Annotated in this window: 64 protein-coding genes (2 of these 64 only partly in view); 29 read left to right on the forward strand and 35 right to left on the reverse strand. The window is 70.6% G+C overall.

The features are described from left to right. The 6 genes from EIZ45_RS09460 to EIZ45_RS09485 all read right to left on the reverse strand — a co-directional run. On the reverse strand, positions 1-297 hold the 5' end (the start) of the coding sequence (locus EIZ45_RS09460; protein ID WP_134662280.1) for a GAF domain-containing protein. Its footprint begins 1419 nt before the window's first position; the window shows 297 of its 1716 coding nt (coding positions 1-297); the start codon lies at positions 295-297; its stop codon lies beyond the left edge, outside the window. A gap of 395 nt (positions 298-692) precedes the next feature. Continuing rightward, positions 693-863, reverse strand: a complete 171-nt coding sequence (locus EIZ45_RS09465) for a hypothetical protein (RefSeq protein ID WP_199817660.1) — start codon at positions 861-863, stop codon at positions 693-695. A gap of 131 nt (positions 864-994) precedes the next feature. Beyond that, the gene (locus EIZ45_RS09470; protein WP_134662281.1) at positions 995-1792 is read right to left on the reverse strand and encodes a universal stress protein; all 798 of its coding nucleotides are present in this window, start codon (positions 1790-1792) and stop codon (positions 995-997) included. Between the two features lie 491 nt (positions 1793-2283). Next, positions 2284-3105, reverse strand: a complete 822-nt coding sequence (locus EIZ45_RS09475; RefSeq protein ID WP_134730982.1) for an IclR family transcriptional regulator — start codon at positions 3103-3105, stop codon at positions 2284-2286. A gap of 825 nt (positions 3106-3930) precedes the next feature. Then, entirely contained in the window at positions 3931-4674 is a 744-nt protein-coding gene (locus tag EIZ45_RS09480) for an HAD family phosphatase (protein WP_167754241.1), read from the reverse strand. Between the two features lie 116 nt (positions 4675-4790). Then, positions 4791-7346: a LuxR C-terminal-related transcriptional regulator gene (locus tag EIZ45_RS09485; RefSeq protein ID WP_134662284.1), complete on the reverse strand. Its 2556-nt coding sequence runs from the start codon at positions 7344-7346 to the stop codon at positions 4791-4793. Between the two features lie 514 nt (positions 7347-7860). On the opposite strand from EIZ45_RS09485, the gene EIZ45_RS09490 reads away from it, so the two are divergent. The 6 genes from EIZ45_RS09490 to EIZ45_RS09515 are packed head-to-tail and all read left to right on the forward strand — an operon-like array spanning position 7861 to position 19351. Then, on the forward strand, positions 7861-9225 hold the full coding sequence (locus EIZ45_RS09490) for an NAD(P)/FAD-dependent oxidoreductase (RefSeq protein ID WP_205669841.1): 1365 nt from the start codon (positions 7861-7863) through the stop codon (positions 9223-9225). Beyond that, positions 9225-9935, forward strand: a complete 711-nt coding sequence (locus EIZ45_RS09495; RefSeq protein ID WP_037813042.1) for a DUF6875 domain-containing protein — start codon at positions 9225-9227, stop codon at positions 9933-9935. Before EIZ45_RS09490 ends, EIZ45_RS09495 begins: the two co-directional genes overlap by 1 nt. Then, positions 9932-13093: a non-ribosomal peptide synthetase gene (locus EIZ45_RS09500; RefSeq protein WP_134662285.1), complete on the forward strand. Its 3162-nt coding sequence runs from the start codon at positions 9932-9934 to the stop codon at positions 13091-13093. Before EIZ45_RS09495 ends, EIZ45_RS09500 begins: the two co-directional genes overlap by 4 nt. Continuing rightward, entirely contained in the window at positions 13090-17436 is a 4347-nt protein-coding gene (locus tag EIZ45_RS09505) for a non-ribosomal peptide synthetase (protein ID WP_134662286.1), read from the forward strand. Before EIZ45_RS09500 ends, EIZ45_RS09505 begins: the two co-directional genes overlap by 4 nt. Positions 17437-17441: 5 nt before the next feature. Then, entirely contained in the window at positions 17442-18767 is a 1326-nt protein-coding gene (locus EIZ45_RS09510; protein ID WP_134662461.1) for an MFS transporter, read from the forward strand. Further along, positions 18764-19351 (forward strand): response regulator transcription factor, encoded by a 588-nt coding sequence (locus tag EIZ45_RS09515; RefSeq protein WP_205669842.1) that lies wholly within the window; start codon positions 18764-18766, stop codon positions 19349-19351. The genes EIZ45_RS09510 and EIZ45_RS09515 overlap by 4 nt, the downstream gene beginning before the upstream one ends. 323 nt (positions 19352-19674) lie before the next feature. Here EIZ45_RS09515 and EIZ45_RS46725 read toward each other — a convergent pair whose 3' ends face one another. Genes EIZ45_RS46725 through EIZ45_RS09535 form a run of 4 tightly spaced genes read right to left on the reverse strand, consistent with a single transcriptional unit; the run spans position 19675 to position 29314 of the window. Then, complete coding sequence (locus EIZ45_RS46725; RefSeq protein ID WP_009077456.1) at positions 19675-19890, reverse strand: response regulator transcription factor; 216 nt, start codon at positions 19888-19890, stop codon at positions 19675-19677. A 22-nt stretch (positions 19891-19912) separates the two neighbouring features. Next, positions 19913-22807 carry a non-ribosomal peptide synthetase gene (locus EIZ45_RS46440; RefSeq protein ID WP_134736042.1) on the reverse strand — a complete coding sequence of 965 codons (2895 nt, stop codon included), beginning with the start codon at positions 22805-22807 and terminating at the stop codon, positions 19913-19915. After that, the gene (locus EIZ45_RS09530) at positions 22804-29055 is read right to left on the reverse strand and encodes a non-ribosomal peptide synthetase (RefSeq protein ID WP_134662289.1); all 6252 of its coding nucleotides are present in this window, start codon (positions 29053-29055) and stop codon (positions 22804-22806) included. The genes EIZ45_RS46440 and EIZ45_RS09530 overlap by 4 nt, the downstream gene beginning before the upstream one ends. A gap of 49 nt (positions 29056-29104) precedes the next feature. Beyond that, on the reverse strand, positions 29105-29314 hold the full coding sequence (locus tag EIZ45_RS09535) for an MbtH family NRPS accessory protein (protein WP_134662290.1): 210 nt from the start codon (positions 29312-29314) through the stop codon (positions 29105-29107). A 152-nt stretch (positions 29315-29466) separates the two neighbouring features. Between EIZ45_RS09535 and EIZ45_RS09540 the strand changes: the two genes are divergently transcribed. Together EIZ45_RS09540 and EIZ45_RS09545 are read left to right on the forward strand one after the other, a co-directional pair. Continuing rightward, positions 29467-32571: a non-ribosomal peptide synthetase gene (locus EIZ45_RS09540; RefSeq protein ID WP_134662291.1), complete on the forward strand. Its 3105-nt coding sequence runs from the start codon at positions 29467-29469 to the stop codon at positions 32569-32571. Positions 32572-32612: 41 nt separating this feature from the next. Continuing rightward, complete coding sequence (locus EIZ45_RS09545) at positions 32613-33083, forward strand: HEAT repeat domain-containing protein (protein ID WP_134662292.1); 471 nt, start codon at positions 32613-32615, stop codon at positions 33081-33083. 114 nt (positions 33084-33197) lie between these two features. On the opposite strand, the gene EIZ45_RS09550 is transcribed toward EIZ45_RS09545, so the two are convergent. The 4 genes from EIZ45_RS09550 to EIZ45_RS09565 all read right to left on the reverse strand — a co-directional run bounded on the left by EIZ45_RS09550 (position 33198) and on the right by EIZ45_RS09565 (position 36978). Further along, entirely contained in the window at positions 33198-35012 is a 1815-nt protein-coding gene (locus EIZ45_RS09550; RefSeq protein ID WP_134662293.1) for a non-ribosomal peptide synthetase, read from the reverse strand. A gap of 93 nt (positions 35013-35105) precedes the next feature. Then, positions 35106-35744: a hypothetical protein gene (locus tag EIZ45_RS09555; RefSeq protein ID WP_134662294.1), complete on the reverse strand. Its 639-nt coding sequence runs from the start codon at positions 35742-35744 to the stop codon at positions 35106-35108. Positions 35745-35791: 47 nt separating this feature from the next. Next, positions 35792-36175 carry a hypothetical protein gene (locus tag EIZ45_RS09560; RefSeq protein WP_134662295.1) on the reverse strand — a complete coding sequence of 128 codons (384 nt, stop codon included), beginning with the start codon at positions 36173-36175 and terminating at the stop codon, positions 35792-35794. A 182-nt stretch (positions 36176-36357) separates the two neighbouring features. Continuing rightward, positions 36358-36978, reverse strand: coding sequence for a TetR/AcrR family transcriptional regulator (locus EIZ45_RS09565; protein WP_134662296.1), 621 nt, complete (start codon positions 36976-36978; stop codon positions 36358-36360). Between the two features lie 41 nt (positions 36979-37019). On the opposite strand from EIZ45_RS09565, the gene EIZ45_RS09570 reads away from it, so the two are divergent. From EIZ45_RS09570 to EIZ45_RS09595, 6 genes are all read left to right on the forward strand, one after another. Then, positions 37020-37853 (forward strand): aldo/keto reductase, encoded by an 834-nt coding sequence (locus EIZ45_RS09570; protein WP_134662297.1) that lies wholly within the window; start codon positions 37020-37022, stop codon positions 37851-37853. A 2-nt stretch (positions 37854-37855) separates the two neighbouring features. After that, on the forward strand, positions 37856-38179 hold the full coding sequence (locus tag EIZ45_RS09575; protein WP_134662298.1) for a multidrug efflux SMR transporter: 324 nt from the start codon (positions 37856-37858) through the stop codon (positions 38177-38179). 391 nt (positions 38180-38570) lie between these two features. After that, a complete protein-coding gene (locus EIZ45_RS09580) occupies positions 38571-39422 on the forward strand; it encodes a geranyl diphosphate 2-C-methyltransferase (protein WP_134662299.1) in 852 nt (283 codons plus the stop codon). 10 nt (positions 39423-39432) lie between these two features. Next, positions 39433-40530: a family 2 encapsulin nanocompartment cargo protein terpene cyclase gene (locus EIZ45_RS09585; protein ID WP_051728961.1), complete on the forward strand. Its 1098-nt coding sequence runs from the start codon at positions 39433-39435 to the stop codon at positions 40528-40530. Between the two features lie 49 nt (positions 40531-40579). Beyond that, positions 40580-41995: a family 2B encapsulin nanocompartment shell protein gene (locus tag EIZ45_RS09590; protein ID WP_134662300.1), complete on the forward strand. Its 1416-nt coding sequence runs from the start codon at positions 40580-40582 to the stop codon at positions 41993-41995. A 5-nt stretch (positions 41996-42000) separates the two neighbouring features. After that, positions 42001-43395: a family 2B encapsulin nanocompartment shell protein gene (locus EIZ45_RS09595; protein ID WP_134662301.1), complete on the forward strand. Its 1395-nt coding sequence runs from the start codon at positions 42001-42003 to the stop codon at positions 43393-43395. 140 nt (positions 43396-43535) lie between these two features. Here EIZ45_RS09595 and EIZ45_RS09600 read toward each other — a convergent pair whose 3' ends face one another. Then, positions 43536-44072: a snapalysin family zinc-dependent metalloprotease gene (locus EIZ45_RS09600; RefSeq protein WP_043837184.1), complete on the reverse strand. Its 537-nt coding sequence runs from the start codon at positions 44070-44072 to the stop codon at positions 43536-43538. Between the two features lie 38 nt (positions 44073-44110). Beyond that, the gene (locus EIZ45_RS09605; RefSeq protein WP_205669845.1) at positions 44111-44806 is read right to left on the reverse strand and encodes a trypsin-like serine protease; all 696 of its coding nucleotides are present in this window, start codon (positions 44804-44806) and stop codon (positions 44111-44113) included. Positions 44807-45247: 441 nt separating this feature from the next. Here EIZ45_RS09605 and EIZ45_RS09610 point away from each other — a divergent pair, with 441 nt between their 5' ends. Next, positions 45248-46318 carry a S1 family peptidase gene (locus EIZ45_RS09610; protein ID WP_240690566.1) on the forward strand — a complete coding sequence of 357 codons (1071 nt, stop codon included), beginning with the start codon at positions 45248-45250 and terminating at the stop codon, positions 46316-46318. Between the two features lie 275 nt (positions 46319-46593). Here the strand turns inward: EIZ45_RS09610 and EIZ45_RS09615 are convergent, their stop codons facing one another. The 6 genes from EIZ45_RS09615 to EIZ45_RS09640 form a co-directional block, all read right to left on the reverse strand. Then, complete coding sequence (locus EIZ45_RS09615; RefSeq protein ID WP_037813453.1) at positions 46594-46791, reverse strand: MbtH family NRPS accessory protein; 198 nt, start codon at positions 46789-46791, stop codon at positions 46594-46596. 21 nt (positions 46792-46812) lie between these two features. Beyond that, on the reverse strand, positions 46813-48054 hold the full coding sequence (locus tag EIZ45_RS09620; RefSeq protein ID WP_134662305.1) for an MFS transporter: 1242 nt from the start codon (positions 48052-48054) through the stop codon (positions 46813-46815). 932 nt (positions 48055-48986) lie between these two features. Further along, a complete protein-coding gene (locus tag EIZ45_RS09625) occupies positions 48987-63785 on the reverse strand; it encodes a non-ribosomal peptide synthase/polyketide synthase (RefSeq protein WP_134662306.1) in 14799 nt (4932 codons plus the stop codon). Positions 63786-63794: 9 nt separating this feature from the next. After that, positions 63795-82154, reverse strand: a complete 18360-nt coding sequence (locus EIZ45_RS09630) for a non-ribosomal peptide synthase/polyketide synthase (RefSeq protein ID WP_240690567.1) — start codon at positions 82152-82154, stop codon at positions 63795-63797. 77 nt (positions 82155-82231) lie between these two features. Further along, on the reverse strand, positions 82232-83476 hold the full coding sequence (locus EIZ45_RS09635) for a beta-lactamase family protein (protein WP_240690568.1): 1245 nt from the start codon (positions 83474-83476) through the stop codon (positions 82232-82234). A 979-nt stretch (positions 83477-84455) separates the two neighbouring features. Continuing rightward, complete coding sequence (locus EIZ45_RS09640) at positions 84456-85676, reverse strand: MFS transporter (RefSeq protein WP_134662308.1); 1221 nt, start codon at positions 85674-85676, stop codon at positions 84456-84458. A gap of 691 nt (positions 85677-86367) precedes the next feature. Between EIZ45_RS09640 and EIZ45_RS09645 the strand changes: the two genes are divergently transcribed. The 3 genes from EIZ45_RS09645 to EIZ45_RS09655 all read left to right on the forward strand — a co-directional run bounded on the left by EIZ45_RS09645 (position 86368) and on the right by EIZ45_RS09655 (position 91937). Continuing rightward, complete coding sequence (locus tag EIZ45_RS09645) at positions 86368-87780, forward strand: FAD-dependent monooxygenase (RefSeq protein ID WP_205669847.1); 1413 nt, start codon at positions 86368-86370, stop codon at positions 87778-87780. Positions 87781-88550: 770 nt separating this feature from the next. Next, positions 88551-89591: a helix-turn-helix transcriptional regulator gene (locus EIZ45_RS47500; RefSeq protein ID WP_304571889.1), complete on the forward strand. Its 1041-nt coding sequence runs from the start codon at positions 88551-88553 to the stop codon at positions 89589-89591. 81 nt (positions 89592-89672) lie between these two features. Continuing rightward, positions 89673-91937, forward strand: coding sequence for a protein kinase (locus EIZ45_RS09655; RefSeq protein WP_134662310.1), 2265 nt, complete (start codon positions 89673-89675; stop codon positions 91935-91937). 19 nt (positions 91938-91956) lie between these two features. On the opposite strand, the gene EIZ45_RS09660 is transcribed toward EIZ45_RS09655, so the two are convergent. Continuing rightward, on the reverse strand, positions 91957-92952 hold the full coding sequence (locus EIZ45_RS09660; RefSeq protein WP_134662311.1) for an amidohydrolase family protein: 996 nt from the start codon (positions 92950-92952) through the stop codon (positions 91957-91959). A 106-nt stretch (positions 92953-93058) separates the two neighbouring features. Here EIZ45_RS09660 and EIZ45_RS09665 point away from each other — a divergent pair, with 106 nt between their 5' ends. The 4 genes from EIZ45_RS09665 to EIZ45_RS09680 all read left to right on the forward strand — a co-directional run bounded on the left by EIZ45_RS09665 (position 93059) and on the right by EIZ45_RS09680 (position 98947). Beyond that, complete coding sequence (locus EIZ45_RS09665) at positions 93059-93970, forward strand: LysR family transcriptional regulator (protein WP_134662312.1); 912 nt, start codon at positions 93059-93061, stop codon at positions 93968-93970. Between the two features lie 172 nt (positions 93971-94142). Continuing rightward, a complete protein-coding gene (locus EIZ45_RS09670; RefSeq protein WP_167756391.1) occupies positions 94143-95042 on the forward strand; it encodes an aminoglycoside phosphotransferase family protein in 900 nt (299 codons plus the stop codon). 234 nt (positions 95043-95276) lie between these two features. After that, on the forward strand, positions 95277-97109 hold the full coding sequence (locus EIZ45_RS09675; RefSeq protein WP_370318133.1) for an amino acid permease: 1833 nt from the start codon (positions 95277-95279) through the stop codon (positions 97107-97109). Between the two features lie 53 nt (positions 97110-97162). Continuing rightward, entirely contained in the window at positions 97163-98947 is a 1785-nt protein-coding gene (locus tag EIZ45_RS09680) for a serine/threonine-protein kinase (protein WP_134662313.1), read from the forward strand. Here the strand turns inward: EIZ45_RS09680 and EIZ45_RS09685 are convergent. The 3 genes from EIZ45_RS09685 to EIZ45_RS09695 all read right to left on the reverse strand — a co-directional run bounded on the left by EIZ45_RS09685 (position 98944) and on the right by EIZ45_RS09695 (position 101747). Continuing rightward, positions 98944-99750 carry a M15 family metallopeptidase gene (locus tag EIZ45_RS09685; protein ID WP_134662314.1) on the reverse strand — a complete coding sequence of 269 codons (807 nt, stop codon included), beginning with the start codon at positions 99748-99750 and terminating at the stop codon, positions 98944-98946. The two genes, EIZ45_RS09680 and EIZ45_RS09685, sit on opposite strands and share 4 nt — an antisense overlap. A 74-nt stretch (positions 99751-99824) precedes the next feature. Beyond that, positions 99825-100724, reverse strand: coding sequence for an MBL fold metallo-hydrolase (locus EIZ45_RS09690; RefSeq protein ID WP_037813090.1), 900 nt, complete (start codon positions 100722-100724; stop codon positions 99825-99827). Between the two features lie 114 nt (positions 100725-100838). Next, positions 100839-101747, reverse strand: a complete 909-nt coding sequence (locus EIZ45_RS09695; protein WP_134662315.1) for a hypothetical protein — start codon at positions 101745-101747, stop codon at positions 100839-100841. A gap of 247 nt (positions 101748-101994) precedes the next feature. Here EIZ45_RS09695 and EIZ45_RS09700 point away from each other — a divergent pair, with 247 nt between their 5' ends. Then, positions 101995-103605, forward strand: coding sequence for an amidohydrolase (locus EIZ45_RS09700; RefSeq protein WP_205669848.1), 1611 nt, complete (start codon positions 101995-101997; stop codon positions 103603-103605). A 57-nt stretch (positions 103606-103662) separates the two neighbouring features. Further along, positions 103663-104136: an N-acetyltransferase gene (locus EIZ45_RS09705; RefSeq protein WP_134662317.1), complete on the forward strand. Its 474-nt coding sequence runs from the start codon at positions 103663-103665 to the stop codon at positions 104134-104136. Positions 104137-104138: 2 nt separating this feature from the next. Here the strand turns inward: EIZ45_RS09705 and EIZ45_RS09710 are convergent, their stop codons facing one another. The 5 genes from EIZ45_RS09710 to EIZ45_RS09730 form a co-directional block, all read right to left on the reverse strand. Next, on the reverse strand, positions 104139-104762 hold the full coding sequence (locus EIZ45_RS09710) for a response regulator transcription factor (protein ID WP_037813102.1): 624 nt from the start codon (positions 104760-104762) through the stop codon (positions 104139-104141). Then, a complete protein-coding gene (locus EIZ45_RS09715; protein WP_134662318.1) occupies positions 104759-106015 on the reverse strand; it encodes a sensor histidine kinase in 1257 nt (418 codons plus the stop codon). The genes EIZ45_RS09710 and EIZ45_RS09715 overlap by 4 nt, the downstream gene beginning before the upstream one ends. 3 nt (positions 106016-106018) lie before the next feature. Continuing rightward, positions 106019-106753: an ABC transporter permease gene (locus tag EIZ45_RS09720; RefSeq protein WP_134662319.1), complete on the reverse strand. Its 735-nt coding sequence runs from the start codon at positions 106751-106753 to the stop codon at positions 106019-106021. Between the two features lie 10 nt (positions 106754-106763). After that, the gene (locus EIZ45_RS09725; RefSeq protein WP_134662320.1) at positions 106764-107666 is read right to left on the reverse strand and encodes an ABC transporter ATP-binding protein; all 903 of its coding nucleotides are present in this window, start codon (positions 107664-107666) and stop codon (positions 106764-106766) included. A 105-nt stretch (positions 107667-107771) separates the two neighbouring features. After that, complete coding sequence (locus EIZ45_RS09730; RefSeq protein ID WP_240690569.1) at positions 107772-108968, reverse strand: cation diffusion facilitator family transporter; 1197 nt, start codon at positions 108966-108968, stop codon at positions 107772-107774. Positions 108969-109081: 113 nt separating this feature from the next. Between EIZ45_RS09730 and EIZ45_RS09735 the strand changes: the two genes are divergently transcribed. Next, the gene (locus EIZ45_RS09735) at positions 109082-109453 is read left to right on the forward strand and encodes a metalloregulator ArsR/SmtB family transcription factor (protein WP_067584194.1); all 372 of its coding nucleotides are present in this window, start codon (positions 109082-109084) and stop codon (positions 109451-109453) included. Positions 109454-109530: 77 nt separating this feature from the next. Here EIZ45_RS09735 and EIZ45_RS09740 read toward each other — a convergent pair whose 3' ends face one another. Further along, positions 109531-110007: a DUF2267 domain-containing protein gene (locus tag EIZ45_RS09740; RefSeq protein WP_167756392.1), complete on the reverse strand. Its 477-nt coding sequence runs from the start codon at positions 110005-110007 to the stop codon at positions 109531-109533. Between the two features lie 72 nt (positions 110008-110079). Between EIZ45_RS09740 and EIZ45_RS09745 the strand changes: the two genes are divergently transcribed. The 3 genes from EIZ45_RS09745 to EIZ45_RS09755 all read left to right on the forward strand — a co-directional run bounded on the left by EIZ45_RS09745 (position 110080) and on the right by EIZ45_RS09755 (position 111312). Next, a complete protein-coding gene (locus tag EIZ45_RS09745) occupies positions 110080-110436 on the forward strand; it encodes a hypothetical protein (protein ID WP_037813113.1) in 357 nt (118 codons plus the stop codon). Between the two features lie 64 nt (positions 110437-110500). Further along, entirely contained in the window at positions 110501-110869 is a 369-nt protein-coding gene (locus EIZ45_RS09750) for a hypothetical protein (RefSeq protein ID WP_134662467.1), read from the forward strand. A 32-nt stretch (positions 110870-110901) separates the two neighbouring features. After that, positions 110902-111312, forward strand: coding sequence for a DUF4383 domain-containing protein (locus EIZ45_RS09755; RefSeq protein ID WP_134662322.1), 411 nt, complete (start codon positions 110902-110904; stop codon positions 111310-111312). Here EIZ45_RS09755 and EIZ45_RS09760 read toward each other — a convergent pair. From EIZ45_RS09760 to EIZ45_RS09770, 3 genes are read right to left on the reverse strand one after another with little or no spacing between them, the layout of a single operon-like run. Next, positions 111309-112133 carry an SDR family oxidoreductase gene (locus EIZ45_RS09760; protein ID WP_134736043.1) on the reverse strand — a complete coding sequence of 275 codons (825 nt, stop codon included), beginning with the start codon at positions 112131-112133 and terminating at the stop codon, positions 111309-111311. The genes EIZ45_RS09755 and EIZ45_RS09760 overlap by 4 nt on opposite strands. A gap of 21 nt (positions 112134-112154) precedes the next feature. Next, entirely contained in the window at positions 112155-113156 is a 1002-nt protein-coding gene (locus EIZ45_RS09765; protein WP_134662324.1) for a glycosyltransferase family 9 protein, read from the reverse strand. After that, positions 113153-114613: an HAD-IIIA family hydrolase gene (locus EIZ45_RS09770; protein ID WP_134662325.1), complete on the reverse strand. Its 1461-nt coding sequence runs from the start codon at positions 114611-114613 to the stop codon at positions 113153-113155. Before EIZ45_RS09770 ends, EIZ45_RS09765 begins: the two co-directional genes overlap by 4 nt. A gap of 96 nt (positions 114614-114709) precedes the next feature. Between EIZ45_RS09770 and EIZ45_RS09775 the strand changes: the two genes are divergently transcribed. Continuing rightward, positions 114710-115343 carry the beginning of an aldehyde dehydrogenase gene (locus EIZ45_RS09775; protein WP_134662326.1) on the forward strand. 737 nt of this gene lie beyond the right edge of the window, so 634 of the gene's 1371 nt are visible here — the first part of the coding sequence; it begins with the start codon at positions 114710-114712; its stop codon lies beyond the right edge, outside the window.

The following is a 115343-nucleotide window of genomic DNA, read 5'->3' on the forward strand; positions in this document are numbered from 1 at the left end:
ATCCATCCCGGTGTGCACGAACTCGGTCAGCCGCCCGTCCGGCCCGATCACGCCCAGCGCCGCGTACCGCGCCCCGACCAGTTCGCACGCGGACTCCACGAGACGGCGCAGCAGCGCGGGCAGCGCGAGGCTGCCGGTGATGGACTGGGTCGCGCGCAGCAGCCCGCGCAGCCTGCCCTGCGTGCTGATGACCTCCTGGGCGCGTTCCACCAGCTCGCCGAGAAGCTGGTCCAGCTCCATCCTCGGCTGATCGGGGAACGTCAGCCGCTCGTGTTCGGGTGTGTCCCGCTGGTTCACCGCGGCTCCTGCCCGTCCGGCCCCCGCGTCCCGTCCGCGGCGCCACTGGGAATTCAGTCTCGCGGCTCGTGCGACGGGCCGTCAAGCACGCGAAAAAGGGCGCCGCCGCGATTTTCGGCGTTGCCCGGGAAAACGGGCGTTCCGGACGGTCTCGCTGCGAGGGAATCGCAACGGAAAAGCGATACTCGCGGGGTTGGTCCGCTCGTTGCCTTTCCCTTGGCTGTCCGGCGGAATCGGGTGCCGCGCCGCTAGGCCGAGCGGCGCGGGCGGGCTGGCGCGAAGATCAGCGGAATGGTTCTTCCGGCGGAATTCCTGATCATCGGACACGGGATTTCCGGGTGCTCCGGACGGGCTTTCCGGTTTGTTGTCCTTTCGCCAGATATTCGCGGGAACGGTCAGCGCCGTGCTTCCGGGCACGCGGAGTGGCGGATCAGCTTCCGGCCGTGCTTCGCCTGCCAGCCGTCGAGCAGCCGTTCCCCGACCGGCTGGCGGCAAGTTTCCCATTCCGGCACCGGACGTGGGGTGCGCTCGATCGCGCCGCGAACGACGTCGGCCCAGGCGTGCACCGCGACCAGCGGACCGCCGCCAGCGAGGCCTCCGGCTCGTCGACCCCGACGAGCACCGCGCTGTCAGGCTTGGTCCGCTGTCCGAAATCGACAGCGGCCGGACCGGGGTACAACCGTCCACAGAGGACTCGTCAACGGGCGACCGCGACCGGGCAGGACGCGTGGGCGAGCAGCCAATACCCCGTCGAACCGAGCAGACCGCCCGCCAGTGGGCCGCTCGCTCGGGCTCCGGCGACGATCAGCTGTGCCCCGGCGGAAATCCCGGGCAGCGCCCGCGCCGCTGAGCGCACCCGGACGACGTGCATGCGCACCGGCACGACCGGATGTTTGCGGGACCACGCGGCCACCTGTTCCCGCAGCCCGCCTTCCCGGCCGTCGTGCCATGCGTGGACCGCTTCGATTCCGGTGCCGCGCGAAACCGCGGCGTCGAAGGCGAAAGCGAGTGCGCGCTCACCGCCGTCGGAGTCGTCGAGGCCGACCACCACCGGTCCGTCCGCCGCCGCGCTGCCCCGGATGACCACCACCGGACAGCGCGCGGACGCGGCTGCCCGCAGGGCCACCGACCCGATCGCTCCTCCGCGCGCCCCGCCGAGCCCGTGCGCGCCCAGCGCGAGCAGTCCGGCTTCGTCGGACAGCGCGGCCAGCAATTCGGCCGCCGTCCCCAGCCGGACGCACATGCGCACCGGAACCGCGGGCGCGGCCTGCCGGGCAGTCTCCGCCGCCTGCCGCAGCAACCGGCGCGCGGGTTCCATCAGGAGTTCGGCGTCGCCGGGCGGTTTGCCGTGCGGCAGCAGGTCCGGGTCGTCGCACAGTTCGGCGTGGAACGCGACCAGACCGGTGCCGCGCCGCCCGGCCTCGACCGCCGCCCAGCGGACCGCCGCGAGCGCCGCCGTCGAGCCGTCGACGCCGACGACCACCGGTCGCCTCACCGTCCTGGCTCCCGGTTCTCCTTCTCCCGTGTTCGCGGGCAGATCGCGGCACCGTGCTTGCCGCGTCCGGTGGGCGACCGGCGGGCAGCCCCTGGCAACGAGGCCCTCCGCTCCTCCATCACATGCCTCCTCCGTCCGGTTCCTCGCCGCCGACGCTAGGCCGCCGCGCCCCGGCGCCACTGCGGGCGGACGTCCGCGACGCAGGAGACTTTGGTCCCGGCGCGAAAGGCGCTGCGGCCCTCCGCGCGGGTTCGGCACGCTGACAGCGACTGCGCTGATCAGGCGACCTCGCAACGAAAGCGCCTGTCTCGAAGGGGAACGCTCCGCGCGAGACCTGATCAGCAAAGGCCGGAGCGGAAGTGCGCACGGCACAGCGGGATTGCCGGACTGTTCCGCCTTCTCCGGCAGCAGGCAAGGCAGAGCGGCACCGGAGCGAAATTGCGCCGTTCCCCGGGAAACGTTCCGCCTTCCGGACGCCTCCGACAGCCGGGCTATTCCACCGGACGGCCGGATTTCGCGCTCCGCCAATCAGCCGCCACCGTTTCGCGGAGGATGCGTTGCGCGGTCATCCGGGTCGCCTGCAGCGACGAATGCGCTTCCCGTGAATTGAACACCCGGCGCGGTGCCGCCACGCTCAGCGCGGCGACGGCCGTCCCTGTCACGTTGAACACCGGGACCGCCGCGGCGAGCAGCGCGCCGGGAACGCGCGGGTTGAACGACACCTCGCGCTGCCTGATCTCGCGCAGTTCCGCGCTCAGCCACGCCGGGAGACCGCCGCCGTTCTCGTCCTCGCCGCGGTAGCCCGCGAAGACCGCGAACCGCGCCGCGAGACCCGGGTCGAACGCCATCAGCACGCGTCCCGCCGCGCTTCCGGCGAGCTGCGAATCGTTTTCGATGCGCTCGGCCAGCGAGCAATAGCCGCTGCTGTAGATCAAATGCACGAAATCGACGACATTTCCGCTGGCCACGCCGAGCCCGACCAGGTAGCCGGTGCGCCAGTGGATGTCGATCAGGGACGGGAGAATGCCTCGGCGCAGCCGTTGCAGTTCCTGTGTCGAACCAGGTCTGGCGAGACGGCACACGGCTTCCCCGTGCCGGTAATGGTATCCCGCCCGCACGACCATTCCGTATCCCTGCATCTCGGCGAGAAGCCGGTGCACCGTGCTTTTCGGCAGCCGCGTCGACCGCGAAATCTCGCTCAGCGTTTCGATCCCTCCCGAATCCCGGATAGCGCCCAGGATCGAAAGCGCCCGGGGAATCGGCCTGCGCGGCACCACGCTCGGGCAAGCCCACCGCCCGTTGTCGTCGCTCATAGTCACGACCGAAACCTCCACCGAATCCGCGAAAATCCCTCTCGTGCCCGCGCGGAGTCTCCTTCCCGCGCGCGCCGGGCGAGGCCGCGCGACCGCCGCCCCGCGCGGCCCTCGCGCCTCCGCCGTTCCCGGGCGGCGCCGCGCCTCGCCGCCGCCCGATTCGTTCGCCACCCACGTCTTTCCCGAGACAGTCCTGCTCTCGCGCCTTCATGCTTGCCCAGTGCCGCGTCCGGCACAACCGGACGCACCCGTTCACTGAAAGAGATCGCCCCAGTGGCGCAGCGCGCTGGCCCGCCCGCCTCGTCGTGCGACAAGTCCGTCCCCGGAACCGGTCGCGGCCGGTCACGCTGCGTCGCCGTCCCGGGTTTCCGCGCCGTCGTGGTCGCACGCCGTGACAATTGCTTCCCACCGCTTTTCGTCCGTCGGAGAACCAGGGCGAAAGACCGCGCGGAAATCCCGGCGAACAATCGGCCAGGGCCGAGAATATTCCCGGCAGTCCCGCGTTTCCGCCGGAGCGCGTCGGCGGACTCCGGGCAGCGCCGCCGTCGCCCGCGACCCGGGAGCCCGCGGTCGGCGGGCGGCGCCAGTTCCGGAGCGACGATCGACCGGACCGGCCACGACGGCGAGGGTGGCGCCGTCCGTGCCGGTCGCGGGAGAACCGGCCGATCCCGTTTCGGGCGACCGCCGCTCCTCCGCCGGACGACAATACCAGCACTCAGTAGCCAGTGAGCGACTAAACGTGGACGCAGAGCAATGTTCCAGACCGCGGAACAGGGTCTTGACGCACCGTCGGGTTTCCGTTCCGGACCGGGAAGTGCGTTTCCCTCACGCAGCCGTCGCCCGGGCGGTCAGCCGCGCGCACACCCGCAGGATCGTCCGCCGGTCAACAACATGCCACGACCGCCCGGCAGCAAGCCGCCGAAGCTCCGCGTCCGGCTCAAAAGCCAGCGCCTTGCCCACGCACGAAAAGACTTCGGCGTCCGAGGCCGAATTCCCGATCGCCAGGGAGTTCTCCGCGTCGAATCCGGTCGCTTCGGCGAGACAGCGCACGAAGGCGAGTTTGCCGCCGGCCGCACCGGGAGCGGACAGCAGGCGTCCGGTGAACCGGCCGTCGGCTACCTCCACGACGGCACCGTGTCCGCCGGACAAGCCTAGGTCGAAAGCCGCCTCCTGGACCGGGAAATCGTGGTTGCCCGACAACAAATGGATCCGGCAGCCGCTCGCCCGCAGCAGGGAAAGCAGTTCCGGGACAAAGGAAAACAGCATGCCCCGGCGCGCCCGCCAGGTTTTCTCCGCCGCGAACCGGGCCTGTGCGACCGACGCGCCTTTCAACGCGAGCGCGTACAGCCGGTAGATCTCGTCCAGGAGCCCCGGCGGCGCTTTCTCCGCGGCCGCGTACTGCGCGATGGCTTCCAGGCAGGACAAGCCCGCTTGCCGGTCGCAGGCGCCGTCGTCGAGGAGGGCCCGCAGGTAATGCCGCGAAGTGTGCCCGGGCAGCAGGGTCCCGTCCAAGTCCAGAATGGCGTATTTCGCCGCGGGGTTCCTGCCGCACCGATTCTTCGCAGCCACGAAAACAGTCCTTCCGCGCGCGCGTTCACCGATTGTCCGGGCTGACGGTACAACGGCGCGCGTCCGGGCAGCGCAGCTTGTTCCACGGCCCGGGACACCCCGGCCCGCGACGAGCGTCAGCTGATCAACCGGCGGGCGATCCCGGCGCGGGTGGTCAGGTCGAGTTTGTTCAGCACCCGCGCCACATGTGCGTCCACGGTGCGCGGGCTCAAGAACAGCTCGGCCGCGATTTCCTTCGTCGTCAACCCGCGCACCACCATTTCCGCCACTTGCCGTTCCCGCCGCGAAAGCGCCCGACCGCCCGGCGGCGACTCCAGTTTTCGCCGTCCGGCCAATCGTCGCTGCACTTTTGTCGTCTCACGCAGCAACGCGCTCGCCCCCGCGCTCTGGAACACCTCCCGCGCCTCGCCGATCCGCTGCGTCGCGGCGTCGAAGTTTCCCTGTCGTCCCAGCACTTCCGCGACCAACAGCACTGCCCGACCGCGATGCAGCACCATCGCCGCCCGGCCGAACGCGACGGCCGCTGCGGAAGCGTCCGTCAACGCGGCAGCTAGCTCGTTCTCGGTCGCTGCCACCGTCGCGCGCATCAGCAACGCGAGGCCGAGGTCGCTCTTCAATCCAGTGGCCGCAGCCCGTTCCATTGCCTCAGCCGCTCGTCGGCGCGCCTCCGCAGCCGCGCCCTCCGCGAGGGCGACCCGGCAATCCTGCGACAATCTGGCTACCAGCAACGGATTCGCTGTCCGCTCCGCCGGCTGCTCGACCGCGCCGGGGAACATGCCCAGTTCGAGACCCGCCTCGGTGAGGATGTGCTCCACCGTCCGCCGCCACCACGCGACCGTCGGCCGCGGCATTTTCTCCACCGTGCGCCATTGTTGCTCGGCCGCCGACCGGTCTCCGGTCGCGAGAAGCACCCGCAACTGGATCGCGGCGGCTATCGGCACGACGTCGTCATGGCCGAAGCGGGTCGCCGCGGTTTCGGCTTCGGCAGCGGCTTCCGCCGCCTCCGCAAGCCGCCCCAGTTTCCACAGCACGTAACCGCGCACCGAGTACAGGAACGGCAAGCCCTGCCTCAGCCCCGGCGTGCTCAGCTGCAACGCCCGGTCCAGCAGAGCGAGCGCGCGCCGGTCGTCGTCAAGGAAGCACGAGGCCCAGCACAGCGCGGGCACGGTGTAGAGGACCGAACGCAGTTCGCTGTCGTCGAGCAGGTCGAACCCGTCGGCGGCGGCCTGCTGGGCGTGCCGGGCCTCGGCAGTCCGCCCGGCGCAGGCCAGCCCGATGGCAGCGAGCGCCGCGATCGCGGCCTGCACCGCGGGCCCCGCGCTCGGATCCGCCGCCGTCCGACGGAGCCGCTGCTGCGCGCCGACAGCGTCGCCGTCCAGCAATTCCAGATGTGCCAGTTCAAGGTGGGCCCGCGCGTCAGCCTGGCCCGACGCGGCGATCGCAGCCTCGGCGATCGACCGCGCGCGGCGAGTGCGGCCGAGGGCGTGCTCGCACCGAGAAAGCAGCGCCAGCACCGGGGCCGACTCCGGCAACGCCACCAGCAACGCACGGGCGGCGGCCGGTTGCCCGGACGCCAGCAGCGCTTCGGCCCGGAGGACGGACAGACGGCAGTGCTCGTGCCCGCCGCGCATCCGTTCCGGCAGGTTCGCCACCGCCGCGCCGAGCCAGCGGGCGCACGCCGCGGGATCGGTGCCGAGCACCTCCTCCCCCGCCGACGCCAGTTCGCCGACCGCCACCAGATCGTGGCGGTACAAGGACTTCTCGAGGTGATACGCGCGCAAGGTGAGCGGCGCGTCAAGTTCGCGCAGGTAAGCCGCCGCCCGGTGGTGCGCGCCCGCCGCCCAGCCGCGTCCGGCGAGCCGCGCGGCGGCGGCGCGGACCAACGGGTGCCGGAACCGCAGCCCCGCGGCCCCGCCCGTCAGCACGCCCCGGCACAGCAGCCGTTCGATCGCGTAGCCGACCTCAGCCCGGGGCAGCACAGTCATCGCCTGGACCAGATCCGCGTCGAGGATCGCGCCGCCGCACGCTGCGGCTTGGACGACCAGCCGCTCAGCCTCCGGCAGCGCCGACACCTCGGCGAACAGCACCCGTTCCGCCGGCAGCATCGGCCGGTCTTCGGCCGCCGGGCTGTCGTCGTGGCCCGGCCACTCGTGCGGCGGCAAATCGGCCAGCAGCAACAGGTACAGCGGAATACGCTCGGCCGCGGCGGCGATCCGCGCCCGCTCAGCATCGTCGTGCCCTGGCAAGAGGCGAGCGACCTCGGCGTCGGTGAACGCGGGCAGCGTCACGTACCGGGCCGGGACGCACTCGGAATGCAGCAACCGGGTCAGCGCGGGCTGCCGCTGCCCGTCGCGGACCGACAGCACGAGCCGCCGGTCGTTCCCCGGTCTCGCGACCAGCGACATCAACAGCCGCAGCGAAGCTTCGTCGGCCCATTGCGCGTCGTCCACCACCACCAGCGATTCCGGACCGAGCGCCTGCGCCAGCCGGCGGGAGAACTCCGGCGCGCCCCCGGGCACCGCGCACACCGGATCCGGCGCCCGCCGGGCGACTTCGGCCAGCAGCCGGGTTTTCCCGATCCCCGGCCGTCCTTCCACCACGGTCACCGCGGCCGCGCGGTCCAGGCACGCGGCCAGTTCCGCCGCCCGGCCGACAAACTCCTTCTCGACCATGCTTCTCCCCCTTCGCCCGACCAGCGAATTGCGGTAATTCTACGGATGCTGGCACCCGATATCTTGCGGTTTATTTGAGCCCGGGACAAACCCCGGTAAATCTGCCGGGCAAGCGGGAACAGGTTAGTGCCCGCACCCCGGCCCGGGCTATCGGCCAACAGGGAGAACCTCGGCCGCGCGCCCGGCCGGTGACGAATCTCGCAGGAGGATCGGTGAGCAGCAGCGGACCTGGGCGTTTACCGCGACCGGGACGAAGGCCGGGCGGTCGATCGGACCGCCCCGGCGAAACGTTACCGAAATGGTCCGAACACTTTCCGCAGCCGACCGGACACGCGTTGCCCGCGATTACTCCGGAGTTCTTCCGGATCACCACTGGTGAGCACTCCCGGGGAAGTGCGGGCAATGCTGCTCCGATCGGCCGAATTGCGCGTCCGGCCGCGAATAACCGCTCAACGGAAAAGCGCTCCGAACGGCGACGGCACAATTGCCCTCACGCGGATCGGCGGCGGCCGGAATGAACGCCAAACGGGTTCTGGTGGCCGGGGCCGGGCTGGCCGGTTCGCTCGCCGCGATCCACTTCGCGCAGCTCGGGCACCAGGTGGAGATCCACGAGCGCAGGCCGGATCCGCGCGCGGCGGGCGCGGGCGCGGGCCGGTCGATCAACCTCGGCCTTTCCCAGCGCGGAATCCGGGCGCTGGACCAGGTCGGGCTGCTCGGCCCGGTGCTGGCCGCGGCCGCCCCGATGCGCGGGCGGGTGATCCACCAGCGCGACGGCGAGCTGGATTTCCAGCCCTACGGCAGCCACGAGGACCAGATCCTGCGCTCGGTGCTGCGCGACGACCTCAACCGCATCCTGCTCGCGAAAGCCTTGGAGTACCCGAACGTCCGCGCGCGCTTCGGAGTCACCCTCACCGATCTCGACCGCGGATCGGCGACCGCGGAACCCGTCTGCACTTTCGCCGGCGACAGTGGTCCATACCACGCCTCCGCGGACCTCGTCGTCGGCGCGGACGGCGCGTTCTCCGCCGTGCGCACCCGGCTGCTGCGCGGCCTGCCCGCCGACTTCCGGCAGCGCGTCCTGCCCTGGGGCTACAAGGAGTTCGCGATCGCCGCGGGCCCATCCGGCGCGATGCGCAGCAGTCCGGACGCCCTGCACGTCTGGCCGGGCGACGACGGGCTGATCGTCGCCCACCCCAATGTCAACGGTTCACTCACCGCGACCGTGTTCCTCCCGCTGTCCGGCGAGCAGAGCTTCGCCACGCTCACCACCGAGAAATCGGTGCGGGCGCTGTTCGACACCCGCTTCCCCGACGTGCGACGGCTGGTGCCCGACATCGTCGAGCAGTTCCTCTCGCATCCGACCGGACATCTGGTGACCGTCCGGAGTTCGCCGTGGCAGCACGAGGGCCGCGTGGTGCTGATCGGCGACGCCGCCCACGCCGTGTACCCCTTCTACGGCCAGGGCATGAACTCGGCGCTCGAGGACTGCGCGGTGCTGCGCGAATGCCTCGCCGACGACGACTGGGCCGAAGCCCTGCGCACCTTCGAACGACGCCGCAAACCGCACACCGACGTCCTCGCGGACCTTTCCGAGGAGAACTTCGACGAGCTGCGCTCCCGGGTCGCCTCGCCGCTGTTCCTGGCCCGCAAGAAGGCGGATCTGGTGCTCAGCCGCGCCTTCCCGAAACGCTGGATGCCGCTCTACACCATGGTTTCGCACACCACGATCCCGTACGCCGACGCCTTGCGCCGTGCCCGGCGCCAGCACGCCGCGCTGGCCTGGGGCACCGGTGCCGCGGCGCTCGCCCTCGCCTTGACCGGCGGCGCCCTCGCCCGCGGACGGGGCGCCGGACCGCACTCGCCTGGAGACCGAAGCTGATGCTCATCCATCCGACCGATCCCGGCCGCGTCCTGGTGGAGCGGCACGACCTCGACCCGCTCGCGCTGCCCGAACGCCTGCTGCGGTACGAGATCCACCTGCGGGCGATCTTCGACTGGGGCCGCGGCTACCTGTCCGGCCCGCATCCCGACCTCGGCCGCGCCGGCAACGTCTGCCCGTTCGCGCAGCCGTCGCTCGAGCGCGGCCGGTTCTACCTCGCCGTCGAACCGGGCGTCCCGGCGGCGGGCCCGCGGCTCACCGAAACCCTGCACCGCTACCGGGACTGGTTCCTCGAACTCGCGCCGCGCGGGCACCCGAGCGCGCAGCTGACCACGATCCTGCTGCTGTTCCCGGACGCGCCGCCGGACGACCGCTCCGGCGTGGTCGACACCGTGCAGCACGCGCTGAAGTCGGAGTACGTCGCCGAGGGCCTGATGATCGGCGAGTTCCACAACGGCCCGCCGGACAAGGGCGGGCTGTGGAATCCCGCGTTCCGCCCGCTGCGCAGCCCGGTGCCGATGCTGGTGGTGCGGCACATGGTGCCGACCGACTACCCGTTCCTGCGTGCCGATCCGGACCAGGCGCGCGCGTACCTGCGGCTGTTCGGCGACCAGGTGCCGGTCCAGCTGCGCGAACTGGTGGAGCACGACCGGCTGTCCCGCGAACTCGACGAAACCGAGGCCGACCAGGCCGGAATCGGGGCGCCGTGAACGTCTTCCCGTGCTCGCCCGGCCAGGAACGGCTGTGGTTCCTCGACCGGCTCGACCCCGGCTCGCCGGTCTACCACGTGCCCACCGTGCTGCGGCTTTCCGGACCGCTCGACGTCGAGGCCCTGCGCCGCGCTTTCGCCACGATCTCGGAGCGGCACGCCGCGCTGCGGACGGTTTTCCGGGAGAACGACGGTGTTCCCGAGCAGGTCGTCACTGAGAACGGCTTCTCGTTCGAGGTCCGCGCGGTCAGCGAGGACTCGCTCGAAAAGGCGGCCTCGGCGGAGATCCGCACCCCGTTCGACCTGACCGCCGGGCCGCTCGCCCGGGTCCTGCTCCTGCGCCAGGCCGAGGACCAGCACGTTCTGGTCATCACCCTGCACCACGCGATCGCCGACGGCTGGTCGGTCTCCCTGCTGCTCGACGAACTGGCGGAGAGCTACCGCGCCGAGCTGACCGGTGCGGAGCCGAACCTGCCGCCGCTGCCGATGCAGTACGCGGATTTCGTGCGATGGCAACGAGAACACCTCGACGACCCCGAAGGCGTCGAGGTGCTGCAGGAGTGGGCGGACCGGCTCCGCGGCGCGCCGGAGCTGATCACCCTGCCGACCGACCGTCCCCGGCCCGCCACCGCGACCTACGCGGGCGGCATCCACGAGTTCCAGTTCCCGCCCGCGCTCACCGAGGCCATCCGCACGCTCGCGGATACCGCTGGCGCAACCGTTTTCATGACCGTGCTGGCCGCTTACCACGCGCTTCTCGCCCGGTACAGCGGCCAGGACGACGTCGTGGTCGGCACTGTCGTCGGGCAACGCTCGCAGGTCGACACCGAGCGCCTGATCGGCTTCTTCGTCAACACCGTCCCGGTCCGGATCTCGACCGCCGACGACCCGACTTTCGCCGAGTTGCTCCTCGACGTTTGCGACACGTTGGTCGACGCGCTCGGCGGCGCCGAAATCCCGTTCGAGCGCGTGGTCGAGGCCGTCCGTCCGGAACGCAGCCTCGGGCATTCGCCGATCTACCAGGTCGGTTTCAACGGGCACGGCGACGGCGCGTTGCCGCAGCTGACCGGGCTGACCGTCACCGACTTCGCCGGTCCGCACACCGGCACCGCGAAGCTCGACCTGATGCTCGGCGTCCGCGACGAAGGCCACTGCCTGCACGGATACCTCGAATACCGCACCGACCTGTTCGACAAAGCCGCCATCGCCCGCTTCGCCGAGCACCTGTGCACCTTCCTCACGTCCGTAACCGCCGACCCCGCGCAGCCGATCGGCGCGGTCTCCCTGGTGGACAACGCACAACGCCGCGCGGCCCTCGACAGCGGCATCACGCGTCCGCTGCCCGCAGCCACCGCGCTGGACCTGATCGCGCCGCACGTCCGGGACCGCGGTTCAGCGGTGGCGATCGCCGGTTCGCTGACCTACCGCGAACTGGACGTCCGGGCGAACCGGCTCGCGCACGCCCTGCGCCGCCGCGGCGTCGGCCCGGACGTCCCGGTGGGGCTCTGCGTCCGCCGCTCCGCCGAGATGGTGGTCGCGCTGCTGGCGGTCTGGAAGGCCGGCGGCGCGTACGTCCCGCTCGATCCGGAATGGCCGCTGGAACGGCACGCTTACGTCGTCGAGGAGGCCGGCGTCCGGATCGCCGTCGTCGACCGCGAAACCGCCGGACGGCTGCCCCGGTTCGAGACCGTGCTGGACGTCGACCTGGACTACGCCGAGCCGGACACCGCGCCGGACGTGGCGCACGACCCGGCCGACCTGGCGTACCTCATCTACACCTCCGGCTCGACCGGACGGCCCAAAGGCGTCGCCGTGCCGCACCGCGGCGTGGTCAACCTGCTCACCGGCTTCGCCGACCGGCTCGGCGTGACCGAGGACGACGTCTGGGCGTCGGTCACCACGCTGGCGTTCGACATGTCGGTCCGGGAACTGCTGATCCCGCTGATCCGCGGCGGCACGGTCGCGGTGATCAGCACCGAAGACTCCGCCGAACCGGTCGCGCTGGCGCGGCGGCTGGCGGACTGCGGCGCGACGATCCTCCAGGCCACGCCGACGCGCTGGCGGATGCTGCTCGCGTCCGGCGGCGTGCCCGCGAACGTGCGCGAACGGCTGTGCGGCGGGGAGGCGCTCGACCGGGAACTCGTCGACGCGCTGTCCGACGGCCGAGTCTGGAATCTGTACGGCCCCACGGAAGTCACGATGATCGTCGCGGCGGGCACGGTGACCAGCGCCAGCCCGGTCGTGCCCTTGGGCCCGCCGCTGCCGAACACCCGGCTGCACGTGCTGGACGGCGGGCTGAACCCGGTCCCGCCCGGCGTCGCGGGCGAGATTTTCGTCGGCGGCGCGGGGATCAGCCGCGGTTACCGCAGCCGTCCCGGCCTGACCGCGGAACGGTTCGTGCCGGACCCGTTCGCCGCCGACGGAAGCCGCCTCTACGCCACCGGCGACCTCGCGCGACGGCGCGCCGACGGAACGCTCGAGTTCCTCGGCCGCACCGACCACCAGGTGAAAATCCGCGGCCTGCGCATCGAACTCGGCGAGATCGAAGCCCGGTTGCGGGCCGATCCGCAGGTCTCCGACGCCGTCGTGCTGGCCCGCCCGGCAGGCCCGGACGACGTGCGGCTGGTCGCCTACGTCGTGTCCGAGGACGCCGAATGGGCACCGCTGCGCGAACGGCTGTCCGGACAGCTTCCCGCGTACCTGGTGCCGCAGACCGCCGTGTTCCTCCCCGCGCTGCCGCTGACCAAGAACGGCAAGACCGACCGCACCGCGCTGCCGGAACCGGTTTGGGAGTCCCGCGAAACGGACCGGGTCGCGCCGCGCGACGCCGTCGAACGCGAACTGGCCAGGCTGTGGCGGGAGGTGCTCGCCGTCGAGGACCTCGGCGTGCACGACGATTTCTTCCACCTCGGCGGCCATTCGCTGCTCGCCGCGCGGCTGCTGGCGAAGGTGCGCGAGCACTTCCAGTCCAGCGTCGGCCTGCGGACGCTGTTCGCCGCTCGCACGATCGCCGCCTTCGCCGCGGCGCTGCGGGCGGCCGAGTCCGGACCCGGGGTCACCGACGAGATCGCGCTCCTGCGGGAACGGATCGCCGCACTGCCCGACGACGAGGTTCTCGCCCTCCTCCACGCCGATTCCCCTCCAGGAGCGCATCGATGACGCACGACGAGCGAGAGCGGCTGTTCCGGCTGCTGGCCGCGCGCGACGGCCTCGGCGCCGCGACCGGCTCGATCCCCCGCCGGACCGGCGACGCCCCGGTTCCGCTGCTGCCCGCGCAACGGCAGCTGTGGTTCCTGGACCGGCTCGGCGCGAGCGACGGCGTGTACACGATCTCCCAGTCCTGGCGGCTCACCGGCGCGCTCGACGTCGAGGCGCTGCGCCGGGCACTGGCCGCGGTCGTCGACCGGCACGACGCGCTGCGAGCCGGGTTCGCCGAAGCCGACGGCGAGCCGGTGCAGATCCCGGCACTGCCCGGAACCGCACCAGAACTGTCCTATGTGGACCTCCGCGGGGCGCCGGACGACGCGGATCAGGTGCTCGCCGCCGAACGAGCCCGGCCGTTCGACCTGACCAGCCCACCGCTGGTGCGCGGCCTGCTGGTCGCCCTCGCCGACGACGTGCACCTGTTCGTGCTGACGCTGCACCACATCGTCGCCGACGCCGCGTCCGTCGGGATCCTGCTGCGCGAACTGTCCGCGCTCTATCCGGCGAACGCTCCGGCCCTGCCCGCGCCGCCGGTGCGGTACGGCGACTACGCGGCGTGGCAAGCGACCAAACCGCTGGACGCGGGCGAGCAGTACTGGCGCGAACAACTTCGCGACGCCCCGGCGCTGCTGGAACTGCCGACCGACCGCCCGCGTCCGCCCGCCGAATCCTTCCGCGGCAACGGTCATTCCTTCCGCCTGTCCACCGACCTCACGGCCTTCTGCCACCGGCACGGCGTCACCGTCAACACCGTGCTGCTGGCCGCGTACGTGCTGCTGCTCGCCCGGCACGCCGGTCAGGACGACGTGGTGGTCGGCATGCCGATGCGCGACGAGACGGTGCCGGGGATCGAACAGTGCGTCGGGATGTTCGCCAACACCGTCGCCGTCCGGACCCGGCTGACCGGAGATCCGACCGTCGCCGAGGTGCTCGCGCAGGTCCAGGGCGCCTGCGTCGGCGCGCTGGAGCACCAGAGCTATCCGTGGGAACGGGTGGCGCAAGACCTGCGGCCGGCCCGCGATCTCAGCCACAACCCGGTGTTCCAGGTGATGTTCGTGCTCAACTCGGCCGGGGCCGGGCTCGAACTGCCCGGCATCCGCGCGGACTGGCTCGACCTCCCGGTGACCACCGCACGCTTCGACCTGACCCTCGCGCTCGCGACCACTCCCGACGGCATCGAAGGACAGTTCGACTACGCGACCGACCTGTTCGATGCCGCGACCGTCGCCCGGTTCGCCGACCAGTACGAACACCTTCTGCGGGCCATGCTCACCGCCCCGGACGCACCAGTGTCCACAGTGGACGCACTGCCCACCGCGGACCGGATCCGGCTGCGCAATGGCGGTCATCCGGCCCCGCCGGTGGTCTCCGACGGAACCCTGGTCACCACGCGCATCACCCGGCAAGCCACGCTCACCCCGGACGCCATCGCGGTCGAGGACGACGAGTGCCTCACCTACGCCGAACTGGTTTCCCGTGCCCGCCGCATCGCCGCGGCCTTGCACGCTTCCGGCGTCCGGCGCGGAGACGTCGTCGCGCTCGGCCTGTCCACGGGCGCGATCACCGGCCTGCTCGGCGTCCTCCTGGCCGGTGCCGCGTACCTGCCGCTCGACCCCGGACATCCGCCCGCACGGCTGGCCGAACTCCTGGCCGACGCCGCTCCAGCCGCCCTGCTCACCGACCACGACCTCGCGTTCGACGGCCCGGTGCTGCACCCCGACCGGCTGCCCGAAGGTGCCGCTCCGGAACTCTCGCTGGGACCGGACGACCTCGCCTACGTCATCTACACCTCCGGCTCGACCGGAGCCGCGAAACCGGTCGCGGTATGCCATGGCGCGCTCGCCGAACTGGCCGAATCCTTCCGGAAGCTGCACGGATTCGGCCCCGGCGAACGGGTGCTGATGATCCCGCCGCTGACCTTCGACGCCGCCGCGGGCGACATCTTCCCCGCGCTGGTCTCCGGCGCGGCCGTCCTGCCCTGGCGCGACCCGGCGTCGCTCACCGGCCCCGGCCTCGTCCGGCTCTGCCGCGACCGCGGGATCACCATGGTCGACACCGCGTCCGCGCTGTGGCAGAAGTGGGTGGCCGAGCTGGCCGCGGAAAACACCGCGTTCGACTGTCCATTGCGGACGATGATGGTCGGCGGGGAAGCCGTCCCGACGACCGTGGTGCAGACGTGGGCAGCGCTCACCGACGGCCGCGTCGAACTGCACAATCACTACGGCCCCACCGAAGCAACCGTTTGCGCGACCAGCTACCTCACCTTCGACGCCGGCGAACTCGACGGCCGGGTGCAGCTGCCGATCGGCGATCCGCTCCCCTACGTCCGCGCCTACGTCGTCGACGACCGGCTGCGTCCGGTGCTGCCCGGCGCCCCCGGCGAACTCTGCGTCGGCGGCGACGCTCCCGCCCGCGGCTACCGAGACCGACCCGGCGCGACCGCGGAGAAGTTCGTTCCGGACCCGTTCTCCCCGGTGCCCGGCGCACGCGTGTACCGCACCGGCGACCTCGCGCGTCTCGACGGCGAAGGACGGCTGGAATTCCTCGGGCGCGTGGACCGACAGCTGAAAGTCCGCGGCCACCGCATCGAACCGGCCGAGGTCGAAGCGGCCTGCCGACGCCACCCCGGCGTCCAAGATGTCCTGGTCACCGCCCGCGCGAACCGGCTGGTCGCCTACCTCGTCGGAGACGTCGATCCGCTGGCTGTCCGCTCCACGCTCCGCGCCGCGCTGCCCGGCTACCTGGTCCCGGACGCCTTCGCGGTGCTTCCGGAGTTGCCGCTCAACGCGCACGGCAAGGTCGACCACCGCGCGCTGCCTGAACCCACCGACGCCACGACGTCCGCGTTCACCGAGCCCGAAGGCGAACTGGAGCAACGGCTCGCCGTGATCTGGGCCGCGGTGCTGGACGTCGACCGCATCGGCCGCGACGACGACTTCTTCCTGCGCGGCGGGCATTCCCTGCTGGCCGGGACGCTGATGGCGAAGGTCCGTGCGGAACTGGACGTCGAGGTCCCAGTGCGGACCCTCTTCGAAGCCAGCACCCTCGCCGCCTTCGCCGACGCCGTCCGCGCTCCCGGCTACCGCGAGGACGACCGCCTCGCCGAGGTGCTCGCGGACGCCGTGCTGCCCGCCGACATCGACGCGCGCCGCAGTCCCGCGCAGGCCGAGGCCGCGATCCAGCGCGCGATGGCCCCGCGGATCGCCCTGCTGACCGGAGCGTCCGGGTTCCTGGGCCCGCACCTGCTCGCGGATCTGCTGCGGCACAGCGACGTCGTGGTGCGCTGCCTGGTCCGGGCCGCCGACGCCGCCGAAGGCGCTGCCCGGATCGAGCAGGTCCTGCGGGACCACCTGCTGTGGGACGAGCGTTTCCGTCCCCGGATCATCGCTGTCCCCGGCGACCTCGGCGCCCCGCGGCTGGGCTTGTCCTCAGCGGACCTGGACGCGGTCGCCGCGGACCTCGACGTCATCTTCCATTGCGGCGGCGAAGCGAACTTCCTGCGCCCGTATGCGCAATTGCGGCCCGGCAACGTGCTCGGCACCATCGAGTTGCTGCGGCTCGCTTGCCGCGGCGACACCCCCGTGCATCTGGTGTCGTCGCTGGGCGTCTACCCGCTGGACCGCGACGCGGTGATCACCGAAGACCTCCCGCCTGACGACCCTGCCGGGCTGGACCGCGGTTACGAACAAAGCAAATGGGCCGCCGACCGGCTGGCCCGGGCCGCACGCGAACGCGGTCTGCCGGTGAGCGTCCATCGTCCGGCGCGGGTGACCGGGCACAGCCGGACCGGCATCGGCCCGCTCGGCGACCGCTTCGCGAACCTGCTGCGCTGCCTGGTGCTGCTCGGCTCGGCGCCGGCGGAGGACTTCGACATCGAGGAGGACATGGCCCCGGTCGACCACGTCGCCGCCGCCATCGGCCACCTTTCGCGGCGGCGCACCGGGTACGGCTGCGATTTCCACTTCCACAACCAGCGCACGATGCGGTTCGGCGAGGTCGTCGCGGGATTGCGCGAATTCGGCTACCCGATCGAGGCGATCCCGTTCGAGGACTGGCACACCGCGCTGGCCTCGGCCGCCGCGGAGACGGCGGACCCGGCGCTGAGCGCGATCACGGCGATGGTCGAACGGACGTCGCCGCCCCGGCGGACGGTCTTCGACTGCTCGCACACCGAGGTCGTGGTCGCGGCGGGCGGGCTGGTGTGCCCGGCCGCGGATCGCGTTCTGCTGCAACGGTATCTGGCGCATTACGTCCGGATCGGGCACCTTCCCGCCGCCACCCGAAAGGAGCACCGTTGACCACGATGGGAACGCGGGGATTCGTCCTCCTCTGGTCGGCCCAGCTGGTCTCGATCGTCGGCTCCGCGCTGACCGGGTTCGTGCTCGGCGTCTGGACCTACGAGCGGTCCGGTTCGGCCACGCAGTTCGCGCTGATCATGCTGTCCGGTGCGATCCCGGCGCTGCTGATCGCGCCGTTCGCGGGCGCGCTGGCCGACCGTTGGCACCGGCGCCGGATCCTCGTCGCCGCAGACTGCGTCGCGCTCGTTTCGGTCGGCGCGCTGGCGTTGCTGATCGACGCGGACCAGCTGCAGACCTGGCACGTGTACGTCGTGACCGCGCTGACCGCGATGTGCGGAACGCTGCAGCAGGTCACCTTCAGCGCGATGATCCCGCTGCTGGTGCCGAAACAGCACCTCAGCCGGGCGAACGGGCTGTCCCAGGTGGTGTTCAGCGCGCAGATCGCCGCGCCGGTCGTCGCCGGGACGCTGCTGGCGCTCACCGGCCTGCGCGGGGTGGTGCTGATCGACCTCGTGACGTTCGCCGCGTCGCTGCTGGTCGTCGCACTGGTCCCGTTGCCCGGGGCCGCCGTGCGCACCGCCGCCCCCGAGCCGGGCGGACCGTCGATCTGGCGGCAGGTCCCGGCGGGCTGGGAGGAACTGCGCCGCCGCCCCGGGCTGACCGGACTGCTCGGCGTGCTGGCCGGGTTCTACTTCTGCTTCGGCGTCGCCGGGACGCTCGTGCGGCCGCTGGTGCTGTCCTTCGCCAGCCCCGCCGGACTCGGCTTCCAGGTGTTCGCGGGCGGCTGCGGGCTGTTCGCCGGAAGCCTGGTGATGGGCGTCTGGGGCGGCCCGAAGAAGCGGATGCGCGGGATCGCCGCGTTCATGGCGTTCGGCGGGATCGCGCTGGCCGTCCACGCGCTGGCGCCGTCGCTGGCGCTGGTGATCGCGATCGGGCCGTTCTTCCTGTTCACCCTGCCGGTGATCACCGGCACCGCGCAGACCGTGCTGCAGAGCAAGGTCGACCCGGCGAACCTCGGCAAGGTCATGGCGACCTCGCGGGCGGTGTCGCAGGCCGCGAGCCCGGTCGCGTACCTCGTCGCCGGCCCGCTCGCCGACGACGTGTTCGAACCGCTCATGCGCCCCGACGGAGCACTGGCGGGCTCGGTCGGCCACCTGATCGGCACCGGCCCCGGCCGCGGCATGGCACTGATGTTCCTGCTCGCCGGACTGCTGCTGGTCGTGCTGGGCTGCCTGGCCGCACGCCCCTCGCTGCGGCGGGTCGAGGACCTGCCGGATCTGCTGGAAGAACCCGTCGCGGTGGCGGCGAGCCGAGAGGAAAGCGGAAAATGACCACCCTCGAACGAACCGTCCCGGTGCGCGTGCTCGCCGCCGACCCGTTCCTGCGCGCCGGTTTGGAAAGCGCACTCTACGGCCGCGGCGAATTCACCGACGCCGACGGCGGGGTCGCGGTGCTGGCGGTCGACGAGGTCGACGACGCGGCCGTCGAGGCGATCCGGACGGCCAAGGAACGCAACGCGACCGTCCTGCTGGTGACCGGCAAAGTCGACGCGCCCCGCGCGGCGCGCGCGATCGAAGCGGGTGCTTGCGGGGTGCTGCGGCGGGAGCAGGCTTGCGAACAAACGCTGGTCTCCGCGGTACGCGCGGCGGCGACCGGCCACGGGACGATGCCGCCGGATTTGCTCAGCGACCTGTTCGATGCGCGGCAGGCGGTACCTGCCGCGCCGACTTTGGACGCGCGGGAACGCGATGTCCTGCGGATGGTGGCGGATGGGCACGAGACTGCCGAGATCGCTTCCGCGCTGGCCTATTCGGCACGCACGGTGACGACGATCGTGCACGACATCACCCACCGGCTGCGGCTGCGGAACCGGGCGCATGCGGTGGCGTTCGCGTTGCGGGAGGGGCTGATTTAGGGGTTGTGCCGGGGCGGCGCTGGTGCTTGGTGGCGGCTGGCCGCTTGATTTTCCGCTGTCCGCCGCCTGCTGTCCGCCGCGCGCTGGCCGGTCTGGGCAGCACGGCAGCACGGCAGCACGGCAGCACGGCAGCACGGCAGCACGGCAGCACGGCAGCACGGCAGCACGGCAGCACGGCAGCACGGCAGCACGGCAGCACGGCAGCACGGCAGCACGGCAGCACGGCAGCACGGCAGCACGGCAGCACGGCAGCACGGACGAGCCAATCCCCTCGTCCCCCTGCCAAGCAACCCCGCGCCGCGCCGAGTCGTCCCAGCGCGGTCCTAAATCAGCCCGTTCCGCACCGCGTAAGCCGCCGCATGGGCGCGGTTTCGTACTCCCAGCCGGGCCATCAGGTCGTACAGCGCGTTCTTCACCGTGTGTTCCGACCAGCCGAGCTCGGCCGCGATCTCGCTGTTGCTGTACCCCTCGGCGACGAGCCGCAGCACCCGCAGCTCGCGTTCGCCGAGCTGCGGCCGGTACGCCGCCTCGCCGTCCACCCGTCCAGTGTAGGAGATCCGCTCACCCCGGCAGCTCCGAACCGCGCGTGCCCGGGGCTGTCGCGACCGTGTGCACGACCTGGACGAACCGGTCGGCCATCGTCTTCGCCGCGGCTTCGGTGAACAGGGCCCGGTCGTAATGCAGCGTCCCGGCCAAGCCGTCGGGATGCTCGCGGACCGTCACCAGCACGTCGAACGGATTCCCGCCCTGTCCGGCCCGCCACGGCTCGGCGCGGATCCCGTCGAGCCGGAGCCGGTCCGCGAGCGAGCCGAGCGCCTGGAACGCCACCTGCGCCACCGGATTCCGGCTCAGGTCGCGCGGCGGCCGCAGCGCTGCCACGACCTGGTCGAACGGCACGTCCTGATGCCGGAACCCGCCGACCACCGCCTCCCGCACCGCGGCGAGCACCTCCGGATACGCCGGATCGCCGGGAACGCGCACCCGCAACGCAAGCGTGTTCACGAACAGCCCGATCAAGTCTTCCGCCTCGACCGACGGCCGGTTGCCCGCGAAGGTGCCGACGACGAGGTCGTCCCGCCCCGTCGCCCGGCGCAAGTCGAGGACGAACGCGGCGAGCAACGCCATAAACCCCGTCGCGCCCGCCTCCGTGGCCACGTCTTCGAGCGCGCTGATGACGTGCTGTGGCACGGAAAACTCAACGGTGCCTTCCAGCTGCGCTTGCCGAGCCGGTCGCGGGAGGCTGTCCGGAAGTTCGATCGCCGGCGGCGCACCTGCCAACGCCGACTTCCAGTACTCGAGACCCGCCTGGTCCGGCGCGGTATGAACTGGGACCAGCTCCGGCAGCGCGGACGCCCGCCCTGCGTAGCATTCGGCGAGGTCGCGCCAGAAGATCTCCATCGAAGTGTCGTCGGCGATGATGTGGTGGATCACCGCGAGCAGCGTGAACCGCCCCGGCTCGCCACGGATCACCGTGCACCGCAGCAACGGCCCACGCGCCAGGTCGAACGGCTGACGAAGCTCCGCGTCGACGATCTCCTCTGCCGACCCGTCCACCACCGTCAACGGAATGTCGCCGTCGGCGGACACCACCAACTCCGGTTCGCCGCGACGGCTCCGGAACGTCGTCCGCAAGGTCTCGTGTCGCTGGACCACTTCCGCCAACGCTCGCCGCAACGCCTCGACGTCCAGCTCTCCAGTGCACCGGTAGGCCTCGTACATAGTGTACATCGCGGACGGCCCGGACAGCTGATCCAAAAACCACATCCGTTGCTGCGCCGCCGAAATCTCGCGCGGTCCACTGTGGACTTCCGCAATGGACGGTGCCGCCGCGACCAATTCCGCCAGCTCCGCGACCGTCGGCGCAGTGAACAGATCCGCGACAGACAACCGCCGCCCCGTGCTGCGCGAGACCCGCGCACAGATCCGGGTAGCAGCCAGCGAACGACCGCCAAGCTCGAGAAACGGATCATGGATACCGACCGGACTCACCCCGAGCACGTCCGCCCAAATCTCGGCAATCGCCGCCTCCGTCTCATTCCGGGGCTCGACATAGACGACCGCCAACGCCGGACGAGTGCCGTCCGGCGCAGGCAGCGCGTTGCGGTCGATCTTGCCGCTCGGCGTGAGCGGGAGCGCGGCCAGCGACGTCCACACCGCCGGAAGCATCGACTCCGGCAGAGTACGAGCCAGATGCGCCCGCAACTCAGACGTCGACGGCGCTGCTCCAGCACGGTAGACGCAGTAAGCGACAAGCCGATCCTCGTGCACCGCAGCCGCCGCCGCGGCAATCATCGGATGCGCATGCAGCGCGGCCTCGACCTCGCCGAGCTCGATCCGGTTGCCGTGGATCTTGACCTGATGGTCGAACCGGCCCAGATACTCGAACGCCCCGTCCGCCCGCCGCCGCGCGCGGTCGCCGGTGCGGTACAGCCGCTCCCCCGGGGTCTCCGCGAACGGGTTGGGCACGAACTTCTCGGCCGTCAACGCCGGACGGTTCAGGTAGCCGCGCGCCAGTTGCACCCCCGCGATGGTCAACTCTCCGTCGAGAAGGTGGACGCGAGTGTTCGCGATCGGGTGACCAATGGTGACCGTCTCGCCCGGCAGGCACCGCGTCGCTGTGACGTCCACTGACGCCTCTGTGGGCCCGTAGAGATTATGCAGCTCTGCGCCGACCAGCCGGTGGAACCGCTCCGCCAGCTCGTCCGGGAGCGCCTCGCCGCTGCACAACACTCGCCGCACCGGCAGTTCCGGGACCGATCCGGCCAGGAACGCGCGCAGCATCGACGGCACGAAGTGTGCTGTGGTGATCCGTTCCGCGACGAGAACGTCCGCGAGATACTCCGGATCGCGGTGCCCTCCCGGACGGGCCATGACGAGCGTCGCGCCGACGGAGAGCGTCCAGAAGAACTCCCACACCGACACGTCGAAACCGAATGGCGTCTTCTGCAGCACACGGTCTTGGGGCGTCAGGCCGTATTCGTCCTGCATCCACCGCAGGCGGTTGACGATCCCGCGATGCTCGATCACCACGCCCTTGGGCTTGCCGGTCGACCCCGATGTGTAGATGACGTACGCCGCGTTCTCCGGCCGGACTACGACCTCCACCGGCTCCCGGGATTCGCCGAGCCCGGTGAGATCACCCGGCTCGACGACGATCTCGGCACCCGAATCCTCGATCATGAACCGCAGCCGGTCCTCGGGATAGTCCGGGTCCACGGGCAAATACGCCGCCCCGGCCTTGAGAATCCCGACCAGCGCGACCACCATCTCCACACCGCGCTCCAGCCGAACCCCCACCACCGACTCCGCACCCACCCCACGCGCCCGAAGCCAATGCGCCGCCTGATTCGACAGCTCATCCAGCTCCACATAGGACACTTCGCGACCATCGGCGACCACCGCGACTTCACCGGCAGCGACACCCTCGGCCACCATGTCCAGCAACGTCTCGCTCATGCGTCCTCACTCACGACCGCACGTGGACGGATCGTCGCGCGAACAGCCGGTTGTTGAGCGAGCCGTGGATAACCGGCCACCGCAGCGGCCAGGGATTCCACGGTCGGGTGGTCGAAGAGGGCCCGCACCGGGACGTCGGCGTCCAGGGCCGCGCGGAGCCGGACCGAGATCCGGGTTGCGGCCACGGAATGTCCGCCCAGGTCGAAGAAATCGTCCTGCACGCCGATCCCGTCCGTGCCTAGCACCTCCGCCCACACACCGGCGACCAGCTCCTCCACCGGTCCGCGCGGAGCGACGTGCGGGCGTTCGCGCACGGCCGGTTCCGGAGCGGGCAATGCCGCTCGGTCCAGTTTCCCGGCCGGAGTGCGCGGCAGTTCCGGCAGCAGTACGAAGCCGCTGGGTACCAGGTAATCCGGCAGCACGCTGGAGAGTCCTGTTCTCACGTCCGCAATGGACAGTGCGGCCTCAGCTACGACGTAGGCGGTCAGTTCCCAGCCATCGGCGGACGGGGTCGGTTGCACGGCGGCATCGCGGATCCGCGGGTCGGCCCGCAGCACGGCCTCGACCTCGCCCGGTTCGACTCGGTGGCCACGGACCTTTACCTGGTCGTCGGCGCGGCCGAGGATCTCCACCGATCCGTCCGGCCGCCGACGCGCCAGGTCGCCGGTGCGGTAGAGCCGTCCGCCTGGGTGGAGTCCGTGCGGATCCGGTGCGAACCGTTCCGCGGTCAGGCCGGGGCGACCGGCGTAGCCGCGGGCCAGACCGTCGCCGCCGATCCACACCTCGCCGACCACTCCGAGCGGCACCGGTTCGAGGTCGTCGCCAAGCAGGTAGACGTCCGTGTTCGCGACCGGTTCCCACGAGACGACGCTGTCCCCGTCCAGTTCGGCGACGGTGGACCAGATCGTCGTTTCGGTCGGGCCGTAGAGATCCCACAGCCGCGCTCCGCCCGCGGTGAGCCGTCGTGCCAGGTCGTCCGGCAGCTTCTCGCCGCCGGCGAACACGGTCAGCTCAGCAGGCGGAGTCCAGCCCGCATCGACCAGCAGCCGCAAGCCCGACGGCGTCGCCTGCACGACCGACGGCGCGGTCCGCTCGATCAACGCGGCCTGCCGCTGCGGATCGATGCACTCCTCGGCGGTCGCGACGATCACCTGCCCGCCGACCAGCAGCGGCAGGTACAGCTCCAGCGCCGAGATGTCGAACGAAACCGTGGTCAACGCGAGCACCGACGCACCCGGCGCGAGACCCGGCCGTTCCCGCATCGACAGCAGGAAGTTCGCCAGCGCGCCGTGCCCGATCTGGACGCCCTTGGGCTGCCCGGTGGAGCCGGACGTGTAGATGACGTAGGCGAGTTCGCCGCCCTCGGGCCGTGGCGCGGGAACATCCGCCGGGCACGCCGGGCACGCCGCGATCGCCGCCGCGTCGCGGTCGAGCAGCACCGCCGAACAGCCGGTCCCTTCCAGCAACCCCGTCAGCGACTCTTCGCTGAGCACCACCTCCACTCCTGAATCGGCCAGTACGTAACCAACCCGCTTCGCCGGATAGCGCGGATCGACCGGCAGGTACGCGCCTCCCGCCCGGTGCACGGCGAGCAACGCGACGAGCAGGTCCGGACCCCGGTCGAGCAGCACCCCGACCAGCGCCCCGCGCCGAACTCCTTGTTCCTTCAGATACCGCGCAAGCTTAGCGACCCGCACCGACAATTCTTGATAAGTGAGCGTCACGTCGCCGCACCGCAGCGCCAAAGCATCCGGGTGCGCCAGCGCGGTGGCCTCGAACAACTCCGGCAGCATCCGGCCCGCGGGCTCGGTCCGCGATGGATTCCGCCGCAGCGCAGCCCGATCCGTCGCAGGCAGCCCAGACCGGCGTGGCTCGGAGGTCGGCGCAGCAACGATCCGTTCCAGCACATGCCGATAAAGCCGAGCGAGAAACTCCAGATGCGCAACGGCGACCCGGAAAGTGAATGCCTCCAGCACAAACGCACCGGGCACGGTCGAGACGGACAGGCCGAACTCGTTGGGCGTGCTGTCGGCGACCTCGGTCAGATCGACCTGCGCTTCCGTGAGGACGTGCATGTCCGTGTGGTTGAAGAAAACGTCGACCAGCGGCACCTGCCCGCCCCACGCGGCCTGCATCGCGGGCAGCGGGAAGTGCCGGTGCGGCCACATCGCGGTCTCTTCCGCGAAGACCGCGCGAGCCAGCTCCGGCCAGTCGCGCGCGTCCGCCGGCACCACGAACGGCACGGTGTTCAGGAACATCCCGCGAACCTGGTCGCCGCCCGCGCGCTCGAGCCTGCTGTTGGTCACCACGCCGGTATGAAACGGCCGGTCGTGCCCGGAAATCGTTCGCAGCACAGTGAGATGCGCGGCCAGCAGCAAGCTCTTCAGCGGCACCCCGGCCGACGAAGCCACCGCACGCAACCGAGGCGTCAGGTCGTCGAACGGCACCCGCACCGTGCGGTAAATCCCGTCGTCCTCGCCCGCCCAGCCCGACGGCACAGCGAACCGCTCAGCCGCGCGCAGCCGGCCTGCCCAGAATTCGCGGTCCACAGTGGACTCCAGCGACTCCCGTTCCCGGGCGACCGTATCCGCGAACCGGACCGGCGGCGGTGCGACCGGCTCCGCCGCGCGGGTCCGATAGTCCTCGAGCAGCTCGGCGACCAGCGAATTCTGGCTCCAGCCGTCGAGAATCGCATGCACATAGCTGAACGACAGCCGCCATTCGCGCTCGGCGAGCCAGTGGACGTGCAGACGCAGCAGCGAAGGGCTGAGCAGATCGAACCCGCGCGCCCGGTGCTCCCGTATCCGCGCGGCCTGCTCCTCGGCGGGCAACGCGCGCAGATCGTCGCAAGTCACGTCCAGGACGGCGGTCTCGTGCACCCGCTGCAGCGGCGGAACCGCGGCGAAGTCGATCGAGGTACGCAGGATCTCGTGCCGCGCGACGAGCCGGTCCGCTGCCTGTTGCAAGGCGTCTAGACGGAACTCCTCGTGCACCGGGTACCCGAGCTGGTTCAGATAGAGCCCGCGGTCGGCCCCGGCGAGCATCTCGTGCACCATGCCCGCCTGTGCGAGCGACAGCGGATAAGCGTCGGTCACGTCGGCTGGCAATGCCTCGCGCTGACCGGCGGCAAGCTGCGCGAACGGCTCGACCGCCTCGATCGCGGCCGCTGGACCGCCGAGCCCGGCAGCGAAGTCGGCCACTCGCTGTCGCCGGAAGAGGTCCGCGACGCTCGCCTCGATTCCCTCCGCGTTCAGCAGCCCCACGGCGCGGATTGCCCGCAGAGAATCGCCGCCCAGCGCGAAGAAGCTGTCCTCCGCACCGACCCGGTCGACGCCAGTCGCCGCCGCGAACGCGCGGGCTACCGCTGCCTCCGCCGGAGTACGCGGCGCGATGTAACCGTTGCTCGTGCGCGCTCCGTCCGGCGCGGGCAAGGCGTTGCGATCGATTTTGCCGCTGGCGGTCAGCGGCAACGCGTCCAGCGCCAGCCATACCGACGGCAGCATCGGTTCCGGCAGCGTGCGCGCCAGATAAGCACGCAATTCGGCCGGCTCGGGAGTGCGTCCGGGCTCGGCGACGAAGTAGCCGGCCAGCCGGTCGTCGTGCACCGCGGCCGCCGCCGCGCGCAGGTCGGGATGGGTCTGCAGGGTCGCCTCGACCTCGCCGAGTTCGATCCGGTTGCCGTGGATCTTGACCTGGTGGTCGAGCCGCCCCCGGTACTCGATCCGGCCGTCGGGCAGCCGCCGGGCGAGGTCGCCGGTGCGGTACAGCCGTTCGCCGGGCTGCCGCGCGAACGGGTCCGGGACGAACTTCTCGGCGCTCAGCGACGGCCGGTTCAGATACCCGCGCGCCAGCTGCACCCCGGCGATGACCAGCTCGCCGGGCACGCCGACCGGCACCTCGCGCAACTCGGCGTCCACCACGTACACCCGGGTGTTCGCGATCGCGCGGCCAATCGTGACGGGCTCCCCCGGGAGACATCGCGTCGCCGTCACGTCGACCGAAGCCTCGGTCGGCCCGTAGAGATTATGCAGCTCGGCGTCGATCAGCTGGTGGAACCGTTCCGCCAGCTCGTCCGGGAGCGCCTCGCCACTGCACAGCACCCGGCGCAGCGACGGCACCGGTCCGGACAGGAACGCCCGCAGCATCGACGGCACGAAGTGGGCGGTCGTGATCCCTTCGGCCATGACCTCGGCGAGATAAGCCGGATCACGGTGACCACCCGGCTGAGCCATCACGAGGGTCGCGCCGACGGAGAGCGTCCAGAAGAACTCCCACACCGACACGTCGAAACCGAACGGAGTCTTCTGCAGCACCCGATCTTGGGGTGTCAGGCCGTATTCGTCCTGCATCCACCGCAGTCGGTTGACGATCCCGCGATGCTCGATCACCACACCCTTAGGCTTCCCGGTGGACCCCGAGGTATAGATCACGTACGCCGCATTCTCCGGCTGCACAATGACATTCACCGAGTGTCGAGGTTTGTCGAGAGCAGTGAGATCGCCCGGCTCAATCACCACCTCCGCACCGGAATCCTCGATCATGAACCGCAACCGGTCCTCGGGATAATCCGGATCCAGCGGCAAATACGCCGCCCCGGCCTTGAGAATCCCGACCAGCGCGACCACCATCTCCACGCCGCGCTCCAGCCGAACCCCCACCACCGACTCAGCACCCACCCCACGCGCGCGAAGCCAATGCGCCGCCTGATTCGACTGCTCATCTAGCTCCACATAGGACACTTCGCGACCATCGGCGACCACCGCGACTTCACCGGCAGCGACACCCTCGGCGATGAGCGACAGCAACGTCCCACCCGCAAAGGGAACGTCCGTTTCGTTCCACCCACCCAATTCGGCCTTCTCGGCAGCGCTCAGCCAAGGCAGTTCCGCCAACGGCGCACCAGGATTCGCGACGATACCGCGCAGCAATTCGGTGAAATGACCGCCGATCCGCTCCACAGTGGACCGATCGAACAGCGCCACCGGGTATTCCAGCACGGCGTCCAAAGCACCATCCGGCCGCTCAGTCACTTCCAAGGTCAGATCGAATTTTGCGCTGTGCCAGGGAGAGTGTACTTGCTCGCCGAGCAGTCCGGCCGCTTCGAATCCGGCGTCGGCGGTGTTCTGCAATACGAGCATGGCTTGGAAGAGCGGATTTCGGGACAGATCGCGGTCCGGCACCAGCTCGTCGGCGAGCCGCTCAAACGGCGCGTCCTGATGGGAATACGCATCGAGCGTGTCCTGACGAACGCCGTCGAGGAAATCCGCGAACGACACCGAACCGTCCACAGTGGCCCGCAGCACCAAGGTATTCAGGAACAACCCGATCAAATCCTGCGCCTCGGCCCGCGTACGCCCGGCGACCGGCGTGCCGACAGTGACCTCTGCCTGTCCCGAATACCGGCTCAGCAGAATCTGATACGCGGCCAGCAGCACCATAAAGGTGGTCGCCCGATGCGCCCGGCCGAGCGCGGCGACGGCGGACCCGAGTTCGGCGTCCACGGTGAATCGCAGAATGTCCCCGCGCGGATCGTGCACGGGCGGGCGTGGATGATCCGTCGGGAGGGTCAGCGGCGCAACCCCGTCGAGCCGTCGACGCCAGAACTCGACCTGCTCGGTCACTCGCTCACTAGCCGCCTGCTCCCGTTGCCAGGAAGCGAAATCGGCATACTGGACCGGCAGCTGCGGCAAAGTCTCCCCGCGGTACAGCGCTTCGAGTTCCCGCGCGACGACGGACGTCGACCACCCGTCGTACGCGATGTGGTGCACGACGAGCAGCAGAACATGCTCCGTCGCGGACTGCCGAAGCACCCGAACCCGCAACGGCCGGTCCCGAGCCAGATCGAACGGCACCGAGGCCGCTTCCCGGGTGACCGCCTCGACGTCCTCCGCCGGGACGTCCTGCACGGTCAGATCGACCCCGGGCTCCCCCACGACTTGTTCTGGCACCCCATCGCGTTCGACGTAGGTGGTGCGCAGGATTTCGTGGCGCTCCACGATCGTCTGCCAGCACGTCCGCAGCCGCTCGACGTCGAGGGGGCCGCGCAGCCGCCACGCCGCGGTCACCACGTACTCGGTGCCACCGGGGCGGAGCCGGTCCAGCACCCAGACCCGTTGCTGCGCCGGGGAAAGCGGCAGCGGACGGCTGCGATCAGCTCGGACCGCCGGGGCCGAGTCCGGGTCCGGCACCGGGGCCGCGGCCAGGTAGCGCTCCAGCAGCTCGTCGCGCCGGGACTGTTCGGTGGTCATCGCTCCCCCTGCGGGTCGATCGGCGAGGCTGGTCGGCGAACGGGGGCGGCTAAGCCGGAGTGTCCGCCCGCATCCGCTCCCGCAGGCTCTTCGGCCGCATGTCCGTCCACACCTCGTCGATGTGGTCGAGGCACTCCTGTTTGGGCCCGCGCTTCCCCTCGTACCGCCAGCCCGCCGGCAGGTCGCGGCCGACCAGCCAGATCGAGTACTGCTCCTCGTCGTTCAGCACGACGCCGTAGGTGCGTTCGTCCTCGCTCATCCGGGTCCTCCTCGTCCTCGCGCCGGGCACACCCGTCCCGTCGCGAGCCGAGCCTTCCCGCGCGGGCGGCGGCGCGACAGAGAAGAACGCGCAGCAACGAGCGCACCGTCCCGCCTCTGGGCCCGCCGGAGCGGAACCGCCACCCTGGCGCCATGACCATGCCCGGCGACCTGCCGCTGTCCTTCTCGCAGGAAAGACTGTGGTTCCTCGACGCGTTGCGGCCCGGCGGGACCGAGTACCTCCTCCCGCTGACGCTGCGAGTCCGCGGCAAGCTGGACGTCGCCGCGCTGAGCTGTTCGCTCGACGCGTTCGTCGCCCGCCACGAGGTGCTGCGGACGCGGTACCGCAGCCGCGAGGGGGTGCCGGTCCAGGTGGTCGGGAAGCCGCAGCCGGTGCCGCTGCCGATCGAGGGCGTCACGGAGAGCGAGCTGGACACCGTGGTCGCGGCTGAGCTGGCAGTGCCCTTCGACCTCGCGACCGACCTGCCGCTGCGGGCCCGGTTGCTCCGCCTCGACGCGCGCGAGCACGTTCTGCTGATCGTCGTGCACCACATCGCCTTCGACGGCGCGTCCTGGGACGTCCTCGCCGCCGAACTCGCCGAGCTTTACCGCGCGTTCCACGCCGGCACCCTGCCCGAGCTGCCCGCCCTGCCCGTCCAGTACGCCGATTTCGCGCTCTGGCAACGGGAAGACGCCGAAACCCGGCTCGCGGGCCAGCTCGCCTACTGGCGCGAACGGCTCGCCGGGCTGACCCCGCTGGAGCTCCCGGCGGACCGTCCGCGCGGACCGGTGTGGGACCCGGCGGGCGCGGCGGTCCGGGTCGAGGTCCCCGCCGCGCTCGCGGAACGGCTCACCGCGCTCGGCCGCTCCCGCCGGGCGACGCCGTTCATGGTCCTGCTGGCCGCCTACCAGGTCTTTCTCGCCCGGCACACCGGCGGCACGGACATCGCCGTCGGCTGCCCGGTCGCCGGGCGCGCCCCGGCCGAGGTCGAGGGGCTGGCCGGATTCTTCGTCAACACCCTCGTGCTGCGGTCCGATCTCGGCGGCGACCCGGCGTTCACGACGTTCCTCGACCAGGTCGCCGGGACCGCGCTGGACGCCTTCGGCAACCAGGACGTCCCCTTCGACTGGCTCGTCGGCGAGTTCGAACCGGACCGCGACCTGTCCCGCAACCCCCTGGTCCAGGCGTTCTTCGGCCTGCACGAGGTGCCCGAGCACCGGTTCCGGCTGCCCGGGCTGGCCGTCGAGGAGTCCGATGTGGACTGGACGGCCGCGTCGTTCGACCTCGGACTGCAATTCGAGCACCGTCCGGACGGCTCGCTGACCGGCACTCTCACCTACCCGACCGCCCTGTTCGAGCCCGCCACCGCGCACCGGCTGGCCGCGCGCTTCCAGCGCCTGCTGGAGAGCATCGCCGACCGTCCGGCACAGCGGCTGAGCGAACTGAACCTGACCCCAGCCGCGGAACTCGCCCTGCTGTCTGAGTGGGCCTGGACCCCGGGTTACGCGGTGGCACCGGGCTGTTTCCCCGACCTGTTCGCCCAGCGAGCAGCCGAAACCCCGGACCGGCTCGCCGTCCACTGCGCCGGCCAGGAACTCACCTACGCCGAGCTCGACGCCGCGGCCAACCGGCTCGCCCGGCACCTGCGCGCGAACGGGCTCGGCCCGGAATCGACCGTCGGCGTCTGCCTCGAACGGAGCGTCGACGCGGTAGTCGCGCTGGTCGGCGTGCTGAAGTCCGGCGCGGCGTATGTCCCGTTCGATCCGGCCAACCCGCCCGACCGGCTCGCCTATCTCGTCGAGGACGCCCGCACCGCCGCCGTCGTCACCGAGGACCGCTATGCCGGGCTGTTCGCCGACACCGGCTGCCCCGTCGTCTCCCTCGATCAAACCGCGGATTCCTCTTCGGACAGTCCTGATTGGACAGTAGAACCGGACCATCTCGCTTACGTCATCTACACTTCCGGCTCGACCGGACGGCCGAAAGGCGTCCAGATCCAGCACGGCTCCTACGCCGAACACGCCCAGGTCATCGCGCGCGAGTACGGGATCACCGCGGCCGACCGGGTGCTCTCGCTCGCGTCGCTGGCCTTCGACGGTTCGCTGGAGCAGATCGGCGGCCCGCTGCTGGCCGGCGCGTCGGTGGTGCTGAGCGATCCGCTGTTCTGGGAACCGGAGGAACTCGCCGACCAGCTCGGCAGGCACCGGATCACCAGCGTCAACCTCACCCCGGCTTACTACCGCGAACTGCTCGGCGTGCTCACGCCGCGCGATCCGCGGGTCGCGTGCCTGAACATGGTGAACGTCGGCGCGGACGTCGTCACCACCGAAGACGCCCGGCGCTGGCGCGAACTGCAGTTGCCCGGGCGCTTCGTGGCCTGTTACGGCCCGACCGAGGCGACGATCTCGAGCACGCTGCAGTGGGCCGACTACGCCGATCTCGACGCGCCGACCCTGCCGATCGGCCGCCCGGTCGCCGCGACCGGTGCGTACGTGCTCGACCCCGCCGGACGCCCGGCTCCGGTCGGCGTCCCCGGCGAGCTGCACCTCGGCGGCCTGCGCGTGGCGCGCGGCTACCTGCGCCGTCCCGCGCTGACCGCGGACAAGTTCGTGCCGGACCCGTACTCGACCGGCACCCGGCTGTACCGCACCGGCGACCTCGCGCGTTTCCGCTCGGACGGGACCATCGAGTTCCTCGGCAGGCTCGACCGGCAGGTGAAGATCCGCGGGTTCCGGATCGAACTCGGCGAGATCGAAGCCGTCCTCGACGCCCATCCCGCGGTGCGCGCGGCGGCTGTCGTGGTGAAGGATCTGCCGGAGCGGACCTTGGTCGCCTATGTCGTCGCGGCTTCCGGCGAGCCGGACTTCGCCGCGCTGCGGGCGAGCCTGCGGTCGCAACTGCCGGACTATCTCGTGCCGGCGCAGTGGGTCGCGATGGCCGCGCTGCCACTGACGCCGAGCAAGAAGGTGGACCGCGCCGCACTGCCAGACCCGTCGACCGACAACGCGGTCCGAGCGGAGCCGATCGCTGAGCCGTCCTCTGCGGTCGAACACGCGCTCGCCGACATCTGGCGGGAAGTGCTGCGGGTGGAGGAAATCAGCGTCCACGACGATTTCTTCCGTATTGGCGGGCATTCCCTGCTGGCCACCCGGGTGCTCGCGCGGATCCGGAAGAAGCTGGGCGTCCGTGTCTCGCTGAGGGACCTGTTCGCCGCTCGGACGGTCGCCGAACTGGCTGTGGTCATCGAGCAGGCCTGAAATCCATTGCTCCGCGGCGGGTGCCGGGGGAAGGTGTACCCGTGGAGACGGAATCGAGACAGGCATGCGTGGCTTCGCTGCTCGCGTTGGCGAACAGTCCGGCCTATCAGGACAGGATCGACGCCGGTTGGGGCCTGGCCCGCTTCGCTGAGGTCCCGGAGGCGCAACCGGCACTGGTGAACCTCGTGCGGGACGACAACGACACCGCCGTCACCTACGCAACCACGGAAGCCTTGCTCCGGCGCTTCGACGCTCTCGGCCTCCGGTTGGTGGCCACAGCCCTCGCGACAGCCAATCTGGACCACACAGACTGGATCTACCCGACGATCAGCGAGGTTTTGGGCATCAACTCCCGCGATCGCGACGTAGCCGCCGAAATGTGCGAGCCGCTCACGCACAGCAAGGACGAGGAGGTGCGGCGCGGCGCGACACACCTCCTCGAGGAAATCAAGAGCATCAGCCCGGTCCTCATCTCCAGGAGCCATGACCGAGTTCACCCCAGTGCACGCTGAACGTCCACCTCGGACAGAGCCCCACGACGCCGTCGGTGCCTCGAACACCGTGCGCACCGGCAACCGCTCCCCCAACAACGCAACCACCCGCATCGCCAGGATCGCCATGGCACCTCACCCCAGCGCGCGCTGAACCTCCACATCAGACAGAGCCGCCACATACTCCGCCACCGCCTGATGCACCTCAGCCGCCAACAGCTCCACCGTCGACGCCTCGAACACCGTGCGCACCGGCAACTCCACCGGGAACCGCTCCCCCAGCAACGCGACCACCCGCGTCGCCAGCAGCGAATGCCCGCCCAAATCGGCGAAGAAATCGTCGTGCACCCCGACGCGTTCGAGGTCCAGCAGCTCCCGCCACACCTCCGCGACGGCTTCCTCGACCGGCGTGCGCGGCGCGACGAACTCCGTTGCCGGGGCAGACGGCTCCGGCAGCGCCGCGCGGTCCACCTTGCCGTTGGGCGTGATCGGCAGCTCGTCGAGCCAGGACCACAACGAGGGCACCAAATGCGCGGGCAACCGGGCGAGCAGAAACTCCCGCAACTCAGCCGCCGCGGGGCGCGAAGCCACCACGTGCGCCGCCAGGACCCGGTCGCCGTCGCGTTCGTGCGGCACCACCACGGCCGACCGCACCAGCGGATGTGCCGTCAGCGCCGCTTCCACCTCGCCTGGTTCCACCCGGAAACCCCGGATCTTGACCTGCTGGTCCAGCCGTCCGAAGAAGGCGAACGTCCCGTCCGGCCGGAGCGCGACCTCGTCGCCCGTGCGGTAGAGCCGTCCACCGCCGCCCGCCGGGTCGGGAACGAACCGTTCCGCCGTCAGCGCGGGGCGACGGGAATAGCCGCGCGCGACCCCGGGTCCGCCGAGCAGCAACTCGCCGCGCGCACCGGGCTCGACCGGCGCGCCGTCAGGATCGGTGACGTACGCGTGCGTGTTCGCGATCGGCTTGCCGATGGGGATCGGCCCGGCGGTGTCGGCGACCGTCATCCCGCGGTGCGCGCAAGCGAAAGTCGTGCACTCGGTCGGTCCGTAGCCGTTGCTCATCTCGGCCCCGAGTTCTTCGATCACCCGCCGCGCCTGCACCGGCGGCACGACGTCGCCGCCCGCGATGACGTGCCGCACCCCGGCCAGCGCGGTGACCCGGTCGTCCACCACGTGCCCGAACAGCCCGGAGCTGAGCCACACCGTGGTGACCCCGAACCGGCGCACTGCCTCCTCGATCGACGCCGCGGTCGGCACGCCCGGCGGCAGTACCGCCAGCGTCGCGCCGGTGGCGAGCGCGCCCCACAGCTCGAACGTCGAGACGTCGAAGCACAACGACGTGAGCAGCAGGAACACTTCTCCCGCACCGAAATCGGCGAACCCGGAGCCGTGCACCAGCCGGACGACCCCGCGGTGGGTCACCTGGACGCCCTTCGGCAGACCGGTGGAACCGGAGGTGTACATCTGGTAGATCAGGTTGTCCGGCACCACATTCGCGTCCGGTGGAGTGTCCGGCCAGCCGCTGAGGTCCGCTTCGTCGGCGAGAACGACTGTCGGTGCGGCTTGGACCCGGTCCGCGAGCGCCCGTTCGGTCACCGCGACGGTCGCGCCGGAGTCGCCGAGCATGAACGCGAGCCGCTCGGGCGGATAACCCGGGTCGAGCGGGACGTAATAGCCGCCCGCCTTGAGGATGCCGAGCATCGCGACCAGCAGCGTCGTCCCGCGCTCCAGGCACAGCGCGACCGGCGTCTCCGGCCCGATTCCCCGCGCCCGCAACAGATGCGCGAACCGGTTGGCGCGCCTGTCCAATTCGCCGTAGGTGAGCCGCTCGTCGCCGTACCGCACGGCCGCGGCCTCCGGCGCCGCTGCGGCGTGCCGGGCGAACAGCTCGTGCACGCACAGGTCGGGCAGCGGCACGTCCGCGCCGCGTTCAGGCTGCAGGGTCATGAAGGCGTCCTCCCGCGTCGAACGGTTCCGACTGGAGCATGACCAGCAGCCGGCGCGCGGGCCAGAGACGAACGCGCAGAAATCCCCGCAGGGTCAGCGTTTCAGCGGCCGCCGGACCCCGAGCCACGCGCTCCAGCCGAACACTCCGGCCAGCAGCGCCGCCGACGCCGCCAGCAGCGCCAGGTCGACCGGCAACGCGTCCGGGTCGAGCACGTCCGCCCGATGCGGCGCGACGATGCCTGCCCGGTCCTCGATGACGTCGACCTTCTCGCCGGTCTTCATCCGCGACTTCACCGACAGGTCATCGACCAGCAGCGTGCCGTCCGGCCGGTCCACCCGAGCGGTGCAGGCGGTGCCGCCCTTGACCCGATGGCATTCGGAGGACACCGCGATCGCGCGGTACCGGTCGCCGGTCGCCGCGACGTAACCGACCGCCGTCACCCCGACGGACACCAGGTAGAAGCCGGTCAGCAGGAAACCGCCGACGAGGAACCAGCCGCGTCCGGAAAACATGAACACCGCCGACGTCGCGAGCGCGGCGAGCAGGACCCCGAAAAGCAAGCCCGCCGCGGCCGCCACCGAGCTCGAGCTGACGAACCCCACCGCAGCGCCCGCGCCGAGCACCACCACCGCGATCCAGCACCACCCGGCACGCAGAGCGACGACCCGACCGCTCGCCGCAGCTTTTCCCGGGCCGGAATCCCTTGCCGCAGCGGGCTTTCTCGTGGACACGCGGGAATGATGACACGGCGGACCCGCTGCCGTACGCTGATCGCGGATTACCGGCGCGCGTGCTGTCCCTCGGCCGGAGCCCGGAAGAACGACCGCACCGGCAGCAGCAACCCCGCCAGCGACAGCACCACGAAGACCACCTGGTGCACGTGGTCCGTGCCCGGCGGCAGCCGGAACACCAGATGCGCCAGCCAGAACACCGGGTAGAACCACAACGCGAACCACGCCCACCGTTCCCCGGCACGGAACGGGAACGCCGCGATCAGCCCGCCGAACAACCCGAGCCCGGCGGTGGCGAGCGCGTCGGTGCGGTAGAGCAGGGCGTCCCCGGCGGGCGGCGCGATGGCGACCACGATCCCGAACGCGAGGATTCCCGCGCTGACCACGGCGAGGGCGATCCAGCTGATCCGCATCGGGGAGCCACCGTTCATCCGGCGAATTTACTCCGCTTCCGCCGGTTTCGGCCCGCTCAGCCGTCATCTTCCCGGCGGGCACGAACAGCCCGCCAGAGACGTGGCCGCCCAGACCGAAGCGACCCGGCCGATGCGGGGTTCGCGGTCCGTGAAGGACTCCTTGAGGGAATCTGGTTCCCTCAAGGAGTCCTTCACGGACGTCATGACACGGGCCCCTCCGGCAGCGCACAGGCCAGCCGACGCACCGCCTTCTTCACCGCCGCTACCGACATTCCGCGCTCATGCCGTTGATTCTGGTACAGATCGGGTGCCAGCGGAGCCAGCAGCACGTCCGGCAGCGCCTCGTCCTTCAACCCGGCCTCGCGAACCTGCGCCGCCACGAAAACCCGCCAGAACCCGTATGCCCCGGTCTGATACCGCCGCGCGCCGGTCTCCGCGCCGAGCGCCAGCGGCAAATGCCGCTCCAGCAAATCGATCATCGCGTCGTAAAACGCCACCAGCCGCTCCCGCGGGGCAGCGCCCGGTCCGAGCGGCGGCGGCCCGGACAGCATCGCTTCCTGCAGTCGTCGCTCGTGCTCGTCCAGTAACGCGACCGCCACCGCAGCGACGCTGTCGTAGCGCCGGTAGAGCGTCCCGCGTCCGACCCCGGCCGCCGCGGCCAGGTCGCCCATCGTGATGTCCGGGCCTCTCGTGGCGAACAGGTCCTCGGCCGCGGCGAGGATCCGCTGCCGGTTCGCCGCGGCGTCCGCCCGTTCCGTCACTGGCTTGCTGTTCACCCCGTCACTGTATCTGGACAGCGTGTCCGGATCGAGTACAGTCAAAAGTGGACACAGTGTCCACATAACTGATTGGGGGCAGCTTCATGCACTCGTTCACGCTCGCCGGCCGCACCGTGCGCCGGGTCGGCTACGGGACCATGCAGCTCGCGGGGCCGAAAGCCATGGGCGAACCGGCCGATCCGGAGCGCGCCAAGGCCGCCGTCCGCGCTGCCGTCGACGCGGGGATCCGGCTGATCGACACATCCGGATACTACGGGCCCGAGGTCGCGAACCGCCTGCTCGCCGAGGCGCTGCGGCCCTATCCGGAGGACCTGCTCATCGCCACCAAGGTCGGCGCGCGACGCAGCCCGGACGGCGGGTTCGTCGCCGACGCCGCGCCGGAAGCGGTCAAAGCGGCCGTCCGGGACAACCTCGCACAACTGGGCGTCGAACGGCTTCCGTTGGTGCACGCCAGATTCATGCCAGACAGCACTGTCCCGTGGGCGGACACCGTCGGGGCGCTCGCCGAACTGCGCGACGAAGGACTGCTCGAACACGTCGGCGTCTCGAACGTCACCCTCGATCTGCTGGACCAGGCGCGCGCGGTCACGCCGATCGCGTCCGTCGAGAACGAGTACCACGTCGGACACGCCGGCGGCCGGGACGTCCTCGACGCGACCACCGCCGCCGGGATCCCGTACCTGGCGTTCCGTCCGCTCGGGAACGGAGTTCTGGCCGGAGAGGGCTCGCCAGTGGCCGAGCACGCCCGGCAGCTTGGCGTTTCGGCGGCGACGCTCGCCCTCGCCTGGCTCCTGGACCTCGCGCCCAACGTCGCCGTCATCCCCGGCACGAGCGATCCCGCCCACCTCGCCGACCTCGTCGCCGCGCAGGAACTCGCCCTGCCGTCCGGCGTTCGCGCCGCGCTCGACGAGGCGTGACGATGGGCTGGATCGCCGTTTTCGCGGCCGGGCTGCTCGAAATCGCCTGGGCGCACAGCATCCGCCTCACCGACGGCTTCACCAAACTCGTCCCGACGCTCGTCTGCGGGGTGCTCACCGTCCTCGTGCTGTACGTGCTGAACGTCGGCATGAAGACGGTCCCGGTCGGCACGGCGTACGCGGTGTTCGTCGGGATCGGCGCGGTCGGCACCGCGCTCGTCGGCATCTTCTGGCTCCGTGAACCGGTCAGCGCGGCGCGGATCCTCGCGCTCGCGCTGATCGTCGGCGGGGTCGTCCTGCTCCAGCTGACCTCCCGGACCGCGTGACAGCCGGGCCGGTCCCGCACACGACCGGCCCGGCCCCCGGAGTTCCGCGGCCCGGAACCGCTTAGGCCCATCGGGCGTCACCCGTCTGCCAGCATCGTCCACAGGCTGTCGCCATCCGTCATCCGCCCGTGTCCGCGGCGGCATCGAACGTGGCCCGGCGACCGGCGCGCGAACACCCCGCAGGAGCGGTTTCCTAGGCCAGAAGAGGCACGCCGGACCGCTCCCGCCAGCCCGCGAGTGAATTCCCGCGAATCGTCTTGTCCGGGGAAAAGAATCCTCGCTAGCCTCGGACGCAGAGGGAGAAAAGCCGAGCGCCTCGCGCCGAGACGAAGCGCGCCGGCACAGTTCGCCGCGTGACGGCCGGAAATTGCGGTCCAAAAGGGAGTACATGATGACGTCTGTTGCCCGTCCGGTTGCCCGCACCGCGTATCAGCAGTCGGTCGCCGACTACTGGAACGCCGAAAAGGATCCGGTCAACCTGCGCCTCGGCGACGTCGACGGGCTTTACCACCACCACTACGGCATCGGCGACTACGATCCGTCCGTCCTGGACGGACGCGGGGAAAACCGGGACAAGGCGATCATCGCCGAGATGCACCGGCTGGAGACCGCACAGTCGCAGTTTTTGTTGCAGCACCTGGGAGACATCGAGCCCACCGCCCGGCTGCTCGACGCCGGCTGCGGCCGCGGCGGCACGAGCGTGCAGGCGCACCAGCGGTTCGGCTGCCGGGTGGACGGCATCTCCATTTCCGAGCAGCAGGTCGATTTCGCCAATGAACAGGCCCGGCTGCGCGAAATCGACGATTCGGTGCGATTCCATCTCCGGAACATGCTCGACACCGGATTCGAAAGCGGCGATTTCGCCGGGATCTGGAACAACGAAAGCACGATGTACGTCGATCTGCACGAGCTGTTCGCCGAACACGCGCGCCAGCTCGCGCCCGGCGGGCGATTCGTGACCATCACCGGGTGCTACAACGACCTGACCGGCGGGCGTTCGCGTGCGGTGAGCCAGATCGACCAGCATTACATCTGCAATATCCACGCGCGCGGCGACTATTTCAAAGCGCTCGCCGCCAACGGGTTCGTCCCGATCAACGTCGTGGACCTGACCGAGGCGACCATCCCGTACTGGGAGCTGCGCGAGCAGTCGTCCGTCGCGACCGGCATCGAGGGGCCGTTCCTGACCGCCTACCGCGAGGGCAGCTTCCACTACCTGCTCATCGCCGCCGACCGCGTCTGAGCGGGCCGACATGTCCGGAATCGCAGCGGTCCGGCCCCACCCCGCGCTGGCTGGCCCGGCCGGGCTGGGGACCTCGGCGGCGCGGATCGCGGCCCAGTTCGCGCCGCCGCGCGGGACCGATCCGGCCTACGCGGAGCGGGAATGGGGCGACGGCAGCGCGTCGCCGCTGTACTGCCCGGTCGTGCGCCGGGTCGACGAACCACTCGCCGAGGAGGTGGACCGGCGGCTCGTCGCGTGGGCGCGGGACTGCGGGTTCGAGGGCGAGGGGCTGGACCAGATCGCGCAGGCCACGTTCGGCAGGCTGGTGATGCTCGCCCACCCGGACACCTCCGACCCCGACCGGCTGCTGATCGCCGCGCAGCTCAACGCGGTGTGGTGGGCGGCGGACGACTACTACGCCGACGACAGCTCCCTCGGCGCCTCGCCGACCGAGCTCCCGCCGCGGCTGGCGCTCGTCATGGCCGCGATGGACCCGGTCGCGCCCGCGGGCGAGTTCTCCGAGCCGCTGGAGGAGGCGCTGCGGGCCGATCCGATCCGGGTCGGGTTCCGCTCCGCGGTCGACCACCTCGGCAGGCACGGTTCGCCGGTGCTGGTCCAGCGGGTCTGCTACTCGACCTTCGCGATGTTCGTCAGCTGGGACGCCTACGCCGCGTGGCGCCACACCGGCCGCTATCCGCCGGCCTGGGAGTACCTGGCGGCCCGCCAGCACGACAGCTTCTACACGTCGATGACGCTCGTCGACGCGGTCGGCGGGTACGAACTGCCCGCGCCGTTCTACTACGACCCGCGTGTGCGGGAGGCGATGATGCGCGCGGGCACCGCGACGGTCCTGGTCAACGACCTCCATTCGGTGGCCAAGGACGCGGCCGACGAGAACCCGGTCTGCAACATGGTGCTGCAGATCGCCGCCGACCGGGGCTGCTCGGTCTCCGAGGCGGTCGAGACCACGGTCGCGCTGCACAACCGGATGGTGCGCGAGTTCGAGGAGGGGCACCGCGCCCTGCTCTCGGTCCCGTCGCCGGAACTGCAGCGCTTCCTCGCCGGCGTCCGGGACTGGATGGGCGGCGGCTTCGAATGGCACGCCACGAATCCTCGCTACCGATCCTGACCCGCATCCCTGATCCCAGGCTTCGCAACCCAGACAAGGTGGTTTCGCTGTGACTGTCACCGACCCGGTCGACTCCGCGGACGTGGAGGACCAGGAACCCTTGAGCCTAGGCCGCGCGGCGGCGCGGCAGCTGGCCACGACGACGAAGTCCGTGCCGCAGATGCAGGGCATCAGCACGCGGTGGCTGCTGAAGGTGCTGCCGTGGGTCGAGGTGTCCGCGGGCACGTACCGCGTCAACCGGCGGCTGTCCTACACCGTCGGCGACGGCCGGGTCACGTTCGTGACCAGCGGCTCCGAGGTCCGGGTCATCCCGCCGGAGCTCGGGGAGCTCGCGCCGCTGCGCGGATTCGAGGACGAGGAGGCGCTGGCCGAGCTCGCCGGCCGGTTCGAGCAGCGCGAATACCAGCCGGGCGACGTGCTGGCCGAATTCGGCAGCCGCGCCGACCAGGTGTTCCTCGTCGCGCACGGCAAGATCACGAAGGCGGGCGTCGGCGCCTACGGCGACCAGACCGTGCTGGGCACGCTCGTGGACGGCGACTACTTCGGCGAGAACGTGCTCACCACCTCGGACGGGATCTGGGAGTACACCGCCAAGGCGGTCACCGCGGCGACCGTGCTGACGTTGTCGCGCCAGGAATTCGAAGGCGTGCTGAACCGCTCGGACCCGCTGCGCGAGCACCTCGACGCCTTCGTGGCGGGCGGCGGCACGGCCCGCAACGAACACGGCGAGGCCGAGATCGCCCTCGCCGCGGGCCACGACGGCGAACCGCAGCTGCCGGGGACGTTCGTCGACTACGACACCTCCCCGCGCGAGTACGAGCTGAGCGTGGCGCAGACCGTGCTGCGGGTCCACAGCCGGGTCGCCGACCTCTACAGCGAACCGATGAACCAGACCGAGCAGCAGTTGCGGCTGACCGTCGAGGCGCTGCGGGAGCGGCAGGAGCACGAACTCGTCAACAACCCCGATTTCGGCCTGCTGAACAACGCCGACTTCGACCAGCGCGTGCCCACCCGCACCGGCCCGCCGACGCCGGACGATTTCGACGAGCTGCTGTCGCTGGTGTGGAAGGACCCCGGGTTCTTCCTCGCGCACCCGAAGACGATCGCCGCGTTCGGGCGGGAATGCAGCAAGGCCGGGATCTACCCCGGTTCGGTCGACCTCGGCGGCCACCAGGTGCCCGCGTGGCGCGGCGTGCCGATCCTGCCGTGCAACAAGATCCCGGTCACCGAGACCCGCACCAGCTCGGTGCTGCTCATGCGGACCGGCGAACAGTCCCAGGGCGTCGTCGGGCTGCACCAGACCGGGCTGCCCGACGAGTACCAGCCGGGCCTCAACGTGCGGTTCATGGGCATCAACGAGCAGGCCATCCTGTCCTACCTGGTCTCGGCCTACTATTCCGCCGCCGTCCTCGTGCCCGACGCGCTCGCCGTGCTGGAAGCCGCCGAAATCGGCCGGGAGGGCTGAGCGCGGTGCCCGTCACGGAACAAACGGACCGACAGGAGCAGCTCTCCCTCGGCGTCAAGGCGGCCCGCACCCTCGCCACGACCACCAAGTCGCTGCCGCAGATGCGCTCGATCACCACGCGGTGGCTGCTGTCGCAGCTGCCGTGGGTCGAGGTGCCCGGCGGCAGCTACCGGGTCAACCGGCGGCTCACCTACACCGTCGGCGACGGCAAGGTGAGTTTCTTCCAGACCGGAGCGCAGGTGCAGGTCGTCCCGCTCGAGCTCACCGAGATCGAGCTGCTGCGCGGCTTCGCCGACGAAACCGCCCTCGGGGCGCTGGCGGACGCGTTCGAACAGCGCGAGTACGAGGCGGGCAGCACGCTCGTCACCGCCGGGCAGCCGCTGGACCAGCTCGTCCTCGTCGTGCACGGCAAGGTCACCCGGCACGGCGAGGGACAGTACGGCGCGGAAACCCACCTCGGCACCGCGACCGACGGCGACCATTTCGGCGGCGAACTCCTCTCCGGGGACGACGCCACCTGGGGATTCACCGCCCGCGCCGCCACGAGGGTGGTCGCGCTGGCGCTGCCCGCCGGCTCGTACGCCCGGCTCAACGGCAGGCTCGACTCCCTGCGCGCACACGTCGCGCAGGCCGCGTCCCAGCCGCGGAAACCGCAGAACCGCAAGGGCGAGGCGAACATCGACCTGTCCGCGGGTCACGACGGCGAACCGGTTCTGGCCGGGACGTACGTCGACTACGAGCCCTCGCCGCGCGAGTACGACCTCGCGGTGGCGCAGACGGTCCTGCGGGTGCACAACCGCGTCACCGATCTGTACAACGACCCGATGAACCAGTTCGAGCAGCAATTGCGGCTCACCGTCGAGGCGCTGCGGGAACGGCAGGAACACGAACTGGTCAACAACCCGGATTTCGGCCTGTTGCACAATGCCGACCTCAAATCCCGGATCACCACGCGCACCGGCCCGCCGACGCCGGGCGATCTGGACGAACTGCTCTGCCGGCGCCGCAAAACGCGCTTGTTCCTCGCACATCCGCGGGCGATCGCGGCAATCGGGCGCGAATGCACGAGGGCGGGCATTTACCCGGAGCCGGTCGTGGTGGACGGAAAACGCGTCACCGCTTGGCGCGGGGTGCCGATCCTGCCGTGCGACAAAATCCCGGTCACCGAAGCAGGCACCACGTCGGTGCTCGCGATGCGCACCGGGGAAGACGACGCGGGCGTCATCGGATTGCGGCCGAAAAACCTCGCCGACGAATACCGGCCGGGGTTGAATGTGCGGTTCATGGGCATCAACGACCGCGCGGTGTCGTCCTATTTGGTCAGTGCCTATCACTCCGTCGCGGTTCTGGTGCCGGACGCGCTGGGGATTCTCGACGACGTCGAGGTGGCACGCGGCTGAGGTGTGCCGATGCTCGCCGGAAGCTGGGTGCTTCCGGCGAGCATCGGTGTGTCAGCGGTAAATGTGCTTATCTGGCAAGCGGACTCGGGCGTGCAGGTGATCCGTGCTCGTCGCCTGAGCCGCCGCAAACGCTCGCCGGGTCAGCGGTAAATGTGCTTGTCCGGCAACCGAACCGTCGCGAAGCCGTTCGCGAAGTTCGCGTCCACCTGGGCCGACTCCTGGGCGTCGGGCATCGCGTTCTTGCACGTGATCCCCGGGCCGTGGCCGGACATCAGTTCCGAGCAGGGGCCCTCGTAGTGGTCGGGCAGGCCGAGGTTGTGGCCGATTTCGTGGGCGATGATCCTGGTCGGGTCGTTGCCCTCGGCGACCTGCTGGGTGTCGATGTAGATGTCGCCGTTGCCGTGGCCGTCGGTCTGGGTGTAGGAACCGCCGCCGGTGGTTTCGTGCATGACGATGGTCGCGGCGCCGCCGCTGTTGAGGTGCACGTTGTGCACGGAGTTGTTCCAGTTCGCCGCGGCCTGGGTGGCCTCGGCCTGGTAGTCGGGCAGACCGCTGGCGTCGTAGTACAGTTCGACCGCGTCCAGCGGCGCGGCCGACGCCGTGCCGGCTCCGGTCAGCGGCAGCACCAAGGCGGCGGCCGCGCCGGCGGCCAGCCGGCCAAAGCGGTGCAGGGTCATGGTTTTTCCTCTCCGCACAAGGTCTTCCTGGACAGGGGTCAGCTTCCGATCTGCTGCTGGATCCACGACATGTACTGGGCGATGCCGGTGTAGAGGGTGCTGGTGGCGCATTCGCCGCCGTTGTCGCCGGGGCCGTGGGTTTCGCCTACCAGCGTCCAGTTCCCGGTGGTGCCGACGATCGCCGGGCCGCCCGAATCGCCGTGGCAGGCCGAATGCGAGTAGTCGCCGGAGATGCAGACGTCGCCCGAACCGCCGCCGCCTTCGGCGCAGGCGCTGCTGTCGAGGACCTGAAGGTCGATCTGCTGCAGGGTTTGCGGCGTCTGGCAGTTGGGCCAGCTCGTGCAGCCCCAGCCGAGCAGCCGCGCGCCCGTTCCCGGCGACGGGTTGCTCTGCGCCATCGCGACCGGTGCGGACTGGGCGGGCTGGCTCAGGTGCATCATCGTCAGATCGGTGCCCGGATTGGTGATCACGTTGTCGATCTGGCCGACTTCGCCGGAGTTGATGTCGGTGGAACCGATCCGCGCCTGCGAAGCCTGGCCGCAGTGGTGCGCGGTGATGATCCACTGGGGCGCGACGAGGCTTCCGCCGCAGCCGTTGTCCAGGGACACCATGAACGAGTAGGTTTCGGTGGCGTCGCTGCCTCCGATGATGGCCGGCTGCGCCGCAACCGCCGGTGCGGCCACTCCGAACAAGAGGGCGGCCGTGCCCATCATCGTCAGCAAAATTTTCCGCATCGCTTTCCCTTCCATAGCAGCCAATCCCGCCGATCGCGGGAGTGGAGTTCGGCCGGGATACGGCCGGGGACGACTTCGCGGGCGCCGGGCCCGCGACGGAAACCACAGAGTCCCAGGGCCGCCGGAGTCCGAACACCGTCGAAAGGAGGGATACGACCGGACCTCGAACCGTGCGCGGCGGCACGAACCTCGATTACCGGCATGAACCGAACGCGGAATAAGCTGTTCCGGTTCGGTGTCCGCGCTTCAACGAGCCGCTAATGGTTCGGATGCGGCAAGTTCCGTTGAGCGGACGCCGCGACTCACTGACCAGCAAAGCCGAACGGGATTCGCGACTTTCGTGGGTATAAGAGATTGCCAAGCGTCCCTAAACTGCGAATTGCGCACGCATTCGCTGACCGCAGTGCGCCATCGTCCTATTCGCAAGAAACGGAGATGTGCATGATCCCAGCACTCAGTCAAAGACACGGCGGACGCGGCGGTATCGCCTTCGCCGCGGCGGTTCTGGCCGCTGGATCAGTTTTCGCCGCCTCGGGCGTCGCGACCGCCCAGCCCTCGGCGGCCCCGCTGAACGCGAGAGCCGCGACCGCCATGTCCGCCAGCCTCGCGAAATCGCTCGGCGACCGCACCGTCGGCTCGTTCTACGACCAGGCCGGTTCGCGGCTGACAGTCACCGTCACCGACCAGGCCGCCGCCGACCAGGTCCGCGCGGCGGGCGCGACGCCGAAGTTCGTGAAATACCGTGCGTCCCAACTGAAAGCCGTCACCGCGGAATTGGCCCGCACAGCGAGCGTCCCCGGCACCGCGTGGCGCGTCGACCCGCGCACCGGGCAGGTGCTCGTCACCGCAGATTCGACGGTCACCGGAGCCAAGCTCTCCCAGGTGACCAACGCCGTCCACCGCTTCGGCGACAAGGCCCGTTTCGCACAGACGAAGGGCAAACTGCGCCCGCTGATCAGCGGCGGGGACGCGATCTGGGGCCAGGGCCTGCGCTGCTCGCTCGGCTTCAACGTGCACACCTCGAGCGGCCAGGCCGCCATCCTGACCGCCGGACACTGCGGCGTGGCCACCAACGACTGGTGGGCCGACCAGGGCAACTCGCAGCACATCGCCACCACGTCCGCCGCGAACTTCCCGGGCACCGACTACTCGTACGCCACCTACGACGCCGGCGTGGACGCCCCGAGCGCCGTGAACACCGGCCAGCAAATCACCGCAGCAGGCGACGCGACCGTAGGCGAAACCGTAACCCGAAGCGGCTCGACCACCGGCGTACACGACGGCCAGGTCACGGCGCTCGATGCCACGGTGAACTACCAGGAAGGCAGCGTGAGCGGCCTGATCGACACGACAGTCTGCGCAGAACCCGGCGACAGCGGCGGCTCGCTGTTCGACGGAGCCACCGCACTGGGCCTCACCTCAGGCGGCAGCGGAGACTGCAACTCCGGCGGAGAAACCTTCTTCCAGCCAGTCCCCGCAGCACTGAGCGCCTACGGATTGGTTCTGCCGTAAGGCTAATGCCCCCTTTTCAGGTACGTGAGGGGAACCCTGAAGGAATCTGATTCCCTCAGGGTTCCCCTCACATACCCGCACCGATGCACCCAACGAATCAAGGCACCCACAGCCCCGCAACCCCGATACACAGCCAAAAACACGGCGCGGGGGTGCTTGTCAAGGCATCTTTCCCGCCTTGACAAGCACCCCCGCGCCGTAGTCACACTCAGGCTGAGGGGTGGTGGGCCCCACCGAGGACGCAATGTCGCCGCCAGGCGACGAGCCGCCCGAGATTACTCAGCCGCCATCCTCTCCCGAAGCGAACGAGGCCGCATATCCGTCCACACCTCGTCCACATGCCGCATGCACTCCTCCCGGCTCCCCCTCATCCCATCCCCCCGCCACCCAGCCGGAACCTCCTTGTCCGCAGGCCACAACGAATACTGCTCCTCGTCGTTAACCAAAACCTGAAACACACCCTCGTCATCCATCACATCGTCCTTTCCTGACATTCACTGACCAGAAGACTCTTCAAGCTCACGAACCCGAGGCGCAGCAGGCAACCCGCGCAAAGTCCGGCTGAACGTCGTCACCAAAGTGACCACCGCAATAGACCCAGTACAAGTCAACACCGCAGCCACCGCAGGCAACGCCTCCACCAACCACCCGCCCAACGCAGGCCCGGCAGCAGCAGCCAACCCGCCAGTCACCCCGAGAACTCCCCCGAGCCGCCCGCGCAACCCGTCCGGAGTGGACAGCAACTGATAAGTAGCAATAGCAGTATTAGCCGCAGGAGGCAAAAACGCAACAGCCGCGAACAACGCCCCCATCACATATCCATTATGGACGAACACAGCAAGCGGCGTCAGCACAGTCAACGCCCAAAACACCCCGATGACCAACCCATAAGAACTAACCCACCGATGCAGATAGGGCGCGGCCAACGACCCGAGAATTCCCCCAGCCCCCAACATCGCCGCCATCACGCCAATCTCCCCCGACGGCACCCCCCGCTCATTGGCCAGCACAATAATTACCAAATAATAAGCGGAAAAGAACAGATTCAAACTGACCACGCACAACACCGTCGCCCGCAACGGCGGCCGAGTCCACACCCACCGAAGCCCCTCGACGATCTCTCGCCCCAGATGCCTGGCCGGAGCGTCCTCAGCCCGCTCGGGTCCCCGAGGCAACCGCACGAACAACAACGACACAAACGCAAAGACATGCGCGACCACGTCGAAGAGAAACGGCACCGCCCGCCCCACCGCGAAGAGAAACCCGCCAAGCGCAGTCCCGGACAACTGCCCAGCACTAGTCCGCGCAGCGTTCATCGCGACCGCCGAAGGAACCTGCTCCTCCACCACCAGCCGCGGCAAACTGGCTTCCTCCGCCGGCTCGAACAACGCCCGGCTCAACCCCATCACGACGGCCACCGCGACAAGCATCCAGACCTCAGCGACGCCCCAGTACAACGCGAGCACCAGCCCGCCCGCCGCGACCGCCTGCGCCGCTTCGCACCCGAGCATGATCCGCTTGCGAGGCCACCGATCCACCAACGCCCCCGCAGGCAACCCGGCCACCAGCTGACTGATCGCGACCGCCCCGAGCACCAGCCCCGACTGCGCCGCCGACCCGGTGAGCGCGAGCACCAGCAGCGGAAACGCGATGGTGGTCGTGCTGAACCCGGCCTCGGAGACGACCTGGCCGGTCCAGAGAAGCCGATAGTCGCGATTGCCCGCGATCCCGCTCATGCCCCGCCTCCCGAAGCTCCCTGTGGACGAACCGCACTCGCGCCCCCGGCAACGGAGGACTCCCGCCGCGGCCAGCCGTCTTGCCCGGCTATTCGGCTCATCCCTCGGCCCTCCGACAATCAGCGGGCACGGCAGACCGAGCCTCGCAACAGTCCTCGGGGACAAGCCCGCTCGTGCCCCGGCGATCAGCGCGCACCACACCCACGGAACCGGCTCGGCAAGGGCGCCTGCCTGGAGACCCGCTCACGACCCACCACCCCCGGCAATCCGCCGCAATGGCCTGCAAGACACCCACCGAACCGGACGCCGCGCACCATCCCGCGGAATCGGCGCGGCAACGTCCCCTGCCCGGACACCCGCTCACCCCACACCGCCCCGGCGACCTGCCGCGACAGCCAGCAAAACGCCTGCGGAACCGGCCTGGCAGCGGCCCTTCTCCGGAGAGCCGCCCATGCCGCAAGACCCGGCAATCCGCCGCAGCAACCCGCACCGCATCCGCGGAACCGGCCCGGCAACAGCCCTCGCGGACAAGCCCGCCCATGCCCCGCCGATCAGCGCGCACCGCATCCGCGGAACCGGCCCGGCAACAGCCCTCGCGGACAAGCCCGCCCATGCCCCGCCGATCAGCGCGCACCACACCCACGGGACCAGCTCGGCGACAGCCCTCGTGGGCAAGGCCGTTCAGCTCCCGGCAACCAGTGCGCACGGCACCCGCGAAACCGGCCCGGCGAGAGCCCCTGTCCGGACATCCGCGCGTGCCGCACCACCCCGGCAACCCCGCCGCAACAGCCCGCAACACACCTGCGGAATCCACGCGGCAACAGCCCCGGCCCGGCAACCCGCTCATGCCTCATCACCCCGGCAATCCGCCGCAACAGCCCCCAACACACCTGAGGAATCCACGCGGCAACAGCCCCTGTCCAGAGACCCGCTCATGCCTCATCACCCCGGCAATCCGCAGCAATAGCCCGCAACGCCTCCGCAAACCCCGCCGCCACTCCGGCCACCGTCGTCCGGGCATGTTGATCCGGCTGGTAGTACCAGGAAAACTCCAACTTCCCCTCCCGCACCCCGCCGACGACTTCCAGTGCGTGCGGCGACCGGTTCGCCGGGTCCTGGTCTCGGCCGAGCGGCGGGAGCGAGCGGCGGAACAGTCCGTCGCCCGGGGCGGTGTTCTCGCCTTGGCCCAGGTAGTTGAAGGCGACCCGCGGCGTGCTCCGGCCCAGGTCGGGGAAGCGGAAGCACCGCAGAACCCCATGTCCGAACCCGTTCCCTGGCACCGCGCGCAGCTGGCGCCGGACGGATTTGACCTGGGTTCGCCAGGTCGCGGCCGGGTCGACTGTCAGGGCGACCGGGAATACGGTCGTGAACCAGCCGACCGTCCGGGTCAGGTCGACGTCGTCCAGGATTTCCTCCCGGCCATGGCCTTCCAGGTCGATCGCTACCGCCGGGTCGCCGGTCCAGCGGGTGAGCGTCCAGGCCAGAGCGGTCAGCAGGACATCGTTGATCCGCGTTCGGTAGGCACCGGGAGCGAGGTGCAGCAAAGCATCGGTGTCCCGTTCGCCGACGCGGATCGACACCGATTCCTGCGGTTCCGGAGCCGCGCCTACCCGGTCGACGGGGATCTCGCAGCCGGGCAGGTCGCGGGCCCAGTGCGGGCGTTCGGCGTCCAGTGCACCGGATTCCGCGAACTCGCGCAGGCGGTGTGCCCAGTCCCGGAAGGACGTCGTCTTCGCGCCGAGATCCGGCTTTTCCCCGGCTTCGATCTGCCGGTATGCCCGTTCCAGATCCTCCAGCAGGATCCCCCATGAGACCGCATCGACCACCAGGTGGTGGGCGACCAGGAAGAGGTACGGGTTCTCGGCGGAATCCGACAGGAGAGCACGCAGGTGCGGAGGCTGGGCCAGGTCGAAGCTCGCCTGCGCGTCGTCGGCGGCCCGCTCTAGGTCCACAGTGGACACTCGGCGCAGGACGGAGCCGGAGTTGACTGGGTCGTTGTGCTGGAGCCAGCCCTCGGCGGTTCGCTCGAAGCGCAACCGGAGCGCATCATGGTGAGCTACCAGCGCATCGACAGCCTGGCGCAGCACTTCCTCGTCGACCGGACCGTTCAGCTCGATCAGCACGGACTGGTTGAAGTGCGCGGGGTTGACCGGCGAAGCATCCAGGAACCAGCGCTGGATCGGAGTCAGCGGAACGGCCCCGACCACGGCCTCGCGATCGTCCTCGGCCGCATCGGCGGGCTGGACCACCCGGGCCAGTTCGGCGACCGTCTGGTGCGTGAACAGGTCCTTCGAGCGCATCGCCAGCCCAGCCTGCCGGGCGCGGTGCACGACTTGGATGCTCAGCAACGAATCACCGCCGAGTTCGAAGAAGTTGTCCGCGGTCCCGACCTGCGGAATCCCCAGCACCTCGGCCCACACGTTCGCCAGCAGTTCTTCCGAATCAGTGCTCGGGGCGACGTACTCGGCGGTCTGCAGGGCCGACAGGTCCGGCGCGGGCAGGGCAGCGCGGTCGATTTTCCCGTTGGGGCTCACGGGGACCGAGGCGAGCGGCACGAACACCGAGGGGATCAGGTAGTCCGGCAGAGTCTCGCCCAGGAAGGAGCGCAGTTCGGCGGTTTCGCCGACCACATAGGCGACCAAGCGCTTGTGCCCTTGAGCTTCCCGAGCCACGACGACGGCCTCGTGCACCGCCGGGTGCCGGCGCAAGGCGGACTCGATTTCGCCGAGTTCCACCCGGAAGCCGCGGATCTTGACCTGGTCGTCCACGCGCCCGGCGAACTCCAGGTCGCCCGACGCGGTCAGCCGGACCACGTCGCCGGTGCGGTACATCCGCGAGCCGGGCGGGCCGTACGGGTCGGCGACGAACCGGTCGGCGGTCAGGCCGGGGCGGGACAGGTAGCCGCGCGCCAGGCCGATGCTGCGGACGTACAGCTCGCCTGCCGACCCGATTGGCACCTCGCGCAAGCCCGCGTCCAGCACGTGCACTTCGGTGTTCCGGATCGGTTTGCCGATCGGCAACGTCCCGCCCGGAGACAGCGGTTCGCTCCATGAGGTCACGACTGTGGTTTCGGTCGGCCCGTAGGCGTTGATCATCCGCCGCCCGGGTGCCCAGCGGGAGACCAGCTCGGCGGGGCAGACATCCCCGCCGACGACGATGGTCCGCAGGTCCGGCAAGGCCGCCTCGGGCACGGTCGCCAGCGCGACGGGCGGGAACTGCGCATGCGTGACCCGGTATTCCGCCAGTACCTCGGCAAGTTGCGTGCCGAGCAGCGGACCCTCCGGCGGCACGACGAGCGCGGCGCCGGCGGGCAGGGTCATGCAGAGTTCCGAGACCGACGCGTCGAAGCTGGGCGAGTTGAACGCCAGCACCCGGTCGCCCGGCCGGATCCGGAAATGCTCGATCTCGGCGGCGGCGAAGGACGCCAGACCCTTGTTCGGAACAACGACGCCCTTGGGCCGCCCGGTCGAACCCGACGTGTAGATGACATACGCCGGTTGGTCGGGGTCGACGGGGACATCGAGGTTCGTGTCCGCGTACTGCCCGGCGTCGAGTTCGCCGTCCACGACGAAGACCGGGTCGGCGTCGCGCAGCATGAACTCGATGCGTTCGGCGGGATAACCCGGGTCGACCGGGAGGAACGCGGCCCCGGTCTTCGCCACTGCTAGTTCCGCGAGGATGAGCGCGGTCGAGCGCGGCAGCCGGACGGCGACGATCCGTTCCGGCGCGGCACCCCGGTCGACGAGCAGCCTCGCCAGCTGGTTCGCCCGCGCGTTCAGCTCGGCGAAGGTGATTTCTCCGGCAGCCGACAGCAAAGCCGGCGCGTCGGGCGTCCGCGCGACTTGGGCTTCGAACAATTGCGCCACCGACGCCGGCGGGACGGCCACGGCGGTGTCGTTCCAGGCCCGCAGCTGGTCCAGCTCGGCTCGCGGCAGCAGCGGCAGGCCGGACATCGGCTGGTCCGGCAGCGCGGCGAGAACGGTCAGCGCGGTCAGCAACCGGTCGGCGAGCCGCTCGATCGTCGCGGCGTCGAACAGGCCCGTGGCATAGTTGATCGCGGCGTGCAGCGACCCGCCGTCCTCCTCGAATTGCACGAGCAGGTCGAAGGTCGCGGTCGTCGCGGGCAGGGCGACTTCCTCGGCGACCAGCGTGCCGCCGCCCGGCCGGTCGCCGGTGTTCTGCAGCACGACCATCGCCTGGAACAGCGGGGTCCGGCTCGGGTCGCGGACCGGCTGGGCGGCGTCCACCACTCGTTCGAGCGGCACGTCTTGGTGGGCGAACGCGTCGAGCACCGTGTCGCGGACGCTGCCGAGGAACTCGCGGAACGACCCGCGCGAGTCCACTGTGGACCGCAGGACCAGCGTGTTGACGAAGAAGCCGATCAGCCGTTCCAGTTCGGCCCGCTCACGTCCGGCGGTCACCGTGCCGACCGCGACGTCCTCCTGTCCGCACCACCGCGACAGCACGACCTGGAAGGCCGCGACCAGCGTCATGAACAGGGTGCCGTGCTGTGCGCCGGCGAGTTCGCGCAGGTTCGCGGCGACCTCGGCGGGGATGTCGAAGCCGTACCACTCCCCTTCGTTGCTGCGGACCGCGGGGCGCGGCCGGTCGGTGGGCAGTTCGAGCGGGGCGAGCCCGGCGAGGCGGTCGCGCCAGTGGTCCAGCTGCTCGTCCAGGTCGGGGCTGTCGAGGAAATCCCGTTGCCAGGCAGCGAAATCCGCGTACTGCACCGGCAGCTCGGGCAGCTGTGGCTCCTCGCCGCGAAGGTAGGCGGAGTAGCAGGTCTCCAGTTCGGCGGCCAGGATTCCGGCAGACCAGCCGTCGGTGACGATGTGGTGCAGCACCAGCAGCAATACATGGTCGCCGGTCTCCTCCCGGAATAACCGGGCGCGCAGCAGCGGTCCGGTGCGCAGGTCGAACGGACGGAGTGCTTCGCGCACCAACGTTTCCTCGGAGAAGTCCGCCACCGGGAGGTCGATCGGTGCGGGCTCGTGGACAATCTGCACGGCATGGCCGTCGATCGCGTCGAAAGTGGTGCGAAGCGATTCGTGCCGGGCGACAACCGTGTTCAGCGACTTCCGCAAAGCGTCGATGTCGAGTTCGCCGCGTAAGCGCAAGGCGGTGGGAGAAATGTATTCCAGACCGCCGGGTTCGAATTCGTCCAGGAACCACAGGCGTTGCTGAGCGAACGACAACGGCAGCGCACCATCCCGCGCGACCACCGGGATCGCCTCCGCGGCAGCCTGCTCAACCGGGAGTTCGGCGGCGAACTGGCTGAGCGTCGGCGCGGAGAACAGCATCCGCGGCGACACCTCGACCCCGAACTCCGCACGCACCCGCGATGTAATCCGCATGCTGAGGATCGAATCGCCGCCCAGTTCGAAGAAACTGTCGTCGGCGCCCACGCGGTCGATTCCCAAGACGTCGGCCCAGATCGCGGCGAGCCGCTGTTCCGCGGCGGTGCGCGGTGCGACGTACTCGGCGGTTCCGGTACGGCCGGGGGCGGGCAGCGCACGGCGGTCGAGCTTGCCGTTCCGGTTGAGCGGGAGCGCGTCCAGCGACACGAACGCCGACGGGACCAGGTGCTCCGGCAGCCGTTCGCGCGTCCATTCGCGCAAGCCCTCCGCTTCGCCCACCACGTACGCGACGAGGCGGCCCTCGCGGGCGATGACGGTGACGTCGGCGATCGCCGGATGCCGTCGCAGGACGGTCTCGATCTCGCCCGGTTCGACGCGGAACCCGCGGATCTTGACCTGGTCGTCGACGCGGCCGAGGTAGTCGAGCGAGCCGTCGGCGGTCCAGCGGACCTGGTCGCTGGTGCGGTACATCCGCTCCCCCGGCGGGCCGAACGGATCCGCGACGAACCGGTCCGCGGTCAGGCCCGGCCGGCCGAGGTAGCCGCGGGCGAGCTGCGGTCCGGCGAGGAACAGCTCGCCGGGCAGGCCGGGCGGCACGGGTTCGCCGGTGTCGCCGAGGACGTACGCGCGGAAGTTGGCCAGCGGACGGCCGATCAGCACCTGGTCTCCGGTCACCGGCGCGTGGATCGAGTCGACAGTCGCTTCCGTGGGCCCGTAGTAGTTGTGCCCGGTGACGTCCGCGGCGGCCAGCTGCCGCCACAGCGTTTCGGTGGCCGCCTCGCCGCCGGTGATCACCGTGCGGGGCCGGACCTCGCCGGTCGCCAGCCCGGCGTCCAGCAGCTGCTGGAGGTAGGCCGGGGTGAGGTCGAGCAGGTTGAGCCCGTGCGCGCGGACGGCCCGCACCAGGGCGCGCGGGTCGAGCCGGGTGTCGTCGTCCAGCACGTGCAGCTCGTGGCCGTCGAACATCGCCAGCAGCGGTTCCCACGACGCGTCGAAGGCCAGCGACGCGGTGAGCGCCGCCCGCTCCCGCCCGCGGTCGAGGAAGACGGCGCGGTGCGCGACCAGCAGGTTCACCAGCGCGCGGTGCTCAACGACGACGCCCTTCGGCGTGCCGGTCGAACCGGAGGTGTAGATGACGTACGCGGCGGTGTCCGCGTCCGGCCGCTTCGAGCGGGGCGCTGGTGGCGCGTAACTTTCGTCGGGCCTGCCCAGGACGACCACTGGGCGCGCGTCGTCGAGCAGGAAGCGGACGCGTTCCTCCGGCAGGTCCGCGTCGATCGGCAAATACACCGCGCCTGCCTTGAAAATCGCCAGGACCGCGATGACGGCTTCGGCCGACCGCGGCAGCATGACAGCCACCACGCGCTCCGGTCCGGCACCCCGCTCGATCAGTTCCTCCGCCAGCCGCGTGGCGCGGGCGTCGACCTCCGCGTAGTCCAGGACGGTGTCGTGGAAGACCAGCGCGGTTTCATGCGGCATCCGCGCGACGGTCGCGTCGAACACCTGCAGGACCGTCTCCGCAGGAAGGTCGACGGTGTCGCCGTGTCCCAGAGCCAGCACCTGGTCGCGCTCGTCGGCGGTGAGCGGCGAGAGCGAGCCGACGCGCCGCTCCGGGTCGGCGGCGATCGCGCGCACCAGTTGCGCGACGTGGCCAGCGAGCCGGTGCGCCGTCGCAGCGTCGAACAGCTTCGGGTCGTAGGAAAGTTCGAGCCCGAGCCGGTCGTGGAGGTAGGCGGTGAGGTTCAGCGGATAGCTCGTGGTGTCCAGCGATTCGACGTCCAGCACGCGGACGCCGTCCTGACCGCTGTCTTCGATCGGGTAGTTCTCGAAGACCACCACACTGTCGAATAACGCCGCGCCCGCCGGCACCCCGGTGAAGGTCTGCAGCTGCGAGAGCGCCAGGAAGTCGTACCGGCGCGCGTCCGCCTGCTCAGCTTGGATCGCGCGCAGCCATTCGGCGGCCGACTGTCCATTCCGGACTTCCACTCGCGTCGGAACAGTATTGATGAACATCCCGATCATCGCCTCGACGCCGGGGAGCTCGGGCGGTCGCCCGGAAACCGTGGTGCCGAACAAGACGTCCGGCTCGCCGCTGTAGCGCGCGAGCAGCAGCGCCCACGCTCCCTGCACAACCGAGTTCACCGTCAGCGCGGCGGTTTTCGCCATCTCGCGCAGTGCCGCGGACTCCCCCTCGGACAGCTCGACCAGCACCGTCGCTCCGGATTCCGCTCGGTGGGCCTCGGTGGGACGACGGTCGTACGGAAGAGGCGTCGGCGCGGCGAAACCGTCGAGCACGTCGCGCCAGTGCGCCTCCGCCGCGGCCCGGTCCTGTCCGGCGAGCCAGGCGAGGTAGTCGCGGAACGGCCGCCGCGGGGTCAGTTTCGCTGGCGTGCCTTGGACGATCGCCGTGTACTGCTCGCACACCTCGCCGAAGACCTGGGCGGTGCTCCAGCCGTCCAGCAGGACGTGGTGCGAGGTCCAGAGCAACTGCACCTCGTCGTCCGCGACCCGGGCGATCTCCAGGCGCATCAACGGCGGGGTCGTCAGATCCATCCCGGCGGCCAGATCGGCTTCGAGCAGTTTCGCCAGCTCAGCCTGCTGGTCTTCGGCAGCGAGGCCGCGCCAGTCGCGCTGGCCGACCGGCACCCGGACTCCGCGATGGACGCGCTGCACCGGCTCGTCGACGCCGTCCCACGCCGTGCTGCTGCGCAGGATCGGCGTCCGGTCCACCACGCGCTGCCACGCCTCGGCCAGCGCACGCGGGTCGCGGACACCGCCCAGCCGCAGCCGGAACTGGTCGAAGTACGCGCTCGACCCGGTGTCGACCAGGCTGTGGAAGACCATGCCCGCCTGCAGCGCGGTCAGCGGGTAGATGTCCTCGACCTCGCGGCCGTCCCCGGCCAGCCGGTCCACCGTCGCCTGGTCGAGCCGGGCGAGCGGGAAGTCCGACGGCGTGCGGCCGCCCGCTCCGGCGCAGTGCGCGATGATTTCCCGCAGCGCTTCGACGGTCGCCTCGGCCAGGCCGCGGACGGTCGCCTCCTCGTGCACTTCGGCGGAGTATTCCCAGGTCAGGTGCAGTTCGCCGGATTCGACCACGCCGACGACGTCCAGCAGGTACGGGCGGATGCTGTCCGGAGCGGAGTCGTGGCCGAGGCTTTCCCCGCGGCCTCGGTAGAGCCCGTCCTCGGCGGTTCCGACGTCCCAGCGGCCGTGGTAGTTGAAGGAGATCTGCGGTGTCGGGTCGTTCCGCAGCGGCGACTCGGTCAGGTAGCGCAGTGCCTCGTAGCCGACGCCCTTGTTCGGGATGGCGCGCAGCTGTTCCTTGACCGACTTGAGGATCGCGTCCCAGCCCTCGCCCGGCACGGTCAGCGCGACCGGATACTGCGCGGTGAACCAGCCGATCGTCCGGGACAGATCGAGCGGCGCGGCGAGGTCTTCCCGGCCGTGGCCTTCCATCTCGAGCACCACCTGCGACCGGCCGGTCCAGCGCGCCAGCACGCGGGCGAGGGCGCTGAGCAGGACGTCGTTGACCTCGGTCCGGTACGCGCCGGGCACGTCTTGCAGCAGCGCGGAAGTCTCAGCCCGGCCCAGGGAAACGGACACCGAGCGCGCCGACTCCGCGGTGTTGCGTCCGGAGCGGTCGACCGGTAGTCCGGTCTCGACGCCGCGCAGCACGCTCCCCCAGTACTCGGCTTCGCCGTCGAGCCCGCCGGTGCGGACGTGGTCGGCGAGCGTCCTCGCCCAGTGGGTGAACGAGCTGCCCGTCGGTTCCAGCGGTTCGCCTTGGTAGGCGTGTTCGAGGTCGCCCAGCAGGACGCGCCAGGACACGCCGTCCATGACGAGATGGTGCGCGGTAAGGAACAGTTGCGGCGAGCGGTCGCGGAAGGTGAACAGGACCGCACGCCACACCGGGCCGTGGACAAGGTCCAAAGAGGTCTGTGCACGCTCTGCCTCCGCGTCCATCGCGGCCCCAACGTCGTCCACTTCGGACAGATCGGCGTGCCGCAGGATGTCCGCCGGTTCCGTGGCAGCCGGTTCTTGCTCCCAGCCTCCGTCCACTTCGGAGAACCGCATCCGCAGTGCGGCATGACGAGCGGTGACTTCAGCGATCGCGGCGGTCAGCCGCGGAACGTCTACTGAGGACAGTACAAGGTGGACGGACATGGTCAGCCGCCAAGGCTCGTCCAGGTGCGCGAAGAGCCACGACTGGATCGGGCCGAGCGGTGCGGGTCCGGTCTGCTCCGGTGCCGGAGCGACCGGTCCGCCGGTGGTGACGACGCGACCCAGTTCGGCGATTGTCTGGTGCTGGAAAAGATCCTTCGACGACATCGTCAGCCCGGCCTGGCGAGCGCGCGACACGACCTGGATGCTGAGGATCGAGTCGCCGCCGAGACCGAAGAAGTTGTCCTCGACGCCGACCTGGGCCACCCCGAGCACCGCCGACCAGACCTCGGCGAGCACGGTCTCGACCTCGGTACGCGGGGCCACGTAACGGTTTTCGACCCGCGCACCAGGAGCGGGCAGCGCGCGGTGATCAAGCTTTCCGTTCGCGTTAAGCGGCAGTTTGTCCAGCGCGACGAACACCGCCGGGATCATGTGCGCGGGCAGCGACCGGGCGAGGAATTCCCGCAGCACCGTGGTTCCCGGCACGGTGCCGGTCAGGTACGCGACCAGCCGCCGGGCGTCGCCGGTCCCGTGCGCGACAGCCACCGCGCCGGTCACGTCCGGATGCGCCGACAGCGCCGCCTCGACCTCGCCCAGTTCGATCCGGAACCCGCGGATCTTGACCTGGTGATCGGCCCGGCCCCGGTAGGCGAGTTCGCCGTCCGGGGTCCAGCACAGCAGGTCGCCGGTGCGGTACATCCGGGTGCCCGGCTCGCCGAACGGGTCGGCGACGAAGCGGGAGGCGGTGAGGCCCGGCCGGTTCAGGTAGCCGCGCGCCAGGCCCGCGCCCGCGACGTACAGCTCGCCGGTGACGCCGGGCGGAACCGGTTCGAGGCAGGCGTCCAAGACGTAAGCGCGCAGGTCCGGAATCGGCACGCCGACGGTCGCGCGGTCGTCGAGCACCCGGTACGTGACGTGCACGGTGGTCTCGGTGATGCCGTACATGTTGACCAGCTGCGGCCCGTCCGGATACCGCCGTCGCCATTCCTCCAGGCGCACCGGATCCAGGGCCTCGCCGCCGAAAATCACGTACCGCAGGCTCAACGGCGCGGACGGCAGCGAGCCGAGCCGGTAGAACGCCGACGGCGTCTGGTTGAGCACGGTCACCTGCTGTTCGGCCAGCAGCGCCAGGAATTCCTCCGGCGACCGGACCGTCTCGGACGGGACCACCACGAGGCGCCCGCCGTGCAGCAGCGCTCCCCAGAGTTCCCAGACCGAGAAGTCGAAGGCGTAGGAGTGGAAAAGCGTCCAGACGTCCTGGTCGCCGAAGCCGAACCAGCGATCGGTCGAGGAGAACAGCCGGGTCACGTTCGCGTGCGGGACGAGCACGCCCTTGGGCATGCCGGTAGATCCCGAGGTGTAGATGACGTACGCCGTGTTCTCCGGGCGGACCCGCACGCCGGGATCGGTGTCCGGCTGGTCGTCCGCGGCGACCGTGTCCACGACGCACACCGGCTGCGCGTCGGCGAGCATCGCCTCGATCCGCGCGGGCGGATAGTCCGGGTCGATCGGCAGGTATCCCGCGCCGGACTTCAGCACGGCGAGGATCGCGACGACCAGGTCCGCCGACCGCGGCAGCCGAAGCGCCACCAGGAGTTCTGGCCCGGCACCCTCGCCGATGAGCCGGTGTGCCAGGCGGTTCGCTCGCCGGTCCAGCTCGCGGTAGGTCAGCTCCGTGCCTTCGCAGGTCACCGCGACGGCGTGCGGGGTCCGGGCGGCTTGCGCGGCGAACAGCCGATGCAGAGTCGGCTCCGGGGGCGCGGCGGCGACCGGGTTCCAGTCGCGCAGGACGCGGTCGCGCTCGGCGGCGGTGATCCACGGCAGGCGGCCGAGCGGCTGCGCGGGGGTCGCCGCGATTCCGGCCAGCAGGATCCGCAGCCAGCCGCTCAGCCGCTGGACGGTCGCCGCGTCGAACAGGTCGGTGTTGTAGTTGACGACCGCGTCGAGCCGCCCGGCGGTTTGCTGGAAGTGGATCGCCAGGTCGAAGCCGGCGGTCACGACCGGCGGCGCGACCTCCTCGACGGCGAGCCCGGGCAGCGCGGGCCGGGCGTCCGGGGTGTTGTGCAGCACGACCATGACCTGGCACAACGGGGTGCGGCTGGGGTCGCGTTCGGGCTGGACGTCGTCCACGACGCGGTCGAACGGGACGTCCTGGTGCGCGAAGGCGTCGAGCACGGTGTCGCGGACTTCGCCGAGGAACTCGGCGAAACCGCGGTTCAAGTCCACTGTCGACCGCAGGACGAGGGTGTTGGCGAAGAAGCCGATCAGGCCTTCCAGCTCGGTGCGTTCCCGGCCGGAGACGACGGTGCCGACCGCGATGTCGTCCTGTCCGGACCAGCGCGCGAACAGCAGCTGGCAGGCGGCGAGCAGGGTCATGAAGAGCGTGCTGCGCTGTTGCCGGGACAGTTCGGCGAGCCGCGCGGTGGTGCCGACCGGGACGCTGAACTCGTGCAGCGCGCCGTTCTTCGTGCGGACCGCCGGGCGGGGCCGGTCGGTCGACAGGTTCAGCGGCTCCAGACCGGCGAACCGGTGCCGCCAGTAGCTGAGCTGGCCGTCGAAATCGGAGCGGTTTCGTTGCCAGACCGCGTAATCCGCGTACTGCACAGGCAGCGGCGGCAGCTCAGGCTCGTCGCCGCGGGTGAACGCCGCGTAGAAGGCGGCGAGTTCGCTCAGGAGCACGCCGGAGGACCAGCCGTCGGTGACGATGTGGTGCAGCACCAGGGTCAGGACGTGGTCGTCAGAGCCGAGCCGGATGAGCGCGGCGCGCAGCAGCGGGCCGGTGTGCAGGTCGACCGGGCCGGTCGCGGCCGCCAGCGCGGTGTCGAGATCGCCGTCGACCGCCTGGAGATCGACCGCGTACGGCGGGTGGACGATCTGCTTGCCCTGGCCGTCGACTGTCGCGAAGGTCGTGCGCAGGGATTCGTGCCGGGCCACCAGCGCGGTGAGCGACTGGTTCAACGCTTGCACGTCCAGGTCGCCGCGCAGCCGCAGCGCGGTTGGCGAGACGTACTCGGTGCTGCCGGGGTCGAATTCGTCCAGGAACCAGAGTCGTTGCTGGGCAAAGGAAAGCGGGGCTTCGAACGGGCCGTCGCCGCGCGGGATCAGCGGGATCGCTTCCTGCGGCGCGGACGCGGCGGGCAGCTGCGCGGCCAGCAGCGCCGGGGTCGGGGCGGTGAAGACCAGCCGGGCGGGCACGTCCGCACCCAGTTCAGCGCGCAGTCGCGCGACCACACGGATGCCGAGCAGCGAGTCGCCGCCAAGCGCGAAGAAGTCGTCTTCGACACCGACTCGCTCCAGCCCGAGCACTTCGGCCCAGACGTCGGTCACCAGCCGTTCACGGTCGTCTCGCGGCGCGATGTACTGCGCGGACGCGGAAATCTCCGGCTCCGGGAGCGCCCGGCGGTCCAGTTTGCCGTGCCGGGTCAGCGGAAGCAGGTCGAGGTGAACGAACGCCGACGGCACCAGGTGCGCGGGCAACGTCTGAGTCAGCGCGGCGCGAAGCTCGGCGGGCTCGGCATCGCCGACGAGGTACGCGACGAGCCTGCCGTCCCGCGCGTCGACGGCGGCATCGAGCACTTTCGGCTGAGCGCGCAATGCGGTCTCGACTTCGCCGGGCTCGATCCGGAAGCCGCGGACTTTGACCTGGTCGTCGGTCCGGCCGAGGTGCTCGAGCCGGCCATCGGCGGTCCAGCGGGCGCGGTCGCCGGTCCGGTACAGGCGGGTTCCGGGCGCGCCGAAGGGATTCGGCACGAACCGGTCCGCGGTCAGGCCCGGCCGGCCGAGGTAGCCGCGGGCGAGCTGGGCGCCGGCGAGGCAGAGTTCGCCCGGGACACCGGCGGGGACGAGCCGGAGCTGTTCGTCCAGCACGTACGCGCCGACATTCCCCAGTGGACGGCCGATCGACGGCCGGTCCCCGGTCACCAGTGCCCATGTCGCGTCCACAGTGGACTCGGTTGGGCCGTAGTAGTTCCCGGCGGCCACCCCGGACCCGGCGAGTTCGTGCCACAGACTCTCGCCGATGGCCTCGCCGCCGACCATCAGGAACCGCGGCCGCTGTTCGCCGTCGAGCAGTCCGGCGGGCAGCAACTGCCGCAGGTAGGACGGGGTCACGTCGAGGAAGCCGATGCGTTCCTCGCGAACGTAGCGGACGAGCGCGGCCGGGTCGAGGCGGGTTTCGTCGCTGACCAGGTGCAGTTCGTGGCCGCCGGCCAGCAGCAGCGGTCCTTCCCACGACGTGTCGAACGACAGCGACGCGGTGAGCGCCACGCGCAATCGTTCGCGGCCGAACGCGGCCCGGTGGTTGGCCAGCAGGTTCGCCAAAGCCGCGTGCTCGACCACGACGCCCTTCGGCGTGCCGGTCGAACCGGACGTGTGGATCACGTAGGCGGCGTCCGACGGCTTCGGCGCGGCCGGGCGCGGGCCGTCGGTGAAGCCGCCGATGCGGTCCAGCACCACCACCGGCCGGGTGTCGGCCAGCAGCGTCTCGATCCGCTCGGCGGGCAGCCCGGGATCGATCGACTGGTGCACCGCCCCGGCTTTGAGCACGGCGAACAGCGCGATGATCGCGTCGGCGGAGCGCGGGAGCAGCACGGCGACCACCTGGTCCGGCCCCGCGCCCCGTCCGGCGAGATCCGCGGCGAGGACGTCGCTGCGGGCGGCGAGTTCGGCGAAGCTCAGCCGGACGTCGCCGCAGACCAGTGCGGTCGCCGTCGGCTGCGTCTTCGCCTGGTGGTCGAGGAGGTCGACGATCGTGCCGTCCGGGACGTCGAGCACCGGGCCGCGCCAGCCGAGCAGCTGAGTCTCTTCGGTCTCGGTGGTCAGCGGCAGGTCGGCGATGCGGCGGCCCGGGTCGGCGACGATCCCGGCCAGCAGCCGCAGCAGGTGGGCGATCAGCCGGTCGACCGTCCCGACCTCGAACAGTTCGGTGCTGTATTCCACGAGCCCGGCGAGGCGGCCGCCCGACTCCTCGAACTCGACGGTGAGGTCGAAGTTGGCCGAATCCCGCCCGACCCCGGCCGGTTCGGCGGCCAGGTCCGGGAACACCGGCCCGGTCCCGTTCGCGGAGTGGAGCAGCACCATCACGTCGAACAACGGGTTGCGGCCGGGGTCCCGGCCCGCGTGCACGGCGTCGACCACTTCCTCGAACGGCACGTCGTCGTGGGCGAAGGCGTCGAGGACGGTCTGCCGTGCCGCGGCCAGGTGGTCGGCGAAGGAAGCCGATCGGTCCACTTCGGACCGCAGCACGACGGTGTTGACGAAGAACCCGACCACCCGCTCCAACTCCGGGCGGTCCCGGCCGGAAACGACGGTGCCGAGCGCGATGTCCTCCTGGCCGGTGTAGCGCGCGAACAGCGCCTGGCAGGCCGCGAGCAGCACGGTGAACAGCGTGGTTTCCGACGTGCGCGCCAGTTCCGCGAGCCCGCGCGCCACGTCGGCGGGGACGGCGAACTCACGAACCGCACCCGCGGTGCTGCGGGCCGCCGGACGCGGCCGGTCCGTCGGCAGGTCGAGCGGGGTCACGCCGGTCAACTGGCGGGTCCAGTGCTCCAGCCCGGCCGCGCGGGTCGGGCGATTGTGCTGCCACAGCGCGAAATCCGCGTACTGCAACGGCTGCGGCGGCAGGTCCGCGCGCTCGCCGTCGCGGTAGAGGAGGCCGAGTTCTTCGGTCAGCACGCCCATCGACGCGCCGTCGGTGGCGATGTGGTGCACGCACACCAGCAGCACGTGCTCCGCCAGCCCAAGCCGCACGAGCACCGCGCGCAGCAACGGTCCGTGCGAGAGATCGAAGGGTCGCGAGTACTCCGCTTTCAGAACAGCATCGAGGTCTTCCGGCGCGGCATCCACCACGGGCAGCGCCACCTCGTACGGCGGCTGAATGAGCTGCCGGGGTTCGCCGTCGACCTCCTCGAAAGTCGTGCGCAGCGGTTCGTGCCGGGCGACCAGCAGCCGCAACGCCGTCGCCAACGCCTCGACGTCCAGCTCACCGGTCAGGCGCAGGGCGAACGCGCTGTTGTATTCGGGATCGTCCGGGCGGAGCTGGCTGAAGAACCACAGCCTGCGTTGCGCGGACGACAGGGGCACCGGGCCGGAACGGTCGGCGGCCGCCGGGATCTCCGGTGCGCGGCCGGCCGCTCCGGCCATCCGGCGGCGCAGCGCTTCCTGCAGGTGAGCGGGCAGCGCCGCGATGCGGTCCTCACGGGACGAGGTCATGGGGAGTCCTCACGATTCCAGTTCTGCGGCAAGCCGTTCCAGCTCGCTCAGCACGAGGTCTTCGACGGTTTCGGCCAGCGCCGCGACAGTGCGCGCGGCCATCACGTCGGCCGGGGTGAGCCGGACGTCGAAGAGCGCGCTGGCTTGGGCGGAAATCTGCAGGCTGCGCAGCGAATCCCCGCCGAGGGAGAAGAAATTGTCCTGCGTGCCGACGCGGTCCGCGCCGAGCACCTCGGCCCAGATCCCGGCGAGCGCGCGCTCGGTCTCGGTCGCCGGTTCGACGTGCCCGGTTTCGGCCGCCCGCGGGACAGGCAGCGCACGCCGGTCGAGTTTTCCGTTGGCGCTCACCGGAAGCCGGTCGAGCGCGACGAACACTGACGGCACCAGGTAGTCCGGCAGCGACCGGGCCAGGAATTCCCGGAGCGCTTCTTCTCCGGCCGCCGACACGACGTACGCGACCAGCCGCTTCGCGCCCGGCTGGTCCTCCCGGACGAGCACCGCGGCCTGCGCGACGTCCGGATGCCGGGCCAGCGCGGCCTCGACCTCGCCCGGTTCGACCCGGAACCCGCGCAGCTTGACCTGGTCGTCGCGGCGGCCGAGGAACTCCAGGGCGCCGTCGGGCCGCCAGCGGACGACGTCGCCGGTGCGGTACATCCGCTCCCCCGGCGGGCCTTCCGGGTCGGCGACGAACCGGTCCGCGGTCAGCCCCGGCCGGTCCCGGTAGCCCCGGGCCAGACCCGCGCCGGCCAGGCACAGTTCGCCGGGCACGCCGGGCGGCACCGGGCGCAGGTCCGCGTCGAGCACCCGGACGCGGGCGCCGTCGAGCGGGCGGCCGATCGGGATCCGGTCCGGCGGCGGCGCGTCCATCGGATGAGCGGTGGCGAACACGGTCGTCTCGGTCGGGCCGTAGCCGTCGACGACCCGCAGCCCGGGACACGCGGCCAGTACCCGCCGCACCGCTTCGGCCGGGACGACGTCGCCGCCGGTCCAGACCTCGCGCAGGCCGGCGAAGCATTCCGGCGTTTCCTGGGCGAGGATCCGGAACAGTCCCGCGGTGACCCAGACCGAGGTCAGGCCGTGCTCGCGGACGAGCCCGCGCAGCAGCGGCGCGTCGAGGCCGGTGTCCGGGCTGGTGACCACCCAGCCGCCGGTGAGCAGCGGCACCCACAGCTCGTAGGTCGAGGCGTCGAACGCGAGCGGCGAGTGCAGCAGGATCCGTTCGTGCGCGCCGCCGCGGAACCGGTGGTCGGCGGCCAGCGCCGCGATGTCGCGGTGGCGCACCACCACGCCCTTCGGCACCCCGGAGGAGCCGGACGTGTACATCACGCACGCCGCCTGATCCGGGTCGACGGCGAGCTCCGGGTCGCTGTCCGGCTCGTCGTCCACAGAGGACAGCAGCACGGTCTGACCGAGCGGATGTTCTTCCGCGGCAACGATGAACCGGACGCCGTCGAGCAGCATCCGTTGCCGCTTGATCGGAGCGCGCGCGTCGATCGGCAGATAAGCGCCGCCCGCCTTGACCACGGCCAATTCGGCGATCACCGCGTCCGCGTGGTCCACGGCGAGCCCGACCGGTTCCTCCGGCCGCAGCCCGAGCCCGGCCAGCCGGTTCGCCAGGCGGTTGGCCCGCCGGTTCAGCTCGGCATACGTGACCGGTTCGCCGTCGAGGACGGCAGCGAGCGCGTTCGGCCGGAGCCGGACCTGCTCGGCGAACAAGTCCGGCAGCGACCGGGGTTCGGGCGGGCCGCAGGTCGCGGTTCGTTCGGCGAGGAGCTGGGTTTCGGCCGCGGTCATGATCGGGACAGCGCCGAGCGTCCGGTCGCCGTCCGCGGTCAGGCCGCTGAGGATTTCCAGCAGCCGCGCCGCCAGGCTGGTCACCGTCGCGGGGTCGAAGAGCGCCGGGTCGTAGCCGACGTCCACCGTCAGCTCCGAACCGGGCGAGGCGACGACGGTGATCGGGAAGTTCGTCGTCTCCCGCGCGGACAGGTCGCGCACGGTCAGGCCGTGTCCCGCCGCCGCGCCGGTGATCGGATAGTTCTCGAACACCACGAGGCTGTCGCACAGGTTCACCCCGCCGGGCAGGCCCGCCCAGCCCTGGACCCGCGCCAGCGGGACGTGCCCGTGCCCGCGTGCTTCGGCCTGCGCCGCCTGCAACCGGGCGAGCCAGTCCGCGACGGGAAGTCCTCGGTCCACCGCGACCCGCACCGGCAGGGTGTTGATGAAGATGCCGGGAATGTCGTCCACCCCGGGCACTTCGGCTGGGCGGCCGGAGGAGGTCGCCCCGAACACGACGTCGTTCTGTCCACTGTAGACCGACAGCAGCAGCGCCCACGCTCCCTGCAGCACGACGTTGTGCGTGAGGCCGTGGCGTTTGACGAACGCGTCCAGCCGGGCGGTGGCGGCGCGGTCCAGGTGCACGGGTAGCCACTCGGCCGAGCACGGGGCGTGGCCGGACGGCGGGGTCCGGTCGGTCGGCAGCTGCGTCGGGCCTTCGATCCCGGCGAGCGCGGTGCGCCAGAACTCTTCGGCCGCCGCCTGGTCGTGCTCGCCCAGCCAGGCGAGGTAGTCGCGGAACGGCGGTCGCGATGGCAGCGGCTGTCCGGCGTAGGCGGTGCAGACGTCCGAGAGCACCTGGAAGACGCTCCAGCCGTCGAGGAGGACGTGGTGGAACGTCCACAGCACCAGGACTTCCGTGTCGGACAGCCGGGCGAGCGCGATGCGGGCCAGCGGCGCGACGGCCAGGTCCAGGCCCTCGGCCCGGTCTTCGGCGAGCAGCCGCGCCAGCTCCGCGTCGTGGGTGTCCAGCTCGGTCCAGTCGAGGTGCCGGACTGGCAGTTCGGCTTCGCGGTGCACGACCTGGACCGGCTCGTCCACGCCGGTCCAGACGAACGACGTCCGCAGGACCGGCGTGCGGTCGACGACCTGCTGCCACGCCGCGCCGAGCCGCTGCGGATCGGTGACACCTTCGAGGACGAAGGTCGCCTGCTCGAAGTACATGCCCTGCGCGGTCTGGGACAGTCCGTGGAAGACCATTCCGCCCTGCATCGGCGTCAGCGGATAGATGTCCTCGACCGTCTGGCCTGCGACGAGCTGGTCCACTCCCGCTTGATCGAGCGCGGCGAGCGGGAAGTCGGAAGGGGTGCGTCCGCCCGCGTCCGGCTCGGCGCAGTGCACGATGATTTCCCGCAGTGCCGTCAGCATCTGCTCGGCCAGGGTTTCGACGGCGTCCCCGGCGGTGGCGTGCGACCAGGTCAGTTCCAGCACGCCTGCTTCGACCCGGCCGACGACGTCGAGCACGTGGGTGCGAGGTGCTTCCGGGTCGACCTCGGCGTCCAGGCTGCCGACGCGGAACAGCCCGCCTTCGGCCGCGCTGAACTGGCCGAGGTAGTTGAAGCTCACCTGCGGGTCGATCGCCGGGGCCGTGCCGGCCAGGTAGCGCAGTGCGCCGTAACCGATGCCTCGCCGCGGGATCGCGCGCAGCTGCTCCTTGACCGACTTCAGCGCGGGGCCCCATTCGTCCGGGACGTCCAGCGCAACCGGGAACATGCTGGTGAACCACCCGACCGTCCGCGAGAGGTCGACGCCCTCGAACAGGCCCTCGCGGCCGTGGCCTTCGAGGTCGATCACCGGGATTTCGCCGGTCCAGTCCCGCAGGACGCGGCCCAGCGCGGTCAGCAGCACGTCGTTGACCTGCGTCCGGTAGACCTCGGGGACGTCCTGCAACAGCGCCCGGGTCTCCTCGGCGGTGAGGCGGACGGTGACCTCGCGGGTGTCGGCGATGATGCCCGGCTCGCCCGGCGTGACTGGCGGAAGGGCTTGCCAGTGGGCGAGTTCGTCGTCGAAACCGCCTGCCTCGGCGTGTTCGGCGAACCGCCGGGCCCAGGCGAGGAACGACGTCGTCTTCGGTTCCAGCTCTTCGCCTCGATAGGCGGTTTCCAGGTCCTCCAAGAGGATCCGCCACGAAACACCGTCGATGACGAGGTGGTGGGCGGCCAGCAGCAGCCGTCGTCCGTCGAGGACCGCGTTCAGCAGCGGGCCGCGTTTGACGTCGAAGGCGGGCTCGGCGACGAGCAGCTCGACCGAGCCGGGCGGCTCGCTGTGCTGGGTCTTATCGAAGCGCAGGCGCAGGGCGTCGTGGTGCGCCCAGACCTCGGCCAGCGCCCGGCGCAGCGCGGGCTCGTCGACGTCCTCGGCGAATTCCAGGACAACTCGCTGATCGAACCGCTCCGGCTGGGTCTCGAAGTACCAGCGCTGGATCGGCGTGAGCGGCGCTTCGCCGACGACCGGTCCTTGCTCGGCCTTCGGCCCGCGGTCGCCTCCGGCGTGCGCGGCGAGCGCGGCCAGCGTCGGATGCCGGAACACCTCGTGCGGCAACAGGACCAGCCCGGCGCGGCGGGCCCGGGAGACGACCTGGATGCTGAGGATCGAATCGCCGCCGAGTTCGAAGAAGTTCGTCTCGGCCCCGACGTCCTCGACGCCGAGCACCTCCGACCAGATCCCGGCCAGGACCCGTTCGGCTTCCGTCGCCGGGGCGGTCCGGGTGCCGGTCGCGGCGAAGTCGGGGGCAGGCAGGGCGTTCCGGTCCAGTTTTCCGTTGTGGTTCAAGGGAAAACGGTCCAGCCGGACGAACGCGGCCGGGACCATATAGTCCGGCAAGGTCCGGCCGAGGAATGCGGGCAGGTCGTCCGCTTCGCCGAGGTAGTAGGCGACGAGCCGCTTGACGCCGTGGTCCTCGCGAGCGAGCACGGCGGCCTGCGAGATGCCGGGGTGCGCGGCGAGCGCGGCCTCGACCTCGCCGGGTTCGATGCGGAAGCCGCGGATCTTGACCTGCTCGTCCACCCGGCCGGCGAAGTCCAGTTCGCCCCGCGCGGTCCAGCGGACGAGGTCGCCGGTGCGGTACATCCGCTCCCCCGGCGGCCCGAACGGGTCGGGCAGGAACCGTTCCGCGGTCAGGCCGGGAGCACCGTAGTAGCCGCGCGCCAGGCCCGCGCCGGCGAGGTGGAGTTCGCCGAGCGCGCCCGGCGGCACCGGCCGCAGGTCCGGGCCGAGGACGTAGGCGCGGGTGTTGTCCAGCGGTTTCCCGATCGGCACCACGTCCGGCACCGGGCCGAGGACCGGATGCGCCAGAGCGAACGTCGTGGTCTCGGTCGGGCCGTAGACGTCCACGACGGTCGTGTCCGGGCAGGTTTCCCGCACGCGCCGCACGGCAGCCGACGGGACCGCATCGCCACCGGCCCAGACCTCCCGCAGCCCGCGGAAGATCTCCGGCGCTTCCCGGGCCGCGAGCCGGAACAGGCCGGTGGTGAGGAAGGCGGCGTCGACCCGGTGCTCGGCGAACAAGCGGCCGATGGTGTCCAGATCGAGGTCGCCGGGCGGGGCGACGACGACCGTCCCGCCGTTGAGCAGCGGCACCCAGAGTTCGTACGTCGAAGCGTCGAAAGCCTGCGACGCGTGCAGCAACACCCGGCGGTGCCCGGCGAAACGCCGGTCGGCCGCCAGCGCCACGATGTCGCGACGAGTGGGCGCGACGCCCTTCGGCTTTCCGGTCGACCCCGAGGTGTACATGACGTACGCCAGGTTCGCCGGGTCCGCCTTCGGGAGCTTTACCGCCGCGCTGTGCTCGCCGGGCACGGCCGTGGGTCCACTGTGGACCTTAGCTGCGGTATCACGCCATTTGTCGTCGGTGACCAGGATCTTCACGCCGGACAAGAGGGTTTTGAGCCGGGGTTCGGGCGCGCGGGTGTCGAGCGGCAGGTAGGCCGCACCGGCTTTGACGATCGCCAGCTCGGCGACGATCAGCCCGGGCGAACGGTCCATCAGCACGCCGACGAGCGTTTCCGGACCCGCACCCAGCGAAACCAGGTAGCGGGCGAGGCGGTCGGATTGCCGGTCGAGCTCCGCGTACGTCAGGCGGATCCCGTCGCCCGCCACCGCGACCGCTTCCGGCGCTTGCCGGACCTGCTCGGCGAACAATTCGGACAGGTCGTCGTCCGGGAGCGGCTGGGCAGTGTCGTTCCAGTCGTGGAGCACTTGCTGCCGTTCGGCCGTCGTGAGCAGTTCGATGTCTTCCAGCGATCCCGGGCCCGCGCTGAAGGCGTCGAGAACGGCGAGGAGTTGCCGGGTGATCCGCTCGGCGGTCTCGGGGTCGAACAGGTCTGGGTCGTAGCCGATGTCGAGGGTCAGCTGCTCCCCCGGCGACGCGACGATGCTGATCGGATAGTTCGTCGTCTCGGCCGCGTCGACGTCGCGCAGCCGCAGCCCGGGCGTCGACGCCTGGTCGATCGGGTAGTTCTCGAATACCACGATGCTGTCGAAAAGGCTTCCGCCGCACCCACTCCACGCCTGCAGCTTCGTCAGCGGAAGGTGGCCGTATCGACGTGATTCGACTTGTCCGGCCTGCAACTCAGCCAGCCACTCGGATACGTCGGCACCGGTCACAGTGGTCCGCACGGGCAGGGTGTTGATGAAGATGCCGGTGATGTCGTCCGCGCCGGGAAGGTCGACCGGACGCCCGGAAACCGTGGTACCGAAGCAGACGTCGCGCTCACCGCTGAGCCGCGCCAGCACCAGCGCCCACGCGCCCTGCAAAACAGTATTGAGCGTGAGACCGGCCCGGCGCGCGAAGTCACGCAGCCGTCCCGAGTTTTCGACCGGCACGCGCAGCCATTCCGACGACCGGCTCGTGTGCGCCTGCGCGGGAGCCCGGTCGTACGGCAGCCGCGCGGGAGCGACGAGGCTGCCGAGTTCGCGCCGCCAGTGTTCCTCGGCGGCCGCGTCGTCCTGGCGATCCAGCCAGGCGACGTAGTCGCGGAACGGCGGTCGCTCGGGCAGCTCCGCACCGGAGTACGCGGCGAAGACGTCGGACAGCACGCCGAAGACGCTCCAGCCGTCGAGCAGGACGTGATGGAACGTCCACAGCACGCGAACTTCGGTGTCCGACAACCGTGCGAAAGCCAGTCGCAGCAACGGCATTTCGGTGAAATCGAGCCCGTGCGCCCGGTCGGCGGCCAGCAGGTCCTGCCACGCCTGGTCGCGTTCGTCCGGAGTGCGGCCGCGCCAATCGTGCCGCACGATCGGGACCGGGACCTGCCGCTGAACGACCTGGACCGGTTCGGGCACGCCCTCCCAGGCGATCCTCGTCCGCAGCACCGGCGTCCGGTCGACCACTCGCTGCCACGCCCGTTCCAGCGCGGCCAGATCCTCGACGCCGTCGAGCACGAACCCCACTTGCTGGAAGTAGACTCGCTCGCCGGGCTGGGACAGCGCGTGGAACACCATCCCGGACTGCATCGGCGTCAGCGGGTAGACGTCCTCGATTTCGCGGCCGTCGCCGACCAGCTCGTCCACAGTGGATTGGTCGAGGGCGGCGAGCGGGAAGTCCGACGGCGTCCGGCCGCCCGCGCCCGGCTCGGCGCAGTGCCGGATGATTTCACGCAGCGCGGTCGTCATCGCGGCGGCGAGCGTGTCCACAGTGGATTCTTCGTGGATGCCTTCGGCGTAATACCAGGTCAATTCCAGTTCGCCGGATTCGACGCGGCCGACGACGTCGAGCAGGTGCGCGCGAGCCGAGCGCGGGCTTTCGTCGGATTCGAGCCGGCCCGAACCGAACTGGCCGAGATAGTTGAAGCTCACCTGCGGGTCGATTTCCGGCGCGGTGCCGGTCAGGTAGCGCAGTGCGCCGTAACCGATCCCCCGGCGCGGCACCGCGCGCAGCTGTTCCTTGACGGACTTGAGCGCCGTGCCCCAGTCGTCCGGGACGTCCAGCGCCACCGGGAAGACCGTGGTGAACCAGCCGACCGTCCGGGACAGGTCGACGTCGTCGAACAGGTCCTCGCGGCCGTGGCCCTCCAGGTCGACCACCGCGGTCCCGCCGGTCCAGTCGCGCAGGACGCGGCCGAGGGCGGTGAGCAGCACGTCGTTGACCTGCGTGCGATACGCCTTCGGGACGTCTCGCAGCAGCGCTCCGGTCTCCGCCGCCGACAGTCGGACGGTCACGGAGCGCAGGGAAGCGTTGGTCGCGTCGCCTCGGCCGTCGACCGGCACCGTGGTCCGGCCGGAAACGCCGCGCCAGTAGCCGAGTTCGTCGTCGAACCCGTCCGCGGCAGCGTGCTCCGAGAGGCGGATCGCCCAGTCGCGGAAGGACGTCGTGCGCGGGCCGAGGTCGATCGGTTTGCCTTCCCGGGCCTGGTCGTAGGCGCGCTCGAAGTCCTCGAGGAGCACGCGCCACGAGACGCCGTCGACCACGAGATGATGCACGGACAGCCGGTCCTGCTCGAACCGGACCAGCGGTGCTTCGGCGCCGACCGGGCCGTTCTCCTGGAGCCAGTGCGTCTCGCCGCGGGCGAAGCGCATCCGTAGTGCGTCGTGATGGGTCAGCAGCGCCTCGACGGCCGCGCGCGCCGCGTCCGGATCGAGCGTTCCTAAGTGGACGAACTGGTGGAAGTGGTCCGGTTCGGCGGTTTGCGTCGCGAAGAACCAGCGCTGGATCGGGGTGAGCGGCACCGGGCCGTGGACTGGGCCGCGCTCGACCGCCGTCGTCGCGGTGCGAGCCGCCTCGGCGAGCGCGGCCGGGGTGCGGTGGGCGAACAGGTCGCCGGGCTGCAGCTCCAGTCCGGCCCGGCGGGCGCGGGAAACGACCTGCATGCTGAGGATCGAATCGCCGCCGAGCTCGAAGAAGTCGTCGGTCGCGCCGACGCGGTCGACGCTGAGCACGTCGGCCCAGATCTCGGCAATGGCGCGTTCGCGCTCGGTCCGCGGCGCGACGTGGTCCCGCGCGCCGAACTCGGGGGTCGGGAGCGCCTGCCGGTCGAGCTTCCCGTTGACGTTCACCGGGAACCGCTCCAGCCGCACGAACGCGGCGGGCACCATATAGTCCGGCAGCGTCCGGCCGAGGAATTCCGCCAGATCGTCGGTCTCGCCGACGATGTAGGCGACCAGCCGCTTCACGCCGCCGTCCTCGCGGGCCAGCACGGCGGCCTGCTCGACGCCGGGATGCTCGCCGAGCGCGGCCTCGATTTCGCTCGGTTCGACCCGGAACCCGCGGAGCTTGACCTGCTCGTCCGCCCGGCCGACGAACTCGAGCGCGCCTTCGCCGTTCCAGCGCACGAGGTCGCCGGTGCGGTACATCCGCTCCCCCGGCGGGCCGAACGGATCCGCGACGAACCGGTCCGCGGTCAGCCCGGGCCGCCCGAGGTAACCGCGCGCCAGGCCCGCGCCGGCGATGTGCAGTTCGCCGGGCGCGCCGGGCGGGACGAGCCGGAGGTCGTCGTCGAGGACGTACACCCGGGTGTGGTCGAGCGGTCCGCCGATCGGGACGACGTCCGGGACCTCGCCGGGCAGCGGATGCACGGTCGCGAACGTCGTGGTCTCGGTGGGGCCGTAGACGTCGGCGACCAGGGTGTCCGGGCAGGCCGCCTGGACCCGGCGCAGCGCGGCCGCGGGGACGGCGTCGCCGCCGGTCCAGACTTCCCGGACGCCCGCGAAGACCTCCGGCGATTCCTGCGCGACCAAGCGGAACAGGCCGGTGGTGAGGAACGCGCCGGTCACGCCGTGCGTGGTGAGCGAGCGGCCGAGCGTCTCGACGTCCACGTCTCCCGACGGGGCCAGCACGACCGTGCCGCCGTTGAGCAGCGGCACCCACAGCTCGTAGGTCGCGGCGTCGAAGGCCTGTTGCGAGTGCAGCAGAATCCGGTCGTGGCAGGCGAAGCGCTGGTCGAGCGTAAGCGCCACGACGTCGCAATGCCGCGCCGAAACGCCCTTCGGACGGCCGGTCGAACCGGACGTGTAGATGACGTAGGCGAGCTGTTCGGGGTCGACCCGGACGTCCGGCGGAGTGGCGGGGGCGCTGCTGTCGCCGGTGAGGACAGTGCCGGTGTGGACGTCTTCGGCGGTCTCCAGCCAAGCCGCGTCGGCCAGGAGGACGGTTGCCTCGGCCTCGTGCAGGAGCAGGCGCAGCCGGTCGGCCGGGGCGCGCAGGTCCAACGGCAGGTAAGCGCCACCGGCCTTGACGATCGCCAGTTCCGCGACGACGAGTTCCGGCGAGCGGTTCATCAGGACGGCAACCCGGTCCTCGGCCCGCACTCCGGCGGCGATCAGCCGGTGGGCCAGGCGGTTCGCGCGGACGTCGAGTTCGCGGTAGGTGATCTGCTCGTCGTCCGTTACGAGCGCGAGGGCGTCCGGACTCCGCCGGACCTGGGCCTCGAAGAGCTCGGGCACCGCCTTGGCCGGGAGCGGGCGGGCCGTCTCGTTCCGCTCGGCGAGCAGGTGGTTGATCTCGGTCTCGGAGAGCATCGGCACCCGGGACACCGGCTCGTGCGGGGCCGCGACCATGCCCCGGACCAGTGCTTCGAGGTGCGCCGCGAGCCTCGCCGCCGCCGAGTCGCCGATCCGCTCCGGGTCGTGCGTGAGAATGAGCGACAGCTTCCGTCCGGGGTAGGCGACGACGCCCAGCGGGTAGCTGGTCCGTTCGGCCGCACGGACGTCGCGCAGTTCGGAGACCTCGTCGATCGGGTAGTTCTCGAAGACGACGATGCTGTCGAACAGGCTCCCGCCGCCGCTCCACGCTTGCAGTTTCGTCAGGCCGACGTGCCCGAAGCGGCGCGATTCCGCTTGTGCCGCTTGGAGATCGCGCAGCCAGTCCGTGACCGCGCAGGTGCCGTCGAGCCGGACGCGCACTGGCAGCGTATTGATGAAGATGCCGGGGATGTCGTCCGCGCCGGGCAATTCCGCTGGACGGCCGGACACCGTCGCGCCGAAGCACACCTTGGCTTCGCCGCTGTAGCGTGCCAGCAACGCGGCCCACGCACCTTGGACGACCGTGTTGACCGTCAGCCGGTTCCGCCGCGCGAAGGCGTACACCGCGGCGGACGTCTCGTCGTCCAGTTCCACCGGGATCCGGCCGGTCGAACTCGACGTGTGCGTGCGGGCGGCGGGGCGTTCGAGCGGCAACGGAGTCGGTGCGACCCCGGCGAGTTCGGCTCGCCAGTGCGCCTCGGCGCGCTCGTCGTCCTGCGCGGCGAGCCAGGCCGCGTAGTCGCGGAAGGGCGGCCGGACGGGCGGTTCTTCACCGCGCAGCAGGGCGACGACGTCGGAGAGCATGCCGAAGACGCTCCAGCCGTCGAGGAGGACGTGGTGGAAGGTCCAGAGCACCCGCACCCGGGTGGCAGATTCCTTCGCGATCACCAGCCGGGCCAGCGGGGCTTGGGCGAGATCGAATCCCTCCGCAAGATCCTGTGCCAGAAGCCGCTTCAGCGCTTCCTCGGCATCCACAGTGGACCAGTCCAGATAGGACACTGGCAGTTCGACCTTACGGTGCACGATCTGCAGCGGCTGGGGCACGCCGTCCCACACGATCCGGCTGCGCAGGATCGGGGTCCGCTCGACCATCCGTCGCCAAGCCTCGCCGAGCCGTTGCGGATCGGGCACATCGTCCACAGTGAACGAAACCTGTTCAAAGTAGACGCGGTCGCCGGACTGGGCGAGGTCGTGGAACACCATCCCGGCCTGCATCGGAGTCAGCGGGTAAATGTCCTCGACGTCCCGGCCGTCGCCGACCAATGCGTCTACTGTGGATTGCTCTATTGCGGCCAGCGGGAAGTCCGACGGCGTCCGGCCGCCTGCTTCCGGCTCCGCGCAGTGCCGGATAATCTCGCGCAGCGCTTCGGCCATCGCCGTCGCCAGCCGGTCCACAGTGGATTCCTCGTGGACGCCTTCGGCGTAATGCCAGGCCAGCTCCAGCTCTCCGCCCTCGACGCGACCGACCACCTCCAGCAGGTGCGGACGGACGGTGTCCGGCGAGACGTCCAGCGCGAGTTCCCGGTGCAGGGTCAGGCCGCCGGGCAGGTCGAACTGGCCGAGATAGTTGAAGCTCACCTGCGGCTCGATCACCGGCGCGGACCCGGCGAGATACCGCAGCGCGCCGTAGCCGATCCCCCGGCGCGGCACCGCGCGCAGCTGCTCCTTGACCGCCTTGAGCGCCGCGCCCCAGCCGTCCGGAACGTCCAGCGCCACCGGGAAGATGCTGGTGAACCAGCCGACCGTCCGCGACAGGTCGACCCCGTCGAACAGCTCCTCGCGGCCGTGGCCTTCGAGGTCGATCACCGGCCGGTGCCCGGTCCAGTCCCCCAGCACCCGGCCCAGCGCGGCCAGGAGCACGTCGTTGACCTGTGTCCGGTACGCCTGCGGCACCTCGCGCAGCAACGCGCGCGTCTCGTCGGCGGTGAGCCGGGCGGTGACGACGCGGGCGCGGCCGAAGGTGTTCTCCGCCGGGCCGTCGACCGGGAGCGGGGTCGGCGTGGGCAGCTCCCACCAGTGCGCGAGTTCGTCGTCGAAGCCGCCCGCTGCCGCGTGCTCGGCCAGCCTGTTCGCCCACTCGCGGTAGGACGTCGTCCGCGGGCCGAGGTCGATCGGTTCCTCGCGCACGGCCTGCTGGTAAGCGCGGTCGAGGTCTTCGAGCAGCAACCGCCACGACACGCCGTCGACCACCAGGTGGTGCGCGGCCAGGTGCAGCGTCCGCGGCTCGCCAGTCAGCGACCAGCGCAGCAGCGTGTGCCCTCCGCCGACCGGGGCGTTGTGCTGGTGCCAGGCCTCACGGTCGTGGCTGAACCGCATCCGCAGCGCGTCGTGCCGTTCGGACAACGCGGCCAGCGCGCGGATCAGCGCGGTCAAGTCGACGTCGGCGGGCAGTTCGACGGCGATCGTCTGGTCGAAGCGGTCCGCGTCCAGGCCGAAGAACCAGTGCTGGATCGGGGTGAGGACGACGTCGCCGCTTTCCGGGCCGCGTGCCGGGATCGCCGCCGCTTCGCTGACGGTCGGGGCGAGCGCGGCGATGGTCTGGTGGCGGAAGAGGTCGGCGGTGGTCACGCTGAGCCCCGCTTGCCGCGCCCGGGAACTCACCTGGATGCTCAGGATCGAATCGCCGCCGAGGGCGAAGAAGTTGTCGTCCACTCCGACGCGGTCGAGGCCGAGCACATCCGCCCAGATCCCGGCGAGAACGGCCTCCCGTTCGGTGCGCGGGGCCACCGTCCGCTCGCTGGCGACCTGCGGCTCCGGCAGCGCGCGACGGTCAACCTTGCCGTTCGCGGTGAGCGGCAGCTCGGCCAGCGCGACGAGCACCGACGGCACCATGTAGTCCGGCAGCGTGCGCGCGACGGCGCGGCGGAGTGCTTCGGTGTCGATGTTCGCCGGGACCACGTAGCCGACCAGTTGCTTGCGTCCGCCGGTCGCCCGGATCGTCACGAACGCCTGCGCCACCCCTTCTTCGGCGGCCAGGGCGCGTTCGATCTCGGCCGGTTCGACCCGGAAGCCGCGGATCTTGACCTGGTCGTCCACGCGGCCGAGGAATTCGAGCGTCCCGTCGGTGCGCCATCGGCCCAGGTCGCCGGTCCGGTACATCCTGGAGCCGGGCTCACCGAACGGGTCGGCGACGAACCGCTCCGCGGTCAGACCCGGCTGCTCGAAGTACCCGCGCGCGAGCCCAGCACCAGCGATGCAGACCTCGCCGGCCGCGCCGCGCGGCAGCAGGCGGAACCGGTCGTCGACGACGTGGATCCAGACGTCCCGCAGCGGTGTCCCGATCGGGATCACGTCCGGGACCTCGGCCGACATCCGGAACGAGGTGGCGAAGGTGGTGGTCTCGGTCGGACCGTAGCCGTCCACGACCGCGATCCCCGGGCAGCGGTCGAGGACCCTTCGCACGGCGGGCGGGGGCACGACGTCGCCGCCGGTCCAGACCTCGCGGAGTCCGGCGAAGCACTCGGGCGTCTCCTCGGCGAAGAGCCGGAACAGGCCCGCGGTCAGCCAGAGTGCGGTGATGTCATGCTTCGTGACTAGCTGCTGGATCGCGTCGGCGTCCAGGTCACCGGGCGGCGCGACGATCACTGTGCCGCCGTTGAGCAGCGGCACCCACAGCTCGTAGGTCGAGGCGTCGAAGGCGAGCGGGGAATGCAGCAGGACGCGCTCGTGACTGGCGAAGCGCGGATCGGTCGCGAGCGCCGTGACGTCCGCATGGCGTACTGCGACGCCCTTGGGGACGCCGGTGGAGCCTGAGGTGTACTCGACGTAGGCCAGATTTTGGGGGCTCAGCGTGATTTCCGGGGCTGGTCCGTCCACATCCGCCACGACCAAGGACGTTCCTTTGTGGACGGTTGCCGCGGTGTCGTGCCAGGTGTGGTCGGTGAGCACCAGCGACACTCCGTCAAGGACGCGGCGCAGGCGATCGGCCGGGGCGCGCAGGTCCAGCGGGAGATAGGCCGCGCCTGCCTTGAGGATCGCGAGCACGGCCACGACGAGGTCGGCCGAGCGGTCCATCAGCACGCCGACCCGCTCCTCCGGGCGGACGCCTTGCCGGATCAGGCGCTGGGCGAGACCGTTTGCCCGGGACTGTAGTTCTGCGTAGGTCAGCCGGATGTCGCCGCTCACGACCGCGGTCTGGTCGGGTTGTCGTTCCGCGCATCGGTCGAACCGCTCCGGCACCGTTTCGACGGGCGTGCTTTCGGCGGGTGCCGGGAGCAGGAACCGACGGTCGTCGGCGGTGAGCAGCGGAAGGTCGGCTATCGGCCGCGCCGGGTCGGTGGCGATGCCAGCGAGCAGGACTTCCAGGCTCTGCGTGAGCCGTTCGATGGTGGCGGCGTCGAAGAGCGCGGTGGCGTATTCGACGGTGACGCGCAGGCCGTCGGGTTGCGGCCAGAACTCGACCACGAGATCGAAGCGTGCCGAGGGTCGTGGCAGGGCATACTCGCTCACCTGCAACCCGGCGACCGTACGCTCTTCCACCAACGGGCGTTGCAGCACTACGACAGCCTGCACCAACGGCGTCCGCGACGGGTCGCGCTCCGGTTGGGCTTCCTCCACGACGCGGTCGAACGGGACGTCACCGTGTGCGAAAGCGGCCAGCACGGTTTCGCGGAACTCGGTCAGGAAATCATCGAACGGCTGCGCACTGTCCACTGAGGACCGCAGCACGAGGGTATTGACGAAGAACCCGGTCAGCTGCTCAAGTTCCGCCCGCTCGCGTCCGGACACTGCGGTGCCGACCGCGATGTCCCGTTGCCCGCTATACGCAGCCAGGACGACCTGGACGGCCGCAGTCAGGGTCATGAACAGCGTGGCACCCTGTGTGCGGCCCGCTTCCGCGATGGCGCGGACCAACTCGGCGAGCAGGTCGTGCCGGTGCACCGCGCCTTCGGTGGTGCGCTGCGGGGGCCGGGGGCGGTCGGTCGGCAGTGTGAGAGGTTCGAGGCCGTCGAGTGCTTCGCGCCAGTAGCCGAGCTGGTCGAGACGTTCGGACGCCAGCCGCCACTGGGCGTAGTCCTGGTAGCCGAGCGGAAGCGGGGGCAGGGACGCGCCGCCGTACAGGTCGAGGAGTTCGCCGGTGAGCACGGCGATCGACCGGCCGTCCGTCACGATGTGGTGCTGGCACAGGAGAAGCAGGTGCTCGTCCGGGGCGAGCGGGAACAGGACGGATCGAGTCAGCGGACCCGTCCGGAGGTCGAACGGTGCGCGCAGTTCAGCCTTCAGTGTCTCGTCGTCCGGGGTGGAATCCGCTATCCTCAAGGGTAGTTCCCCGGTTGGCGCTATCCGCTGTTTTCCTTGTCCCTCAATGGAATCGAAGGTCGTTCGCAGCGATTCGTGCCGCGCGCACAGCGAGGCCAGCGCCCCGTGCAGCTTGTCGAGGTCGAGCGGGCCGGACAGGCGGATCCCGACGCCGGTGTTGTACTCGGTGCTGCCGCAGGTCATCTCGTCGAGGAGCCACAACCGCCGCTGCGCCGGAGACAGCGGAAGCAGTTCCCTCGGCGACGCCACCGGAATCGCCTGCTCGGCTCGCGGACCACTTTCCAGCAGTCGGGCGAGCTGTGCCACGGTGGGCGCGTCGAAGAGCGCCCGCGCCGAGAGGTCCGCGCCGAACCTCCGGCGCAGGCGGGACAAGGCCTGCACGGCCAGGATCGAGTCGCCGCCCAAGGCGAAGAAATCGTCCTCGACACCGATCCGGTCCAGGCCCAGCACTTCCGTGACGACCTCGGCAACGGCGCGTTCAGTATCCGTCCCTGGCTCGGCACCTTCCGGCTCCGCCGACGGCGCAGGCAGCGCTCTCCGATCGACCTTTCCATTGGCACTCAACGGAAGCTCGTCCAACACGACAATCGCCGACGGCACCTGATAACTCGGCAACACCGCCGCGACAACGGCTTTCAAATCCTTCCGCAGCGCGCCCGGCACCAACACGACGTAGCCGACCAGCCGCTTGATGCCCGATCCGTCCTGCCGCGCGACGACCACGGCCTCCGCGACCGTGTCGTCCGCGGCAAGCACGGATTCGATCTCACCGAGTTCCACCCGGAACCCGCGGATCTTGACCTGATCGTCGGTACGGCCGAGAAATTCCAGCTCGCCCCGGTCGTTCCGGCGGACCACGTCGCCAGTACGGTACATCCGCTCGCCCAGCACCACGGGATCGGCGACGAACTTCTCCGCCGTCGCCCCGGGACGCGCCCAGTAGCCGCGCGCCAGCCCCGCGCCGGCCAGGTACAGGTCGCCGGTCGGGACCGGATTCAACGCGTCGTCCAGGACATACGCGCGCACGCCGTCCAGCGGGCGGCCGATCGGAATCGCCGTGACGTCCGCCGACTCGACCGCGTGGGCCGTCATGAAGGTGGTGGTCTCGGTCGGACCGTACCCGTCGACGACCGTGACGCCGGGGCAGGCCCGCAACACCCGCCGCACCGCTCCGGGCGGGACGACGTCGCCGCCGGTCCAGACCTCTCGCACACGCTGGAAACAGTCCGGCGCTTCCTGCGCGACGACCCGGAAAAGGCCCGCGGTCAACCAGATCGCACCGACCTCGAACCGGGACAGAACTTCGCGGAGGCTCTCGACGTCGAGGTCACCAGGCGGCGCGACCACCACGGTCCCGCCGTTCAAGAGCGGGACCCACATCTCATACGTGGAGGCGTCGAAGGCCGCAGGCGAGTGCAGCAACACCCGCCGATGCGCGTCCCGAGCGAATCTCCGGTCCGCCGCGAGCGCCACAACATCCCGATGCCGGACCGCGACCCCCTTGGGCGTTCCGGTCGAGCCGGAAGTATGCATCAGATACGCCAGATTGTCCGGATATACTGTCACCGAAGGGAACTCCGCCTCCGGCAACGCCCTCCCAAGCACGACGATCTGTCCACTGTGGACCTCCGCCGCCCGGACCGGATCGTCAGTCAGCAGCACGGTGACCCCGGCCTCGCCCAGCAGCGTCCGCAACCGGGTGTCCGGCGCACGCCGATCGAGCGGCACATACGCCCCGCCCGCGATGACCACCGCCAACTCCGCGACGACCACCCCGGCCGACCGCTCCGCCAGCACCCCGACCCGGTCCTCCGTACGCAACCCGAGCCGCAGCAGGTAGGCGGCGAGTTTGCCTGCCTCACCGGCCAGTTCGGCGTAGGTCAGGCGGGTCTCCGCACTCTCGACAGCGAGTGCGTCCGGATCCTGCCGCACCTGAGCAGCGAACAACGCGGGCAGAGTGGCAGCCGGATCCGGTTCAGCGCCAGCCAGCCGCGCCTCCCCTGCGACCGCGTCCGGCTCTTGCCGCTCCAGAGCGGCGAACAACCCGAGCACCGTGGCAGCCGAGTCCGGTTCGGCGTCAGCCAACCGAGCCTCCGTACCCTCCACAGCTAGCGCATCCGGAGCCTCCCGCACCTGAGCAGTGAACGGCCCAGGCACCGTGGCGGCCGGATCCGGCTCGGCATCTGCCAACCGAGCCTCCACAGCAACCCCGTCCGGAGCCCGCCGCACCTGAGCAGCGAAGGGCGCAGGCAGGGCGGCAGCCGAGTCCGGTTCGGCGTCAGCGAACCGGGTCTCGCCACCCTCCACAGCGAACGCGTCCGGAGCCTCCCTCACCTGAGCGGCGGACGGCGCGGGCAGAGCGGCTCGCTTGGCTGCCTGTTCGTCGTCAGTCGACCTGGCCTCCGCACCCTCGACGGCGAGCGCATCCGGAGCCCGCCGCACCTGACCGGCGAACAATCCGGGCACGGTGGCAGCCGGGTCCGGTTCGGCATCTGCCAACCGGGCCTCCACCGCAACTCCGTCCGGAGCCCGCCGCGCCTGAGGAGCGCACGGCCCAGGCACGGTGGCGGCCGCGTCCGGCTCGGCGTCAGCCAACCGAGCCTCCCCGCCCTCCACAGCGACCACGTCCAAGTCACGCCGCACGTGACCGGCGAACGGCCCGGGCACGGTGGCGACCGGATCTGCTTCGGCGTCCGGCCGCCGAGCCTCCCCACCCCCCACAGCAACCCCATCCGAAACCCGCCGCACCTGTTCGACGAACAACGCGGGCAGAGCAGCAGCCGGATCCGGTTCGGCCGGTTTGTCTTGGGCGGTCATCGTCGTTCGCTACCTTCCGGGCACACCAAGGGATCCCGCCTGGCGCGGGTGGGGGACGAGGAGTCAGGAGGGCGGCCTCAGCACCGCCGCGCGAGCCGGCCGCCGATTTCGACTGCGGCTGCCGCGCCGGGGTCGCCGCGGAACCGTCCGCACGGGGTGGCGCGGCCGGTCGCCGGGTCGCGGACGGTGAAGCTGCCGTCGGCGTACCGGGTCAGTTCGGGGAAGACGTCGCCGTCCACGTCGAGGCACGCGCCGCCGTCGGCGGTCGGCCGGATCGTGTATCCGAGGGCTCCGTTGCGATAAGTGCCGAAATCGCCGTCCGGCAGCGGAATCGGGCAGGATTCCGCGCTCTGGACGTGATGTGGCGGAAGGCCGAGGTCCGGCAGTTCCGCGGCCAGGTCGTGCCAGAGGTCGGTGCCGCCCGCGCCGTTGGCAGTCAGCGCGAGCACGCAGGCCCCGGCCTGGTCGATCCGCAGGTGGCACGAGGTGCCGTCGGCCGTGCCGTCGTGGCCGAGCCAGCGGAACTCCTCGTCGCCGAAACACGCCAGCCCCAGTCCCCAGCCGTCGGCGAGGCCGAACGGTTCCGCGACGGGCACCGGCCGGTGCAGGTCGCTCGCGGTGACGACGTCGAGCAATCCTGGTTTGCCGAGGTGGACCCGCCCGAGCGCGACCAGGTCGCGGGCGCTCAGCGCGAGCGCGCCCGCCGGGTCCAGCATCGGCGGCAGCACCTGTTCGAGCGGACGCTCGCCGTCGCGCGCGTGCCCGGTCGCGACGCCCGGGCTGTCGACGTAGACCGGCTCGATCTCCAACGGCCGCAACAGAATCGACTCGACCGCCTCGCGCCAGCCCATCCCGGTGACCTCTTCGATCAGCAGCCCGACGAGCGCGTAGCCGAGGTTGGAATAGGAGAACGCGGCGCCCGGCTCGCAGACGAACTCCGCGGCCCGCACCTCTTTCCGGCAGGACCCGTCCGCGTCGGCCGGGTCCGAGGGCAGCCCGCTGGTGTGGCTCAGCAGCCTGCGCAAGGTCAGCTCGGCAGACAGCGAAGGGTCGCCGAGAATCTCGCCGACCGGCTGGTCCAGTTCGAGATCGCCGTCGGAGACGAGCATCATCGCCAGGGTCGCGGTCGCCACCTTGGTGATCGAGCCGATCGGCACCCGCGAGTCCGCCCGCATCGGCCTGCCGCCGCCCGCCGAACCGGTCTGGACCATGACCGTCTCGCCGCCGGACCACACCGCGACCTGCGCTCCCGGCACCCGATGCCGGGCGGCCAGCCGCGGGAGCACTGCGGCCAGCCGGCCCGCATCGCCGGCGCCGGGCACCGGCCGCGGTCTCGGGACAGCGAATCTTTCTTTCCGGGAGTGCATGACCAAGCCTTTCGAATACTCGTAGGAGCCGCCCGGGGAATTGCCCCCCGCCCGCGCGGCACTAGCCCCAGCAGAGCGCGGCCGTCTTCAAGACCGGACCCGCGCCGGAATCCATACCCTGCCTAGCGCGGTTGCGCTCCAGCAACCGCCAAACGAAGGACTGCGGCATACGCCGGTTCGCACCCAGCGTCACACATTGCCGAGAGCATTCTAAAATATGAACAACGGACTCACACCTCAGGGCGACACACAGATAAGCGGACGGTCCGCCTTCGCATTCGGCCGACGTCCCGACCGCACCCGGAACCGTTTCCGACTGCTCCGACCAGCGTAAACCCGTCATTATCCCGGCCGCCTCGACAATGATCGAAACCGCCGAAGTAGTGCCAACGGACGCTGCCGTTGCCCCGACCGCAGCAACATCACCGCCGCGAGCGGGAGTTCAGCCGCGTCCCGGAAAACGATCACCTTCCGCCTCTCCTTAAACGCTTCCGAACAGCTAGCGGGACAAGTCGATCAGGAAGAATCGGCGATTCGCTCCGCTAAACCTCACCCGATCACCGGAAAATTCCGCCGACTCCCCTCCGCGCGGAATTCACCGCCCTCCCCGCACGACCACACGAATGGCGCGCGACGGCAGTAGCCCTTACTCCCGGGTAACTCGCCGCACTTCCCGTCGTTCCGCCATGAGACCGCCACAGTCGATTCCGGCATGAGCACCTCCGCCCGCACAGTCGCCCCCGCCGCCGGAAACGTTGCACCTTCTCCGCGACCAATAACCGAACAGCGGAACCCGCTTCCAACTGTCGGCAAGCTGTCAATAAGATGCATATTCCGCAGCATTTCCAACCGCACAGATCGGTAAAAGGGAACCATCGGGCCGATTGCCCACGAATTGACTATCACCCACTGTCCACTCAGGACAGACGTGCCCTCACTCCGCTGGCTTCCCGCCGCGCATCGCCGATAGAAGCACCGGCAGCGCCACGGCCAGCGCGATCCCCCGCACCGCACCGGCCACCGGATACGCCGCCCGGATGCCGAGCACGTCCGCGACCAGTCCGCCGACCAGCGATCCCAGCGGCATCAAACCCCAGCCCAGCATCCGGTAGACGCTGTGCACGCGCCCGCGCAGTTCCTGCGGCACCGCCTGCTGGCGCAGGCTGACCGTGACCACGCTCCAGAGCGTCGTCGCAAACCCGTTGAAACCCAGCAAAGCCCCGAGAACGACCGCATTCGGACTGGCGCCGATGAGCACGAAGATCACGATGTTGGCGATCAACGCGGTCAACAACGCTTGCAGCGCCCCGATTTTCGCCACGACCCGCGCGTTGACCATCCCGCCGAGCACACTGCCCGCCGCGGCCCCCGCGAGCAGCACGCCGTAACCGCGCTCGCTGACGTGCAAAGTCTGGGTCGCGAGCAGCACGACTGTCACATTGCCGAGCTGGTAGCAGAACGTGTTCACCGCCAGCAGCCCGGCCAACGTCCGCAACAACCGGTGCCGCCCGAGCCACCGCACCCCCTCCACCACCGCGACCCGGACCGGCGGCTGCACCCCGCGCGGCGCCGGACGGCGAGGCAAGGTTGCCAGCAACGCGGCGGACCCCGCGAACGAAACCGCGTCCACACCGAACGGCAACGCCGCCGCCCCCGCGAACAGCAAACTCCCGATCGGCGGCCCGACGAACAACTGCCCTGCGTTGGCGACCGCGTACTGACTGCCGTTCGCCCGGTGCAACTGCGCCTCGGACACCAGGTCAGGCAGCACTGCGAGCGACGCGTTGGCGAACACGACCTCGCACACACTGAGCCCGAACCCCATGGCCGCGAGCCCCGCGATGTCGATCCGCCCCAGCCCGATCAGCACGGCGACCACCGCGACGATCACCGCCTGAAGCGCCTGCGACCGCCAGAGGAGACTGACTCGGTCGCGCCGATCCACGAGCGCCCCCGCGGGCAAGGAGAGCAGCAGCCAGGGAAGGTAGGTCGCGGCCGAGACGACCGAGACCTGCACCGGATCGCGCGTGAGCGTGACCGTCAGCAGCGGAACGGCCGCGGAGAAGACCCCGTCGCCCACGTTGTCCACCGCCGAGGCCCACCACAACCGCCAATACGCGGCGGGGAGCTTGGCTTTGGGGTCGCTTGGCTTCATGTCCGGGAGGGTCCCTGAGTCGAACATGTGTTCGCCATCATGTAGACTGGAGCTACATCGACGATGGCCGGAACCTCTTCGTATTTCGCTTGCCGCAAGATCCAGGGTGCCGCAGACTGACGCGGCCGATGCCAAGTCCTGCGCGAATCCAGACTCAGCCCGACGCGTCCTTACCTGGGCGTGCCTGCCGTCGTGGGGTCGCGATGCCGGGATGCGCGATGGTCGCGATCGATGCGGTTAAACGGGCGGGCGGGCGCGCGGTGGTTGGACGCACCGCAGTCAGCCACGCACCGGTCGAGCAAACCGCAACCGGCCACACCGACCGCACAAACTGCGGCAAAGTGCGTGCCAGCCAGGGCCCCGCTCGACGAACGGCGGCTGAGCGACCGGAGGCCGGACGGGCAGCAGCCGTGTCCGTCTCGGCGCAACGGGCGTGGGCAGAACGTCCCGCAACTGGCCGAGCAGCAACGGCTCCCGGTGCGGTGAATCGCATGGCAACCGCGCATGTCGCGCCCAGGCGAACTGCGGGACGAGTCGCAGGGCAGGCACCAACCAGACCCACCACTGCCCGACGCGCAGCAACCGGCAGGCACGCCAAGCCGGGACCCACCCCGGGCCGAACGGCCCCCGAGCGGACGACAGCCGAACCCACCACAACGAACCGCACGCCGCCCGAACGAACGGATGCTTCATGATCGACGCAATCATCGCCGGCTGCGGTCCCACCGGCGCGACGCTCGCCGCCGAGCTGCGGTTGCACGGCGTGCGGGTTCTCGTGCTGGAGAAGGAAACCGAGCCGGTTCCGCTGGCCCGGATCGTCAGCCTGCACATCCGCAGCCTCGAGCAACTCGCGATGCGCGGGCTGCTGGAGCGGCTCCTGCCGCACGGACGGCAACGTCCGGTCGGCGGCATCTTCGCTGGCATCCCCGCGCCCCCGCCCGCGGACCTCGACACCGCGTACCTGCTGGGCATCCCCCAGCCGGTCGTCGTCCGGGAGCTCGAGAAACACGCAATCGAACTGGGCGCGGAGGTCCGGCACGGCTGCGCGCTCGCCGGGTTCGAGCAGGACGAGGACGGAGTGACCGTCGAGCTGGCCGACGGCGAACGGCTGCGAGCGAAGTACCTCGTCGGCTGCGACGGCGCGCGGAGCACCGTGCGCAAACTGCTCGGCGTCGGTTTCCCGGGCGAACCCTCGAGGACCGAAACCCTGATGGGCGAGATGCCCGCGTCCGCGCCGCCGGAGGAGATCGCCGCCAAGGTGGCCGAGATCCGGCAGGCCAACAAGCGATTCATGCTGGGGCCGGTCGAGGAAGGCGTCTACCGTGTCGTGGTCCCCGCCGCCGGGCTCAGCTCCGAACCGCCCGTTCTCGAAGACTTCCGACAACAACTGCGCGCCCTCGCCGGCACCGATTTCGGCGTGCACTCCCCGCGCTGGCTGTCCCGCTTCGGCGACGCCACGCGGCTGGCCGACCGATACCGCGTCGGCCGGGTGCTGCTGGCAGGCGACGCCGCGCACATCCACCCGCCCACCGGCGGGCAAGGCCTCAACCTGGGCGTGCAGGACGCGTTCAACCTCGGCTGGAAGCTCGCCGCCCAGATCCGCGGCTCGGCCCCCGATTCCCTGCTCGACACCTACCAGGCCGAACGCCATCCGGTCGCCGCGGACGTCCTCGACAACACCCGCGCCCAGATGGAACTGTCGTCCGCCGAAGCAGGACCGCGAGCCGTGCGCCGACTGCTCACCGAACTGATGGACATCGGCGAGGTCAACCGCCGCCTGATCGGGAAAATCACCGCGATCGACCTCCGCTACGACTTCGGCGAAGGCCCCTACCTGCTCGGCCGCCGTCTCCCCGACCTCGACCTCAAGCAAGGCCGCCTCTACGACCGCCTCCGCCAGGGCCGCGGCCTGGTGCTGGACCGCACCGAACGACTGACCGTCGACGGCTGGGCAGACCGGGTCGACCTCCTCGCCGACCCCGCCGCCGCCCTGAACGCCCCGGCCGTCCTGCTCCGCCCCGACGGCTACATCGCCTGGATCGGCGAGGACCAGGACGAGCTGAACCACCAGCTCGCCCGCTGGTTCGGCCGGAGTGCTGCATAACAGCGGAGTAGCCGGAACCCAGCGGGAACCGGGCTTCCATCCCGCTGGTTCGGCGAGTTCGCCCCTTGGCGACCGCACCGCCGCATAAACTGACGAGAAGCAGCAAGGTCCTCGACCACCCAGGCCGTTGAAAGAGGGAACCGGGCATCCCACCCCGCCCGTTCGGCGAATCCGCTGTTCCCCTTGGCAACCGCACTGCCGCGCCCGGCTCGGACCGACGAGAAGCCGCACGCCCTCAGCCACCCCGGCCGCTGAACGACCGGCAGCCCAGACCGGCGAAGGCGAGACCTCAACGACCTGGCTGAAAGCCACCCGGGACCGGCAAAGGCGCGCCCTTAACCGCCGCACCCGCTGAAACCCCCCTGGCCAGGGAAGGCAAGGCTGCAGCCTCGCACGATGAAAGGCCACTCCTGAATCGGCGGAGGCGACACCGAAACCACCCCCACCCGCAGACCCCCGGGACCAGAGAAGGCAAGACCACAACCTCACACGATGAAAGACCACGCCTGGACCGGCGAAGGCGACACCGAACCACCCCACCCGCGGAAAAGCACCCCCGGACCAGCGAACGCTCGGCCTCAGCCTCACACGACGAAAGACCACGCCTGGACCGGCAAGGCAAGACCACAACCACCCCACCCACAGACCCCCGGGACTGTGGAAGGCAAGACCTCACCCGCCCGCCCTCAAGCGCGGCCCCTCGACCAGCGAAGGCCAAACCCCGCCCGCCGGTCCCCCGGACAACCCGCCTTCTGCCGCATAATCGCGACGTGCCGCTCACCCTCGATCTGAGCACCGGCGACCTCGCGGGCACCAGGCTCGCCGTCTCGCCGTTGTCCGAAACTGTCTCCGGCCTGCAGACCCTCGCCGGGTGCTGGGGCCGGGCGCGGCACGAACGCTGGGCCCGCTGGGCCGCGGCAGAGCTCGCCGCGCGGCCGCTGGACCTTCGGTGGACCTGGCCGTTGCTGGTCACCGGCCGGGCCAGTTGGCCGCAGTTCCTCCTGCCCGCTCCGGCGCGGGCGGCTAGCACGATCGACGAGGCGCTCGCCGCGATGTGCCGGACCACCCCGGGCGAGGTCCGCCGAAGTCTGCACGGCGTCTTCGGCGACCGCCTGCCAGCCCCGGCGCAGGCGCTTGCCGACGACCCTGCGGCCGGGTTGCGCGCGATCGCTGCTGAACTGCGCCAGGCGCACGACCGCCTGATCGCACCGCACTGGGCACGGCTGCGCGCGGTTCTCGACGCGGACATCGCCTACCGCGCCAAACAATGGGCCGACGGCGGCGCGGGACGCCTGTTCACCGACCTGCACGCCAGGCTGAACTGGCACGACGGCCGCCTCATTCTCGACGGCGACAACCGTCCCTCGCCCGGGCGCCCCACTGGCGGGCTGGTCCTCTCCCCCGTCGTGCTCGGGCCGCCGTGGTTGATGATCAAACTGCACACCACCACCCAGACCACGATCCGCTACCCGGCGCGAGGCAGCGGTGCACTGTGGACAGCCGACGAGCGCCGTCCCGCGGGGCACGCGGTCCGCCTTCTGGGCCGGCGTCGAGCGGAACTCCTGGAGACGCTGCGCTCCCCCGCCACGACCACCGACCTCGCCGAAGCCTTGCACGTGTCGCCGAGCGCGGTTTCGCAGCACCTTCGGGTCCTGCGCGACAACGGCCTGGTCACCGGGCAGCGGTCCGGTCGCACGGTCCGCTACCGCACCACCGAGCAAGGAATCCGCCTCCTGAGGCCCGGCTCGCCGACACATCAGCACCCCGAGGCGCGTCCAGGATCGGATCCCACGACCGAGGCACAAATGTGACAACTCCACTCCGGATGCCACATCTCCGGAGTACGATCTCGCCGACCGCGACCAGCCTCGCGGAGAGGGGAAGCGGCGGGGATGAGCGACTGGCGGGTGCCCGGGTTCACTGAGGTCGACGTGCTCGGCGTGGGCGGCTTCGGCCGCGTCGTGCTGGCCAAGCACCAGGAATCCGGCCGGATGGTGGCGATCAAGTACCTCCTCGCGGAGTATCTCGCCGACCCGGACATCGCGGCCGGGTTCCGTCGCGAGGCGTGGTTGCTGTCCGGCGTCCGCAGCCCGCACGTCGTGCAGCTGTTCGACTTCGTCGAAACACCGCAGGGCGCCGCGCTGGTGATGGAGGCCGTGCCCGGCGTGTCCCTGCGCGCGCTTCTGGCGACGGAGAACGTCCTCGCCCCGGAGTCCGCGCTGGCCATCCTCAAGGGCTCGCTGCTCGGACTCGCCGACGCGCACGCCGCCGGGGTCGTCCACCGCGACTACAAACCGGGAAACGTGCTGGTGTCGCAAGAAGGCCAGTCGAAGCTGGTCGACTTTGGACTGGCCACTTTGGACGGCCACAATGGACTGACCGCCGGGTCGCCGTCGTACATGGCACCCGAGCAGTGGGCCGGGCAGCCGGGCCAGCCCGCCACCGACGTGTACGCCGCCACTTGCGTGTTCTACCAATGCATCACCGGACACCAGCCGTTCGAGGCGACCACCACGGACGAACTCCGCTCGCTGCACCAGATGGCGCCGGTGCCGCTGGACGCGGTACCCGAGAAACTCCGGCCGCTGATCGCGCGCGGCATGGCCAAGGACCCGGCGTGGCGACCGTCCACAGCGGACGCTTTCGTGTCCGAATTGGAAACCGTCGCCCGCAAGGCCTACGGAAAGAACTGGGAGAAGCGCGGTTGGAAGCGCCTGGCCGCCGCGTCCGCCGCTCTGACCGCGCTCACCCCGCTGGCCCTCCTGACCACCGCGGGCACCGCCGCCGCGCCGACCGGAGCGGGTGCCGGGGCGGTCGCGGCCGGGGCCGGGGTGCCGACCGCCACGAGCACCGGAGCCGGGGCGACCGCGGTGATCGTCGGCAAGGTCGTCGCGGTGCTGGTGGTCGTCAGCGCACTGGTCACCGGCGGAATCCTGGTCTTCAACCGCCAGGACGACCCGCCCGCGCCGGCGGCGCTCACCGTCGCGATGCAGACCGATTCCGGCCGCGACCAAGCGCTCCCGATCACCTACGACCTCCAGTATCCGCAGGTGTCCGGCGGACCGGACGCCGCGGTGCGGAAACGCGTCAACGACGCTTTGCGCGCCCCGATCGACAAACGGCTGAAGGCCATCCGCGACGCACGCGCCAATCCGGACTGGCGGCAGCAGTTCACCGACACCGGGGACACGCCCGCGGCGCACACGACCGCGCAGATCCTGCTGCAGACGCCGAGCCTGCTTTCCGTTCGCTACGACCACGGTCTCAATTCGAATGTCCTCTCCCACACGACCTGGCGTTTCCCGGAAACCGTGAACGTCGACCTCGCCACCGGGAACCCGCTCGGCCCCCAGGACATGTTCCGGCCCGAAGCGCTGACCGCGGCCGGGATGAAAACGCTGACCGACCGCATCGACCCGCACACCCAAGCCGGTTTCTGCCGGGAGCCGACCGTCGGCTACGACACCGGCCGGAAAACCACCGTCGACGCGGCGGACCGGGTGCCCGGCCGCGGGCACGTGCCCGCGCCGCCGATCGGATTCACCAAGACCGGGGTCCAGTTCGAAATGGTGTGGTACGAACTGGGATGCATCATGGCGGCCGGAAAAGAAACGGTCGTCCTCCCCTATTCCGAGATCAGCGACCTGCTGCAACCGAAATTCCTGACAATGTTGGGCGTCGGAGCGACTTCCCCGGCGCCCTCGACGCCGTCTTCGTCCGCCCCGGCGGCCAGCACCACCTACACCAACCCCCGGTTCGGCTTCACCACACGCGTTCCCCAGGGATATACCGCGGCGCCATACAGCCCGGAAAACGGCGACGGAATGACGTTCGCCAACAAGCCACTCCACGCGACCATGACCGTCTGGGGCACCAACTCAGGCGGCCGCACTGTCGCCGCCGCACTGGCCGACGCGGCCGCCGAGACGGAAGCACAGTCCGGCCGGGTGACCTACCGCAAGGACGAAGGCGACCACTACTCGATTTCCGGCTATCAAAGCGACGGAATGATCTTCTACGAGATAGGTTTCTCCGGCCCCGGGTCGACGGCGACATTGCGCTGGGTCTATCCGCGCGAGCACAAAGCCGAACTCGACGCGCCGGTGAGCACTACCGCGGAAGCCTTCCGTCCGGGAGACCTCTCCCAGCCGCACTGACCCTCGGCCGCGAAACGAATCAGCCGAGACCGAGCAGCGCGTCGGCATTTCCGTGGGCGATCTTTTCCTGATCCTCATGGGAAAGATGCGAGCCGGTCAGGAACGACACGGCGCCCTCGTTGCCGAGCATCGGGAAATCGACGGAATGGAGGATCCGGTCGGCGCCGACCGTGTCCGCGCAGTACCGGAGCTGGGCCTGGCTGAACATGCCGCTCGGGGTGATGAACACGTTGTCCCGGAAGTACTCCCGGAAGGTCCGGTCGAGCTTGGTCATCCGCCGCGGCATGCTCTCGTCCAGCCGGTCGAGGTAGAACGGGATGAATTCGCCCCAGTGGCCGAGGATGAACTGCAGCCCCGGATAACGGTCGAGAACCCCGGTGAGCACCAGGTGCAGGAAGTGCACGGCGGTTTCCTGATGCCATCCCCACGCGGGGAGCCGGAGCGCCGCCGACACCGCGGGCGAGAGCCCTCCGGCGTAATTGGCTTCGCTGACCGCCACCGGCGGCGGGGCCGGGTGCAGGTAGATCGGCACGGACAGGTCGCCGGCGGCGCGCAGAATGGGATCGAAGCGCGGCTCGTCCAGGAATTCGTCGTCGGTGCGCCCCATGATCATCGTGCCGACGAAGCCCAGTTCACTGACGCACCGGCGCAATTCGTCCGCCGCGGCGGCGGGGACGGCCGTCGGCAGGGTGGCGAACGCGGCGAACCGGCCGGGAAACGCCGCTACCGCTTCGGCCATGGTGTCGTTGGCCGCGGCGGTCAATTCCGGTGCGACGTCCGCCGGAAGGAAAGTGTTGACCAGCGAGAGAACCTGCGTGGTGATGCCGTGCCGGTCCATGTCGGCGATCCGGGCGGCGCCCAGGTCCGCCAGGAGTTCGGGATGCCGCGGGTAGGGCATCCCGGTGTCCGGGTCGAACGCCGCGGCGTAGCCGGGCACGTGGTTCAGCAGATTCGGCATGCCGGCGGCGGTCACCGCCGGGTCGGTCCAGTGTTCTTCGAGCGTGACAATCCGCATCGCTGCCCCTGTTCGTCGGTCTGTCCCTCCACGATGGCCCCCGGCGAGCGATAAGCTCAAACACTTGTTTCTGATTCACTGATCAGTCCGGCTGATAGGAGACGGGATGGAGCTGCGGCACCTGCGCTATTTCGTCGCGGTGGCCGAGGAGGGCGGGTTCAGCGCGGCCGCGCGCACGCTGCACGTCGTCCAGCCCACGCTGAGCATGCAGATCCGGGACCTGGAGCACGAGCTCGGCGGGCCGTTGTTCGAGCGCACCGGACGGCGGCCCCGGCTCACCCCGGCCGGCCAGGCATTCCTGATCGAAGCGCGGCAAGTACTCGCCCAGGCTGGACGCGCACAGGACGCCGCGCGGTCCGCCTTGCGCGGGGAGACCGGGAGCGTCCGGATCGGCGTGGCGGGCGCCGTGGTATTCGGCGGCCTCCTGGCCGGTCTGATCCGCGAGTTCCACGAGGCACGTCCGCTCGTCCGGATCGAACTGCGGGAGGCGGGGCCGCAGGTTCAGCGCACGGCGATCCTCGCCGGCGAACTGGACGTCGGTTTCAGCGCGCTCCCGGCCCCGCCCGGCGAACCCCGGCTGGCCTCGGCTCCGGCCAGTTCGGTGTCGTTTCTGGTCGCGCTGCCCGCGGGGCACCGCCTCGCCCGGCACCGGACGCTGACCGTCGAGCAGCTCGCCGGGGAGGAACACATCGAGTACATCATCGGCGACGGCGACCTCGCGCCGCCGTGGCCGCGTCGGCGCGAGGCGGACCCGCCATCCCGTTTTCGCGCCGACAGCACTTTGAGTGTGCTGGCACTGATCGCCGCGAAGGTGGGCATCGCGGTGGTCCCGGCGGGCGTGGAACGGGCCGCGGTCCCGGAAGTCGTGTATCGGCCGCTGGCCGAACCCGGCCGCGCGACCGACTTCCACCTGCTGCACCGCAGCACCGAACCGGCGCCGGCGGTGGCCGCTTTCGTCAACGCCTGCCGGCAGCCGTCGGCACTCCGGCCGGGGCTTCCGGACCGGGCAGACCCGTGAGACAGCCGGTTGCCTCAGGCGCGCGATGCGGCACCGCACCCGCCGACGGAAACCCTTGAGGGGCAAGCTTTTCCCTGACGCATCGGGTGCGAAATCCAGTGGACGGACACCGGACGGCGTGGTCTGATCGAGGCGAACGTCCCGGGCCGCGCCGGGCACCTGACCGAGAGACTTGCCTTTGCCCGCAACGCACTCCGCCGACGAAACCTTGGTCAAGCGCCTCCTGATTGCGCAACTGCCCGAACTGGCCGCCCTCCCGCTGTCGCGGCTCGAACCGGCCGGTTCGGACAACGTCCTCTACCGGCTCGGGGACGAGTTGTCCGTGCGCCTGCCGCGCGGCGAGTGGGCGGCGGGGCAGCCGGAGAAGGAGTCCCGGTGGCTCCCCCGGCTCGCGCCGCACCTGCCGCTGGCGATTCCCGAGCCGGTCGCGCTCGGGGCGCCGGGCGAAGGCTATCCGTGGCACTGGTCGGTGTCCCGGTGGCTGCCGGGCTCGCCCCCGGACATCGGCGGGCTCGTCTGCCCGGACCGGATCGCGACCGGACTGGCGCGGTTCGTCGCGGCGCTCCACCGGATCCCCGCCGATCCCTCGCTCGCCGCCGGACCGCACAACGGGTTCATCGGCGCACCGCTCGCGCGCCGGGACACCGAAACGCGCGCCGCGATCGCCGAGACCGCCGACGTCTTCGACAGCGCCGCGCTGACCGCGGTCTGGGACGCCGCACTCGCCGCGCCGCCGTGGCCGCACCCGCCGGTGTGGGTGCATGGCGACCTGCATCCGGGCAACCTCCTGCTGGCGGACGGACAGATCAGCGCCGTCCTCGACTTCGGCGGACTAGGCGTCGGCGATCCGGCTTGCGACGCACTGATCGCATGGACGCTTCTCCCGCCTTCGGCTCGGGAGATCTTTCGCGCGGAGTCGGGCCTCGACGAGGACAGCTGGACGCGCGGGCGCGGATACGCGTTGAGCACCGGACTCAACGCGTACACCGCTTATGCGGCAACGAATCCCCGCGTGGCCGCGAGCACGAGGTACCAGATCACGGCGACGCTGGCAGACTTCCAGCGAGCCTGATTCCGCACCCCAGCTCGCCAATATCCGACAAATCCGGCACGCGCTGTTGCTCCATTCGGATGATCGACAACTTTCTCGCCCGGCATCCGCCCCCTGTCGCACCTAGCCTCGACGGACCCGGCGGCCGCAGACTGTCCCGCGTCAGCGAGGCCCGGCTCCGCGGCCGGTTCCGACATCGTTGTCGGCAGGGCGGCGCCGCGGGACGGCACGGCTGGACGAGAGGAAGATCGATCGATGGCTGATCGGATCACCGAAGAGGGCCAAGGCAACCCGGAGAGCCGCGGCGAGGCGGCCTCGGGCGAGGCAGCGGCAAGGAATGCGGTCCCGGCGGAGGCTGCCGAACGCACGGCGACTCCGGCCGAAGCCACCCCACGCACAACGTCCCCGGCCGGATCGGGCGCAGACGCGACCGCACACGCGGCGGCGCCGGGCGAGGCAACCGACCGCACGGCGACCCCGGCCGAGTCGAGCGCAGGAGGCGCGACCGCACAGGCGCCGACGCCGGGCGAAGCAACCGCCCGCACCGCGACCCCAGCCGAAGCCGCACCGGGCAAGGCGGCCGCAGGCGAGGCGATCTCAGGCGAAGCCGCCGCGCCCGCGCACACAGCCCGCGCAACCTCAGGCACAGCCGAACCGCCCGCGAACACCCCCGAAGCAACCCCGCACCACACCACCCCTGGCACAGCAGCAACCCCCGCCAGCGACCCCAAAAAGCTTCGCTCCCGGCACATCACCATGATCGCCCTCGGCGGGATCATCGGGGCCAGCCTCTTCGTCGGCTCCGGCAACGTGGTCCGCGCCGTCGGGCCCGCCGCCGTCGTGTCCTATCTCATCGGCGGGCTGCTCGTCTTCCTCGCGATGCGGATGCTCGGCGAGATGGCCGCCGCGCGGCCCGCGATCGGGTCGTTCATGGAGTACGCCCGGGTGGGGCTCGGCGAGTGGGCGGGATATCTCGTCGGGTGGCTCTACTGGTACTACTGGATCGGCGTGATCGCGTTCGAGGCGGTCGTCGGCGGGTCGGTGCTCGGCGGGTGGTTCCCGGACGTGCCGCAGTGGGTGTTCTCGGTGGTGCTGCTGCTGTTCTTCACCACCACGAACCTGGTGTCCGCGCGGTCGTTCGGCGAGGTCGAATACTGGCTGGCGAGCATCAAGGTCGCCGCGATCATCGTGTTCCTCGCGGTCGGCGCGCTGTTCGCGTTCGGGCTCTGGCCGAAGGCGAGCTTCTCGATCCCGAACCTCTGGCAGCACGGCGGGTTCGCGCCGAACGGCTGGTGGCCGGTGCTGAGCGGCGTCGCGATCGTGATTTTCTCCTACTTCGGCACCGAGATCGCGGTGATGGCGGCGGCCGAGTCCGAGGATCCGGCCAAGGGCGTGCGGCAGGCGGTCGTCACGGTGATCTGGCGGATCCTGCTGTTCTTCGTCGGCGGCGTGCTGCTGATCGTCACCATCGTCCCGTGGAACCAGCTGCCGAATCCCAAACAGGAGGGGCCGTTCGCGCACGCCTTCACGCTGTTCGGACTGCCCGGCGCGGGTCTGGTGATGAACGCGGTCGTGCTCACCGCCGCGTGTTCGGTGCTCAATTCCGGGCTCTATTCCGCCGGACGCATGTTCTCCGCGCTCGCCGAGAAACGGCTGGCCCCGCGCGCGGTGGCGAAGAAGAGCAAATCCGGCGTGCCGGTCGTCGCGGTGGTGGCTTGCACGATCGGCGGGTACATCGCGGTCTTCGTCAACTTCGTCGCGCCCGACTCGGGCATCTTCGACTTCATCATGAACTCCGCCGGACTGGTCGCACTGTTCGTGTACTCGTTCATCGCGTTCACCCAGATGCGGATGCGGCACAACATGACGCCGGAGGAACGCGCCGGGCTGAAGCTCAAGATGTGGCTGCACCCGTGGCTCGGCATCCTGACCGTCGTCGGCGTCGGGGCGATCATCGTGGTCATGCTGCTGACCGACGACTCCGCCCGCACCCAGGTGTGGACCAGCATCGTGTCGCTGGCCGTGATCGCCGCGTTCTGGCCGCTGGTGCGCAGGCAACTGCGCAAGAGCGCCGCGAAGGAGAACTGAGGACTCCGGGCGGCCGGAGGGCAGGCCGGGAACGCGCGCCCTAGGCTGTCGCGGTGACTGCGCCGCAGGTGATCGCCGGACGCTACCGGCTCGAGGAACGCCTCGGGGCCGGCGGGATGGGTGTCGTCTGGCGGGCGAACGACCTCGAACTGCGCCGTACGGTCGCGCTCAAGCGTTCGCTCGACGGCGACGAACCGCAGATCCGCCGCGAAGCCCGGCTCGGCGCGGCGCTGCAGCATCCGAACATCGTCGCGGTGTACGACTCCGTTTCCGACGGCACCGACCGCTGGCTCGTCATGGAGTACCTCCCGGCGCGCAGCTTGGCCGAAATCGTGCACACCGACGGCGTCCTCGCTCCCGAACGGGCCGCGGCAATCGGCGTGCAGATCGCGTCCGCGCTCGCCGCGATGCACGCCCGCGGCATGGTGCATCGCGACCTCACCCCGGGCAACGTCCTGGTCGCCGACGACGGCACCGCCAAACTCGCCGACCTCGGCATCTCCCGCGGGCACGAGGTCACGCTCACCGACAGCGCCCGCGTCGGCGGCACCGCCGGGTACCTCGCGCCGGAGGTCGCGAACGGCGAAGCAGCCACCGCCGCGTCGGACGTCTTCTCGCTCGGGGCGACGCTGTTCGCAGCTGTCGAGGGCGCTTCTCCTTGGGGCAGCGGCGAAAACGGGCCGTTCGCGCAACTGCGCCGGGCCGCGGAAGGAACTCCTGAGCCGCTGCGCAACGCTCGTGCGGCTGGGCCCGCGTTGCTGGCGATGCTCAGCCGTCAGCCGGAAAAACGCCCGACCGCGGTCGAGGTCGAGACCTTCCTGCGCGGTGCGCCAGTGCCGCGACCGGCGAAGAAACCCCGGCGTCCCGTGATCATCGGCGCAGCGCTCGGCGCGGTTGTCCTTCTGGCGGCCGGGTTTCTGATCTTCACCCGCGACGACACCCCGCCCGCGAACGCGACCGCCGCGCCGCCGGCGCAAGACCTGTTAGGCGACCCGCGCACCGCGGATCCGTGCTCGCTGCTGTCGGTGAATTCGCTGAGCCAGTACGGCAAAGTGTTCCTCGAACCGAACCTCGGCACGTTCGCGCGCTGCGACCTCAACACGTCCCTGCCCGACCGCAGCGGCACGATCGTGACCAGCCTGGAACTGTCCGAACCGGAGCAGTACCCGCAGGTGCCGCCGGTCCGGGGAAAGCTCGGCGAGATCCGGCGGCCGAATCCCGACGCCGGGAAATGCCGTCGCTCCTTCACGCTGCCGGACCTCTCGGTCGTCACGGTGAGTTCGGTCCGCTCCGACGGCGCGGCCGCACCGCAACTGTGCGCGATGGCGGACGCCGTCGTCGGGGACGCCTACGCGCGCGTCGCCCGCGGCCCGATCGCCCGCCGGGCCCAGCCGTTCCAGCCGGGTTCGCTGGCGCGGACCGACGCCTGCACGCTGGTGGACGACGCCACGCTCCGCCGGACCGTCGGACCGGACTACCCGGTCGACCGGCATTTCGCGAACTGGGCCTGCTCGTGGGGACACGACGCGAAGTCGGTCGACCTGTACTACGACCGCCAGTGGCCGCTGGCCGAGGATCCGCCGGACGGCCAGACGCGCACGACCGTCGGCGGACACCTCGCGTACGTCGATCCGCACGAGAGCGAAGGCGACACCTGCGACGTCACCCTCGTCCACCGCACCTACTCGCCGACGCTCCCGCCGCTCGAAGGCACTCCCGAACAACGAGACGAAGTCGTAGTCGTCGAGATGACCGACGAAGCCCGCAAAGGAAACCTCACCGCCATCTGCGACACAGCGAAATCCGTCGCCGCGGTCGTCGCGACCCGCCTGCCCTAGAACGGACGGCCGCTCAGCGAACGCCGCGAGATCGGGAAGTCGAAATAGGTGTCCGGGAACGTCTCCGGCTGGAACGTGTAGTGCCACCATTCCTCGGGCAGGTTCTTGAACCCGGCCCGCTCCAGGCCGTGCAGCAGGAGCATCCGGTTTTCCCGCTGCTTCCCGACGATCCGCGGGTCGAGCGTGTGCGCGAGGGTGTCGAAGCAGTCGAAGCCGGTGCCCATGTCGATCGAGTTGTCCGGGAATCGCTCGGCTTTCGGGCCGTAGCACGGGGTCAGCGGCTCGCCGGGGCGGTACGGCCGGGTCGGGAACGCGGGGAGCCGGACGAGCGTCAGGTCGACCGTGCTTCCCCGGCTGTGGCCGGATTTCGCCGCGATGTAGCCGTCCGCGAACAGCCGGTCCTTCTCCACCCGCGGGTAGAACTCGTCCTTCATCCGCAGGTCGGACAGGTCCTCGGCCCAGCGCACGAAGTTGTCGACCGCGCGCTGCGGGCGGTAGCAGTCGTAGACCTTGAGCGTGTAGCCCTGGCGCAGGAACGACAGCTGCGCCTTGTGCAGCGCGACGGCGGCGTCCCGGGTCAGGACGCACATCGGCTGCCGGTACCCGTCGACCGGCGCGCCGGTGAAGTTGTGCGGCGTGATGTAGCGGATCTCCTGCACGATGGTCGGATCGACGTCGCGCAGGGCGACAAATTCGTGCGGTGCCTTGGGCTCCGGTGCGGCCGGCGCCGGCGGTGCGGCGACGAGACAGGTCAACAGGCTCATCGCGGCGACTGCCAGGCCGCGCATCATCTTTCCGCGCATAGCCGGATTGCTTACCACAAGATCGCGCCGAAGTCCCCGGATGCGGAGCGAAACCGCACCCGGGGAAGACCGGCTCAGTAGTCCCACACCGCCGGCACGAAACGGAACGCGTTGCCCGCGACCGCCACGTGGCAGACGGACGGGAACGGCAGGTGCGTCGCCACCAGCTGCTCCCCGCTGGCGGCCAGCTCCGTCAAAAGCCGGACCCGGACCCGGGCCGATTCCTCGGGATCGTGCTCGAACCCGTTGTACCAGTCCGGATTGTCGAACCCGGGCTGGAAGACCGCGTCACCGGCGAACGTCAGCCGTTCGCCGCGGGATTCCAGCCGGACGATGCTGTGGCCGGGAGTGTGCCCGCCGGTACGGCAGATCCGCACGCCCGGTGCCACCTCGTGCTCGGTCTCGAACGGCCGCAGCTGGCCTCGGTACACGTCGAGAAACCGCGTGGCCGTCGTGCGCAGCACCTCCGGGATCGGCTCCGGCATGACCGTCCGCGAGAAATCGGGCGCCTGCCAGAATTCCGCCTCCGCCGACGCGAGGTGGACCTGCAGATCCTCGCGCAGCCGGCCGCGCAGGCCCTCGACGAGCAGCCCGCCGATGTGGTCCATGTGCAGGTGGGTGAGCACGACGTCGGTCACCGACGACGGGTCGATCCCGGCCGCGACGAGCCGCATCGCCAGCTGCCCGGCGCGCGGGAAGCCCGGGAATTCGGTGCCGAGGCCGGAATCGATCAGCACCGTCCGGCCGCCGCTGCGCACGACGGCGACGTTCAGCGGCCAGTCGATCATCTCCGGCGGCAGGAACATTTCGCGCAGCCACGCGGCCAGATCGGCCCGGTCGGCGTTGGTGGCCAGCGTTTCGGCGGTGATGGGCAGCACGCCGTCGCTGATCACCAGCACTTCGATGTCGCCGACCTTCAGCGCGTACCGCGAAGGGACCGCCTCGTCGAGACGGGCGGAAGGGGCCAAGCTCATGGGTTCTCCTCGGGAGTCGCACAGCCAGATCGTCGGCTAAGACCGGACGGCCGCCCGGTTTGTGACAACCCGCCGGAAAAAGGTGCTCTCGCCCAGGATCCGGTTCCGCGGCGATCAGGCCTGCGGAGCTTTCGAGGCCTTCCGCACCACGCGCCGCTGACCGTCCGCGTGCAGCATGGGCTCGAACCGCGACCGGGCTTGTTCCGCCAGTTCGGCGCCGAGGTCCGCCTCGTACCGGCTTCCCGACGCGGCGATCCGCAACCGGTCGCCCCGCGTGCCGAGGCCCGTGATCCGGTTCCGCGCCACCGCCAGCAGCTGGACACCGTGCGTCAGCGGCCGCCGGCCCAGCACATGGCGGACCACCACCAGCTCCTGCCGTGTCAGCACGACGAACGCCGCGGGCCGGGATTGCTGCCACAGCCAGCGTTGCGGGAGTTCCGGTTCCGCGCCGAGGTAGCGCGTATGCCGGGGATGTCCGAGCGCCACCAACGGCGACGCCGGGAGCCGCTCCCAGCCGAGGGCGGGCGGGCCCGCGTGCGCCGGTTCCGGCGCGCCGGGGCGGTGCGCGCGCGACCGGACGTGGGTCAGGAGGTCGGCCACCGCGGGCCACGCCCACGAGCGGTAGCGGAAAACCAGTGTCGTACGGACACCGGTTAGCACCAGGCACGCGTGCTTCCCCGCCATCGCGTGCTCGACCGCGATCAGCTCCGGGTACGGGATCGCGCCGACGATGCGCGGGTACGGCAGGTCGTCGACCCACAGCGCCACCCCGCGCGCGCCCGCGCCCAGCGCCTGTTCCGGCGTCCACACCACGCCGTCGCCCGACGGCCGCGTCGCCGACGGGGCCAGGACCACTTCGCCCGGACCGACCAGGTCCGCGAGGTCCTCCGCCGCCGCGCCCGGCCGGGACCAGCGGGAAGGCGGTTTGGTGTCGAGCCGGTCGGCGAGGTCGCGGCCGACCTGGATCTCCCACGGCTCGGCCGCGGCACTGAGCGCGGCCCGCGCACCGCCGATGCCGGACATGCGAGCCTCCTGCCGCCGCGGGAGCCGGGCCAGGCGCCCGGTGCTTCCAGCGTATACACCGCCGCGGAGCCGGTTCTCATTCCGGAGTTCGCCCGGGTGGGACCCAGATCACCCGAATGCCGCAACCAGCTTCGACCATGCGCCCGGGCCCGCCGCGCCCCTAGAATCGGCGGTGCGGCACCGGGGCCACACCGTCCTTTGTGGACACGATGCCGCGCGGTCAGCCGTCGACCCTGGAGGGAACCTCGTGTCCGCACCGGAATCCGTGCAGATCGTCACCGCCCGGCGCATCGTGACCATGACCGGTGCCGAACCGCCTGCCTTCGCGATGCGCGGCGAACGGATCGTCGCGCACGGCGCCGTCGCCGACCTGCGCGGCGAGTTCCCGGGCGCGCAGCTGCACGATTTCGGCGACGCTACCGTCATCCCCGGCTTCAACGACGCCCACCAGCACCCGACCGTCGTCGCCGCGCAGTCCTTGCAGGTCGACCTGTCGCCGTCCCGGATCAGCTCGACCGCCGACCTCACCGCGGCCCTGCGCGAACAAGCCGCCGCGACGCCGCCCGGCGAATGGGTCATCGGCTGCGGCTACGACTCGTTCCGCAGCAACGGCGGCCGCGAACTCACCCGCGCCGAGCTGGACGAAGCCTGCCCGGACCACCCGGTATTGGTCGTGCACGTGACCCTGCACGCCGGCGTCGTCAACTCCCCCGGCCTCGCCCTCGCCGGCCTGACCGACTCGAGCGAACCCCCTCCCGGCGGCCACCTCGGCCGCGACGCCGCCGGCCGCCTCGACGGCGTCATCCACGACCAAGCCCTCTACGACCTGGCGTTTCCCGCCTTCACCCCGCGCCCGACGATCGTGCAGGACCCGTCCACCGAGGTCCTGGCCGCCGCCTTCACCCGGCACGCCGCCGCGCTGCACGCCGCGGGCATCACCTCGGTCGGCGACGCGCTGGTCGGCCGCACCGAATGGCAGGTCCTGCGCCACCTGGCCGACCAGGGCCAGCTCACCCTGCGGGTCAACGCGCTGGCCGCCTACGACCACTTCGACTACTTCCGCGCTCTCCCCGACACCCCGCTCACCCCGGAAACCCGGCTGCGCCTCGGCGGCGTCAAGACGTTCGCCGACGGCGCCGTCAACGGCGGGACCTGCCTGGTCGAACAGCCCATCGAAGGCACCGACAGCTACGGATTGGAGCGCGTCAGCGCCGCCGAACTGGCCGACACCGTGCGCCACGTGCACGACGCCGGCTGGCGAGTCTGCGTACACGCCAACGGCGACCGCGCGATCCGCCGGGTCCTCGACGCCGTCGACCAGGCCCAAGCCGCGAGCCCGCGCGAGGATCCGCGGCACCGCATCGAACACTGTTCCATCATTGACGACGAGATCCTGAAGCGCATGCGCGACCACGGCATGGTCGCGGTGCCGTTCGCGAACTACGCCGCCGCGCACGGGGACAAGCTGACCAAGTACTACGGGGCGGAACGCGTCGAGCGCATGTTCGCCCACCGCTCGATGCTCGACGCCGGGGTCGCCGTGGCCGGTTCGTCCGACCATCCGTGCGGGCCGTTCCCGCCGCTGTACGCACTGCGCAGCTGCGTCACGCGGCTGGCCCCGAACGGCGAGGTGTTCGGGCCTTCGCAGCGGATCAGCGTGGAGGCCGCGCTCGGGATTTACACGACTGGGTCGGCCTATGCGTCCGGCGAGGAGGCGACCAAGGGACAGCTCGCGCCGGGATTCCTGGCCGATTTCGCGGTGCTGGCGGAGGATCCGTTCGCGGCCGATCCGGAGGCGCTGGACCGGGTGCGGGTAAGGGAAACGTGGGTCGGCGGGGAGCGGGTCTGGTCAGCGTGATTTATCGCCGGAAATTCGATATTTGCAAGATTAATCGAACCGGTTAGCGTTTTCTTTATGAACGCTGTCGTCGTCCGCGCCACGCCCGAATCCGTGCCACAGCTCGTCGCCTCGGCAACCGGCCTGTTCGCCGAGGACGGCGGGCGGCGGGATCCGTACCTGGATGTCGCGTGGCCGCGCCGCGAAGGCGCTGCTTACTTCGCGGACCTGGTGCGCCGCAACGATTCCCTGTGCCTGCTGGCGTACTCCCCCGCAGGCTCCGCGATCGGCCACCTGATCGGCCGGATCCGCCGCCCCGACCCGCTCCGGCCGGACGCGGTGGTCGGCGTGCTGGAGAGCCTGCGCGTCGACCCCGCGCATCGCGAGACCGGTGTCGCGACCGCCTTGACGGAAGAATTCTTCGCGTGGGCCAGGAAATCCGGTGCGAATCAAGCCAGCGTCACCGCCTACGCGGCCAACGAATCCGCTATCAGCTTCTACCGCGGGCGCGGTTTCGCCCCGTTCGAACTCACCTTGCACGCGCCGATCTAGCCTTACAGGGTCAAATATCCCTGCGCGAACCCCGCAGCCACGGCCGCCGCACGATCATTGACGCCGAGTTTCGCGTACACGTGCAGCAGGTGCGTCTTCACCGTTGCCTGGCTGATGAACAACTGCTCGGCCGCCCGACGGTTCGACGCACCCTTCGCGATCAGCTGCAGGACCTCGATTTCGCGTTCCGACAACAGGTCCGCCGCCGGTTGCCGCAGCTGCCCCATCAGGCGCGTCGCGACCGTCGGCGACAGCACCGCTTGGCCCTGCGCCGCGGCTTCGACCGCGCGGAAAAGCTCCTCCCGGGGCGCTTCCTTCAGCAGATACCCGGTGGCTCCCGCTTCGATCGCCGGGAGGACGTCGCTGTCGGTGTCGTACGTCGTCAGCACCAGGATTCGTGCGGGGACACCGCGTTTCGCCAGTTCCTTGATCGCGGTGACGCCGTCGGTTCCCGGCATGCGCAGGTCCATCAGGATCACGTCCGGGCGAAGCTGCTCGCCCGCCGTGATCGCGGTGGCCCCGTCCGCGGCCTCGCCGACTACCTCGAACCGCGGGTCGGCGCCGAACATGCCGCGCAGGCCGTCGCGCACCACGGGGTGATCGTCGACGATCAGCAATGAAATCACCGCGCACCTCCAGCCGGAATGGCGGGCACGGTCGCTGAGATCGCCGTGCCGCGGCCGGGTTCCGATTCGATGTCCAGGCGTCCCGCGAGGCGCTGCACCCGCTGCCGCATTCCGGACAGTCCGAAGCCGCCGTTCGTGGAACCGTTGGCGCGCTTGGCATTCGGTTCGAAGCCGACGCCGTCGTCGCGGACGTCGAGGGTTACCAGGTCCGGCATGTACGACAAGGTCAGGCCGACCCGCTTCGCTCGCGCGTGCTTCGCGACGTTCGACAGCGCTTCCTGCGCGGTCCGCAGCAAAGCCACTTCGACGTCGGTGTGCATGGGGCGGGCGTCACCGGTGGTGGTGAGCACGGCGTCGACGCTGTTGGCCGCCGACCAGTTCCTGGTCACCTCGCCGATCGCCTCCGGGAGCCGGGCTTCGGCGAGCACCGACGGTTCGACGGAGTGCACCGTCCGGCGCGCCTCGACCAGGCTTTCCCGGGCCAGGTTCGTCGCGTTCGCCACGTGGCGGCCCAGCGCTTCCGGTTGGGCCGCGGTTTGTTCGGCGGCTTGCAGCTGGGTCAGGATTCCGGCCAGACCCTGAGCGAGGGTGTCGTGGATTTCCCGCGCCATCCGCTGCCGTTCGTCCAGGACCCCGGCCTCGCGAGCCTGGACCAGCAATCGCGCGTGCAGTCCGGCGTTCTCGGCCAAGGCTGCTTCCAGTTTCCGGTTTGCCTCGTGCAGCTCTGCAAGCGCTTGTTTCTGCAATTCGTTCCGCTGGTAGGCCATGTCCACGAAATAAAACACCGCTCCCGCCAGCGCGATCGAAAGCACGCTCACGCCGAGCCACACCCACCAGAGATTTTCCGCGTCGATCTTGGCGATTCCACCCAGGAAGGCCATTGCCGAGACCAGCGCGGTGGCCGCGGCACCGGCGTATCGCCAGCGTCCGGTCAGGTACTGAAATGCTTGCGGGTAGCCGACAAAGGCGAACAGGCCGTACCACGGCGCGAGAGCTGCCAAGCCCGCCGTGATCGCCAGCAGGCCCGCGTAATATCCGGCCCGCAATGCGGGCGGATGAAGAGTGTGAAACCACAGCAGCCACAGGGCGGCAGCGGCGGAAAGACCCAGTACGACCGGAAGATCCGCGGGCAGCTGAAGAAAAGTAATGCTCACGCTCACCGCGAGAAGGACGTACGGCAGCACGCTGAAGGTCGCCGTCTGTGCGCGTTCCCAGCGGTCGAACTCTTCGCGCAGCTCCCCCTCGATGCCCACCAGTCACTCCCAGCGGAAATAGCGCGCGGCCAAGCCCCCGGCCACGACAAGCCACCCTAGCATGACGCCGAGGTGCAGCAGCTGCGGCAAATTCCCGGAAGCCGTGTCCTGCAACGCTTGTACGCCCGCGCCGAGCGGCGTCAGGTCGCTGATCGTCCGCAGCACGTCGTTCATGTCGGCGCGCGGCAGCCAGAGCCCGGCGAAGAACACGAGCGGGAAGAACACCAGGGAACCGACCGCGCTGGCGCTTTTCGCGGACCGGGCGAGCGCCGCGACCAGCAATCCGATCGCGAACAGCGCCAGTGCCAGCAGGGCGAAACTGAGCAGGTACCCGGGCAGCTGCCGAGGGAGGTCGATACCGAAAGCCAGCCATCCGGTTAGGAGGATGACCAGCGTGGACGCCGCCGACAGCACCACGGCCATCAGCAGTTGCGCACCGAGCAGGACGGTCGGTTTCACCGGGGTGAGCCGCATCCGCCGCAGCACGCCTTTCTCGCGATAGGAGGCGAACAGCTGGGACAGGCCGCTGAGCGAGAACAGCGCGACCCCCATCGCGACGACGATCGGCAGGTACCGGCTGATCATCCGGACTCCGTCCGGTCCGGGGTCGCGCAATGCCGGGATCAGGCCGAGAACGCCGAACAGGACCGGCGAGAACGCGAGCGCGAAGAACACGACGATCGGCTCGCGGAAGAACAGTTTCGTTTCGGTGGCGGCGAGCCGGGACAAGGCGGGCACCGGGATCTCCTCAGGATTCGATGGAACGGCCGGTGAGCGCGACGAACGCGTCGTCCAGCGTGGTCTGGTCCATGCGCAGGCCGGCGATCTGGTGGCGGGCCAGCGCGGACGTCACCGCGAGCAGCAGGTTTCCCCGTCCGGTGACGACGATCTGGCTGCCGGAGCGCTCGACGGCGGTGACTTCCGGCAGCCTGGTGAGCACGGCGTCGTCGAAGGGTGCGGCAGCGCGAAACCGGAGCCGCTGCTGGTCGTCGACGCGTGCCACCAGCCCGGCTGGACTGTCGACCGCGACGACCTGACCAGCGTCGATGACCGCCAGCCGGTCGCACAGCCGCTCGGCTTCCTCCATGAAGTGCGTGACCAGCAGGATCGTCACGCCGCGCGCGCGGATGCGTTCGACCAGGCCCCAGACGTCGCGGCGGGCCTGCGGATCGAGGCCGGTGGTGAGTTCGTCCAGCACCGCGACCTTCGGATTGCCGAGCAGCGCGAGCGCGATCGACAGCCGTTGTTTCTGGCCGCCGGACAAGCGGCGGAACTGGGTGCCGAGTTTGGTCTCGAGGGTGAGGATTCCGGCGAGTTCCCGCCAGTCGGCCGGGTCGCGGTAGAACGAGCTGTAGAGCTGGAGCGCCTCGCCGACATTCAGTTTGTCCGGCAGTTCGCTTTCCTGGAGCTGCCCGCCGAGGACCTGGCGCAGTTCGGCGTCGTCGCGCTGCGGGTCGAGGCCGCAGACCCGGATCGCCCCGCCGTCCGGCCTGCGCAGCCCTTCGACGCACTCGACGGTCGTGGTCTTGCCTGCCCCGTTCGGGCCGAGAATGCCGAAAATCTCGCCCGGTTCGACGGCGAAACTGACGCCGTCGACCACGGTCTGCCCGCCGTACCGCTTGACGAGGCTTTCCACCTCGATGATTGCCATGCGTCCACCGTGCCGGGCGGCACCGGTGCGGCGAATCGACTGCGCGGCCAGACTTTCCGGCCGGTCCGGGCGGAGCGGCGGATCAGCCGATCGGTCGATGCGAGATCAACCGAGGTGCACGGACTCCGCCCCGATCGCCGGTTCGACGTGCACTGCCGCGGCGGTCAGACGGGGCACCGCGGCGATGAGCCGGTGTTCCAGGCTGTGCGCCAGTTCGTGCGCCTGCTCGACGGTGAGAGTGTTACCGACCTGGACGGCGAGTTCGGCGCGCAGGCTGTGGCCGATCCAGCGCATCCGGACCTCCCGCACGCCCTCCACCCCGGGCACCGCCGCGGCCGTCTCTTCGGCCAGTTCGACGGTCGCCGGGTCGACGGCGTCCATCAGCCGCCGGAAGACTTCCTTGGCCGCGTCGCGCAGGACGAACAGGATCGCGACGGTGATCAGCAACCCGATCACCGGGTCGGCCGCCGGGAAACCGAGGGCCACTCCGACTGCGCCCAGCACCACGGCCAGCGAGGTGAAGCCGTCGGTGCGGGCGTGCAGGCCATCGGCGACCAAGGCGGCGGAGCCGATTTCGCGGCCGACGGTGATGCGGTACCGGGCCACGAGTTCGTTCCCGGCGAAGCCCACCACTCCGGCGGCGGCGAGCACCCAGAGCTGCTGCACGGGATGCGGATGCAGGAGCCGGTCGATCGCTTCGTAGGCGGCCAGCGCGGCGGATCCGGCGATGATCAGCACCACGACGACTCCGGCGAGGTCTTCGGCGCGGCCTAGGCCATAGGTGTAGCGGCGGGTCGCGGCGCGGCGGCCGAGTGCGAAGGCGATGCCCAGCGGCAGGGCGGTGAGGGCGTCGGCGAAGTTGTGGATGGTGTCGCCCAGGAGAGCTACCGAACCGGTGACCGCGACCAGGGCCAGCTGGATGACGGCGGTGCCGAACAGGGCGGCGAACGACCAGATCAGCGCCCGGATGCCGCGCTGGCTGGTTTCGAGGGCAGTGTCGAGGCGGTCGGCGCTGTCGTGGCTGTGCGGGGTGAGGAGGTGTTTGACGCGGTGCCGCCAGGTCGCTGGCTCGTGGTGGCCGTGGCCGTGGCCATGCCCGTGGCCGTGGCCGTGGCCGTGCGCGGGCTCATGATCGTGACCGTCGCCATGGCCGTGCGCGGGCTCGTGACCAGGGCTGGAAACGCCATGGCCATGCGCGGGGTCGTGCCCATGCGAGTGACCAGGGCTGTCCTGGCGGGATTCCGGCTCGTGCGGGTGGCCGCCGCCCGCCGCGGTCTCGGAACCGTGTCCCAGCTCTGCCATCGCCCGCTCCCGGATGTTCCGCAATGTCCCACGACCGGGCGAACGCCCTGGCCCACTGTCAGCATACCTGCGCAGATGCGCAGATAACCGAGAAGGAACGGTAGCATCGGGGCATGCACTCCTCCCTGCCGGACTTCGACATGCCCTCCGACGAGCAGGTCCACCTGGCCGCGGAAAGCTTCCGCCTGCTCTCCGACCCGACGCGGATCAAGGTGCTGTGGGCGCTGCTGCAGGGGGAATCGTCGGTGGCCTGCCTCGCCGAACTGGCCGGGGCCGCGCCGACCGCGGTCAGCCAGCATCTGGCCAAGCTGCGGCTCGCGGGGCTGGTGAAGGGCCGCCGCGAGGGAACGTTCGTGTACTACTCCGCCGCGGACGAGCACGTGCGCGGGCTGCTGGCGCAGGCGCTGCACCACGCCGACCACGTGGACCGCGACATCCCCGGCGGCGACGCCCAGCCGCACCGGCCTCGGATGCGGAACGCCTGAAGCGCTCAGGCGGCCTGAGCGCCAATGCCGGGCCGTGAGGGCCACCCTGAGGGAATCTGATTCCCTCAGGGTGGCCCTCACGGCCCGCACGACACGGGCAGATGAGAATGAATCGGGCATTTCGGCGGCGGTGGCGTCTCTTGTGGACGGTGAGCGGGACTGAGGCCGCCTAAGTTCCTGGATTGGGCCTGAGCCCCGACCAGGTGCCGCAACGGTTCCGGCAGCACGTCCCAGACCTCGTCCGCCACCTGCACCGTCTCGCGGCCCAGCACGTCCAGCACCACGCCGGCCCGGTGCACGGCCTCCGGATCCGTCAGGTCCGCCCGGCGCGCGATCCGTCCGACGAAGTCCTCCAGCTCGTAGCGTTCCCCGGAGCCGCCGCCCGGGCGCAGGTCGTCGGCCAGTCCGGGCGGCAGTTGCACCGCCAGGCTGGCCGCCGCTTCCGGCGAGATCCGCTCGGACAGCGTCCGCAGCACGGCGTGCGCGACCTGTTCGGCGTCGCGGGACTCCGCGAGGCAGGCCCGCCTCCGGATGAGTTCGACGATCTCGTTCATCGTTCCCGGATACCCGGGGCAGCCGCCCGCAATCGTCCGGTTAGCGGCGCCACCACCGGGTATCAGCGGTTCATGGACCATTCAGCGACGTCTCCCGCACCGGCCGAGCAGGCGCAGACCGCGCTGCGCCGGCTCCGTCGCGAAGCCGGTGCCGGCGGCTACGAATCCCCCGCGGAGCTGTACCGCACGCTCGGCCTGCTGAGCCTGCTCGCCGACGACCTCTCCGAACTCCTCCCCGACCTGGGCGGCCAGCTCGAGGAATCCTTGCTCGCCGGGCGCGTGCGGCACCATTCGGACGACGCGCAGGAAGCCTGCGACGCGGTCGCCTCGGCGGCGCACAGCATCTCGGTCGCCCGCTTCACCGCGCTCCTGGTCGGGCAGGAAATCCAGAAAGCACAGACCGCGATCCGCGATCTCGCCGCCGCCTGACGCCGTTTTGCCCCGTCCCGCGCGGGTACCCGGACGGAAAGCGCCGCAGCGAGGAGGGAGCATGATGCCCGACAGCGATCCGGCCGAGCCCGAAACGCTCGACCAGTCCGAGTCCCTCGACGAGGACGAACTGCGGGTCGACCCGTTGGAGGCCGGGGTCGAACCGCCGGAGCGCTGGAGCCCGGCGACCCGGCAGGCCACGACGCCCGCCGAGGCGCGCGAAGGCGAACCGCTCGGGAACCGGCTCGCCGAGGAACGCCCGGACGTCCAGCCGGTGCCGAACCCGCCCGACGACGAGACGCTCGCCCGTGCGGAAGCGGCCATGGCCGCGGCCCCGGACGAGGACCTCCCGCAGCGCCGTGCGGATCCGGATCCGGCCGAACAGGCGGACGAGGCAGGCGGTTCCGTCGCGAAGTCGCTCCGCGAGGAGTGACCGGGCGCGACCGGCCGCGGAAAGGAGTCCCCATGCCGACGGTCACCACCCGTTCCTGGGCGCGGCCGGTCGTCGCCGTGCTCGGGCTGGTCTACCTGGTCCTCGGCATCGCCGGGTTCTTCGTGCCGGAAACCGCGCACGCCGGGCACGACACCACGCGTGTCGTCTGGCTGTTCAGTTCCAGCACGGTGCTGAACATCGTCCACACTGTACTCGGTTTGCTCGGGATTTTGGCCGCACGCAAGCTTTCCGGAGCCGTCGCGTACTGCTGGGTGCTGTTCGTGGCGTTCACCGGGCTCACCGCGTACGGGATACTGGCGACGGCGTTCAGCACCGCACGCGACGACCCGGTGAATCTCAACTGGGCGGACAACTGGCTGCACGGGCTGACCGCGCTCGTCGCCTTGGTCATCGCGCTCAGCGGCAGCCGCGAACGGGCTTAGGGGCGCCGCCAGCTGTGGTCCGGGAACGCCGTTCCGGCCTGCGCGCCCATGCGCATCAGCCCGCCGTCGACCACCAATGAAGCACCCGTGATGTACCCCGCCGCGGGGGTGGCCAGGAAAGCCACCGCCGCGGCGACTTCGCGGGCGTGCCCGGGGCGGCCCAAGGGAATTCCCGGACGCTCCTGATCGCGCGGGTCGACGTCGGTCTGTCCGGTCATCGGGGTGGAGATTTCGCCGGGGGCAACGGAATTGACCGTGATCCCGTACTCGGCGAGTTCGAGCGCGAGCACCTGGGTCAGCGCGCCCGCACCGGCTTTCGCCGCGCAATACGGAGCGGCGCCGACGCGGGGCACGTGCTCGTGGACGCTGGTGATCGTGATGATCCGGCCGCCGCGCCCGGCGTCGATCATGTGGCGTGCGGCGCGTTGCGAGCACACGAAAACGCCGTGGAGGTCGACGTCCACGACGCCGCGCCAGGTGTCGAAATCCATGTCCATCGCGAGTTCGCTGCTGCCGGTCCCGGAGCAGTTGACCAGCACGTCGACGCCGCCGAGTTCGTCAGCGAGGTCGTCGACGGCGCTAGCCGCGGTCGGCAGGTCGGTGAGGTCGAGCTGCCGCACGTGCGCGGCGACGCCCTGCTCCCGCGCCTCGGCGGCGGTCTCCTGCGCCCCGGTTTCGTCGGTGTGCCAGGTGATTCCGACGTCCACTCCCCCGCCGGCGAGCGCGACGGCCACCGCCCGGCCGATGCCGGAATCCGCGCCGGTCACGACCGCCGTGCGCGGCCCGTCCGCTTCCTCGGGCAACGGTGCTGGGTCCACCATGTCTTCTCCTTCCCTTGCGGTTCAAGCGGTTACCCGGCGGCTCGGCCGCTTGGCCAATTCCTCCACCGCGGCCACGACTTCCGCCGGGTCGATGCCGTCCAGGCAGGGGTGCCCGGCGACCGGGCAGATGCGGGCGCGGCTTCCCCGGCACGGCGCGTGCTGGTCGCCGAGCAACGCCGCCGGGACCCCGAACGGGGCCCAGCGCGCGGCGGGCACCACCGGCGCGAACAGCGACACCACCGGGGTTCCGACCGCCGCCGCCAGATGCGCCGGGCCGGTATTCGGGGCGACGACAGCCTCGGCTCCGGCGAGTACAGCGGCCAGCTCGAGCAGAGTCGTGCGACCGCTCAGGTCGACGTCGGCGGTCATTCCCTCCGGCTTTGCGCCAGTGACGACAACCCGGTGTCCCGCCTCGGCGAGCGCGTCCACGATCCGTCCACTATGGACTGGAGAAGGGCTGCGCGCCGGGACCGAGGCCGTCGGGTGCACCACGACGTAGTCGCCGATCCCGGTCAGCGCCGCAACATCCGGCAGCGGACCGCGGATCGCGAGTCGGCCGTCGTCGCCAGGAGGCAGCGAGCACCCGGCGGCTTGGGCCAGCGACAGCATCCGCAGCGCTTCCGGCGGATCGCCCGGTACGCGGTGGCGCAGGTCGAGGAGGCTGCCCGGGTAGTCGTCGCAGATCGCGCCGACCCACGGCACCCCGGCCAGGCGGAGCACCAGCGCGAGCGGCAACGGCGACTGGTGGAACGAGGTGAGCACGAACGCCGCGTCGAAACCGGTCAGCTGTTCGGCGAGGGCGTCTACGGACGGGCGGGTCAGCGGCGGCGGTTCGGGGTCGATCCACGGTGCCCGGAAGACCTGTACCTCGTCGACGCCGGGCAGCAGTTCCCCGGCCGCGGCACCGTGCGGTCCGGCGAGCAGCGTGACGTGTTCGGCGTGCGCGGCGATCGCCCGGATCGCCGGACCGGACAGCAGGACGTCGCCGAGATTGTCCTGCCGGGCCACCAAAACGCGCTTCACGCGAGGACCCCGGCTTGGCGCAGCGCGTCCGCGAGATCTCGCGCCACCAGCGCTTCTTGCCGGGCGTGGTCGATCTCGGCGGGCAGGGTGCGGGCGGTCGGCACCAGCACGGCGCGCGCTCCGGCGGCGAGACCGGCTTCGACGTCCGCGCCGGTGTCGCCGATGACGACGCACCGCGCCGGGTCGACCGAAAGCTCTTTCGCCGCGCGCCGGACGAGTTCCGGGGACGGTTTGCGGCAGCCGCAGCCGTCGTCGGCGTCGTGCGGGCAGACCTGCCAGGTGCCGAACTCGCCGAACAACTCGTCCACGCGGGCGTTCACCGCGGTCAGCTGAACCGGTTCGATCAGTCCTTTCGCGACTCCGGACTGATTGCTCACCACGCCCAACCGGACGCCTTTCCGCCGGAGTTCCCGCACGAGGCGCACCGCGCCGTCGACCGGCCGGACCTGTTCCGGATCGGACAGATACGGGACGTCATGGATCAACGTGTCGTCGCGGTCGAACAGCACTGCCTGCGGCGAAAGCGAACGGCGGGCCGCGATTTCGCCGCGCAGCCGGTGATAGCAGGCGGCGGGCGGGATGAGCACGCTCGTCACGAGCATGCGCGCGATCTCGCCGGGTGTGGCTGGCCCGGAACGGATGCGTTGTGCGGCGAACGCACCGGTCAGCCCGGCCCAGGCTGCCAGGGCCAGGCGACGCTTTCGGGGCGCGAGCGCGGCGACGGCGGTGACGACGGTCAGCGCGTGCCGTCCCAGCATTCCGCTACCGGCGCCGGTTCGCTGCCGCCACAGGACGCCGTGTTTGTACCGCATTCGGGCGTTGTCCGCGTTGCCTCGCTGGGCTTTCACGCTGGCGAAGAATCCCGAACGACGCGCTGGATGGGTCGTGACGCGTTCGCCGCGCTCGATGCGGTGTCCCTTGAGCACTACGCGCAGGGCCAGGTCGGAGTCTTCCCGGAACGCACGCGGGAACCGCTCGTCGAAACCGCCCGACTCGACCAGCGCCGACCGGCGGTAAGCCATGTCCGCGGTGATCCAGCGTGCCGTTTCCAGCCCGGACGTGCCGCGTTCGTCGTCGGTGAGTTTCCGGTCGTCCGGCAACGGCACCACGATCCTGGCCTGCGACGCGGCGGTTTCCGGCGGCAGCCGGGCGAGGTCGGCGGCCAGCTGGGCGGGCCAGTCTGCGGCGAGGACCACGTCGTCGTCGATGAACGCGATCCAGTCCGACTTCGCCGCGCGCCAGCCGGCGTTCCGCGCAGCAGCTGGGCCGCGGCCGTGCGAACGCAGCACCCGGACGCCCTCGGGCACCTCCAGATCGGTCCCTTGTGGACGGTCGTCGACCACGATCACCTCGGCCGGGCCGGGGCCTCCGGCGGCGCCGAGCGTGTCCAGCAGGGTCCGCAGCGCGGGGCGGCCGGTCGTCGGGATCACCACGGCGTAGTCCGGGAAAGTGTTCACCCGCGGCGGTTTACCCCGCCTCCGCGCAGGCAAACGGAACGTATGACAGCGCGTGCGCCGGGGTACCCGCAGCGCGACCGACTTTCAGGAGGTGCGATGACCACGCTCGACGACCGGGCCGCCACGCTCGCGATCACCGACCCGGCCGACGGGAGCCCGGTCGGCGCGGTCCCGATGGCCAGCCCGGACGAACTCGACACCGCGCTCGGCCTCGCGCACCGGGCGCAGCCGGGCTGGGACCGGACCCCGGCCGCCGAGCGCGGCGCCGCCCTGCGTGCCGCCGCCGAACGGCTGCGCGCGCACGCCGACGACCTGGCCGAGCTCAACCGGCGCGAGACCGGCCGTCCGCTCGAGGAAGCCAAGGAGGGGGTGCTCGCCGGGGCGGGCACCCTCGACCAGTACGCCGAGCTGAGTCCGGTGCATCGCGGCCGCAGCCTGCTCGGGGACTTCGCTGCCACCGACCTGATGGTGCCGGAGCCGCGCGGCGTCGTGGTCGCGCTGACCCCGTGGAACGACCCGGTCGCCGTGTCGTGCGGGCTCATCGGCGCGGCCGTGGTCACCGGGAACACTGTGGTGCACAAGCCGAGCGAACGGTGTCCGCACACCGGGGCGCTGTTCGGCGAGATTCTTGCCGGGGTCTTCCCCGAAGGCGTGCTGCAGACCGTCCACGGCGACGGCCGGATCGGCGCGGTACTGGCCGCGCGGAGCGATGTGGACGTTCTCGCGCACG

Source organism: Amycolatopsis sp. CFH S0740 (assembly GCF_004522315.1).
Taxonomy (GTDB): Bacteria; Actinomycetota; Actinomycetes; order Mycobacteriales; family Pseudonocardiaceae; genus Amycolatopsis; species Amycolatopsis nivea.

Excerpts from the sequence above, each read along its gene's own strand:
- EIZ45_RS09630 (WP_240690567.1), bottom strand. The coding sequence starts at position 82,154 with ATGACCGCCCAAGACAAACCGGCCGAACCGGATCCGGCTGCTGCTCTG.
- EIZ45_RS09580 (WP_134662299.1), top strand. The coding sequence starts at position 38,571 with ATGACGTCTGTTGCCCGTCCGGTTGCCCGCACCGCGTATCAGCAGTCG.
- EIZ45_RS09740 (WP_167756392.1), bottom strand. The coding sequence starts at position 110,007 with ATGAACGAGATCGTCGAACTCATCCGGAGGCGGGCCTGCCTCGCGGAG.
- EIZ45_RS09685 (WP_134662314.1), bottom strand. The coding sequence starts at position 99,750 with ATGCGCGGAAAGATGATGCGCGGCCTGGCAGTCGCCGCGATGAGCCTG.
- EIZ45_RS09540 (WP_134662291.1), top strand. The coding sequence starts at position 29,467 with ATGACCATGCCCGGCGACCTGCCGCTGTCCTTCTCGCAGGAAAGACTG.
- EIZ45_RS09625 (WP_134662306.1), bottom strand. The coding sequence starts at position 63,785 with ATGACCTCGTCCCGTGAGGACCGCATCGCGGCGCTGCCCGCTCACCTG.
- EIZ45_RS09560 (WP_134662295.1), bottom strand. The coding sequence starts at position 36,175 with ATGAACGGTGGCTCCCCGATGCGGATCAGCTGGATCGCCCTCGCCGTG.
- EIZ45_RS09620 (WP_134662305.1), bottom strand. The coding sequence starts at position 48,054 with ATGAGCGGGATCGCGGGCAATCGCGACTATCGGCTTCTCTGGACCGGC.
- EIZ45_RS09755 (WP_134662322.1), top strand. The coding sequence starts at position 110,902 with ATGCCGACGGTCACCACCCGTTCCTGGGCGCGGCCGGTCGTCGCCGTG.
- EIZ45_RS09655 (WP_134662310.1), top strand. The coding sequence starts at position 89,673 with ATGAGCGACTGGCGGGTGCCCGGGTTCACTGAGGTCGACGTGCTCGGC.
- EIZ45_RS09730 (WP_240690569.1), bottom strand. The coding sequence starts at position 108,968 with ATGGCAGAGCTGGGACACGGTTCCGAGACCGCGGCGGGCGGCGGCCAC.
- EIZ45_RS09515 (WP_205669842.1), top strand. The coding sequence starts at position 18,764 with ATGACCACCCTCGAACGAACCGTCCCGGTGCGCGTGCTCGCCGCCGAC.
- EIZ45_RS09660 (WP_134662311.1), bottom strand. The coding sequence starts at position 92,952 with ATGCGGATTGTCACGCTCGAAGAACACTGGACCGACCCGGCGGTGACC.
- EIZ45_RS09600 (WP_043837184.1), bottom strand. The coding sequence starts at position 44,072 with ATGACCCTGCACCGCTTTGGCCGGCTGGCCGCCGGCGCGGCCGCCGCC.
- EIZ45_RS09570 (WP_134662297.1), top strand. The coding sequence starts at position 37,020 with ATGCACTCGTTCACGCTCGCCGGCCGCACCGTGCGCCGGGTCGGCTAC.
- EIZ45_RS09690 (WP_037813090.1), bottom strand. The coding sequence starts at position 100,724 with ATGAGCTTGGCCCCTTCCGCCCGTCTCGACGAGGCGGTCCCTTCGCGG.
- EIZ45_RS09575 (WP_134662298.1), top strand. The coding sequence starts at position 37,856 with ATGGGCTGGATCGCCGTTTTCGCGGCCGGGCTGCTCGAAATCGCCTGG.
- EIZ45_RS09550 (WP_134662293.1), bottom strand. The coding sequence starts at position 35,012 with ATGACCCTGCAGCCTGAACGCGGCGCGGACGTGCCGCTGCCCGACCTG.
- EIZ45_RS09485 (WP_134662284.1), bottom strand. The coding sequence starts at position 7,346 with ATGGTCGAGAAGGAGTTTGTCGGCCGGGCGGCGGAACTGGCCGCGTGC.
- EIZ45_RS09535 (WP_134662290.1), bottom strand. The coding sequence starts at position 29,314 with ATGAGCGAGGACGAACGCACCTACGGCGTCGTGCTGAACGACGAGGAG.
- EIZ45_RS09735 (WP_067584194.1), top strand. The coding sequence starts at position 109,082 with ATGCACTCCTCCCTGCCGGACTTCGACATGCCCTCCGACGAGCAGGTC.
- EIZ45_RS09505 (WP_134662286.1), top strand. The coding sequence starts at position 13,090 with ATGACGCACGACGAGCGAGAGCGGCTGTTCCGGCTGCTGGCCGCGCGC.
- EIZ45_RS09665 (WP_134662312.1), top strand. The coding sequence starts at position 93,059 with ATGGAGCTGCGGCACCTGCGCTATTTCGTCGCGGTGGCCGAGGAGGGC.
- EIZ45_RS09745 (WP_037813113.1), top strand. The coding sequence starts at position 110,080 with ATGGACCATTCAGCGACGTCTCCCGCACCGGCCGAGCAGGCGCAGACC.
- EIZ45_RS09705 (WP_134662317.1), top strand. The coding sequence starts at position 103,663 with ATGAACGCTGTCGTCGTCCGCGCCACGCCCGAATCCGTGCCACAGCTC.
- EIZ45_RS09490 (WP_205669841.1), top strand. The coding sequence starts at position 7,861 with ATGAACGCCAAACGGGTTCTGGTGGCCGGGGCCGGGCTGGCCGGTTCG.
- EIZ45_RS09610 (WP_240690566.1), top strand. The coding sequence starts at position 45,248 with ATGATCCCAGCACTCAGTCAAAGACACGGCGGACGCGGCGGTATCGCC.
- EIZ45_RS09750 (WP_134662467.1), top strand. The coding sequence starts at position 110,501 with ATGCCCGACAGCGATCCGGCCGAGCCCGAAACGCTCGACCAGTCCGAG.
- EIZ45_RS09475 (WP_134730982.1), bottom strand. The coding sequence starts at position 3,105 with ATGAGCGACGACAACGGGCGGTGGGCTTGCCCGAGCGTGGTGCCGCGC.
- EIZ45_RS09760 (WP_134736043.1), bottom strand. The coding sequence starts at position 112,133 with ATGGTGGACCCAGCACCGTTGCCCGAGGAAGCGGACGGGCCGCGCACG.
- EIZ45_RS09675 (WP_370318133.1), top strand. The coding sequence starts at position 95,277 with ATGGCTGATCGGATCACCGAAGAGGGCCAAGGCAACCCGGAGAGCCGC.
- EIZ45_RS09605 (WP_205669845.1), bottom strand. The coding sequence starts at position 44,806 with ATGCGGAAAATTTTGCTGACGATGATGGGCACGGCCGCCCTCTTGTTC.
- EIZ45_RS09645 (WP_205669847.1), top strand. The coding sequence starts at position 86,368 with ATGATCGACGCAATCATCGCCGGCTGCGGTCCCACCGGCGCGACGCTC.
- EIZ45_RS09530 (WP_134662289.1), bottom strand. The coding sequence starts at position 29,055 with ATGACCACCGAACAGTCCCGGCGCGACGAGCTGCTGGAGCGCTACCTG.
- EIZ45_RS09695 (WP_134662315.1), bottom strand. The coding sequence starts at position 101,747 with ATGTCCGGCATCGGCGGTGCGCGGGCCGCGCTCAGTGCCGCGGCCGAG.
- EIZ45_RS46440 (WP_134736042.1), bottom strand. The coding sequence starts at position 22,807 with ATGAGCGAGACGTTGCTGGACATGGTGGCCGAGGGTGTCGCTGCCGGT.
- EIZ45_RS09495 (WP_037813042.1), top strand. The coding sequence starts at position 9,225 with ATGCTCATCCATCCGACCGATCCCGGCCGCGTCCTGGTGGAGCGGCAC.
- EIZ45_RS09725 (WP_134662320.1), bottom strand. The coding sequence starts at position 107,666 with ATGGCAATCATCGAGGTGGAAAGCCTCGTCAAGCGGTACGGCGGGCAG.
- EIZ45_RS09615 (WP_037813453.1), bottom strand. The coding sequence starts at position 46,791 with ATGGATGACGAGGGTGTGTTTCAGGTTTTGGTTAACGACGAGGAGCAG.
- EIZ45_RS09640 (WP_134662308.1), bottom strand. The coding sequence starts at position 85,676 with ATGAAGCCAAGCGACCCCAAAGCCAAGCTCCCCGCCGCGTATTGGCGG.
- EIZ45_RS09585 (WP_051728961.1), top strand. The coding sequence starts at position 39,433 with ATGTCCGGAATCGCAGCGGTCCGGCCCCACCCCGCGCTGGCTGGCCCG.
- EIZ45_RS09510 (WP_134662461.1), top strand. The coding sequence starts at position 17,442 with ATGGGAACGCGGGGATTCGTCCTCCTCTGGTCGGCCCAGCTGGTCTCG.